General features: G+C 31.6%; 88 protein-coding genes and 1 pseudogene. 41 read left to right on the top strand and 48 right to left on the bottom strand.

Features of this window, described 5'->3' with window-relative positions; all coding sequences use genetic code 11:
- Positions 1-342 precede the first annotated feature (342 nt).
- The 9 genes from L3X37_RS11705 to L3X37_RS11665 form a co-directional block, all read right to left on the bottom strand.
- Entirely contained in the window at positions 343-3,339 is a 2,997-nt protein-coding gene (locus L3X37_RS11705; protein WP_237240359.1) for a ThuA domain-containing protein, read from the bottom strand.
- Positions 3,340-3,364: 25 nt separating this feature from the next.
- A complete protein-coding gene (locus tag L3X37_RS11700; RefSeq protein ID WP_237240358.1) occupies positions 3,365-6,181 on the bottom strand; it encodes a TonB-dependent receptor in 2,817 nt (938 codons plus the stop codon).
- 92 nt (positions 6,182-6,273) lie between these two features.
- Positions 6,274-6,651, bottom strand: coding sequence for a transmembrane 220 family protein (locus L3X37_RS11695; protein ID WP_237240357.1), 378 nt, complete (start codon positions 6,649-6,651; stop codon positions 6,274-6,276).
- Between the two features lie 19 nt (positions 6,652-6,670).
- Positions 6,671-7,597: a hydroxypyruvate isomerase family protein gene (locus tag L3X37_RS11690; protein ID WP_237240356.1), complete on the bottom strand. Its 927-nt coding sequence runs from the start codon at positions 7,595-7,597 to the stop codon at positions 6,671-6,673.
- A gap of 30 nt (positions 7,598-7,627) precedes the next feature.
- A complete protein-coding gene (locus L3X37_RS11685) occupies positions 7,628-8,956 on the bottom strand; it encodes a Gfo/Idh/MocA family protein (RefSeq protein ID WP_237240355.1) in 1,329 nt (442 codons plus the stop codon).
- A gap of 15 nt (positions 8,957-8,971) precedes the next feature.
- Positions 8,972-9,946 carry a formylglycine-generating enzyme family protein gene (locus L3X37_RS11680; protein WP_237240354.1) on the bottom strand — a complete coding sequence of 325 codons (975 nt, stop codon included), beginning with the start codon at positions 9,944-9,946 and terminating at the stop codon, positions 8,972-8,974.
- Between the two features lie 13 nt (positions 9,947-9,959).
- The gene (locus L3X37_RS11675) at positions 9,960-10,763 is read right to left on the bottom strand and encodes a 3-keto-disaccharide hydrolase (RefSeq protein ID WP_237240353.1); all 804 of its coding nucleotides are present in this window, start codon (positions 10,761-10,763) and stop codon (positions 9,960-9,962) included.
- 11 nt (positions 10,764-10,774) lie between these two features.
- Positions 10,775-11,356, bottom strand: coding sequence for a gluconate 2-dehydrogenase subunit 3 family protein (locus L3X37_RS11670; protein WP_237240352.1), 582 nt, complete (start codon positions 11,354-11,356; stop codon positions 10,775-10,777).
- Between the two features lie 12 nt (positions 11,357-11,368).
- Positions 11,369-13,087: a GMC oxidoreductase gene (locus L3X37_RS11665; protein ID WP_237240351.1), complete on the bottom strand. Its 1,719-nt coding sequence runs from the start codon at positions 13,085-13,087 to the stop codon at positions 11,369-11,371.
- A gap of 156 nt (positions 13,088-13,243) precedes the next feature.
- On the opposite strand from L3X37_RS11665, the gene L3X37_RS11660 reads away from it, so the two are divergent.
- The 23 genes and pseudogenes from L3X37_RS11660 to L3X37_RS11550 all read left to right on the top strand — a co-directional run bounded on the left by L3X37_RS11660 (position 13,244) and on the right by L3X37_RS11550 (position 45,956).
- Positions 13,244-14,272: a helix-turn-helix transcriptional regulator gene (locus L3X37_RS11660; protein WP_237240350.1), complete on the top strand. Its 1,029-nt coding sequence runs from the start codon at positions 13,244-13,246 to the stop codon at positions 14,270-14,272.
- Positions 14,273-14,394: 122 nt separating this feature from the next.
- Positions 14,395-15,357 (top strand): sugar phosphate isomerase/epimerase family protein, encoded by a 963-nt coding sequence (locus L3X37_RS11655; protein WP_237240349.1) that lies wholly within the window; start codon positions 14,395-14,397, stop codon positions 15,355-15,357.
- 31 nt (positions 15,358-15,388) lie between these two features.
- Complete coding sequence (locus L3X37_RS11650) at positions 15,389-16,552, top strand: MFS transporter (RefSeq protein ID WP_237240348.1); 1,164 nt, start codon at positions 15,389-15,391, stop codon at positions 16,550-16,552.
- 28 nt (positions 16,553-16,580) lie between these two features.
- Positions 16,581-17,714 (top strand): Gfo/Idh/MocA family protein, encoded by a 1,134-nt coding sequence (locus tag L3X37_RS11645; RefSeq protein ID WP_237240347.1) that lies wholly within the window; start codon positions 16,581-16,583, stop codon positions 17,712-17,714.
- A 103-nt stretch (positions 17,715-17,817) separates the two neighbouring features.
- Positions 17,818-18,870: a sugar phosphate isomerase/epimerase family protein gene (locus L3X37_RS11640; RefSeq protein WP_237240346.1), complete on the top strand. Its 1,053-nt coding sequence runs from the start codon at positions 17,818-17,820 to the stop codon at positions 18,868-18,870.
- A gap of 2 nt (positions 18,871-18,872) precedes the next feature.
- Positions 18,873-19,667: a 3-keto-disaccharide hydrolase gene (locus tag L3X37_RS11635; protein WP_237240345.1), complete on the top strand. Its 795-nt coding sequence runs from the start codon at positions 18,873-18,875 to the stop codon at positions 19,665-19,667.
- Positions 19,668-19,752: 85 nt separating this feature from the next.
- Complete coding sequence (locus tag L3X37_RS11630; RefSeq protein ID WP_237240344.1) at positions 19,753-20,490, top strand: 3-keto-disaccharide hydrolase; 738 nt, start codon at positions 19,753-19,755, stop codon at positions 20,488-20,490.
- 143 nt (positions 20,491-20,633) lie between these two features.
- The gene (trxB, locus tag L3X37_RS11625; protein WP_237240343.1) at positions 20,634-21,584 is read left to right on the top strand and encodes a thioredoxin-disulfide reductase; all 951 of its coding nucleotides are present in this window, start codon (positions 20,634-20,636) and stop codon (positions 21,582-21,584) included.
- Between the two features lie 47 nt (positions 21,585-21,631).
- Positions 21,632-21,930, top strand: a pseudogene (locus L3X37_RS11620) (aminotransferase class V-fold PLP-dependent enzyme); the annotation flags it as partial.
- Positions 21,931-22,007: 77 nt separating this feature from the next.
- Entirely contained in the window at positions 22,008-24,818 is a 2,811-nt protein-coding gene (locus L3X37_RS11615; RefSeq protein WP_237240342.1) for a helix-turn-helix and ligand-binding sensor domain-containing protein, read from the top strand.
- 258 nt (positions 24,819-25,076) lie between these two features.
- Positions 25,077-28,265 carry a glycoside hydrolase family 2 TIM barrel-domain containing protein gene (locus tag L3X37_RS11610; RefSeq protein WP_237240341.1) on the top strand — a complete coding sequence of 1,063 codons (3,189 nt, stop codon included), beginning with the start codon at positions 25,077-25,079 and terminating at the stop codon, positions 28,263-28,265.
- A gap of 7 nt (positions 28,266-28,272) precedes the next feature.
- The gene (locus L3X37_RS11605; RefSeq protein ID WP_237240340.1) at positions 28,273-29,724 is read left to right on the top strand and encodes a glycosyl hydrolase family 16; all 1,452 of its coding nucleotides are present in this window, start codon (positions 28,273-28,275) and stop codon (positions 29,722-29,724) included.
- A 33-nt stretch (positions 29,725-29,757) separates the two neighbouring features.
- Complete coding sequence (locus L3X37_RS11600; RefSeq protein ID WP_237240339.1) at positions 29,758-30,651, top strand: glycoside hydrolase family 16 protein; 894 nt, start codon at positions 29,758-29,760, stop codon at positions 30,649-30,651.
- A gap of 18 nt (positions 30,652-30,669) precedes the next feature.
- The gene (locus tag L3X37_RS11595) at positions 30,670-32,787 is read left to right on the top strand and encodes an immunoglobulin-like domain-containing protein (RefSeq protein WP_237240338.1); all 2,118 of its coding nucleotides are present in this window, start codon (positions 30,670-30,672) and stop codon (positions 32,785-32,787) included.
- A gap of 141 nt (positions 32,788-32,928) precedes the next feature.
- Positions 32,929-36,354: a 1,3-beta-D-glucan phosphorylase, GH149 family gene (locus L3X37_RS11590; RefSeq protein WP_237240337.1), complete on the top strand. Its 3,426-nt coding sequence runs from the start codon at positions 32,929-32,931 to the stop codon at positions 36,352-36,354.
- Positions 36,355-36,438: 84 nt separating this feature from the next.
- Positions 36,439-37,599 (top strand): glycoside hydrolase family 17 protein, encoded by a 1,161-nt coding sequence (locus tag L3X37_RS11585; protein WP_237240336.1) that lies wholly within the window; start codon positions 36,439-36,441, stop codon positions 37,597-37,599.
- Positions 37,600-37,623: 24 nt separating this feature from the next.
- Positions 37,624-38,931, top strand: coding sequence for a glycosyl hydrolase family 17 protein (locus L3X37_RS11580; protein ID WP_439654837.1), 1,308 nt, complete (start codon positions 37,624-37,626; stop codon positions 38,929-38,931).
- A 60-nt stretch (positions 38,932-38,991) separates the two neighbouring features.
- The gene (locus tag L3X37_RS11575; RefSeq protein WP_237240335.1) at positions 38,992-40,434 is read left to right on the top strand and encodes a glycoside hydrolase family 30 protein; all 1,443 of its coding nucleotides are present in this window, start codon (positions 38,992-38,994) and stop codon (positions 40,432-40,434) included.
- A gap of 32 nt (positions 40,435-40,466) precedes the next feature.
- A complete protein-coding gene (locus tag L3X37_RS11570) occupies positions 40,467-41,897 on the top strand; it encodes an MFS transporter (protein ID WP_237240334.1) in 1,431 nt (476 codons plus the stop codon).
- Positions 41,898-41,951: 54 nt separating this feature from the next.
- Positions 41,952-42,569, top strand: coding sequence for a hypothetical protein (locus L3X37_RS11565; protein WP_237240333.1), 618 nt, complete (start codon positions 41,952-41,954; stop codon positions 42,567-42,569).
- 47 nt (positions 42,570-42,616) lie between these two features.
- A complete protein-coding gene (locus L3X37_RS11560; protein WP_237240332.1) occupies positions 42,617-43,528 on the top strand; it encodes a glycoside hydrolase family 17 protein in 912 nt (303 codons plus the stop codon).
- 52 nt (positions 43,529-43,580) lie between these two features.
- The gene (locus tag L3X37_RS11555) at positions 43,581-45,023 is read left to right on the top strand and encodes an MFS transporter (RefSeq protein ID WP_237240331.1); all 1,443 of its coding nucleotides are present in this window, start codon (positions 43,581-43,583) and stop codon (positions 45,021-45,023) included.
- A gap of 6 nt (positions 45,024-45,029) precedes the next feature.
- Positions 45,030-45,956: a glycoside hydrolase family 17 protein gene (locus tag L3X37_RS11550; RefSeq protein WP_237240330.1), complete on the top strand. Its 927-nt coding sequence runs from the start codon at positions 45,030-45,032 to the stop codon at positions 45,954-45,956.
- A 191-nt stretch (positions 45,957-46,147) separates the two neighbouring features.
- On the opposite strand, the gene L3X37_RS11545 is transcribed toward L3X37_RS11550, so the two are convergent.
- From L3X37_RS11545 to L3X37_RS11530, 4 genes are all read right to left on the bottom strand, one after another.
- On the bottom strand, positions 46,148-48,073 hold the full coding sequence (locus L3X37_RS11545) for a c-type cytochrome (protein WP_237240329.1): 1,926 nt from the start codon (positions 48,071-48,073) through the stop codon (positions 46,148-46,150).
- 29 nt (positions 48,074-48,102) lie between these two features.
- Positions 48,103-49,989, bottom strand: a complete 1,887-nt coding sequence (locus L3X37_RS11540) for a 3-keto-alpha-glucoside-1,2-lyase-like domain-containing protein (protein WP_237240328.1) — start codon at positions 49,987-49,989, stop codon at positions 48,103-48,105.
- A gap of 186 nt (positions 49,990-50,175) precedes the next feature.
- On the bottom strand, positions 50,176-50,688 hold the full coding sequence (gene azu, locus L3X37_RS11535; protein WP_237240327.1) for an azurin: 513 nt from the start codon (positions 50,686-50,688) through the stop codon (positions 50,176-50,178).
- Between the two features lie 254 nt (positions 50,689-50,942).
- Positions 50,943-51,875, bottom strand: coding sequence for a peptidylprolyl isomerase (locus L3X37_RS11530; RefSeq protein ID WP_237240326.1), 933 nt, complete (start codon positions 51,873-51,875; stop codon positions 50,943-50,945).
- Between the two features lie 262 nt (positions 51,876-52,137).
- Here L3X37_RS11530 and L3X37_RS11525 point away from each other — a divergent pair, with 262 nt between their 5' ends.
- Positions 52,138-53,634, top strand: coding sequence for a sulfatase family protein (locus tag L3X37_RS11525; RefSeq protein ID WP_237240325.1), 1,497 nt, complete (start codon positions 52,138-52,140; stop codon positions 53,632-53,634).
- Between the two features lie 54 nt (positions 53,635-53,688).
- Here the strand turns inward: L3X37_RS11525 and L3X37_RS11520 are convergent, their stop codons facing one another.
- Positions 53,689-55,893 carry an ATP-dependent DNA helicase RecQ gene (locus L3X37_RS11520; protein WP_237240324.1) on the bottom strand — a complete coding sequence of 735 codons (2,205 nt, stop codon included), beginning with the start codon at positions 55,891-55,893 and terminating at the stop codon, positions 53,689-53,691.
- A gap of 251 nt (positions 55,894-56,144) precedes the next feature.
- On the opposite strand from L3X37_RS11520, the gene L3X37_RS11515 reads away from it, so the two are divergent.
- The 6 genes from L3X37_RS11515 (at position 56,145) to L3X37_RS11490 (ending at position 60,571) form a co-directional block, all read left to right on the top strand.
- Entirely contained in the window at positions 56,145-57,062 is a 918-nt protein-coding gene (locus L3X37_RS11515; protein ID WP_439654838.1) for a KpsF/GutQ family sugar-phosphate isomerase, read from the top strand.
- Complete coding sequence (gene tatC, locus L3X37_RS11510) at positions 57,062-57,889, top strand: twin-arginine translocase subunit TatC (protein WP_237240322.1); 828 nt, start codon at positions 57,062-57,064, stop codon at positions 57,887-57,889. The genes L3X37_RS11515 and tatC overlap by 1 nt, the downstream gene beginning before the upstream one ends.
- The gene (locus tag L3X37_RS11505) at positions 57,882-58,229 is read left to right on the top strand and encodes a carboxymuconolactone decarboxylase family protein (protein ID WP_237240321.1); all 348 of its coding nucleotides are present in this window, start codon (positions 57,882-57,884) and stop codon (positions 58,227-58,229) included. Before tatC ends, L3X37_RS11505 begins: the two co-directional genes overlap by 8 nt.
- 73 nt (positions 58,230-58,302) lie before the next feature.
- Entirely contained in the window at positions 58,303-59,043 is a 741-nt protein-coding gene (lptB, locus tag L3X37_RS11500) for an LPS export ABC transporter ATP-binding protein (protein ID WP_237240320.1), read from the top strand.
- 454 nt (positions 59,044-59,497) lie between these two features.
- Positions 59,498-60,358, top strand: coding sequence for an SPFH domain-containing protein (locus tag L3X37_RS11495; RefSeq protein ID WP_237240319.1), 861 nt, complete (start codon positions 59,498-59,500; stop codon positions 60,356-60,358).
- Positions 60,359-60,403: 45 nt separating this feature from the next.
- Positions 60,404-60,571, top strand: a complete 168-nt coding sequence (locus L3X37_RS11490) for a type II toxin-antitoxin system antitoxin (protein ID WP_237240318.1) — start codon at positions 60,404-60,406, stop codon at positions 60,569-60,571.
- A gap of 9 nt (positions 60,572-60,580) precedes the next feature.
- Here the strand turns inward: L3X37_RS11490 and L3X37_RS11485 are convergent, their stop codons facing one another.
- Positions 60,581-61,462, bottom strand: coding sequence for a DUF808 domain-containing protein (locus L3X37_RS11485; RefSeq protein WP_237240317.1), 882 nt, complete (start codon positions 61,460-61,462; stop codon positions 60,581-60,583).
- Positions 61,463-61,466: 4 nt separating this feature from the next.
- A complete protein-coding gene (locus L3X37_RS11480) occupies positions 61,467-62,228 on the bottom strand; it encodes a CDP-alcohol phosphatidyltransferase family protein (RefSeq protein ID WP_237240316.1) in 762 nt (253 codons plus the stop codon).
- 228 nt (positions 62,229-62,456) lie between these two features.
- On the opposite strand from L3X37_RS11480, the gene L3X37_RS11475 reads away from it, so the two are divergent.
- Complete coding sequence (locus L3X37_RS11475; protein ID WP_500814676.1) at positions 62,457-63,527, top strand: putative type IX sorting system protein PorV2; 1,071 nt, start codon at positions 62,457-62,459, stop codon at positions 63,525-63,527.
- Positions 63,528-63,583: 56 nt separating this feature from the next.
- Positions 63,584-64,753, top strand: coding sequence for a lipoprotein N-acyltransferase Lnb domain-containing protein (locus L3X37_RS11470; RefSeq protein ID WP_237240315.1), 1,170 nt, complete (start codon positions 63,584-63,586; stop codon positions 64,751-64,753).
- 22 nt (positions 64,754-64,775) lie between these two features.
- Here L3X37_RS11470 and L3X37_RS11465 read toward each other — a convergent pair whose 3' ends face one another.
- The 32 genes from L3X37_RS11465 to L3X37_RS11310 all read right to left on the bottom strand — a co-directional run bounded on the left by L3X37_RS11465 (position 64,776) and on the right by L3X37_RS11310 (position 99,779).
- A complete protein-coding gene (locus L3X37_RS11465; RefSeq protein WP_237240314.1) occupies positions 64,776-66,167 on the bottom strand; it encodes a sugar transferase in 1,392 nt (463 codons plus the stop codon).
- Between the two features lie 57 nt (positions 66,168-66,224).
- Entirely contained in the window at positions 66,225-67,235 is a 1,011-nt protein-coding gene (locus L3X37_RS11460; RefSeq protein WP_237240313.1) for a glycosyltransferase family 4 protein, read from the bottom strand.
- On the bottom strand, positions 67,195-68,550 hold the full coding sequence (locus tag L3X37_RS11455) for an O-antigen ligase family protein (RefSeq protein ID WP_237240312.1): 1,356 nt from the start codon (positions 68,548-68,550) through the stop codon (positions 67,195-67,197). The genes L3X37_RS11460 and L3X37_RS11455 overlap by 41 nt, the downstream gene beginning before the upstream one ends.
- Positions 68,551-68,554: 4 nt before the next feature.
- Entirely contained in the window at positions 68,555-69,622 is a 1,068-nt protein-coding gene (locus L3X37_RS11450) for a glycosyltransferase (protein ID WP_237240311.1), read from the bottom strand.
- Positions 69,622-70,737 carry a glycosyltransferase gene (locus tag L3X37_RS11445; protein ID WP_237240310.1) on the bottom strand — a complete coding sequence of 372 codons (1,116 nt, stop codon included), beginning with the start codon at positions 70,735-70,737 and terminating at the stop codon, positions 69,622-69,624. Before L3X37_RS11445 ends, L3X37_RS11450 begins: the two co-directional genes overlap by 1 nt.
- Positions 70,734-71,744 (bottom strand): glycosyltransferase family 2 protein, encoded by a 1,011-nt coding sequence (locus L3X37_RS11440; RefSeq protein WP_237240309.1) that lies wholly within the window; start codon positions 71,742-71,744, stop codon positions 70,734-70,736. Before L3X37_RS11440 ends, L3X37_RS11445 begins: the two co-directional genes overlap by 4 nt.
- The gene (locus L3X37_RS11435) at positions 71,741-72,778 is read right to left on the bottom strand and encodes an exostosin domain-containing protein (RefSeq protein ID WP_237240308.1); all 1,038 of its coding nucleotides are present in this window, start codon (positions 72,776-72,778) and stop codon (positions 71,741-71,743) included. The genes L3X37_RS11440 and L3X37_RS11435 overlap by 4 nt, the downstream gene beginning before the upstream one ends.
- Positions 72,771-74,315, bottom strand: a complete 1,545-nt coding sequence (locus L3X37_RS11430) for a glycosyltransferase family 2 protein (RefSeq protein ID WP_237240307.1) — start codon at positions 74,313-74,315, stop codon at positions 72,771-72,773. Before L3X37_RS11430 ends, L3X37_RS11435 begins: the two co-directional genes overlap by 8 nt.
- The gene (locus L3X37_RS11425; RefSeq protein ID WP_237240306.1) at positions 74,312-75,457 is read right to left on the bottom strand and encodes a glycosyltransferase family 4 protein; all 1,146 of its coding nucleotides are present in this window, start codon (positions 75,455-75,457) and stop codon (positions 74,312-74,314) included. Before L3X37_RS11425 ends, L3X37_RS11430 begins: the two co-directional genes overlap by 4 nt.
- Before the next feature lies 1 nt (position 75,458).
- The gene (locus L3X37_RS11420) at positions 75,459-76,730 is read right to left on the bottom strand and encodes a hypothetical protein (protein WP_237240305.1); all 1,272 of its coding nucleotides are present in this window, start codon (positions 76,728-76,730) and stop codon (positions 75,459-75,461) included.
- Between the two features lie 2 nt (positions 76,731-76,732).
- On the bottom strand, positions 76,733-77,857 hold the full coding sequence (gene rffA, locus L3X37_RS11415) for a dTDP-4-amino-4,6-dideoxygalactose transaminase (protein WP_237240304.1): 1,125 nt from the start codon (positions 77,855-77,857) through the stop codon (positions 76,733-76,735).
- Positions 77,858-77,863: 6 nt separating this feature from the next.
- The gene (locus L3X37_RS11410) at positions 77,864-78,655 is read right to left on the bottom strand and encodes an acyltransferase (protein ID WP_237240303.1); all 792 of its coding nucleotides are present in this window, start codon (positions 78,653-78,655) and stop codon (positions 77,864-77,866) included.
- Positions 78,645-79,586: a glycosyltransferase family 2 protein gene (locus L3X37_RS11405; RefSeq protein ID WP_237240302.1), complete on the bottom strand. Its 942-nt coding sequence runs from the start codon at positions 79,584-79,586 to the stop codon at positions 78,645-78,647. Before L3X37_RS11405 ends, L3X37_RS11410 begins: the two co-directional genes overlap by 11 nt.
- A gap of 5 nt (positions 79,587-79,591) precedes the next feature.
- Positions 79,592-80,992: a glycosyltransferase family 28 protein gene (locus tag L3X37_RS11400; protein WP_237240301.1), complete on the bottom strand. Its 1,401-nt coding sequence runs from the start codon at positions 80,990-80,992 to the stop codon at positions 79,592-79,594.
- A gap of 7 nt (positions 80,993-80,999) precedes the next feature.
- Positions 81,000-81,821, bottom strand: coding sequence for a polysaccharide pyruvyl transferase family protein (locus L3X37_RS11395; RefSeq protein ID WP_237240300.1), 822 nt, complete (start codon positions 81,819-81,821; stop codon positions 81,000-81,002).
- Between the two features lies 1 nt (position 81,822).
- Positions 81,823-82,698 (bottom strand): N-acetylneuraminate synthase family protein, encoded by an 876-nt coding sequence (locus L3X37_RS11390; RefSeq protein WP_237240299.1) that lies wholly within the window; start codon positions 82,696-82,698, stop codon positions 81,823-81,825.
- Between the two features lie 13 nt (positions 82,699-82,711).
- The gene (locus tag L3X37_RS11385; protein ID WP_237240298.1) at positions 82,712-83,866 is read right to left on the bottom strand and encodes an acylneuraminate cytidylyltransferase; all 1,155 of its coding nucleotides are present in this window, start codon (positions 83,864-83,866) and stop codon (positions 82,712-82,714) included.
- Positions 83,867-83,934: 68 nt separating this feature from the next.
- Entirely contained in the window at positions 83,935-85,083 is a 1,149-nt protein-coding gene (locus L3X37_RS11380; protein WP_237240297.1) for a glycosyltransferase, read from the bottom strand.
- A gap of 7 nt (positions 85,084-85,090) precedes the next feature.
- Positions 85,091-86,158 carry a glycosyltransferase family 2 protein gene (locus tag L3X37_RS11375; RefSeq protein ID WP_237240296.1) on the bottom strand — a complete coding sequence of 356 codons (1,068 nt, stop codon included), beginning with the start codon at positions 86,156-86,158 and terminating at the stop codon, positions 85,091-85,093.
- On the bottom strand, positions 86,159-87,352 hold the full coding sequence (locus L3X37_RS11370) for a glycosyltransferase family 4 protein (protein ID WP_237240295.1): 1,194 nt from the start codon (positions 87,350-87,352) through the stop codon (positions 86,159-86,161).
- A 3-nt stretch (positions 87,353-87,355) separates the two neighbouring features.
- Entirely contained in the window at positions 87,356-88,027 is a 672-nt protein-coding gene (locus L3X37_RS11365; protein ID WP_237240294.1) for a class I SAM-dependent methyltransferase, read from the bottom strand.
- A 145-nt stretch (positions 88,028-88,172) separates the two neighbouring features.
- Positions 88,173-89,198, bottom strand: coding sequence for a glycosyltransferase family A protein (locus tag L3X37_RS11360; protein WP_237240293.1), 1,026 nt, complete (start codon positions 89,196-89,198; stop codon positions 88,173-88,175).
- Entirely contained in the window at positions 89,185-90,111 is a 927-nt protein-coding gene (locus tag L3X37_RS11355; protein WP_237240292.1) for an NAD-dependent epimerase/dehydratase family protein, read from the bottom strand. Before L3X37_RS11355 ends, L3X37_RS11360 begins: the two co-directional genes overlap by 14 nt.
- A 4-nt stretch (positions 90,112-90,115) precedes the next feature.
- A complete protein-coding gene (locus tag L3X37_RS11350; RefSeq protein ID WP_237240291.1) occupies positions 90,116-90,904 on the bottom strand; it encodes a glycosyltransferase in 789 nt (262 codons plus the stop codon).
- Between the two features lie 57 nt (positions 90,905-90,961).
- Positions 90,962-91,789 carry a hypothetical protein gene (locus L3X37_RS11345; RefSeq protein ID WP_237240290.1) on the bottom strand — a complete coding sequence of 276 codons (828 nt, stop codon included), beginning with the start codon at positions 91,787-91,789 and terminating at the stop codon, positions 90,962-90,964.
- Positions 91,786-92,703: a glycosyltransferase family 2 protein gene (locus L3X37_RS11340; protein ID WP_237240289.1), complete on the bottom strand. Its 918-nt coding sequence runs from the start codon at positions 92,701-92,703 to the stop codon at positions 91,786-91,788. The genes L3X37_RS11345 and L3X37_RS11340 overlap by 4 nt, the downstream gene beginning before the upstream one ends.
- Positions 92,693-93,352, bottom strand: a complete 660-nt coding sequence (locus tag L3X37_RS11335) for a class I SAM-dependent methyltransferase (protein WP_237240288.1) — start codon at positions 93,350-93,352, stop codon at positions 92,693-92,695. The genes L3X37_RS11340 and L3X37_RS11335 overlap by 11 nt, the downstream gene beginning before the upstream one ends.
- 118 nt (positions 93,353-93,470) lie before the next feature.
- Positions 93,471-94,199 (bottom strand): GT-D fold domain-containing glycosyltransferase, encoded by a 729-nt coding sequence (locus L3X37_RS11330; RefSeq protein WP_237240287.1) that lies wholly within the window; start codon positions 94,197-94,199, stop codon positions 93,471-93,473.
- A 141-nt stretch (positions 94,200-94,340) separates the two neighbouring features.
- Positions 94,341-95,612 (bottom strand): ABC transporter ATP-binding protein, encoded by a 1,272-nt coding sequence (locus L3X37_RS11325; protein WP_237240286.1) that lies wholly within the window; start codon positions 95,610-95,612, stop codon positions 94,341-94,343.
- Position 95,613: 1 nt separating this feature from the next.
- Complete coding sequence (locus tag L3X37_RS11320) at positions 95,614-96,486, bottom strand: ABC transporter permease (protein ID WP_237240285.1); 873 nt, start codon at positions 96,484-96,486, stop codon at positions 95,614-95,616.
- 24 nt (positions 96,487-96,510) lie between these two features.
- Complete coding sequence (locus L3X37_RS11315) at positions 96,511-98,982, bottom strand: exopolysaccharide transport family protein (RefSeq protein ID WP_237240284.1); 2,472 nt, start codon at positions 98,980-98,982, stop codon at positions 96,511-96,513.
- A 2-nt stretch (positions 98,983-98,984) separates the two neighbouring features.
- The gene (locus L3X37_RS11310) at positions 98,985-99,779 is read right to left on the bottom strand and encodes a polysaccharide biosynthesis/export family protein (protein ID WP_237240283.1); all 795 of its coding nucleotides are present in this window, start codon (positions 99,777-99,779) and stop codon (positions 98,985-98,987) included.
- Positions 99,780-99,884: 105 nt separating this feature from the next.
- On the opposite strand from L3X37_RS11310, the gene L3X37_RS11305 reads away from it, so the two are divergent.
- The 9 genes from L3X37_RS11305 to L3X37_RS11265 all read left to right on the top strand — a co-directional run bounded on the left by L3X37_RS11305 (position 99,885) and on the right by L3X37_RS11265 (position 110,829).
- Positions 99,885-101,747, top strand: a complete 1,863-nt coding sequence (locus L3X37_RS11305) for an ABC-F family ATP-binding cassette domain-containing protein (RefSeq protein WP_237240282.1) — start codon at positions 99,885-99,887, stop codon at positions 101,745-101,747.
- 138 nt (positions 101,748-101,885) lie between these two features.
- Positions 101,886-102,659, top strand: a complete 774-nt coding sequence (locus L3X37_RS11300) for an O-methyltransferase (RefSeq protein ID WP_237240281.1) — start codon at positions 101,886-101,888, stop codon at positions 102,657-102,659.
- Positions 102,660-102,754: 95 nt separating this feature from the next.
- On the top strand, positions 102,755-103,327 hold the full coding sequence (locus L3X37_RS11295) for a cob(I)yrinic acid a,c-diamide adenosyltransferase (protein ID WP_237240280.1): 573 nt from the start codon (positions 102,755-102,757) through the stop codon (positions 103,325-103,327).
- A 518-nt stretch (positions 103,328-103,845) separates the two neighbouring features.
- A complete protein-coding gene (locus L3X37_RS11290; RefSeq protein WP_019387375.1) occupies positions 103,846-104,067 on the top strand; it encodes a DUF2795 domain-containing protein in 222 nt (73 codons plus the stop codon).
- A 174-nt stretch (positions 104,068-104,241) separates the two neighbouring features.
- Positions 104,242-107,595 (top strand): preprotein translocase subunit SecA, encoded by a 3,354-nt coding sequence (secA, locus tag L3X37_RS11285; protein ID WP_237240279.1) that lies wholly within the window; start codon positions 104,242-104,244, stop codon positions 107,593-107,595.
- Between the two features lie 520 nt (positions 107,596-108,115).
- Positions 108,116-108,481 (top strand): hypothetical protein, encoded by a 366-nt coding sequence (locus tag L3X37_RS11280; protein ID WP_237240278.1) that lies wholly within the window; start codon positions 108,116-108,118, stop codon positions 108,479-108,481.
- A 158-nt stretch (positions 108,482-108,639) separates the two neighbouring features.
- Complete coding sequence (locus L3X37_RS11275) at positions 108,640-109,296, top strand: imm11 family protein (RefSeq protein WP_237240277.1); 657 nt, start codon at positions 108,640-108,642, stop codon at positions 109,294-109,296.
- 151 nt (positions 109,297-109,447) lie between these two features.
- Entirely contained in the window at positions 109,448-110,170 is a 723-nt protein-coding gene (locus L3X37_RS11270; RefSeq protein ID WP_237240276.1) for a hypothetical protein, read from the top strand.
- Between the two features lie 146 nt (positions 110,171-110,316).
- Positions 110,317-110,829, top strand: a complete 513-nt coding sequence (locus L3X37_RS11265; RefSeq protein ID WP_237240275.1) for a hypothetical protein — start codon at positions 110,317-110,319, stop codon at positions 110,827-110,829.
- The last annotated feature ends 274 nt before the right edge of the window (positions 110,830-111,103 follow it).

Genomic DNA, 111,103 nt, shown 5'->3' with positions numbered 1-111,103 from the left:
AGTTTGTTGTTTGCGAAGTGTTTCAAGCGTAGAAACAGATTCTTGTATTGTAAATTCTTTCGGTTTTGCCATAGTGAAAGATACTAAAATATAACGACTTTTACTATTTAAAATGGTATAAATTGCTATAAATAATATTTTGTATTTTTGTTTGCCACTATAGATTTTATTGGGTCAAGCTCCATGATGCATACCATCTTTGATAGTCATTGCCTCAGTTGGCTGATTGAATCCAATGTTTTCTTTTTGTAACGTTTTTTATGTATTGCCAAACCTTAAATAAGAATTAAGAACAACAGAACTTACAAGATTTCGCCTGCGGCTCTCCAACTTCTTAGACTACTACTTTTTTTCAATAGCATCTTCAGCTTGAATTTTTGGCGCTTTAAAAATAACTTGTTCTCTAGCCGATAAACTAGATTCTGGTTGTCCATCATTACCATTATCCATATAAGATGCCATTAAAACATATATGCCTTTATTTTTACTACCAATGTGCTTGTTAAATGTAATAGTACCTTTTAATGGTAACAATTTTGTTGCAGTCTTGTTTGGTTTTAACGATAAAATATATTTAACCATTTTATCAACTTCATTTGGTTTTAATTGTGGGTGCGCAGACATCATAGTTTCTCCCCAAACACCGCTTCCACCTTTAATAATTTTACCGATTAAATAACTCGCATCTTTTAATGTGTATTTATTAGCAATTTCAATGTAAGTCGGCCCATTTACCTTTTCTTTTTCGGCATGACATGCTTTACAATCACTTCTATCAATAAGTTTTTTGCCTTCTGGCACCGTATTTTGCTGATGTCCAATGGTAGCTTTTATTAAGTCGCTACCTTCAGGGATATAATCTAAAGTAACTTTTACTTTACTGGCATCGATAACATTATTTTCAGTACTTCCATCTTGTTTATCATTAACAATGATATTATAATTTATTTTTTTATTATCCCAATACGTTTTATTATTTGGCTCAATTTGAATGCTTATTTCTGGAGGATCATTACCTACCAAAATTTTAGTTTCTGCAGTACTGGTTTTACCCTTTGTATCGGTTGCTTTTACTCTAACTGTATACGTTCCTGATTCTTTAAAAGTGAATGATGGGTTTATTTCTGTTGATTGTACTTCATCATTTGTAAAAGACCATGCGTAAGTTAGTTTGTCATTATCATAATCAATAGATTCTGAGGCAGAAAATTGAATAGTTAACGGAGTTGCTCCAACTATTTTATCTGCTGTAATTTTAGCAATAGGTGATCTGTTTCCTCTTGTATATGATATTTTATTTAAGCGTGCGTCTAAGTTTTGAGAATTCCATTTTTGTCCATATTCTAAAACATAAAGGTTGCCATCAGAACCAAAAATCATATCCATAGGATGTGAAAATTCTGTTGATGGCATAAAAGGGTCTGCTTTTTTATAATTATAATTTTCATCTAGTGTAACAACATAAATCCAATCTCTCATCCACTCATAAACAATAAGTTTGTCTTCAAAATACTCTGGAAAAGCTTTGTCATTTGCTTTAGGGAAATTTGAAGCATGAAAAATAGGTCCAGCCATGGGGTTTACACCACCAACGCCTAACCAAGGAAATTCTTCCGATTTATCATAAGAGTACCAAATTAGAGATTTTTGTGCAACAGGTAATTCCTTTAATCCTGTATTGTTTGGAGAATTATTAATTAAATGTTCAGGGTCGAATTTGGAACCTGATTGTTGCGTTGTAAAATTATAGTCGTTATAAACTTGGTTGTTACCTCTAGTATAAGGCCAACCCCAAAAGCCAGCTTTTCTAGCTTGGTCGAATTCACCCATTCCTTTGGGACCTCTATTTGGGTTATCTTTACCTGAATCTGGGCCAACATCGCCCCAATAGAGATACCCCGTTTTACTATCAATTGATGATCTAAACGGATTTCTACAGCCCATTACATAAATTTCTGGTCTTGTGTTTGGAGTGCCTTCTGGGAATAAATTGCCTTTAGGAATAGAATATGTACCATCGTCTTCAGGCTTTATTCTTAATATTTTTCCGCGTAAATCATTCGTGTTAGCAGCCGATTTTTGGGCATCCCAAAGTGCTCGTCCTTCGCGTTCGTCAATTGGTGCAAAACCAGAAGATTCAAAAGGGTTTGTGTTATCGCCTAGAGTAATAAATAAGTTTCCTTTAGGTCCAAACTCTAAGGCTCCTCCACTGTGGCAACACTCTCTTATAGTTGGAATTTTAAGTAGTATTTTTTCAGATTCTAAATCTAGTTTTTTATCAATTAAATTAAAACGCGACACATATTGCAGCGGTTCATCACCAGGTGGAGAATAAAACAAATAAATCCAATGATTGGTTTTGTAGTTAGGGTCTACAGCTAAACCCAATAACCCATCTTCGTTACCGTAAAATATATCAAGTTGCGCTATAGTTTCGGTCTGTTCTATTTTAAAATCAAATAATTTTAAGGCACCTCTACGTTCAATAAATAATATACCTTGGTCTGGTAGCTCATCCAATTCCATAGGTTCGTTTAAATTAAAATCTAAAACTTGCTTTACAAATCGATTTTCCGTAGGCACACGATCAGATGTTGCTTTACTATAATTTAAATTATTGTCACCAATAGCATATTTAATACCACCTAACAAATGTTTTACAAAAGTTGAATTTTCAAAAGTTTCTTTTGTATGACCCATTTCGGTATAAAACGCACGGCCACCATCAAAATTATGATACCATGAAATGGGATGATTATCGCCATTTGTCCCACCTTCATAACTTGTTTCGTCTATGGTAATTAGCACGTTAACTTCAGTATTTATACTTTTAAAATTATACCATTCATCAGACTTTATCCAAGTATTATCAAGATGTTTTGTCGATTCGTGTGTTTTGTTAAGCACATTTAAAGTCGCTTCTTGTATGCGCGGATGTCCTTCAAAATATGCCCCTACAAGTTTGTTGTACCATGGCCACTCATACTCAGTATCAGTAGCAGCGTGCACACCCACAAAACCACCTCCTGATTGAATATAACGCTCAAAATCTGCTTGTTGCTCATGGTTTAAAATATCACCAGTAGTGTTTAAAAAAACAACGGTAGAGAAATGTTTTAAGGAATCTTCAACAAAATACAATGAATCTTCAGTAGTAACCACTTTAAAATTATTTTCTTTACCCAGTTTTTTTATTGCATTTATTCCAGCTTCAATTGAGCCATGCCTGAAACCATTAGTTTTACTAAATACCAGTATTTTCTCTTCTTTTTTACTACATGATGCTACCATAATACATATCATGAACGCCGAAATAAACTTTGTAAAACTAGGTTTCATTTTAATTAATTTTTTATTGGTTGTATTAAAAACTATAATTTAATTTTATTAATGCTCTTCTGCGTAAAACAGGAAAAACTACAAAACTAGTATCTGGGTTTGCTGCTATAAACTCTGATGTTGCACCATTTGCATTAGCGCCAAAACTATTAGCACCAAAAAAATTGGCTAATCCTTCCGAGTTAAATAGGTTGGTAACTAGTATATCTGTTGATAAATTTTTACTAATTTGATATCCAGCACCCGCATTAAAAATACTATAAGCAGGAAGCTTAAACCCATTAGAAACATTGCCATAACGCTTACCCATAAATTGCCATTTTATAAATGCAGAAAGTTTATCTTTTTGATATTCATTACTAAGATTGAACATTAATTTAGGGTTAAATGATAAAGTGTTCCCTGAAAAATCTGTAATGCTATCATCGCTAGTATCAACCGAACCTGCAGCATCATAAACCTTCCAGTCTGTAGCTTTTGGGTTTTGGATGATGCCATTAAAACGAAAGGTAAAATTTTGAATTGGAGCATATACGCTTTCCCACTCTAAACCAATCGTTCTAGATGTGTTGAACTGAATAGGTGTATAAAAGATACTATTATTACCAGAATCAAATTCAAAATTAGCGATGCCAATATCTTTAAGTTGACTCCAAAAGAAGGTGCTTGTAAATGAAAAATCAGTCAGATTATATTTTAAGCCTAATTCAGCTTGATTTATTTTTTGTATTTCACCTTTTTGGTTAATAGGCACGTTTGAAAAATTGTTGAAATAGTAGTTTAATTCTGGAGCTTTATTTCCTTTTGAAAATCTTGCAAACAAAGCGGCTTCCTCATCAATTTTAAAGTTAATTCCTCCCGAAAAAGATAGGTAATTATAGTTATAATTAAAATTATCGCGTTCACCAGTTGGGGCTAAAATTCCATTATCGTATGCAGTATTATCATTTCCGTCTAAACCACCATTTTGTGTAAACGGCGCAAAACGATCTTTGCTGCCTTTATGTTTAATAGTTTCGTAACGTAAACCTAAATCTAAATGAACATTATTGGAAATCTTCCATCTATCATTAATAAAAGTAGCTATTTGGCTTACTTTGGCTCTTGAATTTACAAAAAATAAACCACCATAATTACTAATTCCATTAGAGTCTGATAACTGAATTATAGGATCTCCTGGGTTTTCAAGAGTTACACGAAGCATTCTAGGGTTGGGTTCGTATGTTACAAAACCAAAGCTTCCTTGAGTGAATAGAGAAGTATCAGAAAACCCCAAAGCAAAACCTGTTGTAATGTTATGGTTTTCTAATTTTTTTTGAAGTGTAAATTCATTCATCCACTCATCAGCTTTATTGTCTTTATACCAAGCCGATGTTCCCATGATGGCATCATTTGGTAAATTGCCTTGTGTTAAATATTGAATAGGGTCGCCTCCCAAAATACCACTGTTATTAACTCTGGCTAATTCAGAACCCGATTGTACATCTCTAAAAACAACTTGTCCAATAGGAAAACTAGCACCACTAATAAAATAGGATAGTGGGTTGTTTAAAGACACAAAAGCATTACTTATTGAAGTTTGCCAATTGGCATCTTTAGCAGAGAATTTTATATTATTTTTTAGCAGCCAATTATTTCCTAAATTTTGCGAAATATCAAAGCCAAAAGCTAAATCTTTGGCATGCACACCTTGCGATGGGTTAAAGCTATTTGTTGCACCTTGGGCAAGGTTTCGTCCGTCAGGAATATTAGCATTAAAACTTGGCATTAATAAAGAGGTTGATTTAAAATCTTGCCCAAATGCCGGTGTTGGATTATTCCAGTTTGTTGCCGCAACGCCAGTATACCTATTGGTTTTGTCGTTTAGTAGCTTGCCATAAAACTTAAGATAGCCATTAGAATTCTTTTTAACAACATTGAATTTAAATTGCCCACCTTTGCTAAAAGGAAAATCTGTGTTTCTTGCACCATCGTCATGTCTGTAATGTCCACCAGCATTAAAAAACCAATTATGGCCTAATGTGCCACCAATGTTTGCATCAATTTTATATAAGGCGTTGCCTTCTCCTTGAAAACCGTTCGTTAGTTGAATATCGCCACCAAAGTCATTTCGAATACCTTGCGAAATAAAATTATAAATACCACCAGGCGCATTAAGTGCTGTTATTGATGAACTTCCACCTCTAATAGCTTCTACTTTTTTAGTGGTTAAGTCTAAGCGATGGAAGATATCTGGACTATAGTAAGAATGTTGTACAAGACTAACCGGTAATCCATCTTCTTGTAGCGATACATAATACCAACCTGTATCGTCTTCTGCAGAAGCAGAAATACCTCGTGTGTAAACTTTTGTGAATACTTCACCTGCAGATGCATCAGTAAATGTGCCAGGGATGTTTTGAAGTAAATTTGCGGTTCCTTGTGGATAAACTTGTTGTATGGCTTTATCATTCAAAGTACTAATAGATGTGCTAGATTCTAAGGATGTTCTAGAGTCAAAAGTACCAGTAACTACAATGGTTTGTAAGCTTAATAAATCATCTTCTAAAACAAAAGAAAGGGTTATGTTTTTTTTAGCTATTTCAATAGACTTCTTAATAGTTTTGTAGCCTAAATGTGAAATTGATATTATGTAATTTCCATCTGGTATATTTTGTAAATTAAAAATGCCACTGGCATTTGTTGTAGTTGAATAGTTATTAGGATTTAAAATAATGCTAACGCCTTCTAAAGCATTGCCATTAGTATTTTTTACTTCTCCGGTAATATTATTTTGAGAAAAAATAGGGTTGAAAAAAGTGCTTGCTATTGTAAAAACAAAAAGCAATAAAATTTTGTTCATATTTTGATTAGATGTTGATTGAGTTTTTAAATTTAAGCTTTGCTTCTCATTTGAGAAAATAGAACGGTAAGTATTTTAAAAATGGTTATTATTTACTGTTTTTTTAATTGAAATATAACAGCAAAAGCGGCCATTAAAAGGCCAATAAACTCTCTGGTGCCTTCTAAATATGGTTTTTCGTAAACCATTTCTCCAAAAAGTTCTTCTTTATTATCAGTTTGTAAATATTCAATAAATAAAGAAAAATGAAATGCTGAATATATTAATAGTGAAATACTAACTATAAGGATTATTAATCTAGGAATATTTGTAAAATTATTTAGTAGGCATATTAAAGCTACGCTCAAGTAAATAACAAACCATAAAACTCCATCAGGATCATTAAGTTGTAGATAAGCAAAAGCAGCAAAAATTATAAATAAAATGTAATTAATGTTTTTTTTTGACTTGCTTGCTTGATTAGTATTCATTATTTTTTTAGAATTTAAACTATTTTAAAAAATCATCACTGGTTTTATAGGCATTAATTACTGCTCTTTCTCCATTTTTTCCTTTTCTAGAATTACCATGTTCCATACCTAAAACACCTGTAAATCCTTTATCATAAATATGTTTAAACACATTTTTATAATTTATTTCTCCTGTTGTTGGTTCTTTTCTTCCAGGATTATCACCTATCTGGAAATAGGCTATTTCATCCCATGTAAGGTCTATGTTTCTAATAATATGCCCTTCTGTTTTTTGAAGATGATATATGTCATAGAGGATTTTACACGCTGGACTATTTACCCCTTTGCAAATCATATAGGTTTGATCTGATCTTTGTAAGTACAAATCTGGTGAATCAGACAATGGCTCTAGAACCATTGTTAACCCATGAGGTTCAAATATTTCGACTCCTCTTCGTAATGCTTCAATTACATTCGCATCTTGAATTCCTATTGGTAAATTTCTTTGGTAACCACCAGGAACAACAGTCATCCATTTTGCGTTTACACGTTTTGCAACTTCAACAGCTCTTTTGCACCCATCTAAAAAAATATCAACATGCTCTTTTTTACCGGCAGCCAGTGTATTTGCCATGTTTCCGCCTTTATCAACAACAAAAACACCCATAGTCATATTGCGTTTAGCAAGTGTTTCACCAATTTTGTTCTGCATAGAAATGTCTCTTTTCATCATGCCATTATCTTCAAAAGCAGTAAATCCTTCGTCTGCCATAAAGTTTAATTGGTCTATCAAGTCATTTCCTGAAAGATTTTTAAACATGCCAAAATGTGGTGCGTATTTTAAATTAAAATTATGTTTACTCATAAAGTTGTTTTTTTTGTTGTTAAGCGTATTCATTCCATGTAAACCAAAAGATATAAATGAAGCTGTAGCAGCTCCTTTTTTAATGAATGATCTTCTTTTCATATCTATAGTCTTTATAATTAGCAGCCTTAATTATGAAAAATTAGTAAACCCAGGTACAGGAATCGGATAATTCCCGTTTGCATCCTTATTAACTGGTGCTAGAGAGTCCCAAGTTAAAGTGTCTTCATCTGGGACCAGTTTTAAGTCAGTTGCCATAGCTTCATCCCAAGTTATCATTTTTCCAGAATACGTCGCCATTCTACCTAATATGGCTGTCATCGTACTTTTTGCGCCATACTCTGTATCATTAATAACTTCTCCATTTCTTATTGATTTAAACAATCGATTATGCTCAATTTGATAAGGATTCAAATCATTTTCACTATTGTGTCTATAGATTTCCTTACCATCATAAGATTTTAATTCAGCATTACTTCCGCCATCAGTATAAGAAGTTCCTAATGTGCCTTGAAATGTTTCAGAAACACGATTCATACAGCCTTTTTGATGTCTACATTGACTACTAATCACTGCTCCATTGGCATAGGTGAATTCAACAAAATGATGATCAAAAATTTGCCCGTGGTCTTTTCCTTTTCGAACTTCACGTCCTCCCATACCTTGTGCTTTAATTGGGTAATCTCCAATAAACCAGTTGGCAACATCAATATTATGGATGTGCTGTTCTAAAATATGATCACCACACAGCCAATTAAAATAATACCAGTTTCTCATTTGATATTCAATTTCTGTTTGAGACGCTTCTCTAGGTCTTACCCAAACACCTGCTGAATTCCAATATACTTGTCCAGAAACTATATTTCCTATTTCTCCATTTTTAATTCGGCTATAGGTAGCTTCATAACTTGGTTGGTAGTGTCGTTGTAAACCAACCACTACATTTAATTTTTTTGCTTGAGCTACTTTTGCCGCCTCTAATACTTTTTTGATGCCTACTACATCTGTAGCTACAGGTTTCTCCATAAACACATGTTTTCCTTGAGAAACTGCATATTCAAAATGTTGAGGTCTAAAACCTGGAGGTGTTGTTAAAATAACAACATCTGCAGCGTCAATTGCTTTTTTATAAGACCCAAATCCAACAAATTTATGAGAGGCTTTTACCTTAATTCTATCCTCTCCAAATATTTTATTGAATCTTTTGTAAGCATCTTCTAATCTATCTTCAAAAGCATCAGCCATGGCTACTAATACAGTGTTGTTATCTGCTTTAAGGGCTTGTACAACAGCTCCTGATCCACGTCCTCCACAGCCAACTACAGCTATTTTTAATTTTTTAGCGGTATGTGCTAAGGGAGTTGCACCTAATAATGAAGGTGCTAGAATAATACCTCCTGCTGCTAACGACGATCCTTTTACAAAGTGGCGTCTACTTAATTTGTTGTTTTTTTGTTCCATGGTCTTATGTTTTTTTTAGTTTAGGCCGTAATCTTCTATAGCGTTAAGCCAATATGTTTTTATTTCTTCTTTTGATGGTTGAGCTTTGGGTCTAACCACACGAAAACCAACAAAAGGTGCATTAGTATGCCACCAATCACTTTTTGGAATTTGAGGATCTCTTCTTTTCCATTTTTGTTTAGATTGACCTCTAGCTGTGCAACATAATTTGTCTTTTGTATCTTTCCACGAGCCTCCTCGTACAACTCTAGGGTATAATTCTGTTGGTTTATTCCAAGGGTTTACTTTAGGCGATGATTTATAAAAATTGGTATCATATTGGTCCATAACCCATTCAGATACATTGCCTAATAAATCATGTATTCCTAAACTGTTTGCTTCTTTTAGCCCAGTTTTTTCATATTTGTTATTTGTGTTTTCATCATACCAAGCCACATTTTTTAAATTGCTAGTCTTATCTGTTTTGCCTTTTTTACACACGTATTCCCACTCTGCTTCAGTGGGTAATCTATAAAATACACCAGTTTTTGAGGTTAACCATTTGCAATACATAATGGCTGCATATTGGGTCATATTTACAGCGGGAGCAGTTCCTTTTCCCATATTAAAACTCATATCGACATATGGCGGAGTTGCTCCTGAGACAGCGTCAATCCCTAATTCATTTAGTGCTTTAATGTCTTTGAATTTTTCTGGACCAAATTCTCCAAAAACGAAGGTGTCATATTGCTCCCAATTGATTTCATATTTGCCCATCCAAAAATCACCAACGTTTACTTCATGGCTTGGTTTTTCATCATCATTCCTAGTAGAGTCATCAGCATTTACACCCATTAAAAATGTACCACCTTTTACTGCTACCATTTCAATAGTAATAATTTCTCCCTTTAAATCTTGGGTATAGTTATTAAAACCTTGTGCAACTAGTAGTTGACTTTTTAATAGTAATAAAAAAGCTAAACCTAATTTTATAAAATAGTTTAATTTCATTTTTTGTAGATAGTTATAATTCTAGTATTTCTATATTTTTAAATTCAACTGGGTGGCTTTCACTTTGTAAAGAAATATAACCTTTTTTTAGAGGTGTTCCTTCTATTTTTTTCCAGTAAGCTTCGTTATAATCAACTGAACCACCAATTTGAAGTTTTGTGTAAGTAAGCACATTTTCTCCATTAATAAAATGCTTTATAATAGAATCGTTTCTAACTTCAACTTCTACATTTACCCATTGATCTCCATTATAGGTTTTAGATTTAGAACTAACACAATGTGGGGTAAATAATTCATCATTCATCACTACGTTGGTTCCTGGAGTGCATAAATTGCCTGTTGGTCGATTGCCACTTCCAAGGCCTCCTAATAGTTGTACTTCAATTGAAACAGGGAATTTTTGGTTTAAGCCAATATTTTTAGGGTCTTCACAATGAACCATTATACCGCTATTTCTGGTTGCCCATCCTGCACCATCTTTTAATTGTTCTCCAATAAAACGATACTGCATTCTGAATTTATAATTAGAAAACTCTTTGTTATAATAAATATGGCCATAGGATTCATTAAAGGAGTCATTATATTCATCATAATTAACTTTTAGTATCTCATTTTCTATAACAAAAGTGTTCTTGTAATTTACCCCTAATGGTTGTCCTTTTATTTTGATTGTCCAATCATTTAAATCTTTACCATTAAATAATTTTACCCAATTTTCCTTTTTTTGGGTTTCATCTTTTTTCTTTTCTTGATTTTTACAGTTAAATAAAAGAATTGTACAAAAAGTAATAATTATAATATTATAATTTGTAACCATTTTTTTATTTATTATAAAGACCATGCTTTTCCTCCTGTCGCTTCGTTTACTGTAATACAACCTTTTTGGTATCCTGGAACAGGATCGTAAGCTAAAACATTTTCTCCAATATGCTCACTTATTGTGTAAGCATTAATAGTCATCCATTTAATAGTATTTAGTAAATTGGATATTGACATAGGTTGGTTCTTTTCTCTTTGAGGTTCCTTTAATACCATATGTTTATCTAAAAGAAGTTTGTATTGATCTTCTGAAACTTTATTGATATTTTTATTAAAATCAGATTTAATAATATTGATTAATTTTTGAAATGCTTTTTTTATGTTTTTTTGATCTTCTAACTCTGTAACTTCATTTAAATATTTATCAATAAACTGAGGCACATTAACTTCAGAAGCTGAAGGTGTATTAGTTTTTGGGATAATGACATCTGTAATTGCCTTTAAAATGATGCTTTCTTCCAATGTTAAAAATATAGGTTGCCATGTGTTAGTTTCATCATTACAACTTTGTAAAAAGCTAACAAGTGCTGGAGTTGCAAAAACAATTCCAGACCCTAGTCCTAGTTTTTTTAAAGCATTTCTTCTATTCATTTTTACTATGTGTTAGATTTTTTTAAAATTTTCGGTAGCATGATTAGCGGCTCTTGCGGTAAATGCCATATAAGTAAGTGATGGATTTTGGCATCCAGACGACGTCATAAAAGACCCGTCAGTCACATATACATTTTTACAAGCGTGTATTTGATTATATTTATTAAGTACTGAGGTTTTAGGATCGTGTCCCATTCTGGCAGTACCCATTTCATGTATACCTAATCCCATAGCTCGTTTTTTTGAGTTATCATATCCTGTTACATTTTTGTAACCAGCAGCTTTTAGCATATTTATGGCTTGATTTTTCATGTCTTCTCTCATAGCCAGTTCATTTTCGCCAAAATCGGCATCAAAGGTTACTGTTGGTAAACCCCATTCATCTTTTTTGCTATAATCAAGAAACATTTTGTTGTTATGATTTGGTAGAGTTTCTCCAAAGCCTGATAATCCAATCGTCCAAGGTCCTGGTTTTAAGATTTCTTCTTTTAATTCTGGCCCATATTTTAATTCGGCAACTAATTCACTTAAGTTTCCTCTTGTAGCACCTCCTTGATAACCATAACCTCTTTTGAATTTTTTGGTATTAGTTTTGCCTCCAATGTTTTTAAAACGTGGTATGTAAATTCCGTTTGGCCTTCTGCCTTTATAATATTTATCATCAAAGCCATCAACTTTTGCTGTGGCTCCTACATGAAAGTGATGGTCCATAATGTTATGTCCTAATTCGCCACTATCATTGCCTAATCCATTAGGGAAACGTTTTGATTTTGATTGTAATAAAATTGAAGCTGAAGCTATTGCAGAGGCACATAAAAAAATAATTTTTGCATTATATGTAACAGTTTCTTTGGTTTCAGCATCTATCACTTTAACACCAGTAGCTTTTTTTAATGTGTCATCATATATTATTTCGTGAACGATAGAATTGGGTCTTAAAGTCATATTTCCAGTTGCTTCGGCAGCAGGTAGTGTTGATGAGTTACTACTAAAATAAGCTCCAAAAGGACATCCCCTCATACATCTACTTCTAAATTGGCACGTGCTTCTTCCAGCACCTGGTTTTGTGCCTTCAGTTATATGTGCTGTTCTTCCAATTGTAAGAAGTCTGTCGTCAAAATTTTCTGCAATTTTTTGTTTTAAATGTTTTTCGACACAATTAAGCTCCATTGGTTTTAAAAACTCACTATCAGGTAATTGTTTAAGTCCTAATTTTTCACCACTTACTCCAATGTGTTTTTCAACATAACTGTACCAGGGTGCAATATCTTTATATCTTACAGGCCAATCTATAGCGATATCTTCTTTTTTATTAGCTTCAAAATCAATATCACTTAACCTGTAACTTTGTCTGCCCCACATAAGAGAGCGCCCACCAACATGGTATCCCCTAATCCAATCAAACCGCCTTACTTCATTGTACGGGTGTTTTAAATCATCAACAAAGTAGTGTTGACGCGCTTCGTGCATAATATAATTACCTGAGCGGTTTTGTTTTGGCTTTCGCTCCAAGGTTTTTCTTGTTGGTTGCCCACCATTTGGCAAGTCCCAAGGATCTAAATGTGCGGTATGATAATCTTCAACATGCTTAACCATTTTACCGCGTTCTAGAACTAAGGTTTTTAATCCTTTTTCACAAAGTTCTTTGGCTGCCCAACCACCTGTAATTCCTGTTCCTATAACAATGGCGTCATAAGATTCAAGGTTTTTTGTTATTTCTGCTTTTTCCATATAAAACGCTTTGAAGTATTATTTAACTATAAAACTAACTTTAGGGTAAATGTGTAATAATTTTTTTGTTAAAAACGGAGAAAATGAAAATTAAATTCTAAAATAAATGGAAAATTAATTAATTTGCGGGATAATAATGTTCAAATTATTTCAGTGATGATAAATATACAAAAAATAAAACCTTATGAAGCAGACGGAATTGTTTATCATGCTGATACTTGCTTACCATTAGTAGATGCGGTTAATAGAAAAAAACTAAAGTTTAAAGCATTGGCAAGACACACCTATCCTGGTAATCGTTTAGATAAAAATACGTTAGGTTTAAACAGTATTGGGTATTGGGATGCAAACGAGCCACAAGATTGGGGTTTAGATTGGCATAGAAATGAAGGGATTGAATTTCATTTTTTAGAATCTGGAACTATGCCATATTCGCAAGAAAATAAGGAAATGATTTTGCAACCTAATTATCTAACTATTACAAGACCTTGGGAGGCTCATAAAGTTGGGGATCCAAATATTGGAATGGGTAAATTTTATTGGGTTATTATAGATTTAGGTGTTCGCAGACCTCATCAAGATTGGGTTTGGCCAGAGTGGATTACTTTAACACCTGATGATTTATCAAGGCTTACTACAATTTTAAGACAGAATGAAAAATCTATTTTAAAAACAGACAAAAAAATAAGAGATTGTTTTCTTCAGATAAGTAAAGCTGTTGATACCGATATTGATGGTAGTAATGCTTCAAGAATTAGACTTCTTGTTAATTACCTTTTAATTTTAATACTTGATTTATTAAATACTGATGATGTTGTTTTAAACGAGTCGCTCACTGATAGTTCAAGAAGTGTAAAATTTTTCCTTAAAGAATTAGAAAATAATTTAACTGAAAACTGGACTATTGAGTTAATGTCTCAGTCTGCAGGTGTAGGTTTAACTAGATTTACACATCATTTTAAAAGGCTAACTAATTTAACACCTATGCGTTATTTAACTATGAAGCGTTTAGAGATGTCAAAAAAAATACTTCTAGAGGACAAGAATTTAACCATCGCAGAAGTGGCTTATATCTGTGGTTTTGCAACTAGTCAATATTTTGCAACAGTATTTAAAAAGCACGAAAAATGTTCGCCAAATGAATATAGATTGGAAAAGACAATGAAAAATCATCAACTAGCCTAACTATTTTAAAGCGATTAAAGTTGTTTAAATTCTTTCACTGAATAAAAACACACATGTTTTTAAGTGCTAAAATTTATATTCACGTTGTTAATTAAATTTTTAATGTTAAACAAAAATTAATTATGTATATAAAAAAAATAATATATAACATTACAAGAGTAATTATAGTGATGTCTGTACTTGTTTTTTTGGCTTGTAAAAAATCTAAAAAAGAAACAGATACTGCTATAAACAAAAATGTCGAAAAGCCTATGTTTTTTAAAATCTCATTAGCGCAATGGTCTTTAAATAAAAAGATTAGGAGTGGAGAAATGAATCCTTTCGATTTTGCTAAAGAAGCTAAAGGTTTAGGTTTTGAAGCTATCGAATATGTTAGTGGTCTTTACAAAAAAGAAGTTAACGAAGTGGGCATTGATGAAGTTGTAGAAAAACTTAAATCTGAAAGTGAAAAGCATGGTGTAAAAAATTTACTAATAATGATTGATGGTGAAGGTAATTTGGCAACTAGTGATGAAAATGAATTAAAATCTGCATTAGAAAAACATAAAAAATGGGTAGACGCAGCAAAAGCTTTAGGATGCCATTCCATTAGAGTTAATGCGCACGGAGAAGGCACATATAATGAAGTTTTAAATCAAGCAGTGGTGGGTTTAACAAAACTATCAGAATATGCCCAAACAAAAGGGATTAATATTTTGGTAGAAAACCATGGTGGTTTTACATCAAATGGGCAGTGGCTATCTTCGGTTATGGCTAAAGTAAATATGCCTAATTGTGGTACGCTACCAGATTTTGGTAATTTCTGTATTAAACGTAAAAAAGATGGTTGTGAAGATGAATACGATAAGTATAAAGGAGTTAAAGAGCTAATGCCTTATGCTAAAGCTGTTAGTGCCAAATCGTATGACTTTGATGAACATGGAAATGAAACTGTTATTGATTATGTAAGAATATTGCAAACTGTAAAAGATGCAGGGTATTCAGGTTATATAGGAATAGAATACGAAGGAAGTAGGTTAGAAGAAAAGGAAGGTATTATCGCAACTAAAAAATTACTTGAAAAAGCTTCGGGAGAAATAAAATAAAAAAGACTAACTATTAAAAACTAAAAATAAAATGGAGAATATTAACAAAAATAAGCTTTTTTTAGCAAGCTGTCTTGCTTTAATAACTACGGCTATGACTTTTGCAATTAGAGCAAGACTAGAAACTGTATTTGGTCCTGAAGGTATTGGTTTAACATTAGAACAATTAGGTTATGCTTTTGCTCCTGCTTTTTTTGGATTTACAATTGCAATGATTATTGGTGGGCCACTTGTTGATTTACTTGGAATTAAGAAAATTACTTGGATTGCTTTCTTTACACATATTATTGGAATTGTTTTGACTCTTATGGCAGATTCTATGACCTCCCTTTTTATAGCTACATTATTTGTAGGTATTGGTAATGGTATGGTTGAGGCTGCATTAAACCCTTTGGTAGCATCCATGTATCCAGATAGCAAAACTAAAATGCTTAACAGGTTTCATGTTTGGTTTCCTGGAGGTATTGTAATTGGTTCAATTTTAGGATGGCTTATTATGGATGTAATGGGATTAAGTTGGCAAGTCATGGTAGCAACCCTATTTATTCCGTTAGCAATTTATGGAATCATGTTTTTTGGTCAAAAATTCCCAGTTACAGAGCGTGTACAAATGGGGATTAGTAACAAGAAAATGTTTAGAAGCGTATTAAATCCACTATTTTTATTTATGGTGATCTGTATGTTCTTAACAGCGGCTTCAGAGCTTGGTACTACACAACGTATAGAATCTTTATTAAAAACATCGGTTGCTGCACCATTATTAGTTTTGGCTTTTATAAACGGTATTATGGCATTGGGTAGGTTATTCGCTGGTCAAGTAGTTCATAAATTGAGTCCTTCAGGAATGTTATTGTATTCTGCAATTTTTACTTTTATAGGACTTTGGCTATTAACCGTTACAACTGGAGGCATGACATTTGTTGCTGCTGCAATTTTTGCGGTAGGTGTTACTTTTTTCTGGCCTACAATGTTAGGTTTTGTAGCTGAGTATTTACCAGAAACAGGTGCTTTAGGGCTTTCAGTTATGGGAGGTGCTGGAATGTTTTCTGTTTCAATAGTATTACCAATTATGGGTAAACTTATGGATGATGCTAATGCTACAGAAGCATTAAGAACCATGTCTATTTTACCAGCAATTCTAATTGTAGCATTTTTTGGGTTGAATATCTACATGAAAAAACGAAAAATAGCATAGTTGTTGTCTTGTTATATTAATAAAAATTATGTCAGAAAAAATTAAATTAGGAATCCTCGGAGGAGGAGGTGATTCGCTTATAGGTGTTTTGCATAGGGTAGCATCTTCAATGTTTGATAAATATGAAATTGTTGGAGGTGTATTTAATCCAGTTTGGGAAGAAAATATAAATTTTGCACAAAAACTTGGGTTATCTGAAAATCGCATTTATATAGATTTTGAAACGTTTATTGAAGAAGAATTAAAGCTTCCAGAGTCTGAAAGAATAGAAGTTGTTTCAGTACTTACACCAAATTTTTTGCATTTCCCAATGGCAAAGAAACTTATAGAAAATGGTTTCCACGTAATTTGCGAAAAGCCGTTAACTACAACGCTTGAAGAAGCTACGATTTTGGAAAGCGCACTTAAAAAGTCAAATACCATTTTTGCAGTAACTTATACTTATACAGGTTATCCAATGGTTCGTCAAATGCGACAAATGATTCAATTAGGAGTTATAGGTGAAGTTCATAAAGTAGATATTCAGTATTATCAAGGTTGGATAAATCCAATACTTTTAGATAAAGAATTGCGAAAAACTATTTGGCGATTAGACCCTAAAAAAGCTGGTATAAGTAGTTGTGTTGGAGATATTGGTACTCACGCTTTTAATATGGCTGAATATTTAACGGGACTTGAAGTTAAATTTGTTTTAGCAGATTTAAATACAAGATACAAAGACAATCAACTAGATGTTGATGGCACCATATTAATACGCTTTTCAGAATATGTTAAAGGTGTTATTCGTTCAAGCCAAATAGCTACTGGCGAGGAAAATGGTTTAGAAGTAAAAATATACGGTACAAAAGGCGGCTTTAATTGGAAGCAAGAAAACCCTAATTATTTGTACTATTTAACAGACGATAAGCCTATGGAAGTATTAAAACCTGGGCATGCATATAATGGTGAAGTTTCATTAGATGGCACTAAATTACCTCCTGGACATCCAGAAGGTATTTTTGATTCTATGGGAAACATATACTATGGCGTAGCTAAAGCTATAAGAAATGAATCTTATGATAGTGGTGAGTACCCAACAATGAATGATGGGGTAAGAGGCATGAAATTTATAGAAAAGTGTGTTGAGTCGCACAAGTTAGGGAACGTTTGGTTAGATTTATAGAGCAGATATTATATGAAACATCCATGATTAATATTTAATCACACAACCAAATGATTATTTAGGATGTTACATGTGACCGTTGAATAACAATAAATATAAACACATGAAAACAATAAAAGGGCCAGCAGTGTTTTTGGCGCAATTTGCAAGTGATGAAGCACCATTTAATTCTTTGGATGGCATGTGTAAATGGGCTGCTAATTTAGGTTACAAAGGTATTCAAATACCGACTTGGGAGTCTAGTTTAATAGATATAGAAAAAGCTGCTAAAAGTCAAACCTATTGCGATGAATTAAAAGGAAAAGTAAACTCATATGGTTTAGAAATCACAGAGTTATCTACACACCTACAAGGTCAATTAGTAGCTGTAAATCCAGCTTATGATACAATGTTTGATGGGTTTGCACCAGAGCAGGTTAGAAATAATCCAAAAGCAAGAACAGAATGGGCTATTGATTTTGTAAAAAAATCTGGAACTGCTAGTAGTAGATTAGGATTGAAATCTCATGCTACATTTTCAGGGGCATTAATGTGGCATACAGTGTATCCTTGGCCTCAACGCCCTAACGGATTGGTAGATATGGGGTTTAAGGAATTAGCAAATAGATGGCTTCCTATTTTAAATCATTTTGACCAACAGGGTGTAGATGTCTGTTATGAAATTCATCCAGGAGAAGATTTACATGACGGGATTTCCTACGAGCGTTTTTTAGAAGCTACAGGAAATCATTCTCGTGCAAATTTATTGTACGACCCAAGTCATTTTGTATTGCAACAATTAGATTATTTGACTTTTATAGATATTTACCATGAGCGTATTCGTGCTTTTCATGTAAAAGATGCCGAGTTTAATGCTACAGGCAAACAAGGTGTTTACGGTGGATACGCTGATTGGAAAGATCGTGCGGGACGCTTTAGGAGTTTAGGAGATGGACAAGTTGATTTTAGTAGCATATTCTCAAAACTCACTAAATACGGATTAGATTTATGGGCTGTAATGGAATGGGAGTGTTGTATAAAATCTTCTGAACAAGGTGCACGAGAAGGAGCACCATTTATACAAAAGCATATAATTGAAACTGCCGAACGTAGTTTTGATGATTTTGCTGGAGGCGATATTGATGAAGATAATTTAAAGAGTATTTTAGGTATATAGCTATGAGGGTTATTTGTGTTCTATTAATTGGGTTATTGTTTTTTTGTTGTAATCAAAATCAAGAAAAAGTATCGAAAAAAGATTTAAAGCAAGAAGTAGAAACCTTAGTTGAGCCTACAAAACCTGAAGAAACAGAAATTTATAAACCTGTACCGTTAACAGTAAACCCTTATGGGCAAAATGGTGTACCTAGTGATGCTCTTGTATTGTTAGATGGTAAAAGTTTAAGCAATTGGGTACATTCAAATAATGGTAGACCTGCAGAATGGTTGTTAAATGACGATGGGTCAATGACTGTAAAAGATAAATCTGGTAATATTCAAACTAAACAAAAGTTTGGAAGTGTACAACTCCATTTAGAATGGAAATCTCCTAAAGAAACTCAAGGTAAAGGGCAAGGTAGAGGTAATAGTGGTGTTTTTTTACAAGAACGATACGAAGTTCAAGTATTGGATAATAACAATAATGAGACCTATGTAAATGGACAAGTAGGTTCAATTTATAAACAATCTATACCATTAGTAAAGGCATTAGTTCCAACAGGGGAATGGAATAGCTATGATATTATTTATCACGCTCCAAAGTTTAATAATAAAGGAGAAAAAACTAAATCGGCTACTATTACAGTGCTTCATAATGGTATTTTGATTCAAGACTATTTTAAAATAAAAGGAACCACTGAATTTATTGGTTGGCCTAAGAATAAGCCACATGGTAAAGCATCTATTATGCTTCAAGATCATGGGGATAACAGTCGCGTAAGTTATCGGAATATTTGGGTAAGGGAATTAGATTAGTATAGATGATGTTATCTTTGAAAAGTATTTCTATGAACTAAATAGAAAAGTTATCAATTTAAAACAATCTATAATTTTTAAATTTATGAAACATGTATTTTACTTATTAGTTGTGTTGTTTGTTCTAATATCTTGTAAGCAAGAAAAAAATAATTCAACCATAAAAAAAGATGTTGTCAAAAAAACCAAAGAACCTTTTAATGATGAGTGGGTAACACTTTTTGACGGCACTTCTTTAGATAATTGGCGAGGTTATTTGTCCGATAGTATTTATTCAGAATGGTCTATTGAAAATGGTACATTGGCTTTTACTCCAAGAAAAGAAGGCGATAAAAATATTATAACCAAAGATAAGTACACTAATTTTGTTTTATCGCTTGAATGGAAGATTTCAGAAGGTGGTAATAGTGGTATTTTTTGGAGTATTTTTGAAGATGAAAAATATCCTAAACCTTACGAAACAGGTTTAGAAATTCAAGTGTTAGATAACCAGCGTCATCCAGATGCTAAAGCAAACCCCAAATACCACCAAGCAGGTGCGCTATATGATTTAGTACAACCAGCTTATGATGTATGTAAGCCTGCAGGAGAATGGAATCTTTGTGTAATAAAAATAGACCATAATTCAAATAAAGGAAGTGCCTCGTTAAACGGTAAAGTTGTGGTAGAATTTCCCTTACATGGAGAAGAATGGGATAAAATGGTTGCTAATTCAAAGTTTAAAAGATGGGAAGGTTTTGGAAAATATAAAACAGGTCATATTGGTTTGCAAGACCACCGCGATAAAGTATGGTATAGGAATATTAAAATAAAAAAAATATAAACAGATTTAGAGCTATTAATAATCTAAAGTACAATACAATTTCTTCTTATAAGTTAATCTTATCTTTTTATAAAAACTGTTGATAACTTCTCTGTAAGCATTAAGTCAAAAAAACTACTTTTGTTACTATAAATTTTGAAAATATGTCAGAAGTAATAGAAAGAGTAAAATGCTTAATTATAGGCTCTGGACCAGCAGGATACACAGCAGCAATTTATGCAGCAAGAGCTAATATGAAACCCGTTTTATATCAAGGGACACAACCAGGTGGACAACTAACAACGACCAATGAGGTTGAAAACTTTCCAGGTTACCCTGATGGTGTTACCGGACCAGAAATGATGATAGAGTTACAAAAACAAGCAGAACGTTTTGATACCAATGTGCGAAATGGTTGGATAACCAAAGTAGATTTTTCTGGAGACATACATAAGGTTTGGGTTAATGACGAAAAAGAAATTCATTGCGATACAGTTATCATTTCAACAGGAGCTTCAGCAAAATATTTAGGATTAGAATCTGAACAAAAATATTTAAAACTTGGAGGAGGAGTTAGTGCCTGTGCAGTTTGCGATGGGTTTTTCTATCGAAATCAAGATGTTGTAATAGTTGGTGCTGGAGATTCTGCCTGTGAAGAAGCACATTACTTATCTAAACTATGTACAAAAGTAACCATGCTAGTAAGACGTGATGAGTTTAGGGCTTCAAAAATCATGGAAGCTAGAGTTAAAAAGACCGAAAATATAGAGATCTTATTTAATACTGAAACTGATGAGGTTTTAGGAGACGGACAAGTCGTTACTGGTGTGCGTGTATTTAATAATAAAACCAATGAAAAACACGAAATTCCTGCAACTGGCTTTTTTGTAGCTATTGGTCACAAACCAAATACAGATATTTTTAAGGATTATTTAAAATTAGATGAAACAGGTTATATTATTAATACTCCTGGAACATCAAAAACTAATGTAGATGGGGTTTTTGTGTCTGGAGACGCTGCCGATCATGTTTACCGTCAAGCTGTAACAGCAGCAGGAACAGGTTGTATGGCGGCATTAGATGCAGAACGTTATTTGGCAGCAAAGGAAGGTTAGTTTTGCAAGAAAATAGTATTGCCACTATTTTTATAATTAATTGTGATATGGCTAATACACTTAAAAATAGTTTAAGCAATAAAAAAAGAGCTTCAAACCTTGAAGCTTATTTTAAACCTTTTAGAGAAGAAATTATTGGTAAAAACCAAGAGTTTGAATCACCCTATGGAATAAAAAAATTATTTATGCCGATTGGACTGCAAGTGGAAGATTGTATAAACCCATTGAAGAAAAATTATTAAATGATATTGGGCCATATGTAGCTAACACCCATACCGAAACATCAATTACTGGTTCTGCAATGACCTTGGCTTACCATAAAGCTAAAAACATTGTTAAAAACCATACGTAAACTATACATATTTTTTTTATTTACTATTTTTAATGGATTTGTTCTATATTTAGAACTTAACAAATAGTGATTTGAAGATAAAAACAAATATTTGTACCATAGTAATATTTCTTTTAGTTACTACATTACTGTATGGGCAAGATTCCCCTCCTGTTCAGGTTTATACTTCTAAAGATTATGGTGCTGAAAGTCAAAATTGGTCCATCGACCAGTCTAAGCATAATTTTATTTATGTAGCTAATAACCAAGGGCTATTGGAGTTTAATGGTGCAAAATGGAATTCGTATCCTTCACCAAACGAAACTATAGTAAGATCTGTTAGCGTTATTGATGATTTAATTTATACAGGATGCAGTAAAGAGTTTGGGTATTGGCAAAGAAATGAATTCGGATTACTATTTTATACTTCTTTATCTAAGCTATTAAAGATAGACTTTTTAGAAGGAGAAGAGTTTTGGGATATAGTTTCAATAAACGACTATATTTTATTTCAATCACTAAAGAGAATTTATATTTATGATAAAACCAATAATTCTTATTCTATTATTGATTCTGATACTAACATTTATAAGATGTTTAAAGTTGATGGAAGTATCTATTTTCAAGAAACAAGGAATGGATTATACAAAATTGAAAGCGGAAAATCTATATTAGTAAGTAATGCTCAATTATTGAAAAATGATTTGTTAGTTAATGTTTTTAATCACAATAGTGGTAATCTTTTAATTGAAACTGAAAGTAATGGATTTTATTTTTTAGATAATGGTGAATTAGTTAAATGGAATATTCAAGATGATAGAATATCTAAAAGTGGTGTTTACAGAAGTACAAAATTACGAGATGGTAGTTTTATCTTAGGGACAAGGTCTGATGGGATTGTTCATATCACCAAAGAAGGAGAAGTTTATAATTATATAAATACTTTAAATGGTTTAAGCAATAACACGATTCATTATATTTTTGAGGATGCAGAAAATAACATATGGTTAGCATTAGATAATGGAATTAATTGTATAAACTTTAAATCACCTTTTAGAATTTTTAATGATTTGGAAGGGCGTATAGGTACTGTTTATGCGTCTGCTATTTATAAAGATTATTTGTATTTAGGATCAAATCAAGGTTTGTACTGTAGACCAATTAATTCTAATGAATCATTTAAGTTTGTTGAGGGTACTCAAGGACCAGTTTGGTGCTTGAAGGAGTTTAAAGGCTCTTTGTTTTGCGGACACAACGTAGGGACTTTTTTAGTGAATAAAGATTCAGCAAGCTTGATAGCAGATATTCAAGGCACTTGGGATATAGAGTCGCTTAACGAGAAAGATAATATGTTGTTACAAGGTAATTACAATGGACTCAATATTATTGAAATGAAAGATGGAAAATGGCAGTTTAAAAATAAAATTGAAGGTTTTAATGTGTCAAGCAGGTTTTTTAGTATAAACAATAATCAAATATTTGTAACTCATGGTTCAAAGGATATTTTTACTGTAACAGTAAATAATGAATACACTAAAGCATTAAGTATTGTAAAAGATACACTATTAGGTAGAGGCTTAAATTGCAGTATAACAAAATATAATGATGATATAATTTATGCTTACAAGAGAGGCGTTTTTAAATATGATTTAACTCAAGAAAAATTTTTAAAAGACACCATATTAAGTAAACTATATTCTCCTGAAGAATACACATCTGGAAAACTTATTTCAAATAAGGGCAGTAATATTCTTTGGAATTTTTCCAAGAACAATTTAAATTATGTTACTCGAGATAATTTAAATGGTAAATCAATACTAAATAAAATTCCTTATTCATCAGAGTTTCCTAAGGGTTTAACAGGTTACGAAAATATAAAATCATTAAAAAATAATACATATATAATTGGATCATCTAATGGCTACGTGACTATAGATATTGATAAATTAGAAGAAAAGGTATATGATATTTCCATAAATTCAATTACTAATAGTAGTATAGGTGATAGCGCTAAATATGTAGATAAAAATTTAGAAAGTGTTTTTGAAAATAAAAACAATAATATTGAATTTTCCTTTGGAGTAGTAGAATTTCACAAATATTTAGAAACCGAATATCAGTACCAATTAGTAGGAATGTATCCAGATTGGAGCAATTGGTTTTCTGAACCAAAAGTGTCTTTTAAAAATCTATCTTTTGGAGACTATGTTTTTAAAGTAAAAGCTAGAGTAGGGAATACATTATCAAAAAATATAGCTACATACAGTTTTAGTATAAAAAGGCCTTGGTATTTTTCAAATATGCTTATAGCCTTATATATAATTATTTTTTTATTGATTTCATTTATAACGCATAATGTCTATAAACGTTACTATAGGAAGCAAAATGAAAGATTGATGCAAGAAAACCATAGAGAACTAGAATTAAAGAAGCTGGAAAACAAACAGCAACTTATGAGGTTTAATAATGATAAACTTAGGCAGGATATTGAAAGTAAAAATAGGGAGTTAGGAATATCAACAATGAATCTTATTAAAAAGAACGAGTTTTTAAATAATTTAAAAAAGGAGCTTAAAAATGTTTCAGATAACAATAATAAAATAAAGAACGTTATTAGAATTATTGATAAAAATCTTAACGATGAGGACGATTGGAATTTATTTGAAGAGGCTTTTAACAATGCTGATAAAGATTTTATAAAAAAAATTAAATCATTACATCCAACCCTTACCTCAAACGATTTAAGATTATGTTCTTATCTAAGATTAAATTTATCCTCAAAAGAAATTGCTCCGTTATTAAATATCTCTCCACGAAGTGTAGAAGTAAAACGATATAGATTAAGAAAAAAAATTAACTTGCCTAGAGAATCTAGCTTATCGGACTACATTTTAGAGATTTAGCAACTTTACATTTACTATTTTATCCTATACATTACCACAACATTAGTGCTTATTAAAGATTTTGTATGGCTTATCTGTAAATAATAAAAATATCCTAAAAGCCTATTAAAATTAAGGGTTTGACATATTTTAATGTTAAATATTGCGATGTATGTTTTTTGTTGAGGTCTTTTTTAAGGAATTCGCAGTGTTTATAGGTAAATTTATCAAACTATACAATTCGCATAAATTAACGAACAACTTAAAATAACGATAACTATGAAAAACAAATTTCTAAGATTTTTTTTCTTCCTAATTACTTGTACTGTTTTTGCTCAAGCAGCAAAAGTAGAAATTGTAGATACAGGGGAGGGCAAAAAATTAGTGGTCAATGGAAAGGATTTCATGATCAATGGCATGAACTGGGATTATATTCCAATTGGTACGAATACCGTTAATGCCGATTTTTGGAATAAACCGGATGATATCATTAAAGCAGGACTTGATACTGAAATGTCTCTTTTGCGTAACATGAATGTAAATGTGATACGTCAATATACCGGTGTTCCTGCAAGATGGATTAAGTATATCTACGAGAACTATGGTATTTATACAATGCTTAATCATTCGTTTGGTCGTTATGGATTAACTATTGATGGCGTCTGGACACCAGTAACTATTTATGATGATCCAGCTACTAGAGACCAGTTAGTTACTGATATGAAAAATCTGGTAGAAGGCTATAAAAATACGCCAGGTCTTTTACTCTACTTATTAGGAAACGAAAATAACTATGGGTTGTTCTGGGCTGGAGCAGAAACGGAAGATTTTCCAGATGACGAAGGAAGAATAAACTTTATAGGTGAAAGTCGTGGTAGACCAATGTATAGATTGATGAACGAGGTTTCTAAGATGATAAAGGAAATGGACCCTTCACATCCGGTTGCGATATGTAATGGTGATGTACTCTTTATAGACATAGTAGCCGAAGAATGTAAAGATGTAGACATCTATGGCGTAAACTCTTACCGTGGAAAATCGTTTACAGATATGTTTGATGTGGTTAAAGCAAAACTTAATAAACCAATCATGTTTACTGAGTTTGGTGCCGATGCTTTCAATGCCATTGAAAATAAGGAAGATCAAAAATCGCAAGCCTATTACATGGTAGAAAACTGGAGAGAAATCTACGCAAATGCTGCCGGTTTAGGAAAAGCTCAAAACTCTATTGGAGGTTTTACATTTCAATTCAGTGATGGATGGTGGAAGTATGGTTTCGATAAACGTGAAAATGCCGATGTGCATGATAACAATGCATCATGGTCTAACGGCGGTTATTCAATTGACTTAGCGCCAGGTGAAAACAACATGAATGAAGAGTGGTTCGGTATATGCGCCAAAGGTCCGACTAACGAAAGAGGACTTTACGACTTATACCCACGTGCTGCTTACTACGCACTTAAAGAAGCACATCAATTAAATCCTTATGGTGAAGATGTAGATGCTGGATTTATTCAAAATTATTTCAACAGTATTAACTTAATGGATGCAGTTTTAAGGGCAAGAGGCGACAAAGCGGCTCTTGATGCTAAGGATGGCGCAAAAATTAAATTAAGCAATTTAAGAGCAGAGTTTACAACTTTTAACACCGGAGGTAGTTTAATTACCACACCAGATAATGTGGATCCAGACGCAAATACATTTCCAAACCAACTTGGTTTCGATCACATGCAATCTTACTATGTGGGTGTTGAAGGTAGGCCAACGTCAAATATGACTGCTGAGGTAAATTTTAATATACTTGGTAATGTGGCTCAAAACCCCATAAATGAAATTTTCTATGAAAATGTGGGGCGCCCTGTTAGTGTGGTTAATAGTAATGGTGAAGAAGTTGTTATAACAGATAACAATAGACTTAGGGTTTATAATGCTGAATTTGATTGGCAAACAAAACATGCCGATGTTAGAGGGTTTTATCGAACCGGTCATTACCATTGGGGTTATGAAGGTGATTTCTTCGGGTTGTACCCAGAGGCGAATTATGGTCCAAACTTAGATATTTATAATGGTGAGATTTTAGGAGTAGAGATAGACGGGAAAAAAGCCTTTAAAGGCTTAAAAGCAGCCTTCGGACCTCAATTGTGGTGGGGTGCAAATCCAACGGTTCTTTTAAAATACCGTACACATTTTAAACATTGGGATATCACAGGGATTTATCACCGAGATTTAAATACCTCTTTAAGTTTCGATGATAATGGTAGGCGAATTTTGGATGCAAACCAAGTTAGATCAGGTGTGATTCCTCCATGGCCTACAGAAAGAGCAACTATAGCTCTTGAAAAGGAATTTGGCAAATTTGGACTTTCGCTTGGAGGTATTTGGGGAGGTAGACCTTTAAATGGTAGTACATTCCAAGATGTTACAGGAGGACCAGGTAACTATGTGGTGTATCAAGATAAAATAAACTCAGACGATAATTGGGGAGGTAAAGCAAAAATAACACTTCAAGCAGGTAAGTTTAACTGGTATGCACAAGGGGCTTATATGGGCCTCGTAGCTACAGGGGGAGCTGACGCCACAAGAACCTTTACAGGTTGGAAACTAAAGGACTCTGGTAGTGGAAACCAGACTAATTTCTTAACAGGTTTTACCTACTTAATGGGCGATTGGCAAATAGCACCTAACTTCCTCTGGCAAAAACCTTTGGTAAACCCAATGCCAAGTGATGTTTCGGCTCCAGGAAGATTAAGAAACTTTATTGACGATCCTTTTGCAGTTCGAGGTAATAGAGAAACTACGGCTGGAGAATTACTTTTAACTTACGACCCAACACCTGGATCGTGGTTTTATGAGTGGGATAATGATAGAGCAGAAGATGCAAAGTTTGCCTTTAATTTAGGGTTTGTTTACAGACACCACCCAACAGCACAAGATGCACATATTGGATTTTTGGCCAATCGACAGTTTTTCGCGTTCCCGCAGGCAGCTCCAGCACAAGATTTATGGGAGATAAGCTCACGAATAATATCTAAAGTAAGTCCAGATTTAGGAATTATTGGTAATTTCTACGGAGGTACAGCGCAAGCTTTAGGAGATAGTGATAGAACTATAGATCGCTTTGGTGGTGACATTAAAATGATTTACAAAAAGTGGAAAGTAGAATATAGTTGTAAAATTAATGATTGGGGACCTTTCGATTACCATCGCGATTTTAACTTAACCTTTCCAGTTCAAAATATGATTGATATTTCTACTTCAATTAGCAAGCCAGATTGGTTTATTATGCCAGAGACCAAAATAGGTATTCGTGGTATTTGGAGATCACTTGATGAGTTCTCACCAAGATATGCGCCTACTGCCGTTCCATCTAACACATTTCCTGGTGTTCCTACATTAAGTCCTGTTGGTTTTGATAATGGAAACGAATGGGAAATAAGAACGTACATACATATTAATATTGGAAAATAAGATGAAAATGAAAAATATAAAATTTACATATATAAAATTGACATTCTTTTTAGGATGTGTATTTGCCCTTGTTTTAAGTTGTGATAGAGAACTTTCAGATGAAGCAACATTTGCGACATTTCCAACAACAGCAGAAGTTTTTATTGATGCTCCAGTGGGACTTACAGATCAATTTTTTAGATCTTTTGATCCAGAAGCAGGCGCAAATACTAGTGGTTTTGGAGTGGATAATAATACATTCTACGAAGGAACTTCGGCAATTAGAATTGATGTACCTGCTTCTAATGATCCTGATGGAAACTTTATAGGAGGAGTTTTTGAAGACCGTGGAGCAGGAAGAAATCTAACGGGATACGATGCACTGACATTTTGGGCACAAGGAACTACATCTGGAACCATAACAGTTGGATTTGGAACCGATTTTGATACGTTGGAAGGTGAGCCTTCTTACGATGTTACTACCTCTGTTCAAATGACATCTGGATGGAAGAAGTATATCATTCCAATACCAGACCCTTCAAAGTTAATTCAAGAAACAGGAATGTTCTTATTTGCTGCCGGTGGTTTCGACCCTCTTGCAGATGGCCCAAATGGAAATGAAATAGCATGGACATTCTGGATCGATGAGTTAAAATTTGAAAAACTAGGTACTGTTTCTCAACCAAGACCAATTGCTTTCAATGGTCAGGATATAGCCATGCAAACATTTACAGGAAGCGAAATAAATATTGTGGCCCAAGGTCTATCAATAAAATACGATGTTGATGGTGAAAACTTAGAAGTTAGTGGAGCTCCTGCCTATTTCAATTTTGTTTCCTCAAACACCGATGTTGCTATTGTAAATCAATTTGGTGTTGCAAGTGTTGTTGGTGAAGGAACCACTGAAATAACTACTGAGTTAGCAGGTGTCAAAGCATTCGGAACTTTAACCGTAACTTCTAGCGGTGACTTGCTTCTAGCCCCAGTTCCAATAAGACCTGCCGCCGATGTTAAATCTATCTTTAGTGACGCATATACAGCAGATACTGGAAGTAACTTCAATCCAGGGTTTGGTGGTTCAACCACAGAAACTGCAGAAGTTGGTGCTCCAGGAGAGTTGGTTCGAATTTATACTAATAATAATTTCACAGGAATTATTTTTGATAATACCGTGGACGCGTCAACTTTAACGCACTTACATATGGATATTTATACTAATGAACCAGGAACCAATGTTAATATCCAAATTAGAGATATTGGGTCGAATGGCGAGATAGAAACAAATATCTTTACTGGTTTTCCAGATGGTGATGACAAAGATAAAAGATTTGATGCCACTGGTTTAACTGTTGGAGCTTGGACATCTATAGACATTCCTTTAGATGGTGACCTAGCTGCTCAGAAGAACAATTTGGGAGCTCTCATTTTAGCTGGAGGTCCAGATTTCATTTTAGACAACATTTACTTCTACAAGGAATAAGCTTAGATAATATAAAATTCAAAAAGATAAAAGATGAATAAAACAATAACAGATAAAATAAAGAAAAAACCCTTGCTATTTATGTCTTTTCTATTGGTAGCTGTATTTGTTATCTATAGTTGCGAGACAGATGACACACAAACAGTAGCAAAATTCACCGAGCTTGTTTGGGCAGATGAATTTGATACAGATGGCGCACCTAACCCAGCTATTTGGGGTTACGATATAGGAACTGGTTTTGACGGCTGGGGAAATAAGGAGTTGCAATACTACACAGATCGCCCAAGTAATGTTTCTGTACAAAACGGAATGCTGTTAATTACGGCTCAGAAAGAAAATTTAAACGGAGCATCATTTACTTCTGCAAGACTTTCTACAAAGGGGCTATTTGACCAACAGTATGGGCGGTTCGAAGCACGTATAAAGATACCTTCCGGTTCGGGGCTGTGGCCAGCATTTTGGTTACTGGGGGCAGATTGTGAAAATGTTGGAGAGCAGCTTGATTCCAATTGGCCATTATGTGGAGAAATTGACATTATGGAATACAGAAGACAAGAACCAACAGCAATTAGCGGCACAATACATGGTCCAGGGTATTCAGGTTTAACAATGCCTCAAGGTCAAATTACAAAAAGTTATAATTTAGGTGAGCGTCTAGATGCAGGATTTCACGTATTTGGGATTGAGTGGGGTCAAGACTATATAAATTTCTATGTAGACGATGCCTTATACAATCAAATAACACCTGCCGATCTTGTAGTAACACCAGCAAATGAAACTGGAGAGTTAGGTGAATGGGTGTTCAATAAACCATATTACATCATACTAAATTTAGCAGTCGGAGGAAATTTCCCTGGAGCTCCAGACAGCGATGAGATATTCCCAAAAACCATGCTTGTAGATTACGTGCGAGTATACAAACAGTAACAACTAAAAAAAAGAACAATGAAACAATTATTTAGAAAATTTAAACAAATTTCAATACTAATTTTAGCGATAGCTTTTATTGGTTGCGAAGACGATGATGCGATTTTACCAACAGTTACTGCAGGATTTACTTATACGCTAAGCGATGCAGGAGTAGCCACATTTATTAATACATCAGAGAATGCTAACAAGTATACTTGGAGTTTTGGTGATCAAAACAATTCTACCTCAAGTTTAATCGACCCTGTATTTGCCTATAGTATTGGGTCTTACACGGTAACATTAACCGCTATTAATGTTGCTGGATCGTCAGAGACATTCGAGTCAACAATAATGGTGTTAGACAAAGATGCACCGCTAATTGCCTTAATAGGAGATGCAACAATAAATGTAACATTAGGGGATACCTTTACAGACCCTGGCGCTACAGCACTTGATGAGGTTGATGGCGATATTACAGCTAACATAGTTGTTGGAGGCGATACAGTAGATACGAATACAGAAGGCACCTATGTAATAACATATAATGTTTCCGATTCTCAAGGTAACGCAGCAGATGAAGTTCAAAGAACTGTTATTGTTTCGGCTATTCCATGCGATCCAGAAACAGCCGAAAATATAGATCCAGCAAATGGAGATCTTAATTGGACTTTCCAGACAAACGATTTAGCCCATACTTTTGAAGCATTTGGTAATACATCTGCGAGTATAGTAGATAACCCATTAATAGAAGGTATAAATACCAGTTGCAATGTACAGCAATTTGTTAAAACTTCAGGTTGTGAAACATGGTCAGGGGTGGGAACCGAATTAGCGACAGCATTAGATTTTACAACACGTATAAACAATGTGTTTAAAATGAAGGTTCTAGCTGAAACTCAAGTTACAGATGTCACCTTGCGATTAGAGCGTTTGCCTTTTCCAGATACAGATCCTGCAGTTGAGAAAGTTGCATCTATTACTACTACCGGTGCGTGGCAAGAACTAACTTTCGATTTTTCAGATGTAACAACAGGTACATATAAAAGTATGATTATTTATTTCGAGCGAGGCGCTGGTTGTGATGGAGACGTTTACTACTTTGACGATATTGTTCAAACATCAGAAGCTTCTGGCGGCGGTAGTTCTAATGAAACTGTAATTTTAAATTTTGAAAATAATTTAGCAGGAGTAACCGCTTCAGAATTTAACACAGGAGGCGCATTAATTGCTAACCCAGTCTCTGGAGGAATAAATACGAGCCCTAATGTGTACGAAGCTGCGCACACCACTGCTAATGATTGGTGGGGCGGTATAGGATTTGTTTTTGATGCTGGTTTAGATCAAGCAACTACCGTTTACAAAGCGAAATTCTATTCTACTGTAGCACCAACTAATGTGTTATTTCAAGTAGAAGTAGATGGAACAAACCAGCCTGTTGGTGATGTACAAGAAATTACTGCTGCCAACGAGTGGGTAGAACTTACTTTTACATTAACAAACGTTCCAGGTGGAGTGAACAGAATATTGATTCGTCCAGATGTAGGAGATCAAACTGGATTTAAGCCAAATACTGGTTCTCTTTATATAGATGATATAACTAAAGTTGATGGCGCCACTGGCGGTGGCGGCACTGGCACTGGCGGTGGTGGAACGACCACTGGAATAGCCAATAATGGTGATTTTGAAACAGGAGACTTCGCTGGTTGGGAGGTATTCGATAATGGTGGAACCATTACAATTGATGCCGCGAACAATGGAGGTAGTTGGTCTGGAAAAATAGTGTCAGTGGGCAGTAATGCTGCAGGATCTAATGCCACGCTTAAACAAGAAAGAAAAGGAGCTGGAACTGTTAGTGCTGGTGATACTGTTGAAATTAAGTTTGATTATTTATTGAGCGGTGTCACTTCACCTGGAGCAGTAATTAATTTAGCTGTTTTTGGTGAAGTAGATGCAGGAGGCGTATCGTTTACTGAGAACCTTCCTGCTCCAACAGACCAAAGCACATGGACACCATATACTCATACATTTACCATTCCTGCAGGTGCAGACGTTAGTGGAGGTATTACGTTGCAGTACAATCTACCTTGTGGAGCCGTAGACGGGTGTGGTGCAACTTTTAACCTTGACAATGTTTCTATAGTGCTGAACCCATAATAGACTTAAATTAATGTTATAAGATTAAAAAGGCTAGCTAAATTTTACTAGCTAGCCTTTTTTATATAAAAAAAATCAAAACTGTAAGAATTTAAAATTAACAACACAGTTTTTCTAGACAAACCAAAAGTTTCTAACCAAATGAAAGAGGTCAAGGGAGAATTAGTAAATCTTAATGGAGAACAATTCTATAAGATTTCCAATAACGATGAAATGCGACCATTTTTTATGAGCATTGTAAGTGATTCTAATCACTGGATGTTTATTTCTAGCAATGGCGGATTAGCCGCAGGACGAAAAAATTCTGAATACGCTTTATTTCCTTATTATACTGATGATAAGATAACCGAATCGGCAGATATAACAGGGAGTAAATCTATTTTTAAAGTGTTAAAGAATGGTCAAGAATTCATGTGGGAGCCGTTAGCGGTTAGATCTTTAGGAAAATATACAACCACTCAAAATTTATACAAAAACAGGTTTGGTAATAAAATTGTTTTTGAAGAAATTAATCATGATTTAGAGTTAACATTTAGATATCAGTGGTGTTCTACTGATAAGTTTGGCTTTGCTAAAAAATCTACATTAATCAATACATCTAAAAATGCTTTAAGTATAACACTTTTAGATGGTATTCAAAATATTATGCCAGCCAGTATTGGTAGTGATACTCAGAATACGTCAAGTAATCTAGTAGACGCATATAAGCGTAATGAGCTAGAAGCATCAACAGGACTTGGAATTTATGCACTGAGTGCTATTCTGGTTGATAAAGCAGAAGCCAGCGAAGCATTAAAAGCTAATGTCGTTTGGTCTTTAGGATTAGATAACCCTAAGTATATGCTATCTTCTTTGCAACTTGATAATTTTAGGTCGCGTAAACCTATAGATCAAGAAGAAGATATAAAGGCTGAAAAAGGTGCTTATTTTGTTTCTACAGAAATTGAATTACTGGCAAATTCTTCTAAAGAATGGATATTCGTTGCTAATGTAAACCAAGATCATTCTGATATTGCTTTGCTATTAAAACAAATTAAAGAGGATAAATCATTAATTGATATAGTTAATGAAGATATAGATTTAGGAACCAAACGTCTTGTAGAACTCAATGCCGCATCTGATGCTATACAAGTTACTGCAGACAGTTTAAGAGATACACGTCATTTTGCTAACACATTATTTAATATCATGCGTGGCGGAATATTTGATGATGGGTATCAAATTGAGAAATGGGATTTTAGAAATTACCTTTTTAATGCCAATAAAAAAGTAGCTCGGAAATCCGAAAGTATAATTGATGCACTTCCAGAAGTATTCTCATTAGCAGATATACAAGAAATGGCATATAGTAGTGAAGACAAAAACTTTAGGCGTCTTTGTTTAGAGTATATGCCATTAAAATTTAGTCGTCGACATGGAGATCCAAGTCGTCCATGGAATAAGTTCTCTATTAATACAAGAAGTGAAATTGATGGATCTAAAATTTTAGATTACGAAGGAAACTGGAGAGACATCTTTCAAAACTGGGAAGCCTTGGCGCATTCATACCCAGAGTTTATTGAAAGTATGATTCATAAATTTTTAAACGCCACAACATTTGACGGATATAATCCATATCGAGTAACAAAAGGCGGTTTTGATTGGGAGGTTATTGAACCAGACGACCCCTGGTCTTATATTGGCTATTGGGGAGATCACCAAATTATTTATTTACTTAAATTTTTAGAGTTTATAAATAATCATAAACCAGGTAAGTTAGAAGAGTTCTTTACAAAAGATTTATTTGTATATGCCAACGTGCCATATAAAATTAAACCTTATAATGATTTATTAAAAAATCCAAAAGACACAATTATTTTTGATGATGATTCTGATCACAGAATTAATGAAGAAAGAGAACAATTAGGAGCCGATGGTGCTTTGCTTAGAGATGAAAATAGATTTATTGTAAAAGCCAATTTTATTGAAAAAATATTAGCAACATCATTAGCAAAGTTATCTAACTTTATTCCAGAAGGAGGTATTTGGATGAATACCCAACGTCCTGAATGGAATGATGCTAATAATGCATTGGTAGGTAATGGAGTTTCTATGGTTACATTGTATTACCTGCGCAGATTTTTCAACTTCTTTGAAGAATTGTTAGCTACTGCAACAACCAACGAAGTAGAAGTATCAACAGAAATATTTGACTTTTTTAGTAGTGTTTTAGAAACCTTTGAAAACAATAAAAACTTATTATCAACATCAATTAGTGATACTGATAAAAAAATTATACTAGATAGTTTAGGTCAAGCAGGTAGTGATTATAGAACTCGTATATATGACCATGCTTTTTCGGGAAGAAAATCGTTACTTTCAATTAACAAACTAAAAGATTTTGTAAGTATTAGCAAATCTTATTTAGAACACTCTATTAGAGCTAATAAACGCTCAGATAATTTATATCATGCTTACAATTTAATGACTGTAAATAGTGATGATTCGATTTCAATTTCTTACTTAAGCGAAATGTTAGAAGGTCAGGTAGCAGTTTTAAGCTCAGGTTACTTAAGTGCTAAAGAAGCATTAAATGTATTAAACGCTTTAAAACAAAGTAAACTATTTAGACCAGATCAGTATAGCTATTTACTATATCCAAATAAAGAGTTAAAAGGGTTTTTAGATAGAAATACAATCTCTGAAGATGCTGTTTTTTCATCAAAATTGTTGCAAGAATTATTAAGTGATGGAAATGTTCAAATTATAGAAAAGGACGTAAACGGTGAATACCACTTCAACGGAAACTTTAAAAATGCAAGTGATGTATCTGAAGCTTTAGAAAAGCTAAAAGGAACAAAATATGAGACACTTTTAAAATTGGATACTAAAAAAGTGTTACAAGTTTTTGAAGACGTTTTTAATCATAAAGCATTTACAGGAAGATCAGGAACTTTTTATGGTTACGAAGGATTAGGGTCTATCTATTGGCATATGGTTTCAAAACTATTATTGGCAGTTCAAGAATGCTGTTTAAAAGCAGTTAATGATGGGGAAAATGAAATAGTAATTGGGCATCTGCTAGAACACTTTTATGAAATAAACGAAGGCATAGGTGTGCATAAATCTCCAGAATTATATGGTGCATTTCCAACAGACCCATATTCGCATACACCAGGTGGGAAAGGTGCTCAACAACCAGGAATGACAGGTCAGGTAAAAGAAGATATTTTAAGTCGTTTTGGAGAGCTAGGCGTATTTGTAACACAAGGAAAATTATTTTTTAACCCATGCTTATTAAGAAAAGAAGAGTTTTTTACAAGCGCTACAAATTTTGATTTTATTAATGTTTTTAAAGAAAGTAAAAGTATTAAAATGGCAAAAAATTCATTAGGATTTACATATTGCCAAGTACCAATAGTGTATCAAATTTCTGAAAAAGAAAGTTTAGAAATAACATTTAAGAATGGTAATTCAAAAGCTATAGAAAGTTTAATGATTGATTCAGAAATAAGTAAACAAATTTTTATGCGAACTGGTGAAGTAGCACAAATAACTGTTTATGTTAATGCAGCCAATTTAAAATAAAGAATAGAGAAGAGTAAGTAGTAAATGATTAAGTAAATTTTACTTATAATTTTAATTAGATACTAGCAATAGTTTTTAAAATATATGACAGCAAAAGAAATTTTAGGTAACCCAGAATATTTGGCAATTTCCTATGGAGGATATAGGCAGAAGACTAGAGATATTCAACCTACAATAGATCAGCTTAAAGAGGATATGAAAATCTTAGCTGCTATGGGAGTTAAGATTTTAAGAACATATAATGTTCAATTACAGCAAGCACCTAACCTGTTAAAAGCAATTGCGGAATTAAAAGAAGAAGACCCTAATTTCGAAATGTATGTCATGTTAGGAGCATGGATTGATTGCCATAATGCATGGACAGAACATGTGCCTAATCATGAGGTTGAAAGTGAACATAATGCAGGAGAAATTGATAGAGCAGTAGCATTAGCAAAAGATTACCCAGATATTGTTAAAATTATTGCTGTTGGAAACGAAGCAATGGTACATTGGGCAACAAACTATTTTGTTCGCCCCAACGTAATTCTTAAGTGGGTTAATTATTTACAAGAATTGAAAAAGGCGGGAGAACTTTCTAAAGATTTATGGATTACAAGCTCGGATGATTTTTCATCATGGGGTGGAGGAGATCCTATATATAGGACAGATGATTTAACTAACCTTATTAAGGCAGTAGATTATATATCTATGCATACTTATCCTATGCATAACTCTCACTATAATCCTGCCTTTTGGTTGGTGCCAGACAATGAGTGGGGTTTTTCTAATAAAGAGAAAATTGAATCGGGAATGCAAAGAGCTCTTAAATTTGCAACAAATCAATACGAAGATGTTTCAAACTATGTTAAAAGCTTGGGGATAAATAAACCAGTTCATATTGGAGAAACGGGTTGGGCAACTGTTTCTAATGGACCATATGGAGCCGATGGATCTAAAGCTGCAGATGAGTATAAGTCGGGAAAATATTATAAACTTATTAGAGATTGGAGTAAAAAACAAAACGTTTCTTGTTTTTATTTTGAAGCTTTTGATGAGCAATGGAAAGATGCAGCAAACGAAGGTGGTTCAGAAAACCATTTCGGGCTTATAAACCTAAAAGGAGAAGCAAAATATGCTATATGGGATTTAGTTGATAATGGTGTTTTTAAAGGATTAACAAGAGATGGTATGCCAATATCTAAAACATTTAACGGTAAAAAAGAAGATTTACTTTTGGAAGCTCTTGTTCCTCCATTAGCATAAAAAGGATAGTTTAAAGCAATAATTATGAAAAATTATTTTTCAATCATTAGAATTTGTGGACTGATTTTTTTAATCGGTTTAATGACGTCTTGTGGTAAAGTTAAAAAGAATAATGTGAAAGAAGAGGTTTCAATAAAAGAAGTTTCAGCTAAAGATATTTTAGGGAATTCTAATTACTCGGCGATGTCATATGGAGGTTACAGGTATGCAGATCATACTATCGAACCAACAATGGATGAGCTTAAAGAGGATATGAAAATTTTATCAGCCATGGGTATAAAGTTAATACGTACTTATAAGTTGCTTAAACCTCAAGCCGCTAATTTGGTTAAAGTTATTAGCGATATGAAAAAAGAGGATCCTAATTTTGAAATGTATGTCATGTTAGGAGCATGGGTTGATTGTAAAAATTCATTTCATTCGGGAGATGGTGAGCCAGATCACAACCAAGAGAATGAAGAAAACGCAGCTGAGATAAATAGAGCTGTAGCATTAGCAAGTAAGTATCCAGATATTATAAAGATTATTGCTGTTGGTAATGAGGCTATGGTTAAATGGGCAGCAAGTTATTATGTTCAACCAGGAGTCATATTAAAATGGGTTAATCATCTTCAGGGTTTAAAAAAAGAAGGGAAACTATCTAAGGATTTGTGGATAACAAGCTCTGATAATTTTGCGTCCTGGGGTGGAGGTGGCGAAGAGTACCACGTTGAAGATTTAAATGAATTAATTAAAGCCGTAGATTTTCTTTCCGTTCACACTTATCCTATGCACGATACGCATTATCAACCAGAATTTTGGTTAAACCAAGAAGGGTTTGAAGGTAAAACAGATTTAGAGAAAATTGAAATATCAATGTTGAAAGCAAAAAAGTATGCTATGATGCAGTACGAAAGCGTAAAGAAATACATGGAAAGCCTTGGTTTAGATAAACCTATTCATATCGGCGAAACTGGATGGGCAAGTTTTTCATCTGGTCATTACGGGAACACTGGATCAAAAGCATGTGATGAGTATAAAGAGGCACTCTATTATAAACACATGAGAGATTGGACTAACGAAGCGGGAATGTCATGTTTTTATTTTGAAGGATTTGACGAACCATGGAAAGGTGGAGATAATTCTGGTAATTCTGAAAAGCATTTTGGACTTTTAACTGTAGATGGAAAAGCAAAATATGCACTTTGGGATGAGGTTGATAAAGGAACCTTTAACGGTTTAACAAGAAATGGAAATACTATTACCAAAACGTATAATGGAGATAAAGAAGCCTTAATGAAAGATGTTGAGGTTCCTCCTACGTCTGAGGAATGGCATGCAAATCAGAAATAAAAAAAACGAGCTCACTTGAAGGCATTTAAAAACATATTATTTTTCATAGCAACCTTAATCATGATAAGTTGTAACAGCAAGGTTAAAACATTGAGTGTTGAAGTTTTTGAAACTTCAGAAACGGGTAATAAACTTTCTAAAATAACTGAGTTTAAAAATTCAGGCGAAAAAGTATCCATTAAGTTAAACCCTGAAGAAACATTTCAAACTATCACAGGTTTTGGTGGAGCCTTTACCGAGTCATCAGCATATTTATTAAATACGTTGAGTAAAGAAAATCGTAAGAAGATAATAGAAGCCTATTTTAGTAAAGAAGGTGCCAACTACTCATTAACAAGAACACACATGAACTCTTGTGATTTTTCACTTTCAAATTATTCTTACACTCCAGTTGAGGGTGATAAAAATCTTGAACACTTCACAATTGAAGAAGATAAAGATGATTTAATTCCATTTATAAAAGATGCCCTAGCTGCATCAACTGATGGCTTTAAAATATTTGGTTCCCCATGGACTGCGGCACCTTGGATGAAAGATAATAACAAATGGGTGGGTGGAAAATTACTTCCAGAGTATTATGATACCTGGGCATTATTCTTCTCTAAATATGTAGATGCTTACAAAGCTGAAGGTATTGATATTTGGGGCTTTACCGTAGAAAATGAACCTCTTGGGAATGGTAATAATTGGGAAAGTATGCATTATACACCTGATGAAATGACCAACTTTGTTCAAAATCATTTAGGACCAAAATTAGAAACCGATGGAAAAGGAGATTTAAAAATCTTAGGCTATGATCAAAATAGAGAACATTTAAAAGAGTGGATAGATTCTCAATTTAAAAATGCAGAAGCATCAAAATATTTTGATGGTACTGCAATTCACTGGTACGCGAGTACTTTTGAGGTGTTTCCTGAAGAATTACAATATGCACATAACAAAGCACCAAGCAAACTTTTAATACAATCAGAAGCTTGTGTAGATGCCCAAGTACCAGTATGGAGAGATGATGCATGGTACTGGAAAAAGGAAGCCACAGATTGGGGTTGGGATTGGGCTCCAGAAAAAGATAAATACTTACATCCTAAATATGCACCAGTAAATCGCTATGCTAGAGATATTATTGGCTGCTTAAATAATTGGGTTGATGGATGGGTAGACTGGAATATGGTACTTGATACTAAAGGAGGTCCAAATTGGTTTAAAAATTGGTGTATTGCTCCTGTAATTGTTAACCCAGATACTGATGAGGTATATTTTACACCGCTGTATTATACCATGGCACATTTTAGTAAATATATTAGACCAGAAGCGAAAATTATTGCCCTAGAAAAATCAGATGATAAACTAATGGCAACTGCTGCTCAAAATCCAGACGGCTCAATTGCAGTGGTGCTCTTTAATGAATCAAAGTCCCTAAAAACTATAAACCTATCACTTAATGAAAACAATGTAGAATTTTCAATAGATGCGCAGGCTATTCAAACTGTTGTAATTCAATAAGAATAAATGAAACTAACTAAAAAATTAAAATTATGCCAAACGTAAAAACAGCAGCAACAAGTAAAGTGCCATTAGGTCAAAAAGCAGCTTTTGGAGCTGGCCATTTAGTTTTAAACTTATACCCGGGAGCCCTAGGATTCTTTATGTTTTTCTTACTAACAGCCTTTGGGATGGATCCATTTTTGGCAGGACTTTTAGGTGGTTTGCCTCGGTTCTTTGATGCCATAACAGACCCTATAATGGGGTTTATTTCAGATAACACTAGCTCAAAATATGGGCGAAGGAGGCCTTATATTTTTGTTGGTGGAATTTTAAGTGCTATAACATTTGTACTTTTATGGCAACTTGATGAAAACAACTCTTCAGACTATAATTTTTGGTATTTCCTTATTATGTCTATGGTTTTTCTTATAGGGAACACCATGTTTGCAACCCCTTTGGTTGGATTAGGATATGAAATGACATCCGATTATAATGAGCGAACACGTTTAATGGCATTTTCTCAAACGGTTGGATTATTAGCTTGGGTTATAGTACCTTGGTTTTGGGTAATAATTGCTGATCCTGACATTTTTCCTAATCAAGCTGAAGGCGTTCGAACAATGGCTCTTTATGTAGGTATAGCGTGTTTATTGCTTGGGCTATTACCAGCTATGTTTTGTAGAGGCATGGATTCTGCTAATATGCAAAATAGAAAGAAATTAAGTTTTAAAACTGTATTTACTAATTTAAAAGAGTTATTAGTAAGTATAAAAGAAGCTGTAAAGAATAAACCTTTTATGAAATTATGTGGAGCTACTTTTTTAGTATTTAATGGTTACCAAATTGTAGCGTCTTTTAGTTTCTTTATTTTTGTTTTTTACATTTTTAATGGAAGTTACGAAGCTACTTCAACATGGCCCGCATGGTTTAGTTCGGTTGGAGCATTAGTTTCAGCATTTTTAGTAATTCCTATTGTATCAAAAATGGCTGAAAAATGGGGAAAAAAGAAAGCATTTATTATTGCAACAGCGCTTTCAATTGTTGGGTATGCTATGAAGTGGTGGGCTTTTACTCCCGATAATATTTGGTTATCATTTGTTCCAATACCTTTAATGTCGTTTGGTTTAGGAAGTTTATTTACTTTAATGATGAGTATGACCGCTGATGTTTGTGATTTAGACGAGCTTGTTAATGGAATGCCAAGAAAAGAAGGAACTTTTGGTGCATTATACTGGTGGGTTGTAAAACTTGGTCAAGGATTGGCACTTGTTTTGGGAGGTTTAGTATTAAAACTCATTGGATTTGATGGTAATGCTGCCACCCAAACAGTTGATACAATGACTAAATTGAGAGTAGCAGATATAGTTATTCCTATTGTTACAGCAGCTTTAGCCATTTGGATTATGTGGAAATATAGCCTTTCTGAAGAAAGAGCAAAAGATATTAAGGCACAATTGGAAGAAAGAAGAGGCGTGTTATAATTATAACAATGTTATATTATTAAGTAAATTTATATAACCAAAAAAAATAATAAAATGTCAACTAAAATAATAATACTAATAATAGGAGTTCTATTTATCATAATTGCTCTAATAACAAGTAAAAAGCAAAGTTCTAATAAACTAGGGATACCTTTGGGAATTCTTGGGGTTTTAATGATGATTTATGGTAGTTATTCTTCCGATTTAGTTAATTATAATACTCAAATCGAACAAGTTTCAACAGGAAACAAATTAATACTTAATGGACCAGTAAATGCTGTAAAAGTGATATCTCCAATAGACAAAGACTCTGTGGATTGCAGAATTCTAACAATGGGCGTATATCCTGAGTCCAATAAAAATGATATTTGGGTATTAATTCGTCCAACAGATGATCGCTATTATCCACAATCAGATCATACCAATACGTCGTATAAAAGAGATGGCGAATGGCAAGTTGTAACACGCTTTGGTGGAGATTTAGGAGAAGCTTACGACCTTATAATTTATGAGGCAGATGCTAAATCCTCATCTTTTTTTAGTGAAACTATAGAGAAATGGAAAGAAGCCGATGATTATCCTGGATTAAAACTAGAAGAATTACCATCTGGAGCTACAGAAGTAGATAGAATAAAAATATATACTAGAAAAAATTGTAGAGGAGTCTTTTGATACATCAGGTTTTTAAAAAAGTTTAAATAAAATAATAGAATAAAAAAATGTCTTACAGAGAAAGATCATATTACAAATCAAAATATAACCAAATACCAACTAAAGGAATTAATATTTCTGATTATTCGGTAGAAGAGTTAAAAACGTTGTGGCATAAAACTATACAAGATGGTTTTCATGGAATTTGCTTTAGTATGTATAAGGATGGACAATCACCAGGCGACGACATAAGCATGGAACAGGTAGAGCAGCGTGTAGAAATATTAAAACCTTATGTTGAAGCTATTCGATCATTTTCATGTATAGAAGGTAACGAATTTGTTCCTATAGCGGCCAAAAAGCACGGACTTAAAACTTTAGTTGGTGCATGGCTTAGTGATGATAAAGAAGATAATGAAAGAGAAATAGAAGGCTTAATAAATCTTGCTAAAAATGGATATGTTGATGTTGCGGCTGTTGGTAATGAAGTACTATATCGAAACGATTTAACGTTGGATGAACTGGTTGGATATATCAATCGAGTTAAAGAAGCCTTAGCAGAATTAGACATTCCAGTAGGCTATGTCGATGCGTATTATGAGTTTTCAAGGCATCCTATTTTAGTTGAAAGTACAGATGTAGTTTTAGCAAATTTATATCCTTATTGGGAAGGTTGTCCTATAGAATATGCATTGGGGCACATGCAAGCCATGTTTGGTTCAGTTGTAGATGCTGCACAAGGTAAACCTATAATAATAACAGAAACTGGTTGGCCAAGTGAAGGAGGAGGTTTAGATGGTGCCGTAGCAAGCGATGTATCTGCCATGAAATATTTTATAGATACTGTGCGATGGACAAAGGAAAATGAGATCCCATTATTTTATTTTTCATCTTTTGATGAGTCATGGAAAACTGGTGATGAGGGTGATGTTGGTGCATATTGGGGATTATGGAATAAGTATGAGAATTTGAAGTTCTAGAATAATTAAATAGTTAAAGCTTCTAAGATTAATCAATATAAGTCAGGTAATATTGTCAACAACTAGAGTAAAATCATTATATAAAGTGCCTTTAGGGCAAAAAGTAGCATTTGGGGTGGGTATGCTTGCCAACCAAATGTTTCCTGCTATTCTTGTTATATTTATGGTTGTTTTAGTAGAAGATTTAGATTTTCCAGGTTGGATGTGGGCTCTTATATTTTTTTTCCCTAGAATATTTGATGCTATTACCGATCCAATAATGGGTTATATTTCAGATAACACAAAATCAAAGTGGGGAAGGAGAAGACAATATGTTTTAATAGGGGGAATAATAATGGGTATTGCCTATATATTCATGTGGCAACTTTTTAAGGAAAACACTCTTCAATATAATTTTTGGTATTTCTTCTTGTGGTCTGTTATCTTTTATATAGGCCTTACTATTTTTAGTGTACCATATGTTGCAATGGGTTACGAGATGAGTGACAATTTTCATGAGCGTACAAATATTATGGCGGTTGCACAATGGATTGGGCAATGGGCTTGGGTAATAGCACCGTTGTTCTGGATTATTATGTATGATCCAGAATGGTTCCCGTCTGCAGAAGTAGCAGTAAGACAATTAGCAGTTTGGGTTGCTATACCTTGTGCTGTTTGCGCTATGATTCCTGCAATATTCATAAAAAGTAAGTCTACCTTAGATGAAGACTATGAGCCATTAGGTTTTGTAAATGTTGTTCGCAGTTTAAAGAAGATATTTTATACAACTTTTAAAGAGGCATTTAAAATTAAAGAGTTCAGGAAATTATGTGCCGCTACTTTTTTTGTTTTTAATGCGTTTAATACTGTTGCAACGCTTACCTTTTTTGTTATTGTGTATAAACTATTTAATGGAGATGCTGCTGCAAGCGGTATTTGGGTATCATTATTTGGATGTTTAGGAGCACTAGCAACTACATTTATAGTTATACCAGTTGTTACTTGGATGTCTAAAGTAATGGGTAAGAAAAAAGCATTTATGTTATCTCAAGGTATTTCTGTTATTGGGTATATCTTACTATGGTTTCTTTTTGTTCCTGGTAAACCATGGCTTTATATTATAGCACTACCATTTTTTTCCTTTGGAATTGGAAGCTTATTTACCATAATGATGTCAATGACTGCGGATGTGATTGATATCGATGAATTAAATTCTGGTTTACGTAGAGAAGGCATTTTTGGTGCTATTTATTGGTGGATGGTTAAAGTTGGTTTTGCAATTGCAGGAGGACTTAGCGGTGTTATTATAGCAATTGTTGGATTTAATCCAGATATTGCAACTATTAATCAGCAATCCGCAGTAGATGGTCTACATGCTTTCTTTTGCTTTTTCCCTATGGCTGGAACACTAATTGCTATGTACATTATGCGTAATTATGATGTTACCGAAGAACGAGCGAACAAAATAAGGGTAGAATTAAATGAAAGAAAAGAAAATAGTAATTTAAAAAAATAAATAAAAATGTCTTTTAGGAGGGATAAAATTATGGCGTTATCGGGTATTAATCTCGATAATAAGACTAAGAAGGGATTGCAAAATATGTTTAAGAGATTTCTTAGTAATGGTATGCATGGAATTTGCTTTAGTCCATATGAAGAAGGGCAAGAGCCAGGAGATCAGCTTTCTGAAAAGCAAATTAGAAGACGTTTAAAAGTAATTAAACCATATACAAAATGGGTACGTTCCTTTTCATGCACCGAAGGCAACGAATTAATACCTAAAATAGCAAAACAAATGGGTATGAAAACTCTTGTTGGCGCTTGGTTAGGAGGTGACCCTAAAATAAATAAAAAAGAAATTGAGGGGCTTAAAAAACTTGCTAAAGAGGGTTATGTTGATATAGCTGCAGTGGGTAATGAAGTTATGTACCGAGGTGATTTAACAGAAGAAGAATTATTAGATTTTATATATGATGTTAAAAGAGAAATAAAAGATACCCCTGTAGGTTATGTAGATGCTTATTACGAGTTTTCGCTGAGACCAAAAATAACTGAGGCATGCGATGTTGTTTTGGCTAATTGTTATCCCTATTGGGAAGGTTGTAGTATTGAGTATTCTTTAATCTACATGAAAGATATGTACAACAAAGCCGTTAAAGCTGCTAGTGGTAAAAAAGTTATCATTACAGAAACAGGATGGCCAAGTGCTGGAGAGGGGTTAAACGGAGCTTTACCTTCTTATGAGAATGCTATTAAATATTTTATTAACACACAGAATTGGGCTTCGGAGGACGATATAGATATATTTTATTTTTCCTCCTTTGATGAATCTTGGAAGGTTGGTGCCGAAGGCGATGTTGGTGCTTACTGGGGTATTTGGGATGAAGATGAAAAACCCAAATTTATGACTAAGAAACTTAGTCTTAAAAAAGGTAAGATGTTTGCTTAAATGGTTTTTAATAAAGCTTTCTCTTTTATTTTAAGGTAGTTTTGTGGACTTGCAACAAAAAGTCGGACAAATTTTATAAGACCCATGCTACATATTTAATCCCGGATTATGCATTAGAATAATTAAAAGCTACTGAATAAGAACATTTTATTTGCACCCACTCTCTAAGTATAGAAAATTCTTCTTAATTATCACTTCAAAGCATTTATCCAAGCGGCAATTTTAAGCGCTTGATCCTTTGGAACCTGAGGCATTGGAGCCATAGGCGTAGCATATTCTGGCCAGTTCTTAGGCTGCGGATTATAAATGAGTTCTACTATTTTTTCATTACTATATTTACGCTTAGCAATCGCTTTAAACGAAGGACCAACTAGTCGTTTCTCCTTATGATGGCAAGCTACACAAGTATTATTGGTTAAAAGCGGTTGCACTTGGGCATCTGTTAAAACAGGATTCTTTTTAGCAGCTACTTTTTTACTTACTTGAGGTTTCTTTTTAACGACTTTCTTTTTTAAACTAGACGATCGCTTTGTTGAAAGTTCTGATAGTGCTAATTTATCACCTTCAGCAATATTATTTAAGGTATAATATAAAGTAGGGTGCAATATTAAATTACCCGATTCTTTTTCTTTTACTCCGTTTAAAGTTATTTCGTGTACATAAAATGGTCTTAAATTATCTGTAACTACTCTAACTTTACAACCATCATCACTAACTTTAACACCTTTAATGTTTATGGTTTCTAAATTAGTCTGTGGACTGCCATAAGCAGCATGGTATTTATAAATATAGCTTTTCCCGCTATAGGAGTCTAAATCTTCAGCAGAATTTTTATCAACTGGTTTTGTAAATTCAATTTCAAAACCATCTGGCATAGATTTTACGATTTTCATTTCAAAAGGCACTCTACCTGTCCATGTAACAAATTCTAAACCTGAGTTTGTTGTTCCAGCTGATCCCCATCCCCTATTGGTTTCTCCAACAAAAAGGTTTCCGTTATTATCAAAATCTATTCGCATTACACCTGATTGAAATCCCGATCTAAAATCGAACGCTACTCCTTGATATTCGCCTTTAACTTTTTCAAGAACCACACGCATAATTTTACTTTGTCCCATATCGCCAACAAGTACTTGTCCGGTAAATGGTCCAAATTTCCCTCCTGTTTCATCTACTTTTACTTCAGAGTTTGAAATTCCTAAAATACCATGAGGTAGTATAACAGCAGGTAATTGCAACTGCGGAAAATGCGCTTTCATTTCGTATTTAAAATCAGGATCTTCTTCATCCATAATATTTTCTGGCTTTACATATCGCCCGTCTTTTTTTACTTGCCTGATATCAATTTTACTATAAAAATCTTTTTCAGTAAAGTTAATAGGAGAATCTTTATGCTTTGCCCATTTTAAACCAGCTGGATGACCAGTAAACGCTCCTTTTGGCACATGCCATAACGCACCCGACCCCTGCCAATCACCTTGATTATCGGTATAAAATAATTCGCCATCAATTAAGCCATAACCAGCTGGAGAACGCATTCCTGTTGCCCAAGGCTCCATTTGTCCGTCTTCTGTAATTTTCATAGTCCAACCTCTCCAAGGCACACGACTTTCTCCACGCCACCACTCTTCAGCTCCAAAAGCAACATTAGTAGTAACAAAAAAGTCACCATCTGGAGTTAAAACTGGTCCAAAAGAATATTCGTGATAATGGGTTGATAATGGCCATGCATAAACGGTTTCGTAAACATCAGCAATTCTATCTCCATCAGTATCTACTAACTTTGTTAGCTCTCCTCTTTGCGCTGTATAAATTGCTCCATTACGATAAGCTAAACCTAATGGCTCGTGCAAACCAGAAGCAAATTTTATAAACTTTGATGGATATCCGTTAGACATGGTTGGGTTTTCAATAATCCATACATCACCTCGTCTTGTACAAACTGCAACGGTACCATCTGGTAATACTAAAACGCCACCACCTTCAACAAGAACACCTTCTGGTGTTGGCACTTTTGTTATACGATAATAATCTTCTTCTTTAGGTGTATTTTGAGCTAATATAATTTGCGAAAAACCAATCACAAAAACTAATACTAGCAATTTTATACTATTCATTTTATTATGAATTATTTTGTTTATCATGTTTACCAAATTATTCCATATTTAACTTTACTACCGTCAACAGGAATTATTAATTCTGTTTCTCCTTTTACTTCTCTTACTATAGGAATTTGTCCAGATAAAACTTTAACATAATACTGCTCGTTTTCTATAAGATAAGCACCGTCAGGCATTTTTTTAACTTTTCCAGAAGCCAACTTACAGTACCAATTTGCTAAACCAGATTTTGAAAATTGAATATCATGAATCAAATAATTATTGGTAGCATCCATGGTTACTTTATTTTGAATATCAACACCTTTATAGTGATGTTTAAATATTGGCAACCCTGTAGCCTTATTAATAATATATCCTTTAGAAATAAAATCTGGAGCCATTCCAGTTTTAGGGAATGCTTCATTAAAGTTTGAAAGTTGTGCAATAGGTTGATTTAAAAATGTCCATTGAACATCTCCTCTTGGTTTAAAGGACCCGTCTCCACGATTATGCCACATAGGTGTTGCGTCAACAAAATCGCCTCTCCAAACACCAACAAGATTAGCTGCTTGTAAATCGTAAATATAATTTACACCTTCTGGTGTACCAACACCAATAGTGTGAGACAATCTTTTGCCACCTCCTTTAAAAGCTACAAAAGCCCTTAATAGACGTGGTTTAGAATCTGGTTCTACAAAAATTGGAGATATAGTACTTAAATTAAGTGGATAGGAATCATAGGCATGAAAATCTGTAGCATTGGTAGATTTCGTTTTAATTGATAGTCCTAACCGAGGTGCTCTCCAACCTGCAGATTTAATATTGATAAGGATAAACTTGTGTTGCCCTTTTGATAATTTTATCTCACCATTTAATAATTCTTGAGCACTTGATGAATTATTTTCTACAATTATATTGTTATCAACAACTAATTTAACACCTCCTGTATACCCAACACTAAACGTGTAATCGTCTTCTTCCTCTACATTAAAAGTACCAACGTATATCACACCATAATTATCTTCTTCTCCTAAACTAAGTATATTGATATCTTTTGCTTTTCCTGAAAATACTTTGTGGCGATCGTTTAACTCTTCTAAACCCTTAAATGCTCCTAAATATGAAATTTGTGAAAGTGATGTAAGCGTAACAGAAGGTTCGCTAAATGCCTGATATTTTATATTACGAATAGCTACGGGACCATGATTTCCTTGAATTAATAATGGCCCTTTTGCTACTTCATTTTTTTCAATAGGACCACCAGTATATGTTGAAACTTCAACATTATTATGAATTCTAACACCATTTAAATCTACTGAAATAAATTTAGCATTTGAAATTTTTTCACCAGCATCGTTAAATCTTGGTGCCTGAAAATGTACCTTATATTTTTGCCATAATCCTGGAGCTTTTGAAGCATTACTTGTTGGAGGAATACCTCTAAATATTTTGTTTTCAGTTTTTTCCCAATTGTTATGAAATCCACCCATATCAGATCCTAAAGGGTTTTTAACACCCCAACTATCTTTAATTTGTAATTCATACCTGCCTTGAAAATATATACCAGAATTAGAGCCTTTAGGAAGTAATACTTCTAACTCAAGTATTAAATCTCCGTGTTTCCAATTTGTAATTAAAGCATCATTTTTTTCTTTATCATTTATATTTAAAATAATTCCAGTTCCGGGAGTGAATGTGATGGCTTTTGGTGGTTCAACATAATCCTTCTTCCTTCTTCTATTTTTCTTTTTTAAATCGTGTTTTTCTGTTTCTTTATGATGCACATCAATATGTCTATTTACTGTAACATCTCCTACTATTTTCCAGTTTCCAGCTTGTTCTTTAAAATCATTTAAATTGTCAAGTTTTATTTGATTTTGGGCAGGCAAATTAAGCCCAATAAAAACAAGGATTAATAAAAGTTTAATTTTCATGTATATTTTCTATTAAAACCTCTAATTTAGAAATTTATATCAACATTTTTGTACAGTATTATTCACTGAAATAAATTATACTAAAATTAATAAGCTATTAAAATCTAGAATAATATTATATCCATAAAAAAATCTGAGTGTAAAACTCAGACTTTTTAATTTTTTGATAGAATTATTATTTATGTTTTACTCAACAATAAACTTTCCTTTCATAATAGCATAATGCCCTGGAAAACTACATAAAAAATCGTACTCACCAGGTTTTGGAGCATCAAATTCTATAACAGCTGTTTCTCCTGCACCAATTAATTTGGTATGTGCTATTAGATCCTGAGTATCATTAGGGATATACTCATTATTTGCAAAAGTAGCCGCTTTGTTTCCAAATTCTGAAACACTAACACCTTGCTTTAATAAAACAAAGTTATGCCCCATTACTTTTTTATCTAACTTTCCTATGTGCCTAAGTGTTAATTTTACTTTTTTCCCAGCTTTTACTTTAATCTCAGTTTTATTATACTGCATTAAATCGTTAGATGTTAAAACCACCTTACTTATATCTTCTTCTACAACTTTTTTAGTTTCTTTTGTTTTGTTTTCGTACGAAAAACCTTCTTTCTTTTTTTCTTCTTTTTCTCCGCAACCTACTAATATTGCACAAGAAAAAACAGATAATAATACATATTTAATTGTTTTCATTTTTAGTGTTTTAATTTATGTTTATTCTACTAAGTAAATATTTTCAGTACAAATATAACCATATAACCTTTTGTATTGTTTAGTATTTATCACTGAAATAAATTATACTAAAATAAAAGTTTATTAAAAACAAAAACTACTTAACTGAACAATTTTGTTAAGGGGTTAAAAAATATTAGTTAAATAATTTGAAGTGTCATAAATCGCCTAAAAAATACTTCTTATACGACCTTTTATTTTTGTACTTTATTATACTACTTAACATCCATCAACTCAACATCAAAAATTAATGTTGCATTTGGTGGGATTACACCACCTGCTCCTTTACTTCCGTAACCTAAATCACTTGGTATTACTAAGCGTGCTTTATCTCCAACATTTAATAAACAAATACCTTCGTCCCAACCAGGAATAACCTGTCCTATTCCTACTGGAAACTCTAATGGCTGATTACGTTTATATGATGAATCGAATACTGTCCCATCTACCAACTGACCTTTGTAATGAACAGACACTGTTTTACCTTTTTCAGCCTTTATGCCTTTTCCTTCTTGTATTATTTGGTAACGCAAACCACTATCGGTTTTATTAAATCCGGCAGCAATTTTATCTAATTCTGCATCAGCTAATGCCTTAGCTTCTGCTAGGCGTTTTTCTCTTGAACCTTCAAAAGTTCTAAAAGCTTCAACTGCATTGTAAGCCTCTGCATCTGCTCCAACTCTAACAATTTCTAAAGTTTCAATTTTATCACCTTGTGTTATAGCATCAACAACTTCTTGACCATGTTCTACTTTTCCAAAAACAGTATGATTATTATCCAGCCAAGGTGTTTCTATATGAGTTATAAAAAATTGGCTTCCGTTTGTTCCTGGACCAGCATTTGCCATTGATAAAACACCTGGACCATCGTGCTTTAAATCGGGATGAAACTCATCATCAAACTGATAACCTGGGTTACCAGAACCAGATCCTTGTGGGCAACCTCCTTGAATCATAAAATCTGGAATTACCCTATGAAATTTTAAACCATCATAATATGGCGTTCCTTGAGATTTTACCGAATTTTCTAAGTTCCCTTCAGCTAAAGCCACAAAGTTACCTACTGTTCCAGGAGTTTTTTTGTATTCTAAAGCTACTAGAATTTCTCCTTTTGTTGTATTGAATTTTGCGTATAATCCGTTTTGCATTACATTCTGTTTTTAAATGAGCCGCAAAGATAGCCATTGCATTATACCTATAAAAATGATAATCAAAAAGATTAAAATAACATATCAACTATTAAAATTCATTAAATATGAATATATTTGCTCAAGTTTATATTTCAATTTATATAATATGTGTTTATTTTCAAAATATCTTTCTGCACTAATAGGGTTATTAATGCTTTTTAATTTTAGTTGCATTTCAAAACAAAATAAAGTTTCAAAAAAGCCTAACATTGTTTTTATAATGTCTGACGACCACGCCTACCAAGCCATTAGTGCATACAACAATACGCTCATAGAAACTCCCAACATTGATCGTATTGCAAAAGAGGGGCTATTGTTCACCAATGCTTCGGTCACCAATTCCATTTGTGCACCATCTAGAGCAGTGATACTTACTGGAAAGCATTCTCATATAAATGGCAAAATAGATAACTTATCTCCTTTTGACACCACTAATGTTACCTTTCCCCAATTATTTAAAGAGGCAGGATACCAAACCGCCATGTTTGGCAAACTGCATTTTGGTAATAATCCTATAGGATTCGATGAATTTAAAATTCTACCTGAGCAAGGTGATTATTACAACCCGAAATTTATAACCCAAAAAGGAGATACCATCATTAATGGTTATGTAACCGATATCATCACCGACCTTACCATAGATTGGATGGAAAAGCGCAGGGATACCATAAAGCCCTTTCTATTAATGTATTTGCACAAAGCCCCACATAGAAATTGGCTCCCTGCTGAGAGACATTACAAAACATACACAACAAAATCATTTCCTATACCAACAAGTTTATTTGATGATTACAAGACACGGGAAGCTGCCTCGAAAACTGCCGAAATGAATATTTTAAAACATATGCATTTAGGGTACGATAATAAGTTAACTGATAAAACCATTGATGAATTAAACATTGATTATAACGGACTACGCAATAACGCTACTAATCGTATGACAGATACTCAAAGACACAGTTGGGAATCTATATACAACCCAATCAATGATGCCTTTAAAGCGGAATACCCTACAATGAATGATTCCACTTTAATGGTTTGGAAATACCAACGCTATATGCAGGATTACTTAGGTTGTATAGCTGCTGTTGATGATAATGTAGGCAGGTTATTAAATTATTTAGATGACAAAAATTTAAGCCATAATACTGTTGTTGTGTACACTTCCGATCAAGGATTTTATCTAGGAGAGCACGGTTGGTTCGATAAGCGCTTTATGTATAATGAATCGTTTAAAACACCCCTACTTATTAAATGGCCAAACAAAATTACCCCTGGCACTACAGAAGATGAAATGGTACAAAACCTAGATTTTGCCCAAACCTTTTTAGAAATAGCGGGGATTGAAGCTCCAAAAGATATGCAGGGCAAAAGCTTGGTGCCATTGTTAAAGGGAGAAAAAGAAGTCTGGGACAGGGATGCAGTGTATTACCATTATTATGAATACCCAGCAGAACATGCAGTTAAACGACACTATGGTATCGCAACAAAAGACTACAAGTTAATACACTATTATTACGATGTTGATGCTTGGGAGCTATATGATAGAAAAAAAGATCCAAACGAAATGAACAATGTTTATAATGATGAAAACTATGCTGAAATAGCCACCAAACTTAAAGATAAACTAAACGATTTAAGAAACCTATATAAGGACTCCGATAGTTTAAACAACTACTATATTCAAATTTATAAGAATAAAGGTTATATCAAATAAAAGAGAAATTAGCCACTTCTTACTTTTAAACCCTTAACCTCCAACTAACTTTAGTTAGTTAGCCACTTCGCTTATAAATTTAATACGGTATAGTCGTAATTCTTCATCGTCATAATCACCATCAAATTCTTCAATGGCATCATCAATACTATCAGACTCAGACTCCATAAAATATTCGTGAATCTCTTCTTGTTGATCTTCATCTAAAATCTCATCAATCCAATAATTTATATTAAGTTTTGTACCAGAATATACTATGACTTCCATTTCTTTAATGAAGTCTTCCATAGACATTTTTTTAGAAGAAGCTATATCATCTAAAGGCAATTTTCTATCAACATTTTGAATAATATATAGTTTATTGGCTGAATTACTTCCTGTAGATTTTACCACTAAATCGTCTGGACGAATAATATCATTTTCTTCTACATATTTAGAAATAAGGTCTACAAAATCTTTACCATATTTTTTAGCTTTTCCATCTCCAACACCATGAACATTACTAAGCTCAGACATAGTTATTGGGTATTTTAACGCCATATCTTCCAGAGATGGATCTTGAAAAATAACGAACGGCGGAACCCCAAGCTTTTTTGCATTCTTTTTACGTAAATCTTTAAGCATACCCATTAATACATCATCGGCAACTGCCCCACCTCCTTTTTCTGCGGTTATTATTGTGCCATCTTCTTGCTCGCCTTCAAAAATATGGTCCTCGGTCATCATAAAAGACATTGGGTTTTCTATAAAATCTTTACCATAAGCTGTTAATTTTATAACGCCATAAGTTTCAATATCTTTTTTAAGATACCCCGCAACCAACACTTGTCTTAATAGTGCCATCCAATGTTTTTTATCGTGCTCTTTACCTTTACCAAAAAAGTCTTGTTCGTTAGTTCTATGAGAATTTATAAGTGCATTTTCTTTACCAATAATTACACTAACTAAGTCTTTAGATTTATACTTTTCGTTGGTTTTTTTAATGGTTTCTAAAAGTAATTTAACGTCGTTTTTTGCCTCTTTTTGTTTTTTTGGATTACGGACATTATCATCCATACTACCACCTTCACCAGTTTCATTATCAAATTCTTCACCAAAATAATGCAAAATAAATTTTCTACGAGATATTGATGTTTCGGCAAAAGCGACGACTTCTTGCAACAAAGCTTGCCCTATTTCCTGCTCAGCAACAGGTTTTCCAGACATAAATTTTTCTAACTTTTCTATATCCTTATATGCATAATATGCCAAACAATGTCCTTCACCTCCATCTCTACCTGCACGACCTGTTTCTTGATAATAGCTTTCTATACTTTTAGGTATATCGTGGTGAATTACAAAACGCACATCAGGCTTATCAATACCCATTCCAAAGGCAATAGTTGCTACAACCACATCTACATCTTCCATAAGGAATTTATCTTGATGACTGGATCTGGTTTTGGCATCTAAACCCGCATGATATGGTACTGCTTTAACTCCATTAACTTGTAGTACCTGTGCTAATTCTTCAACACGTTTTCTGCTTAAACAATAAACAATACCTGATTTCCCTTCGTTTTGTTTTATAAATCTTATAATGTCTACATCAACATTTTTGGTTTTAGGTCTAACTTCATAATACAAATTAGGTCGGTTAAATGATGCTTTAAAGGTTGTAGCACCAGTAATTCCTAAGTTTTTTATAATATCTTCTTGCACTTTTGGTGTTGCGGTAGCTGTTAACCCTATAATAGGAATATCGTCTCCAATTCTTTTAATAATGTGTCTTAAATTTCTATACTCGGGTCTAAAATCGTGTCCCCATTCACTTATACAATGGGCTTCGTCTATCGCCATAAAAGACACTTTTACAGTACGTAAAAAATCGACATTCTCTTCCTTGGTTAAGGATTCTGGGGCTACATAAAGCAACTTAGTAATGCCATTAACAATGTCTTCTTTTACACGTTTTACTTCTGTTTTATTTAATGAAGAATTAAGTACATGTGCAACACCTTCTTCTTGAGAAACTCCTCTAATAGCATCAACCTGATTTTTCATTAAAGCTATTAATGGAGAAACAACTATGGCTGTTCCTTCTTGCATTAATGCTGGTAATTGATAACATAGTGATTTTCCGCCACCTGTTGGCATTATTACAAAAGTATGCTTTCTTGATAAAATACTTTTTACTACATCTTCTTGTAATCCTTTGAATTTATTAAACCCAAAATACTTTTTTAGTGCAGAATGAATGTTACTTTTTGCTGTTAGCATTGATATAATGAAAAATTAATTTTACAACTAAAATACACCACCTAAAGTTTATAGTATTCATTAATTTAGCGGTGTTTTTAGAGAACCCTCATGTTTTTTTCGTTAGTTTTGTATCGCAATACGAATTTACAATAAATTCAATACTGATTAACACTTAAAGATAACAAAATCTTTAAAGCATCAACAAAAAAAAATAATAAATTTTGAAAGACGAAATTTCTATTATTAATAAAGCTAAACATACCATCGAAATGGAAAGTAAAGCCATTTCTAATTTAGCTAACCTTGTAACTAATGATTTTGCTCATGCTGTAAATCTTATATACAACTCCAAAGGACGCGTAATTATAACAGGAATTGGTAAAAGTGCTATTATAGCAAATAAGATTGTCGCAACCTTAAACTCCACAGGAACACCAGCAGTTTTTATGCACGCTGCTGATGCTATTCATGGTGACTTAGGGTTAATTCTTGAAGATGATGTTGTAGTTTGTATTTCTAAAAGTGGAAACACTCCAGAAATAAAAGTATTAGTGCCTTTAATAAAGAGTGCAAAAAATAAAATGATAGCTATTACAGGTAATAAAGATTCGTTTTTAGGGCAGCAAGCCGATTATATATTAAATGCTTTTGTAGAGCAGGAAGCGTGCCCAAATAACTTAGCGCCAACCACAAGTACAACAGCTCAATTAGTTGTTGGTGATGCGCTCGCGATTTGCTTGTTAGAATTACGAGGTTTTTCGAGTAAAGATTTTGCTAAATACCACCCTGGCGGAGCTTTAGGAAAAAAATTGTATTTGAGAGTTCATGATATTTCTTCTGTTAATGAAAAACCTAAAGTACATCTAGACACTAGCATTAAAAACATTATTATTGAAATTACAAAAAAAATGCTTGGTGTAACTGCTGTGGTTGAAAATGAAAAAATTGTTGGCATAATAACAGATGGAGATTTACGTAGAATGCTAACCAAAGTTGATGATTTTTCTAACTTAACAGCAAAAGACATTATGAGTGCTAATCCAAAGCATATAAACGCAGATGCTATGGCTGTTGACGCTTTAGAAATTATGGAAAATAATGATATTTCGCAATTATTAGTTATAGAAAAAGGCAATTATGCAGGCGTTGTACATTTACACGATTTAATTAAAGAAGGTATTTTATAATGGCAAAGAAAAAGAAAAACGTTAATGAGATGTCTTTTTTAGATCATCTTGAAGAATTACGTTGGCATTTAATTAGGTCTGTTGTAGCTATTATGGTAGCTGCTACAGTAGCATTTATATTAAAAGATTTCGTTTTTGGCACACTAATTTTTGGACCATCAAAATCAGACTTTTTAACTTACGAAACTTTATGTAAAGCTTCTCAAATGTTGGGATTTGATAGTTTTTGTGACACAGAATTCAATTTTGAAGTTCAAAGCAGAACCATGGCTGGACAATTTTCAGCACACATTTGGACATCCATAACTTTCGGGTTTATTATAGCTTTTCCCTATGTAATTTATCAACTGTGGAAATTTATTAGTCCAGGTCTCCATTCAAACGAACGAAAACATTCAAGAGGTTTCATTATCATTTCATCACTTTTATTTTTTATAGGTGTACTTTTTGGATATTATATTATTTGCCCTTTATCTATTAACTTTTTAGGCACTTATTCCGTTGCAGAAAAAGTTCATAACGATTTCGATTTAAATTCATATATAGGGCTAATAAGAGCTTCTGTTTTAGCTTCTGGCTTAATTTTCGAATTACCAATAGTTATCTATTTTTTAACAAAAATTGGTTTAGTAACACCCGAAATTTTACGTAAATACAGAAAATTTGCTTTAGTTGGCGTACTCATATTAGCTGCAGTTATAACGCCTCCAGATGTTGCAAGTCAAGTTATTGTAGCTATTCCAATTATAATATTGTATCAAGTAAGCATTTATATTTCTAAAATTGTTATACGAAATCAAAAAAGAAAAGAGAAAAAAAATGTCTGATATCGTTACCGAATTTAATGAGTATCGGGAAAGAATGAACGATAAAATTCTTGCCGATAATAATAAAGTAATTAAACGTATTTTTAATTTAGACACCAACGCTTTCGCGGAAGGCGCTTTAGATGTTAAAACAAAAGAGCTTTTAGGTTTAGTGGCATCAATGGTTTTAAGATGCGACGATTGTGTAAAATATCATCTTGAAACTTGCTATAAAGAAGGCATCCCAAAAGAGCAGGTTATTGAAACCTTAAGTATTGCTAATTTAATTGGCGGTACTATTGTTATTCCGCATTTACGCCGTGCTTACGAGTTTTGGGAAGCTTTAGAACAGCAGCGTTAAATAAAACATAAATTTAACCCAAGCTAAATTAGTCTATATGATTTTACTATTTTTAGCGTTCAGTATTTAAGATATGATTTTAAGAGCCGAAAATTTAATGAAGTCCTATAGCGGGCGAAAAGTTGTAAAAGATGTTTCTCTTGAAGTAAATCAGGGAGAAATTGTTGGGCTTCTTGGTCCTAACGGAGCCGGTAAAACAACATCTTTTTATATGATTGTGGGTTTAATAAAACCTAATGGCGGGCATATTTTTTTAGATAATACTGAAATTACCAAATACCCCATGTACAAACGTGCTCAAAACGGTATTGGCTATTTAGCACAAGAAGCTTCGGTGTTTAGAAAACTGAGTATAGAAGACAATATTTTAAGTGTTTTGCAACTTACCAAACTGAGCAAAAAGCAACAACACGATAAAATGGAATCACTTATTGAAGAATTTGGTTTAGGTCATATTCGTAAAAACCGTGGCGATTTATTATCTGGTGGAGAGCGTAGACGTACCGAAATTGCTCGTGCATTAGCAACCGACCCAAGTTTTATTTTATTAGATGAACCTTTTGCAGGTGTAGATCCTGTTGCGGTTGAAGACATCCAGCGCATTGTGGCACAACTTACTAAAAAGAATATTGGTATTTTAATTACCGACCATAATGTACAAGAAACTTTAGCTATTACCGATAGAACTTATTTAATGTTTGAAGGCGGTATTTTAAAAGCTGGAATCCCTGAAGAATTAGCGGCAGACAAAATGGTGCGCAAAGTTTATTTAGGGCAAAACTTCGAGTTGAGGAAAAAGAAAATTCGCGACTAGATACTAAGTGTTATTTATTTTTTTTAGTTTACACTGTCATTTCTAAATTTTTTGTCATTCCTCCGCAGGCAGGAATCCACTAGACAATTAAGATTATTCAAATTTTATATTAATTCTCTAATCAAATAAGGACAATCTTTAGATAAATCTTTCCAATGTAGAATTATCTCTTTCAATCAAGTCTATTTTCCATTGACGTTTCCACTTTTTCATGTGCTATTCACTTTTTGTATCATAAGTAAATTTATAGGCTTCAAAATACATAAACTTATATAATCCGTTTTTTTGTAAAGCCTTTCAATAGCCTGTTTTTTACATAAATATTTTAGTTATCCGAATGGATTCCTGCCTGCGGCGGAATAACAAAAAACTTTTTAATAAATATGGTACAAAATCAAATATTAAATGATATATTTGTGATATCATTATAATATCATTTTAAATCAAATATATCATGAAAGAAGAAAAAATAATTACACCCGCAAATGGATACTTTATGCTATTTATATTTTTTGTATTGTTTTTTGGAGGAATCGTAACAATGATTTTTACTAAAAATTTCTTATTAATAGCACTTATAATTATCGCTATTTTTATTGCAAAAGGGTTTATAATGGTACAACCTAACAACTCTAGAGTTTTATTACTTTTTGGGGAATACGTTGGTACAATCAACAAGAATGGTTTTTATTGGGTAAACCCTTTATTTACACAAAAGAAAATTTCGCTGCGCGCCAGTAATTTTGATAGTGAGCGTTTAAAAGTAAACGACAAACTTGGTAATCCAATAATGATAAGCACCATTTTGGTTTGGCGTGTTAAAGACACGTATAAAGCAGCTTTTGATGTTGATAATTACGAAAATTTTGTTCGTGTACAAACAGACGCTGCTGTTAGAAAATTAGCAAGTATGTATCCCTATGATAATTTTGCAGATGAAGGACATACCGAAGATATTACCTTACGTTCTAGTGTTAACGAGGTAAGCGAAGCATTAGAAAAAGAAATAGACGAACGTCTATCTATTGCAGGCATTGAAGTGCTAGAAGCAAGAATTGGCTATTTAGCTTACGCACAAGAAATTGCCAACGCTATGCTAAAAAGGCAACAAGCGACTGCTATTGTAGCTGCTAGACATAAAATTGTTGAAGGTGCGGTAAGCATGGTAGAAATGGCTCTAGAAGAACTTGGAAAGAAAAATATTGTAGAATTAGATGAAGAACGTAAAGCTGCTATGGTAAGTAATCTTATGGTAATTTTATGTGGAGACAAAGAGGCATCTCCTGTTTTAAATACTGGCACTTTAAATCATTAATTATGATTATTATAATTAAATTAATACTAATAATTAACCACTAAAATGGCAAAAAAAAAGGCTTTTGCATTACGAATTAATGAAGATATGCTTAAGGCTATTGAAAAATGGGCTGCGGATGAATTTCGCAGTACCAATGGTCAAATAGAATGGATGTTAAACGAAAGTCTTAAAAAAGCAAAGAGAAACCCTAAAACTAAAGATTCTGAATAAAATAAAATCTTATTCATTAACAACTCTTCCCTTAAAAACAAACTTAAATAACTTCACCACTAAAAGTACAGCAAAACCAACCAACAATCCTAAAATAAAATCTCTTAAAATTGATGGTAATGTTTCTAAAAAATGATGAAGCCATTCAATATTATGAACAAAAATACCACCTGCAACTAAAATTAATGCTATTATACCAATAACTGATAAACTTTTAATAACAACAGGTAATGCATTAATTAAAAAGTTACCAACAACCTTTGCAATGCTTTTGTCTTTACTACTAAGTTTAACCAATTTATAACCAAAATCATCCATCCTAACTATAAGTGCCACTATACCATAAACGCCAATAGTTGCAATAATAGCCACAATTGAAACGACTAATATTTGAAATAAAAGCGGTCTATCTAAAACCGTACCTAAAGCAATAATTACGATTTCCACAGATAAAATAAAATCGGTGAAAATGGCAGATTTAATCTTACTTTTCTCAACTTTTAAAACCTCATCTTCAGAAACAGTTTTCTGATCAACTTTAATTTTGGTGTGCTTATGCGGTACAAAAAACTCGTATATTTTTTCGGCGCCTTCAAACGCTAAATACACACCACCAAGTATTAAAGCTAATGTAACTGCCCATGGCGCAAAAGCGCTAAGTAAAAAAGCAATGGGTAAAATAATGAGTTTATTAAAAAAAGATCCTTTGGTAATTGCCCATAAAACAGGTAATTCCCGAGAGGAAACAAATCCTGTAGCTTTTTCAGCATTAACAGCTAAATCATCTCCCAAAATACCAGCAGTTTTTTTGGTGCTAATTTTACTCATTACCACTACGTCGTCCATTAAAGCTGCTATGTCGTCAAATAATGCAAAAAATCCTGATGCCATATTTTTATTTTGAGGTTAAATTGTCTAAAACAGACATAGTAATATAAAGTAAAATAATTATTGGAATAGCCGCAAATTGCAATACAATTAAAAACACTATGCAGAGTAATATAAAAATATAACGCGTTGCATTATTTTTAAAACTCCAATCTTTAAATTTTAAAGCGAATAATTTGATATTAGAATTTAATATCCAACAACTAAAAACCGTTAAGCCAATTAAAAACCATTTATTAAGAATAATGGAATTGATTACATCGTTGTTTTGAAACTCCATAATTAGCGGTAGTGATAATATAAGTAAAGCATTTGCAGGTGTTGGTAAGCCTTTAAAATAGCTTTGTTGCTCTATATCAATATTAAATTTTGCTAAACGGTAGGCTGATGCAAGGGTTATTGATAAACCTAATAAAGGTAAAACAAAGAAAAATTCAGGGTGTTCGAATTCAAAACCTATTGTTCTATTATATCCAATAGCATCTACAGTTTCTTGCCACGACGGACCAACCATCTGTAATAGCTTATACATCACAATTCCTGGAACCAATCCGCTAGTTACCATATCTGCTAACGAATCTAATTGTACACCCAATTCACTTTGTACATTTAACTTTCTTGCAGCAAATCCGTCAAAAAAATCAAAGAAAATACCAAGAAAAACAAATAAAGCAGCAGAAACAAAATTATTATTAACGGCAAAAATTACAGCAATACATCCACAAAATAAGTTTAATAGAGTTAATGCATTCGGAATATATCGCTTCATAAATTTAATTTTAGAGATGTAAAAATAACAAACTATTATTGTGAAAAACAACAATCAAACAATATCTATTATTATTTCAAGTTTATTAGATGATAAATTATATGCATCTTTCCTGTGTAAAGGTTAATTGTTTTAAATTTGTCGCAGGTAACCTCCTTATAAATTTTTCATATATTCTAAGAATATTACATCTGAAAAATTTATGTCGGTTTGTAAAAAAAATTGCATTTGAAAGCTAATATAACTACATTATTTTGTTTGTTATCAATGGTAGTATTTAGTCAAACTGCTAGAAAATATTCTAATGAGTTTATGAATATTGGTGTTGATGCTGCTGCTTTGGGTATGAGTAGTGCAGTTACAGCACATACCAACGATGTAAATTCTGGTTACTGGAACCCTGCTGGTATATTAAATCTTGAAGACAATCAACTTGCTTTAATGCACTCTAGTTACTTTGCCAATATAGCCAATTATGATTATGCTGCTTTTGCAATGCCACTTGACAATAGAAGTGCTATTGGCGTATCGTTAATTCGATTTGCTGTTGATGATATTTTAAATACCACCCAATTAATTGATGCACAGGGAAATATAAATTATGATAGAATTAGTTTGTTCTCTACAGCCGATTATGGACTTACTTTTTCTTATGCTAGAAAGCTACCTGTACAAGGACTAAATTACGGTGTAAATGCAAAAGTTATTAGACGAATAATTGGTGATTTTGCCTCATCTTGGGGTTTTGGATTTGATCTTGGTATTCAATTTGAAACTAAAAACAATTGGAAGTTTGGTGTAATGGCTCGAGATATTACAACAACTTTTAATGCTTGGGCTATTGATGAGGAAGCATTTGCCACAATACAAAATGCAGTTGCTGGACAAAATCAAGAGCTACCAGAAACTACGGAAATAACAATACCAAAACTACAAATAGGTATTTCTAAATTAGTTGACTTTAATGTTGACTACACCCTTTTAACGGCAGTAAATTTAAATGTTAGGTTTGAAGAAAATAATGATATAATTTCCTCATCTTTTGCTAGCATAAATCCAGCCTTAGGATTTGAGTTTGGGTATATCGATATGGTATATTTACGTGCCGGAATGGGTAATTTTCAAAACGAATTACAAATAGATAATACCGAACAATTAAGTTTTCAACCTAGTTTTGGAGTTGGTTTTAAATACAATGGTGTACAAATAGATTATGCTTTTACAGATATTGGCGACCAAAGTGTAGCGCTATATTCTAATGTGTTTTCTTTAAAGCTCGATTTAAGTATCTTTAGATAACCCTTAATAGACACTTACTTAGCAAATCTAAATGACATGAAATAATTACATTTTAAATGAAAAAAATAGTACCTCTTTTATTTCTCTTCTTAATCACAGAAGTTTTGTTTGCGCAACAAATCGAGTTATCAAACGAAGCAGAAATTAGCGTGCTAACTATTGGAGCAGGCACATCATTAAATGACGCCTTTGGACATAATGCTTTTAGAATTAAAGACCCTTCAAATAATTTAGACAAAACATTTGATTATGGCCGCTTTGATTTTGAAGCTCCTAATTTTTATTTAAACTTTGCTAGAGGCAAATTAAACTATTCATTAGGAACTAGCAACTACTATGATTTTTTAAGCTTTTACATAAGGCAAAATAGAGCAGTTAAAGAGCAAAGTTTAAACCTTACACAATCCGAAAAACAAAAACTTTATAATTTTTTAGTCAACAATTATAAACCCGAAAATAGGGATTATCTTTATGAATTCTTTTTTGATAATTGTGCCACAAAAATTAAAGATGTTACCAATATAGCTTTAAATAATACTATTACTTTTAATGAGCCAAAAGATTTTAAGCAGGAGACTTTTAGAACTTTAATTCATAATAACCTCAATAAAAACACTTGGGGAAGTTTGGGTATTGATGTGGCTTTAGGCTCAGTAATTGATAGAAAAGCGACACCTGAACAACATATGTTTTTACCTGAAAATATTTGTGTTTTCTTTGAAAATGCAACTATAAAAAACAACAGTAAACCGCTTGTAAAAAAGAGTAAAGTACTCTTTACCCAAAAGAATGCTTTTAAAGCAAGTAACTTTTTATCAAGTCCATTATTTATTTTTGGAGTAGCTGGTTTACTAATTCTTTTTATAACTTACAAAGACCATAAAAATAAAAAACAGAGCAAATGGTTAGATGTTTTTTTATTTGGCATTACAGGAATTATAGGCATGTTTATTTTATTGCTTTGGTTCGCAACAGACCACACAGGAACACACCAAAACTATAATTTGCTTTGGGCTTTTGCACTTAATATATTTATGATTCCGCTACTATTAAAAAAAACAACACACCAATGGTTTATTAAATATTTAAAGTTATTAGTAATTTTACTTTGTTTAATGAGCTTACATTGGCTAATTGGTGTGCAAGTATTTGCTATTGGATTAATTCCGTTATTAATAGCTTTATTTGTCAGATATATTTATTTGATAAAATTCTTTAACAAATAAGCTGTAAAACATTAAAATGCAGCTATTGTCCTCTAAAAAATATCATAGTACTTAATGTTTTCACAAGAATATTTATATCTAGAAAAAAACTTCGGTGCTTGATATAATACAAATCGTATTGTAGTTTAAGAAGGCTTTCCTCAACAGAGGAACCATATCTAGTTTTTACTTGTGCCCAACCTGTTAACCCTGGTTTTACAATATGTCGGGTTTCATAAAAAGGTAGCAATTGTGACAGTTCTCTAACAAAAAAAGGCCGTTCTGGTCTTGGGCCTATTAAACTCATATCTCCCATTAAAATATTCCAAAACTGTGGAATTTCATCTAATCTAGAATGTCTCAAAAATTTACCGAATTTGGTAATTCTTACATCGTTCTTTTTTGCCCAAACCGCTCCTTCTTTTTCAGCATTCTTGATCATGGTCCTGAATTTAATAATTCTAAAAAGGCTTCCATTTTTACCAATCCGTTCTTGGGTATAAAAAAGCGAACCCCTGTTGCCTAAAATATTTCCTAAAATTATCAATGGCAACAAAACTGCTCCTATTAAAATCCCTACCACAGAGATTAATACATCAAAAAACCTGCTAAAAAACAGATATAACTTATTTTGATTACTTCTACTAAACGGAAAATATTTGTAAAAATCCTTACCAACGTACTGAACGGGAATCCGTCTTGCTAAATCTTCATAAACCTGAGTATATTCCCGTATTGAAAAACCACCTTCTAAAAGCGTTATTAAATCTCTGTAAATGTTAGATGTTATGTTTTCTGAATTATAACTTGCTATTACAATTTCTGATATGTTTTCATCCTTAACAACCTGATAAATTTGCTTAGGACTATACTCAACTATGCCCTTAAACTTTACTTTATCGGTTTTATTTTTTTCGCAGTTAATAAATCCAATAATTTTATAGTTAGGATCAACTACTTTAAAAACATCGACAATAGATTGAATATTCGATGTCTCAGCTAAAACAAGTACTTTTTTATAAAATCTTGGAGACACTATAAAGTTTATATATGCTAACCTCCATAAAAAAAGAGCCAAAAGGATAGCAAAATAAAAGTATAAAATTTGCAACCGGTTATCGGGTAATATAGGTGTAAAAAAAGGAGTTAAAAAATAGAACAGCACCGTAAAAGAAACTGTAAGTACAATATTGGCCGCAACGATTTCTATTTTGCTGGATACCTGTAAATCATAAAGTTCGAATATAGTACCAAAAACAGAAATATAAAGCATTAAAACAAAAACCCAAGTCCAATTTTCTTTTGTTATTGTAAAATAATCAAAATCGAACGTATTACTAACAAAATATAATACTAACAATACCGAAACAATATCGAACAGCCTCAGCAGAACTTTACGTTCGGAAATATTAAAATGAATACCTTTTTTTGACATTTTAGAATGATAACTTAACAATATAAAGATAATAAGTTAATTTGGTTAAGCCATAAATTATTGCAATAGCTCTACCCATTTGTGCTTAATTGTTTGCCAATCAAACATTTCAGCTTTTTCTCGAGCATTTATAGCCAATGTATTTGCAAATTCTGGTTGTTTAATAATTTGCTTAATAGTAGTTACAAACAATTCTGTTTTATTAGGCTCAACTAAAATGCCGTCTTTATCATTTTCAATTAAAAAAGGCATGCCACCAATATTAGTAGAAACTACAGGTAAACCTAGTGCCATAGCCTCTATAACACTTACTGGCATATTGTCAAAATTGGTAGTATTTATAAAAAAATTATAGTTTTTAGATAAATCTATCCATTCTGTTTTAGATAATTTTCCTGTGAAAGTTACTTTTACTTTCAGCTTTTTAGCATAATTTTTTACTTCTTCTAAGCTACCATCATTATCTGGACCAACCATACATAGTTCTGCTTCAACATTCTCATCTTTTAAAGACTTTACAATTTTTACTGCTAATAATGGGTTATATATTTCTGAAAAAGAACGTACCCATAATAGCTTTACTTTATTAAAATTCCGTTTCTCAAATGAATAATTCTCTATTTTAATTGAATTAGGAATACAAATTAAATTTGAGTATCCTAAAGCTTCAAAATTTGATTGTGTATATTTAGATGGAGCTACATTCTTAAAGGCATGATTAAATATTGCGTTTGACAATTTTGGATTTGATTTTAACCTATTTGGCAAATTGCCACCTCTTAAAATTGGAATATATTTTAACTTTAAAAACCTACATAATTGACTAACAAACAAAGCATAATAAAAATTAGAAGTGCTATAAGTATCAATTAACACAAAGTCTGTTGCTTTACGATATCTAAAAACATGTTGCAACATATCAACCATTCTAAAAAACTTGTTTGTTTTGCTTGAAGCCGTTTTTACAATAAACCCTTCAGCTGCAAGAAACCTCCCTAAAGTTTCAATAGAGGTTACTGTTTTACCTTTATTTGATAATTTGTTTCCTATGTATAGCAGGTTTTTCATATTGTATATTTAACAAGCATAATCCGTAAATAAAAGCTGGGGCTGCAATACGCATTGACGAATGATTTATGGTTAAAAACCAAAATAAGTAAAAGGAATAAAAATAAATATTGTTTTTATTCCTTATCCTTAAAAACAAGGGTGTTAAAAGCAAAATAGAAAATGCGACAAGACCAAAAGCACCATGCTCCCCAACTATTCTACTCATTTCGTTGTGGGAAGCTGCTTTTACACCTTCTTTTTCAAACCTTAACTCTTTTAATTTACCAACACCTACTCCTAAAAAAGGGCTATCTAAAAATGCATTTAATTCATTAGCTAGTAAATCTGTTCTACCAGTTGTTATATCTTCCTTTTCTCTTCCTAAAGCATCTTGATTACTATATCTTTTATCTATTAAGCCTTCTGTATTTAACGAACTTACCAACCATGTAAATAAAATACAAACACCAAATACTAACCCTGAGTATAATATTCTGGTTTTTGTTTTTGAAGTTGATTTATAATAAAAAATAGCTATAAAAGCTACTATAACTACTACAGCAACAAATACACCTCCCCTACTAAAAGTTACAATAGCTCGATAAGTCATTAAGGCTAGTATACAAATATTAATAATCTTTAAAAGCAAGTTTTTAGACTGCAAAAATAATCTTGCAGCCAATAAAAATGACCCTAGACCTAAAACAGTAGCTACTTGGTTAGGTCCAAATCCTCCTGAGGCAGCAAAATTTGACCCCGTACCAGATAAAATACTTTTAATACTAGGCGTGTATAAAAACAAATAAGTGGTGGTGGCAATTAATGGTAATATGGTAGCTAGTAAAATATTTTGTAAATCTTTAATGTTTATTTTTCTACCATAACAATATATAGCTGCAATGCCTAAGCAAAATGGGCCACTTAAATTAAATGCTACTGCTTTTCTAATATTAGTATCATAGTTTAAAGTACTTGCAGCAATCACTATTCCTGGAATTAAAATTAATAGATAAATAATGTATGGAAACGATTTTTTACTAACCCCTTCGCTTAATATCATACCTATAAATAAAAACAAAATAACAAAGTATTTTGATGCTTCGTACAAAAAATTACCATCTGTCATCCTTAAAAACACCTCAGAACCTACTACATAAGCGCACGATACCAAAACATATACTTCTCTTTTTTTTGCTGTTGCTAAAAAAATATAATAAAGGCTTAGCAATAAAATACCTACAAAATACAATTTAGAAAATGGTTTAAACATATAAACCACAAATCCAATACAGGCATGTAATATTATTAAGTTTATATAATTATAACTTTTCACTGTTTTAACTTGAGTAAATTTCTATTAATTGTTTTTTTATTGACTGATGACTAAAATTATTTGTAACATTTTCAAATAAAGTCTCACCACAACTTGTTCTTAAATCTTTATTATTTATATAGTTTAACATAGCTTCACCAAACGCCGTATAGTTTCCTGATTCTACTAAAACACCTTCAGAAATTTTTGTCACCACCTTATTACAATCTCCCACGTTTGTAGCAACAACGGGCAATTTAGCTAAACCATATTCTAACAAAGCTAAAGGTAAACCTTCCGATTTTGATGACAAAACTCCCATATCGCTTTGACTCAAAATATTTTGAACATCACTTCTACTCCCATAAATAAAAACATTATTATGTAATTTTAAAGCACCTATTTTTTCTTTTAATGTTGAAGAATAACTATCTGCTTTATCTTCACCAACTATATGCAACGTCCATTCTTTATCATATTCATAAACTCCTCTAAAAGCATCAAGTAACATCAAATGGTTTTTTTGCTGTCTTAAATTTGCCAGACAAACAATGCGTTTTCCTTTTTGTCCTTTTAAAACTGTTTCTTTAACTTCATTAGTGCTTATAGTAACGAAATTATTTAAAACTGAAACCTTTTTGCATTTCAAATTGTTTTCAGACCAGGTTTTAAGCACATCATTCACACTTACAATGGTATTAAATTTGTAAGAGCAAAGCTTTAAAATTTTAAATTTCCTATATTTTAAAAACTCACTATTGCCATAGTGATCGTGCCATATTAATTTAATTTTTCTATTAAAAAACTTTATTAAAGTGGCTATAAAAAACGATGTAGCATGCGCATGAACAATTTCAATATTATGCTTTTTTACATAGTTATTTAGTCGTTTAATCGATTTAAAATCTAGAGTCTTTTTTTTATTTAAAAACAAATAATCAACGTTATTATTCATAGCTTTTTTTAGCAAACCCTCAGTCCTTGTTACACAAATAAAAGATAAATGCTCTTGAGATAACATATTGGCATAATTTATAGCCATACGTTCAGCTCCACCAGCGTCTAAAGAATCTATCAATTGTAATATTCGCATTATTTATTCAATAATTTAATGACCTCGGTTTCAAAAACATCTAATGTATAATTTTGAGACCAATTACTAGCCAATTTAGACATTCCTTTTAAATTACTAGTTTTTAAATTTTTAAGAATAGTTAAAGTGGCTGCATCACAATTGGGTTCAATCAAAATACCTCGATTTCCATAATCTAACATAAAAGGAATACACGATATTTTTGTAGCTATAGGAATTGTACCAAAAAACATAGCTTCTGCAATGGCTTTTGGCCAACCTTCAGATTTTGATGGTAGAATTAAAAAATGAGCCTTTTTCAGTGCTTTTTTAATCACTTCTTTTTTCTGATTTCCTTTTAAGGTAATTACATCATCTAATTTATTTATTGTTATATAGTCTTGCAATTTCTCTTTTAAAACACCATCACCAAATAATTCAAATGAAACATTTTTTCCTTCTTTTTTTAACAACTCAATAATTTTAATAGCCAATAAAGGTCTTTTTCCTTTAACTAAACTACCTACAAAAATAAAGTTTAGCTTGTTATAATAATCTCGTTCTAGAGGTTTTTCAATTTCAGAGTCATAATAACTTGCTGTAAAAAACGACTTAATATTTTTTGTTTGATTTTTCCAATTCCCATAAACCAACACTTGCATGTTTTTGGTAAAAAATGTATTACTTAAAATCCATTTTTGGAATCTATAGCTTAATGGTTGTTTACTATCGGGATTCCAATTACCTGCATACTTAGCTGTTTTTATTTTCTTTGGAAAAAAAATTTGCACTAAGCATCCTAACAAACCGATGTTTCCTGGACAGCGTAAATGAATATGATCGGCATTTTCACAAGCCTTAAAAATTTTAAATAGAATTTTTGGAATTAGAATTAATGACTTTAATGTATTTTTTATTGAAGTAAATGATATTGTAGGTATGTGATTAAAATAAATATTATCATGCCTGTATGCCAGATTAATTTCAGATACATTTTCCAGAGTTTTTGGAGCAATTATCTCTACTTTATTTACATGCTTTAACCATATATTCATTTCTCGCACATAAGGTGCATAAGCGTATAGCAAATTGCCTTGCTCCTTATGAATAGTATGAGAAATGATTAAAAACCTCATCTGCTAACTTTTGGTTTATTAAAAATTAACGACCACCAGCCTACTACTCTACCCAAACTTTCGGTTAAAGCTTCTTTACTTTTGTTTGTATTTATTATGTTTGTAAGCCTTATTAAGGTTAGCAAAAATGATGTAGCATTCCATTTTATTCTAGCTTTTAAATTAGGCTTTGGATATTTTACACGCCAAACATACCATCCATTTCTTATAACCATTTTACCGTATTTATATTTATTTGGTCTACCAGAAGCATCGTGATAATGATTCAATTTTGCTGCTGTATTTATATAATTTACACCAAATTTTAGAGCTCGTAAACTAAAATCGGCATCTTCGTATAAACCATAACCTTCAAAATACGTTGAAAATTTTATATGATTAAAAACTTCTTTTCTAAAACTAAAAGACATACCAATTAATAAATCTACTTGATATTCTTTATTGTTAAGTGGATAACTATACGTTCTTCCATGTGAAAAATCAGGCATTACTCCTGGCCTTAAAGGCGATTGTAAACCTAATTTATTTCTTATTACATTTCTTGAGCTTTCCTTAATGGCATATCCATCTAAGAGATAATGTGTTTTTAAATCTATTGATTTATTATTATCTATCTTTTTCCATCTATTTTCGTTTACAGCTACACCACCAACACCAATACATTTTGGATTATTATTAAACGTTCGTAAAACGGCTTTAAAATAATGTTCATTTAACACGGTATCATCATCTAAAAAACAAACAATTTCTGATGTTTTACTCACTAAACTTACGCCGTAATTACGCTGTTTTGTTAAGCCTCTATGTGCTTTTTCAACTTTAAAATATTTTAAGTTATTGAATGTGTGTTTTTCAAATAATTGTTTTGTTTTGCCATCAAAAGATCCATCGATAATTAAAATTTCGTTTGGGTAAAGCGTTTGCTTGTTTACTGAATTCAACAAATTTAACAACGCCTTCGAACGCATGTAAGTACAGACTATTAATGTGAAGTTAGTTTTACTCATTTGCTATTGTTTTCATTAACAAAATCGTCGTGTACTTCTTTAAAAAAAGTATGTCTTCTCAAATAATTATTCCATAAATCTCTATTGCTTTTTTGAAGCTCAACAAATTCGTCATCAGATAAATTATTATGAAAATCAATTATTTTACTTGTCATTAATTTAGCATCTGCTTCATCAATAATTACGCAATGTTTACACCATTCAATTTTATCATTTAAAGGCAACAAACAATCAGTGTTTAATAAAATAGGAATTCTCCCAACCGCTAAGGTTTCATAAAATCTTACCGAAAAATTACCACCTCCCCTAATACAAAATGTGTAGGCATTATTAAAGATGTTATTATAAAATTCTTTAGTCGTTTTTTCATTTTCGGCTTCAGTTTTAGCACCTGCTCTGTATCTGTTTCTTAAAACAAAATTTGTATTAAATGCTTCTGTTAATTTTAACTGAGTTAAAAATTGTACTCTTTTTATACTAGATGGATAAAATGATTGCGCATCTGCAATTAATAAATTTAGCTTTCTTTTTATTTCAACTTTTATATGACTTAATAACTCCTTTAAATATTTTAATATGCCCGATTGTGCATGACCTACAAACCCTATACTTGGTTTGTTTTCTTTTTGCAAAACTGAAAAACTTTGTGGCAATTTAGAATCATAAGGATCGTCTATAAATGAAGACATTATGTATGTTGAATCATTTAATTTAGACTTAAAACCACCAAACCTAAAGGTGTAACTATTTTCAATATAGTTCGTAAATCCGTAATCTCCAGCAGAATAAATCCATATTGGTTTTTTATATGTTTTTGCTAACTTTTGAAGTTTTAATAATTCCTTTTTATGTTTTAAAAATGAAACATAATTAATTGGAAAAACAACAATATCGGCTTCTTTTATATTCGTTACAATTTTATAAAAGCGCTGCAAAACATCACTTTTAACAAAATACAAATCAAATAGCAAAGGAAAAACACGTTTACGGTTTTCCTCTGTTAAAAAGCCTGTATTTGTATAGAGTTTAAGCATTATCATCTAACTTATTTGCCCAAGTTAAACTTACTTGCCAGCGCTTTTTCATCTCACTAATATAGCGGAATGGATTTTTAATAGGCTGATTTTTATAAAATCTTATAAATAATAGCAATTTATAACATTGTAACTGTTGTTTTGTAAAATTTTTAAGATAAAGTAACATTAAAGTTGGCGAAGGTTTTGGTGGTGTTTCTTCATTACCCCAAGGATGCACAAAGTTGGTTCTGAAACCGCCAAATGGCGCTTTTAAATGCTTAATTTTTATATTAGGATAAAATATAATGTCTTCGCCTAAATGCCTTAATTGCATACCAAACTCATGATCTTCTCCATAATTATGTTCAAAATTTAAATTAAACTTTACTTTTTTAGTTAATTCAGATTTTAAAAAACTATTCCCTCCTGCAAAAATGGAAGTTTGGGTTGTTTTAAAATAAGTTTGTTTTTCATCTGGTTTTAAATAAACCGAAGTCCCTACGTTAGCACCTGTTTTTTCTGTTTCTATAAAAAAACACTCAATTAAATTTGGCTCAAACCTATTATCGTCATCGCCTAAAAGTGTCCATTCGCTTTCAACCAAATTAAGGGCAATATTTCTTGCGTTACAAACACCTGTTTGGTGTATAAACTTATGTTTAATATTAAACGACCATTTTTCATTTTTTATATAATCTAATTCAGAAACTGAATCTTCTATTGGATTTTGTTCAACAATAATCACATTTTTTGGCAATAGGGTTTGCACAGATAAATCTTTTAAAACATCATACAAATAATTTTTCCTCCCAATAGTTGGTATTACAACGTCTACTTCTTTTTTATTAATAATTTTTCTTGAAGATTGTAATGGAATATTAGTAAAATCGAAATCGTATTTATTTTTTCTATAAAACAAACTTCTTAAAAGTGGAAAAAGTGGAAATTTCTTTTCATAAATTATATAAGATAAAAACAAGATATAAATCCAACGCCATTTATATTGTTGTTTTACAAATTGAAATAATGTGAATGTTGACGCTTGTTTTATCTCATTTATAGCATTTGGTTTATCTAGCAATAAATTAGGATTTGAATAACAAAACAAACCTTGCTGCATTGCTGTTTTTGCTACCGAATTTAAAAAATAATTAAAGTTAGAATGCCTTTTTAAATTGTATAATATAGTATTTAAAACTTCTGCATAAATGCCTCCAACATCACTACTCATTAACCATGTTGCATAACTTATTTTTTTATTTATTTTGATGTAAATCGATAAATCGACATACCCAATTTGATTAGGAAGGTAATTATTTTCGGCAACATTAAAAGAAGCTAATACGCGTTTATGATGAAACACATTAGGTAATTCTTTTATATTTAAGTAATCGAAGTAATTATTATGACACCAAATTATTAACTCATCAGGATGTGTTTTTGCTAAATAAAATAATGTTTTAGCTATAGATTTTTCTTTATTAAAAACGACTTCTTTTTTCTCATTATTAAGAATTTTTAAAACCCTGTTATTTTGGTGTATAAGATAAATCATGTAATAATGCTTTTATAATATGCTATATTTATATCAACATTTTTATCAATATCAAAAAGGGTTTCTACTTTTTTTCTAGCAGCCTTTCCTATTTCTAAACACAATGCTTCATCATTAAATAACGCTATAATACGAGCGGCATATTCATCTATTTTTGACGGATGCACCAAAAAACCATTTACACCATCGTCTATTAACTCTTGTGCCCATCCAATACTTGTATTTACAACTGGTTTTTGTAAAGCCATCGATTCGATAGTTACCATTCCTAAAGTTTCTGCAAACGATGGAAATACACAAACATGAGCCTTTTTAATATGCACCTTTACATCTTTGTATGGTATTTTTCCTAAATAATTTGACTGTTTTTTTGCTTTTTCTGAAAACAGATTCTGCATCAAACTATATGTTGATTTACTTCCTGTTTTAATATCTGAAGCATCGCTACCAATTAAAATTAATTGCGCATTAGGGTTAGCCTCTACAATCTTATTAAATATTTGTGCAAGTTCTAAAACCCCTTTTTTTCTGATGATTGTACCAATGTACAAAATGGTATGTCTATTATAATCATCTGGTGTTACGTTTATAAAATTTTCTAACTGTAGTCCGTAATGTATTGTTTTTATCTTCTTTTTATCTAAACTAAAAATTTTTCTGGTTTCAACACCTGCATAAGTAGTTGGTGCTATAAAAGCTGTTGCCTTTTTTAATGCTAGCTTTTCAAACATAAAATTCTTAAACTTTTGTTTTCTGTTTTCCAGTTTACAAAAGTAAGCATCGCTACCATGAAGCCTTATTACTAATGGCACTTTAAAATGCATAAAGGCGGTAACGCCTGTCCAATCTGGGGCTTCTAAAACATCTATTTTTTTTTCGCAAACTACCTTATTAACATAGTTTTGAATATGTTTTCTGTGAAAATACCAAGTAAAAAATTTATAGCGTTTTGTTTTTAAAAGATAAATTTCTACACCTTCACTATAAACAATATTATTTTTATTTTGATGATAAACAAATACAGTAACATCAATACCTCTTTTAACTAACGCTACTGAAAGATTATGGATACTCGTTCCTATTCCAGCAGCATGCTTTACTTTTGGGTGTGGGTATTCGGAGGTTATAAAACCTATTTTCATATTAATAACTAGATTTAATAAAAAAGGTTAATAAAAAATTAAATACACTAATTATTAGTAATGAAGAGTAAACTACACTTCTAAAAATCTTTTCTAGATTAGATGTTTTAAAAAAATGAAGACCATACAAAAGTCCCAAACTTAATAAAATTCCGTAACCAGTAAACCATCTATATTCTATAAGAGTAAAGCATACCAATGAAATTATCAAAATGACAACGAAAAACATATAAATTGGTAGTTTACTTTTAATTAATATTGGTTGTTTAAAAAGACACAAAATTGGTATAACTAATAAAAATGCATAATACCTAAAATATTTAGCCGAAGCATAAGTAACATTATAAACAACCATTTGAAAATATAGCAGAGGATCTTTTTTTAAAAATTCAATTTGATTTTTAGGAAGACTTTCTGAGCCATTTTCATTTAAATAATTACGAACATAAGCAAATGTTGTTTTTCTAAAAATAGAATTTTTATGAATAGGAATTTCTCCAGACTGCATCCGTTTTATTCCTAAATAATTACGTTGAGTCCAGTTTAAATTTTTATTAAAATTCTTACTATAAAAACCTAATTTGTTGTTTTCTTTTATTGCTGGGTAATGAAATATAAGCATTAAAAAAATTAAAGGAGCAAGAAACAATAAGTAACACCTGGCAATGTATTTATAATTGTTATTTGATATTAAACCTTTAACAAATATACTTACAAAAATTAATACTATTAAAATAAGAGACGTTGGTCTTATAAGAGTACATAATGCTGCAAAAACACCAATAATAAAATACTTATATGGAATAGTTTTTTCTTTAAAAATGAAGAATACATAAAATATTGCTAACAAAAAAACAGCTTGAAACATATCATTAGATGCTTTTTGGTAAGCATTTAATTCTAAAACATTAAAAGCATAAATTGCTACGATAACATATATATATTTAGATTGTATTTTTTTATTAATCTTAAACAAAATAGCAACGCCTAAACCCACAACCAATAATACTGAAATAAAATTGGTGCAAAAAAATGACAAACTTACATTATGTGTTATACTATAAAAAAAACTTATTACCACATTATACAATAAACTTGAACCTTGACTTACAACTGTATAAAAATCATGCTCTAAATAAAACTTAAAACTTCTAAAATAACGGTCAGGATCTCCAACTGCATTTGGGTTGAAATTTTTATTAGAATAAATTAAACGAACAACCCAAGAAACAATGAAAACAATAAACATTGAGTTTGCATATCTTTCATTCATACTTAACCTAATTGAGTTTTAAATTCTAAAATAGCCTTAACAACCTTTTTCTCATTTAACTCATAAAACATAGGCAAACGCAATAATCGTTTTGTAAATTCATCACTATTTGGTAATGCTCTACCATCGTGTTTTGATTTATAATAATCACTATTATGAAGACTTAAGTAATGAAAAACAGCGTGTATTTCTCTGGTTTTCAAATGATTTATTAGAGCAGAACGTTGCGCTTCAGACTTGCAGATTAAATAAAACATGTGTGCATTATTGGCTTCTTTTTCAGGCAATGGCATTATTTTAATATGATTGTTTTTTGCCCATTCACCCAAATTATTATAATAAAAAAACCAATGTTCTAATCTTTTATTTTGAATATCCAGAATATTTTCAATTTGCGCCCAAAGGAATGCCGCAATAATTTCTGATGGCAAAAATGATGAACCCGTATCTACCCAACCATATTTATTAACTTCTCCTCTAAAAAACTCTGCTCTATTCGTGCCTTTTTCCCAAATAATTTCAGCTCTATCAATAAATCGCTCGTCATTTATTGCTAACAAACCGCCTTCTCCAGAAATAATATTTTTTGTTTCATGAAATGAAAACGTCGCTAAATGACCAATAGAACCCAAGTATTTTTCTTTATATTTAGAGCAAATGGCTTGCGCAGCATCTTCTATAATCAACACATTGTGCTTGGTAGCAATTGCCATAATAGCATCCATGTCGCAAGCTAATCCTGCATAATGTACAACAACAATGGCTTTTGTTTTTGATGTAATTAATCCTTCAATTTTAGTGGTATCAATATTTGGATTATCAGAATAAGAATCAGCAAAAACAATATTTGCTCCTTGGCGAACAAAAGCTAAGGCTGTTGATACAAAAGTAAAACTTGGAATAATGACTTCGTCGCCAGCTTTAATATTTGCCAATATAGCACACATTTCTAAAGCATCTGTGCAGGATGTTGTTAGTAATGCCTTTTTAAATCCAAAATTACTTTGAAAATAGTTTTGGCACTTTTTTGTATAATAACCGTTACCTGCTATATGCCCACGTTTTACGGCATCTTCGATATAAAGGGTTTCTTTTCCCGTAAGGTATGGTTTATTAAATGGAATCATATAGATTTAGTAAGGTACGAATTTTGCCTTTTCTGGTAATAAAAACTTCATAAAACTTACTTCTGCATCTGTACCTCTTTTTGTGTACATTCTATCTGTTACATTAAAAAAAGTGAAATCTGTATTTTTAAGGTCTTCATCTGAGATACTCTTTACTATTTTTATTCGTGAAAAATTCGAATTCCATTGTTCTAAATAATTTTTCATTTTTAAAAATTTTTCTTCAATTGATACTTCTGTAAACTGAAAACCAACCTTATCTGATATTGATTTAGCAGGTGACCCTGCATAAATTTCGTTAAAGTTCATATCCTTAGTAACTACAGACCCTACTAATGCCATAGATTTATCTTTCGCTGTAATTGGAGAAACAATACAATGCCCTACAAACCAAACATCATTACCAATAATCATTTCTTTTTCTAAAAAAAATCTACAACCTTCTAAAGTATCTCCATATTTAACATGGCTCCAAATTTGAGAATGGGCACCAATACCACAATTATTACCTATTGTTGTCCCGCCTATAGAATCTATAATACTGTATTGCCCTATCCATGCGTTATGACCAATATGACATGGTAAATAACCATGCACGTTTGTATGATGCTGTATTTTAGAATAATCGCCTAAAGAAAAATCATCACAAATTATCTGTACATTCTCCCCGATATAGCAATTATCTCCAATACTTATTTTTTTGGCTCTACCATTTATTCCTCTTATTTGCGCAGAAGGTTCTATAAACGTATTTTTTCCAATTAAAAGTTCTTCAGCATCTATGTTTTTATATTTCATTTGTAACAATTTTATCTATTATAAAAGATTCTCTGTTTTTAGATTGGTCGAATATTTTTCCTATGTATATACCAACAACTCCAATAATCGTCATTATCATACCAGATAGAAACCAAATAGAAACAATTAAAGAACTATATCCTAATACAGTTATTTCTCCTTTGAGATATTTGTATAAAGTAAAGATGCCAAATAAAAAAGACAGTAATGAAATTACCAAACCAAATTTAACGAAAAGTTTTAAAGGTTTATTTGAAAACGAAATAATTGTATTAAAAGCTAATCTTAAAAGTTTTGAATACGTATAACTTGATTTACCCGAAACTCTTTCTCCATGTTCTACAACTATTGAAGTAGATTTAAAACCAACCCAATTTACAAAAAGAGGGAAAGATTTTATATAATCGTTCATGTTTAAAACAGAGTCTATGACTTTAAAATTATATATTCCGAAATTGGCTACTGAATTATCTAGATTTACATCGGTTAAATACCGATAAATTTTTGAGAAAAATTTTGAGAAAAATTTTTTAAAAAATGTGTCTTTTCTATCAAATCTTTTTGCCAACACAATATCGTACCCTTCCTTGGCTTTACCATACAACTTAACGATTTCTTTTGGCTGATCTTGCAAATCACAATCTAAAACAACCACCCACTCTCCTTTTGCTTGTGATAAACCTGCCATTATAGCTGAATGTTGCCCAAAATTACGACTTAGTCTCACACTTTTTACTCTAGAATTTTGTTTAGATATCTTTTGCATTACCTCCCAACTATTATCTGGACTTCTATCGTCAATCAAAATAACTTCAAAAGGTTCATCTATGTTATTCATTACTTTTTGAATTTCAAAAACCAATTCATCTAATATCTTTTCCGCTTTATAAACAGGACTTACAAATGATATTCTAGGTGTTGCTTTGCTCATAAACGTTAAGGTTTCATTAAAAGGTTATCTATGGTTTTCCAAATAGCTTTAGAAGCTTTTGTAGGTGTTTTTCCAACTACAATTTCATACCATTTTTTGCATTCATTCACATTAGAAAGTTTAGCATCTAAAATCTGTTTTACCAAACTTTCTAAATCGTTTTTATCGGTACAAAAAACAGCAGCTTTATTACTTGGCATGCTTCTAAAATGTACGTATTTATAATTTTGCCCAATATCGCGAATGCCTTTTTTTAATTGCGGTTGCTCGTAATTATAATAAATACAAGGTTTGTTGTGCGCTACAAAATCGAATACGGTTGATGAGCAAACATTAGTTACAAACTCACTATGCTCACAAACATTATAAAGCATTTTAAAATCTTCTGGAGTTGGTAATACTTGATTCCATTGGTTACCTACTTGTTTCCAAATAGGGTCTAATACTTCAATAATGTCTTTATTGGCTTCGATAACGGTATTGTATCTAGATGTAAAATCAACAGGGCATTTTCTGTAAATTACGCCTAAGTTTTCACCTTTATTATTTAAATTTCTAACAGCGTTTGCTAAATCTTCTAAATAATATTGATCTAAAGGTGAAGTGGTTTCATCATCACCAGAATAACAGATGTATTTTTTATTTACATCTAGATTATAATCTTTAAAAAAATCTGCTCTAGATTGCCTTAAATTAGTATCATAATGCGGTTCAAACTGTGGTGTACCTGTTACAAAAACTTGTTTTTCGTTTACAAACGGATAATATTGCAAGACTTGGGCTTTCATTAAGTCGCTCCATACAAAGTAATAATCGGTTTCTACCACTTGCATTGCTTTTGGAACGTTATCCCAAGAATATACAAATGCCACGGTTGGAATCCCTAAATCTTTTGCAGCTAATAAAGCACTAATAGATTGTGTAGCACGTTGTGTTGTACAAAACACTAAATCTGGTTTGTGCTGCTCTAATTGTGCTTTACAATACCTGTACTTTGAGGTAGAACGCTCTAATTTATTAATCTTTTTTCTTAGCTTAACAATGCCTTTTTCAGATGAGTATAGAGCAATCAACCATCTTGTATAGAAGCTTTTAAAACTGTTTTTTATCCCTTTATAATTAAAAGGAAACTTATAAGTTAAATAAACATCCTCATTAAACTTATCTCTAGATACATTTAGTTCTGCTCGTTTTCTTGCTCTAGAATATATTGGTAAAAGTGGATGTACAGAGTGGTCTTCAATTTTAACTTCATTAAAACCTAAATTATCTTTTAACGAAAAAATAGTGTTGTTCCAATAAGTAATATCAAACCCCATTTGCTCACCAATATTTTTAAATTTAGTAAAAGCAAAATTTCTTAAACCAACACCATCTGGAAAAAAAACAAATACTTTTTTCTTCATCTATACACTAAATTTTAAAAGGGCAAGCTACTAATAATTTTATACATAAAGCATCAATAACACCTTGTTTTGGGAGTGTTTGTTTATCTTTAAATAGACCTATTAACATCTCTTTATTTAGCTTATAATCAATAGTATTACACTTATAACTTGGTATTTCTACAGATTCAAAATAATCTTGATATTTTATGTCGTCTCCAAATACATTTTCCGAAAATTTTTGCCATACTGCTGGAATTCCATAAGCATGAGCTACAATAACACCGTGTAAAGATGAAGACACAATCTTTTTACAAGCTAAAATTTTATTTGTTGTTTTTTCAATATCATTCGTCATTAAATCTATTAGTAACAAATCTTTTTCTGTTTTATAAAGTGGTTTTATTTTATTAAAATCGGAATAATGCGGAATAATACCAACCTCGTATTCCTTTTTAATTTTAGGATTGTAATACATTGGCAACAACAAAGCTGGATCGCCATAAACTTCTGGAACATGATAACCTTGTTGTAGTAAATGGGCTCTTGTTTGCGGACCTCTTACTGCTAAAAACTTAGCCTTTTTAATTGGGTACTCTTTAGAAATAATACCGCTTCCCCAAACCACACAGTTTTTGTTTACATGTGTTAAAATACTACCTATGGTAACATAAATTGGCTTAAATAAATTGTAAATTGAATGCTTATTTGGTTTACTCCAAACTACTTTTTTTTTAGATATTTTTTCAACTAAATATTTCCCCAATAAATCACCAAAGTTTTCTTTAGTTTTTCCTTGTAACTTAGTTTCATTCCACCAAAACAATCTAATTTTATTTGATGAAAACATGCTAGATTTTTTGGTTTTTTAGCTTATTGCGTTGAACTTGTTCAATTGGTAAAATATCTTGGTTTTTAAAACTTAAGGCTTTGTAGACTGCATTTAAATCTCTAGATAATTTACGTAAACCCATAGGCTCTAAAGATGCCGCATGGTCTGTGCCTTTCCACGTTCTATCTAAAGTATAATGCCTTTCTACAATATTTGCGCCTAAAGTATATGCTGCCACATCAACTGCAATACCTAAATGATGACCTGAAAAACCGATATGCTTTACATCATTTTTATATTTATCTATTAATAAATTGATGTCTAAAAGACAGACATCTTCAAACGGAACTGGGTAACCCGAAGTACAATTATAAAGTACTAAATCTTTATTTCTGCTATATTTTTTGAATAGATTAACTAAATCTTCAATTTCAGTTTTAGTAGTCATTCCTGTTGAAATATGAATTTCTCCTTTGTAATTTTCACACAACCAGTTTAACATCGCCATATTATTATTACAAGCTGAAGGGATTTTAATAAATTCTGGGTGTATTGAAGTTATTTCTTTTGCAGAAGTTAGATCCCAAACCGATGTTGAATAGGTAATATCAATAGATTCACAAAATTCTTTAAGCGCTTTATGTTGGTTAACATCAAATTCTAAAAATTCGCGGTGTTCGCCATAAGTATTACCATAAGAATTTACAGGATTTGGATGTGGTTTATTGTATTGCTCTTCGGTTAATAATTCTTTATTATGTCGTTTTTGAAACTTTACAGCGTCAACATTACAAAATATTTTAGCCACTTTGATAAGTTCTTTAGCAATTTCAATATCGCCTTTATGGTTACATCCTATTTCAGCTATAACATAGGGTTTTTTATATGTATTCATTTGGTTAGGGCAATTAAAATCTTTTATTATAATTTATTATAAATTCGCAAGCTTCTCTTATGGCACCAGCCCCAGAGTTTTTTGATAGTACAATATCTGCATGCTGTTTTACAATATCGGTGGCATTATTTGGAACTAAAGACCAGCCTACGCTACAGATATTAGTTAAATCGTTAACATCGTCTCCTAAATAGGCTACATTATTAATCGATATACTTTTCTTTTGAATGATGTTTTGTAGCAAACTATACTTATCCTTCACCCCTAAAAATACATTTTCAATTTTTAGCTTTTGCATACGCTTTGCAACCAATTCGGATTGCTCCGAAGTCATTACCATCACCTTAACCCCAAATTGTCTTAAAATCTCTAACCCCATACCATCACGCATATCAAAGTTTTTGGTATGTTCACCATCTTTTGTGTAGCTTATTGTTCCATCTGTAAAGACCCCATCGACATCTAAAATTATATGCGTAATTTTATTAGGCTTTTTTTGAAGTTTTTGACGCTGAATAAGTAATTGTTCAACAATAATCCAGTCGTTTTCAGAATCAATTTCATGTAAAGATTCCTCTGGCATTTTTACTAAAGCAATATTATTGCTAATCCTATTTTTACTTTCCTGCAACGCTTCTTTTGTTGTTACATAAACAGCACCATTTTCAATTAACAAACCATCAAAGTCTTGTCGTCTTGGGCGATTGTTTATATTATAATTAGCTGGTGTTCCATCTTCATACCATGTAAATCTATGTGTATTTACAACTGTTAAAGCCGAATCGTAATTGTCGTCCAATTTATTTAAGCACGCATTGATATTTTCTCTTTTGGTAAACGGCGAAGTAGCTTGAAGCAAGCAAAACACATCAAAATCATGATTTATAGTTTCGGCAAATTCTAACATAGCAAACTCCGTTGAGCTTGTATCGCCTGCGCTTTCTTTGCTTCTTAAAAGTGCTTTCACTTTATTGGTCCAATGGTATTCTTTGTGTATAAAGTCAATAATATCTTGGTCATCTGTATACACATAAACTTTATCTAGATCAGAAAAAATAGCTTCTCCTAAAACCCAAGTAAACAATGGTCTGCCAACCATTTTTCGTTTGTTTTTATTTAGAATACCTTTTGATCCTTTTCTTAATGGAATAAATCCTATTTTTTTCATGTATAAACCTTATAATGTATATTTATGCTAAAGTACAGTTTTGCTTTTTAAATAGCATTTTTTTAATTTCAATTAGTAACTGAATTATACTTCAACAATACTTTTTCTGCTATAATTTGTCTACTGTAATTCGGCTTTATTTTTTCTTGATTAATTCTAAAAGCATTAATTGTTAATTTTGAATCATTAAGCACAGTTAAAATATTCTTTTTTATATACCTATAGTTGTTACAGTCTTCAATTAACAAACCGTTTTCCCTATGTTTAATAACCTCACCCGTAGCTCCTCCAGGGTTAGATTGAATGGGAAAGGCCCCCATAACAATAGCTTCTAATAAAGTATTTGGTATACCGTCAGAATTACTATTACCTATATAAATTAAAGCTTGCCCCATAAGTTTTATAATTTCTAAATGTGGCAAAAATTGTTTTTTACTATAAACATATAAATTTAACCTTTTCTCTAAATTATTATCTATAATAAATTGCTTAACATCATTATCTGCTGCGAAAACTACAATTTTAAAATTAGTTAGTTGACTAGATAGCAGTTTTAAAGCTTTTAATATAGGAATTGCTCTACCAGAGCGTCCTTGATATCCTTTTACTAAAATTAGTGTTCTTACACTTACAGGCAAAATATATTGTTGATAATCTTGTAATGGGTAGCCCCCCCCACCTGGAAAAACACCCAAAACATCCCCCGTAAACCCATATTTTTTTGCTAATTCTACATCGCGTTTGCAATCTGTGAACAAATAATTTACTCTTGGAAGTACTTTTTTTATCTCTTTTAAATATTTAGTTTGATTTTGGAAATAATATAAATCGCTTCCCCAAGAAGAATATATCCACTTTAAGCTATCGTATTTTTTCATAACATTATAGATAGGTGTACAAGCAATATAAAGAACAAAACTATGCACTAGATCTGGTTCTATTTCCTTTAGCTTAGCTTCAAATTTTTTTTCTGTATTATTTTCTAATAAAAAACTTATTTTTCTATACAGCCAAGGCAGTTTTTTTTTTACAAAACTCCTTCCTTTTAGATTAGGGAATTTTTGTTTCCAACCTACAATTTGATTTACCCACGATAGTTTTTCAGAATAACCACCATCTCTAATATCGAACCAATATACTTCATGCTCAGAATTTTTAAGCTGGTTTGTCCATCGTTGAAAATGGATAGAATTCATAGAAACAAGAAGTATTTTCATAAATTGACTATAACTTAATTATTAAGGTTATTTCTTGTAAATCTTTATTAAACATAAGCTTGTAAGGGCAAGTTCTTAAATTTGTTATTATTACTTCTAAAAGCAAATTGTTTATTTCTTGCATGGTTAAATAAACTTTTGTTTTTTTTCCTAAAACTTTTTTCGCCTTTTGTTTAAACGATTTATAATCATCATGCTTTTTTACTGAAACAAAAACAACTAGATCTTTTAACTCTAAAAGCGTACTGTTTACAAACCCTTTTATACATGGTAATTCGTTTGTTATGCTAAAACTTCTATCTATATTTTCTAATTGAATATAATCTTGATCATTATATTCTCCCCAATTAAATTTTGTATTTGCAATAGTTTTTTGAGTTTCCTTAGTAAACTCTAAATATTTTTGATTAATAGCTTCTAAATTAGGATGAAATGGTGCTTTACTATCTTTACTTCTGTATCCTTTAGCATGCCATTGGTGTAGCATTAAAATATCTGTATTAAAATAAAACACCTCTTTATTTGCGTTTTGTAATCTTACATGCACATCTGTATCTTCACTTCCCCATCCATTGTAAAACTCATCGTAACCGTTTATAGATTTTAATATTTGGGTTTGGTACAAAGTCATACCTGTGGCTTCTTTAGCAGACTTAAAATCTATAACATAATTAAAAAAATCTTTGTTTTTTTTTGATTCTATTGAACTTAAAAAACCTACTTGAAAATAAACAGTATCATATTCTTCTTTTAAATGTAATAAAAATTCAATAAACCTTGGATGATAAATCATATCTACATCACCAACAAAAAAGTAGGGGGTTTCACATTTTTTTAAAGCTATATTTATAGCTCTTGATTTACACCATAATTGTTTTTCTGTTAAACAATTTATAACATTAACAAATTTAAATTTTTCTACTAATGTATTTAAACCTTCTGTATAGCTTTTAAAACTACCATAATTAACCAAAATTACTCTAAACTGTTTATTGGTTTGAATTTCTAAAGATTCCAAACAGTTCTTTACTATGCTTAAATCTCGGTTACGGTATGATAGTGCTATGGTTATCATTTAATATTTTTCTTGCAATAAATAATGTCTATATGCCTTATTAAAATCTGTTATACTAAAATGTTTTCTTGAATAGTTAAAAGCATTTAAAGACAAGTTCGAAATTAAAACTTTATTGTTAATTAATTCAAGAATTGCATCCACAAACAGTTTTGCAACATCATCTTCGTTATTACTGTTTTCTATTAAAATACTATTTTCAAAACTAGTCAAATGTTCGCTAATTCCTCCTACATTTGTTGTTATTGGTATAACACCATGCGCCATAGCTTCTATAATTACCATTGGAAATCCTTCCCTACTAGAGGTTATTAATACAAAGGTTAATGATTTGTATAATCTACTCAATGCATCATCATCTGTTATTTCGCCTAAAAAAGAAACTCCAAATTGGTTAATCTTTTTTACATTACTTTTCATGCCAATTCCTACCATTTCAAAATCGATTTGAGGATTGTGTTTTTTTACGGCTTTAGCTATTTTTAAAAATATGTCTGGTCTTTTCTCTTTAGACCACCTTCCTACAAATCCAATTTTCAAACTATCTCTTTCTTTAAAGGTATCGTTTTCTTTAATTTCTATAGCATTTTCAATTACTACTACTCTATCTATTAAGCATTCATTAACTTGATTGTTTTTATAAATCAATAACACATCACCATAAGCTTTTTTATTAATTACAATTCTATGATTAATACTACTACTGCTATTAACATAATGAGACTCTATTGTTGGGTTTTCTTTAGAAATGGCATGGATTAAATCAATTTTAACAATCTCTTCCTTTAACTGTGGTAATAGCTCGTAAAAAAAATTGGTATTGCTTCCAAAAATGCTTTTTATTGATTGGCTTTTATTGATGGTTTTTCCAATATGTACTTTTAAAGCTCTAGTAATGGTATTACTTTTTTTATTGAGTATCTTATTTATTTCAATAATTTGAGCATATTCAGAAAAGTCTTTTTTAAAATTATCAGTTGCAGAATTATGTGTAAATATTACACACAATGATTTATCTTTTACACTTTTAATAATATTTAAATGTACACGCTCTGCCCCTCCTGTTTGAAAATAAGGTAACACAAAAACAATTTGAGCATGCTTTATTTTTTTTATATCGTTTATACAAAACCTAAAAAAATTATAAAATGCCTTTAAATAATTAATTCCTTTTTTTACATTTTTTTTTATCATGAATTAAGATGATGATTTTTTTACTGCTTCGCAACAAATCATCATTCCTTTATTTAATAAGTATGTGTTTTTTACTTCTAAATTAGAGTATTTTTCTATTTGATTTTTTAGAGTGTATGGACTATACCAACAATTATGGTCTGGGTGCACAACTTCTATAAAATGATTTTTGTCTCTGTAATTTCTGTTAATGTGCACTTCGGTAAAACAATTGGGAGCAGTTATTAAAAAGGTATCAGCATTAACTTTTGAAATGTTTTCTAAAAACGTTTTTACATTATCCACATGCTCGATAGTTTCGGGTATAAGACATACATCATATTTGTGATTTTCAATGTTTATATAGTCTGAAAAATATTTTTGATTGACATATTTTTTTAAGTTCTCTATACCTTCTAAATCGACATCGAATCCATGTATTAATTTTGCAACTTTAGCTAATTGGATATGTAAATTTTTTTCTGGTCTAAAAATGGGCCAATCAGTGCATCCAAAATGTAATACATCTTTATTGGCACACCTTTCTTTAAAAAAATCTAACCTATTATCAATATTTTTAACAGTAACTTTTTGTACCCAAAACTTATCAAAACTTTTATAGTTTTTGGTTTTAAAATATTTTGGACTAGGTGACTTTCTTTTAAATGTTTTCTTAATTATTTTTCTAATATTCAATGTTTTATGTTTTTTTAATTAAATTTCACTTTGTAATTCTTCCAAACAATAAACTAAAGGCACTTTACTGTTTTGTATTCATTAGCAATCTTTAAATAATTTACACTTAAAATCTTTTACCCTACTAATCTACTTTTTAAATATATTAAGATAAAAAGTTTTTAATCTGTTTCTTAGTTAATCCCTTATTTTTTAATACACTCCTCTTAAATATATTAATCGAAATTAAAAACTTAAATATTTTATCAATAAAAAGAGGGTTTATATATGGCTTTTTTAACTCTTTTAATTTGAGGTTTTGATCATTTTTAATTGAATCTTTCAAAATTTTAAATTTATCAACTATCCAATCTTCTAAAACATTTCCCATGTGGTACGCATAATTATCATAGGTAGATAATCTATAACCTCCTCGTTTTAATACTGGCTGATCTGTATACAAAAGTTCACTATTACCTCTTATTTTAAAATCGCTATTAATATTAGGCATTTCTAAGAAGACTTCTCTTTTATAAGTTGCTACGAAATGAGAACAGCCTACAACTGCAATTTTATCTTTTTTAAGCTCTAATGTAGCTATTACATCTTTGTACTTTTTATCAAGCCATGGCCAACCAATACTTTTAGCAAATTGTGTCATAGCTTCTGGATTTACTACAGGCGAAAATTTAAGCTTTTTTGAAAATAAAAAACGAAACCAAATATTACTAGTTAATTGAAATTGTTTTCTAAAAACGGGTACAGGGCATACTGCCCCTGCTTTTGGAAAGTTTTTAAAAACTTGAATTACAGCGTCTTCCCATCCATTATCAAACAAAACGTCGGCATCGGTTATAGTTATTAACTGTTCTTCAGCTGTTCGCAATGCTTTTAATATACTGTTAATTTTACCTATTCCCTTTCTTTCAATAATTAGCTCATCGAAGTGATTAGCTTTGTATAAAGTCAATAATTTTTCATTAATACTATCAGAGCTACCATTGCTAATTACAGATATGCCAATGTTGGATGAACTAGTTTTTTTTAGTGAAAACAAACAATAAGTAAAAATTTCGAAAGCATCTTTAAAATAATCTTTTTCGTGAGGAATACAAACAGGTATAATAGCCCGATGAAACCCTCCTCCATTTTCAACTTTTTCTTCGTTACTTGGGTTATTACCTTTGCGCATAAAACTCTATTAATTTTTTTATTCCTTCATCTAAACTTACCAAGTCTCTATTTAAAATTAATTTCATTTTTGATATATCTGGACATCGTCTTGCCATATCACCTTCTTCTAAAGCAGGCAAATGTATTATCTTACTTTTGGAATTGGTTAATTTAATAATTTCTTTAGCTAAAGATAAAATAGTCTGCTCTTTATCACTTCCAATATTTATTATAGCATTAACGCAAGTGGTATTTGTTATAGATTTTAAACAAGTTTCTACATTATCATCTACATAACAAAACGAACGTGTTTGCATACCATCTCCATAAATACTAATATCTTCATCTCGGAGTGCTAATTTTAAAAACCGGGGTAACACAAAATCTTCGCTTTGATTTGGCCCATAGGTATTAAAAAACCTAAAAATTGTGTATTCCAAACCATATTCTTGATAATACGATTTAAAAAAAGCTTCACCAACATTTTTCACTATCGCATAAGGTAATCTTGAATTTAATGGAGTAGTTTTTTCATTTTGAGGAATTTCGAAAGGCTCCCCATATACCTCAGATGAACTGGAATAGAATACACGCTTAACACCAGAGTTTTTTGATAATGACAACACATTTCTAATTCCTTCAATATCGTTTAAAACACGCATAGGATACTCCAAAGTACGCTTTACACCAACTAAAGCAGCATAATGAAATACATAGTCAAAATTGTATCTTGCAAAAATTGGTGCTATATCAGCATACAAGTTGACATCAGACTTTATAAAGTGTACATTATTTAATTTTGGGACTTTATCAAGACTTCCTGTAGATAAGTTATCTACAATAATAATAGTATTAGATTTGTCTTTTGCTAAATACAACGCTAGTGTGCCACCAACATTTCCTGCACCTCCTGTTATTAAATATGTTTTCAAATCTTTAATTTTTATGGCATAATATAAATTTACTAAAAAAACCTAAACCTATTTTTTTTAGTAAATTTATAATTGATAGTTTTATTTTTAGTGCTCTTCGGCTACCCCATTTATCATGATATTTAATAACTGCATCTATCATTTTATCATCATTAAGTACCCAAACCCAGTTTTCTTTTATTATATACTTAGGTGTTCTTTTTGGTAGTTTTTCCAACTCTAATAGTTGTCCTTGGTTATTCGCTCTTCCTTCAAGGTGTAACACTTTCGCTTTAGTTACTAACGCATGATTAATATTATATTTAATAAGCTGCATGGCATAATCAAAATCTGCGTAGTAGAAATTAAAACGTTCATCTAACTTTTTAATCTTTTTTATTACACTATTGTGCATAACTATACACCACCCAGTTATGTGTTTTTGTATTTGATAGCCACAAACATAGTCATTATTTAATACTACCTCGTTTGGCAGTTTATTTGATTTTGCATCATAAGGTGAAAAGGATTTTAATGTACGGTTAGTGCTAGCTACTTTAAACAGTTCTACTAACCAATTCTTATCAAAAATAACATCATTATTGCTTAATATATAATATTCTCCTTTTGAGTGACTAATTCCAACATTTAAAAACTTATGAAAATTAAAAACCTCTTCAATAACAATAATTTTTAAATTAGGCACCTCATAATTATAGTTTGATGCTTTATTACTTTCTACTAATATTATTTCATAATCTTTATTAACAGTTTTAGCGCTATCTATAAATGTTTTAAAACACTCTTTATTCATTTCGAAAATCCGATTTGAATTTGTATTAGAAAGCACTATTAAAGAAAGGCTAACCATTTATTTTTTTAATAGTTTTTTTAATGCATTATTCATTCTATCTTCACGAGATCTAAATTTATTTCTACCTCTTAATCCATCTATATATATATTTGGTAAATGATGGATTAAATTGTCTTCAAATTCAGAAATACAAATTAGTTTTTTCATACCTCCATAATCATAAACATCTGTATTAACTTTACATTTTACACTATAATTGTTTGGATACTTTAAGGGTTTTTTTATTGTTTTTTTTAATTTATTTAACACTTTATCCATAAATGACAATGGAGCATCTTCAACTAAACTATTAAAATCAAAACTTTTATTAATTTTAAATAATTGCGCTCTACTTAAAATAAATGATGCTTGGTGTGTATTAAAAAAATGTGCAAATTTTAAACCTTTATAAGTCTCTACAGAATTATACTTCCAGTCAAAATGATGATGATATCCTGGATAATAGCGTCCATTTTCATTCTCTTCAAACTGTATTAACCCTGTGATTCTATTTTCTGGAAGTATTTTTTCATATTCTAGATGTTTTTCTACATGTTTTTCAAGAAATAAATGGTCATTCTCACCATAAAGAAAAACATCATAATTATTTCTATTATTCCAAATCACTTTTCTACATGTCAGCGGTAGTAATTGGTAGTCTTCCAATGTGATTACATTAACTGTGTCTATGCCTTCTATATCTAGAGGTATATTACTTTGTACGATTATAGTAACTTCAAAATACTTAAACCTTTTTAAGCCAGAAACAACTTCTACCAAATAGTTAAGTTGTTCATCGCCATAATTTACTAATACTGCAAGTAGTTTGTTTTTATTCAAAATCATTCTTTATAATTTAAAAATGCGTAATCATCATTTTTAACTTTATTAATAATTTCTCTAATAATCGTTCTGTTTTTATATATCTTTTTAAAATATTTAAAATTATCTTTCAAATTTGACTTATTTAGAGTTATAAGTGATTTAACAAGCTTCTTAAAAGTTAGATTTAGCATTCTAGATGTATCTATATTGTTATTTGGGTTCATAAGCTTCACATCTCGAATATTATTTAAAACATTTGCTGTAGTCTTTCGCTTTTTTTGTAGCCTATCGTGATAAGCATAAGAATGAGGGTCAACTGATACTTTTAGCCCTTTATACTTACATCTATTTATATAATCATTATCCTCTGCATAATGAAAAAAATAAGGATTAAAACCTCCTACCTTTTTTATCGTTTGTCTAGAAAGTAACCAAATTGCAGCATTAATAAAATCCACATTATAAAGCGCTTTCAACTTCTTTTTTAAGAAGATATCAGAATATAAATTTTTACAGTTTGGTGGTGAAATATAAGATTGGAAATAAATATCTAATTGATTACCACTTCCATCCAAATGAATAGGACTAATAATACCCTGATTTTTATTTTTTTTATTTTTAGAAACTAAACTTTCAAGAGTCTCTTTTTGCAAATAAGCATCTTGGTTTAGCAAAAGAAAATACTCCCCTCCTAAAGCCAATCCTTTTTCAATACCAATATTATTTGCTTTACCAAATCCTAAATTTTCTTCATTTTCAATTAAAACAACATCTCTAAAATCTTTTTTTATTATAGGTAAAGTACTATCTGTAGATTTATTATCTACAACAATAATAAATGATTTTATTGAAGATTCTATAATAGAATTCAGACATTTTCTAATCCATTGCTCTCCGTTGTAAGTTACTATAATTACGAATAAATTATTTTCCATGTTTACATACAATTATGTGTTGAAATGTAACCCAATCTTTATTTATTACTTTTACTATTTTTGTTAAGATATTAAACTTAGGGTTTGCGTCTCTACCTCGTAGCTTCCTTTGATAAGTTATAGTTTCTAAACCAGCTTTTATTATTAATTTTTGGATGTCTTTTCGAGTAAACCAACTTAAATGTGTTTTATCAAAAATACCTCTTTCATTTTTTGGCCATGTACCTTTAATAAATACTTGCATAAAAAGTTCTAAATGAGCAATATTTGGAACAGATATTATAATCCGTCCGTTTTTATTTAAAACTTTTGATAATTCTTTTAACGCATAAAACGGGTCGATTAAGTGTTCTAGTATGTCACCAAATATTATATAATCAAATGATTTAGTGTTATTCAGTATGTGATTTATGAAGTCTACTGAATTCAAATCTCCTACAAAAACGTTATCATAAGTTAAAGCAGCTTTTTTAGCCATTTTTGAATCTAGCTCAATACCTATTATTTTTTTTGACAAATTATTATCAATCAAAAAGTTACCATTCACACCTGTTGCACAACCAACATCCAGCACACTTAAATTTTCTCCTTCAATAAATTGAAGTAAATCATATCTCAAACCTACATAAGATGAGTTAAATTTATTCATACTAATAAATTTTAATTTTATAATTAAATAGAATATTATTAATAGGAAACCATAAAAACTTACCCTATTCCTTCTTTAAATATAATTAATGAAATATACCATTTATGATATACGTTGTCTATAAATCCTTTAATAAAATAGTTTTGTCAAGTTTATTAACTTTTAGCCATTTCCTTGTTAGATGATCATCTAAACCGTCTAATAAACTACCAAAATCAAAATAGTATATTTGTCTTTTCTTACTTTTTAACAACCTTTTTATTAATGTTCTTCCTGAACATCCCATTGCAACAACTACGACACCATAATTTTCAAAACTATCTATATATTCTAAGCATTTTTCATGAATACTATCAATTTCATTATATGCATTTTTTTTTGGAATTAAAACAATTGAAGGGCTGCCAAAAAGTTTATTTAACGTATTAAATGTAACATCCTCATTACCCACAAATAATCTAACTTTACTTTTAAGTAACCTAAGAAAACTGTTTACTCTTAAAGGATCTGTAATAGACAAAAAATGTAATGCTACAGAGCTATAAACTTTTTGACCTTTAAAAAACTTATGTGTTTTCAATAACATTTGCATGGCATAATAGTCCTCGATTTTATGGCTATCATTTGTCATTCCTTGTTCAAAACCAAAAAAATTAGAGTGAATAGCTAGCGATTTGATTACTCCTGATTCATTAATTCTAAAGGCTTCTTCCATTTCGTTTGCTAATTTTTTAGATGGGGTTTGAAAAGAATCATTTAGATTATTTAGTAACATAACATCTCCATCTCCAAACCTCAAGTACGCACCAAACTCATTATTCTCAATAGCTTTTTCTATAATTGCCAACGTAGTGAAGGTTGTTTCTATTTGAAATTTGTACAACTCATAATATCTAGACTTTATTTTTAATATTAGAAAGTTTGCATAATTGTAGACAATGCTCAAAAACTTAATTAGTCTTCGTTTATTTTTATATAAGAAACCCATTTACTCCCAGTTACTATGTAAATACACCTTTGAATGTTTAGGTAATGGCCTAACCCTTTTGGTATAATTCCCTTGTTCAATTATGAAATTAAAAATATTTTCGACTGTATAAAGTGTATTTGATTTTGAATCACCAATCCATAAATTTAACTTATATCTACCTGGAATGTATAAAATTTTATCGGTTTTAATACATATTTCTACACTACTATTAACTTCTTCTATATTTAAGATATAGTTTGAATCTTCATTAGATATGTGACTAATAAGTTCGTTGTTATAATTTAAAACATTAAATGAAATCAAGATGTTTTTCATCTTAGAACTCACCTTAAAACCTAATCGAAAAAACATATCATCACCAATAAAAAAAGAAGCATCTGGTTTTATATTTCCCCTAGAAATTTCAAAGTTGAGTTCTGAAATAATATCGCCATAAGATTCATGTATAGCTTCAACATAAGAGTTTGAAGAAGATAGTTTACTGTAATATTCAACCGATTCGTGTGAACCTCCTTCAAACACAATATTACCATGTTCTAAAACAATGCCTCTTGTACACAAAGTTTTTATAGCTGACATATTATGACTTACAAATAAGACCGTTCTTCCTTGACCCCTGCTAATATCTTGCATCTTTCCAATCGCCTTCTTTTGAAATTCAGCATCACCAACAGCTAAAACCTCATCAATCACCAATATTTCTGGTTCTAAAAACGCTGCTACTGCAAATGCTAAACGTACTGTCATACCACTACTGTAACGTTTTACTGGTGTATCTATATAGCGTTGGCAACCTGAAAATTCAATAATTTCATCAATTTTTAAATTAATTTCTTTTTTAGTCATTCCTAAAATAGCACCATTTAAATATATGTTTTCACGCCCTGTCATTTCCCCATGAAAACCTGTGCCAACTTCTAATAGCGAAGCAATTCTACCTTTTGTCTTTATTTCACCAGTGGTTGGGCTTGTTACCTTAGATAAAATTTTTAACAGTGTAGATTTACCAGCTCCATTTTTCCCTATAATTCCTAATACTTCGCCACGTTTAACTTCAAAATTGATATCTTTTAATGCCCAAACGTATTGTGAGCTTCCTTTTGAACTTCTATCATTAACTTCACCTACTTTTAAATATGGGTCTTCTTTACCTCTTATTTTAGACCACCATCTGTTTAAATCATGACTAAGAGTACCAGTACCAACTAATCCTAAACGGTATTGTTTAGAAATATTTTCTGCTTTTAAGATAATATCTTGATCTTTCATACTAAACGGTATCTATAAAAGATTTTTCTGTTTTATTAAATATTATCAACCCTATTAAAAAGAATATTATACTAATACTTCCCGCATATATAAACTTATATAAAGAGAACTCTCCAATACCCAAAGTCATGTACCTAAATATTTCAATAATAGTTGTCATAGGATTGTATTCTATTAACCAAGCATATTCTGGTACTTTCTCTTTAAAATAAGATAAAGGGTACATTACTGCAGAGCCATACATTAATAACTGTACACCAAAACCAACTAAAAAACTAAGATCTCTATACTTAGTCGTCATAGAAGAAATCGTCATCCCAAAACCTAAACCAAATAAGCCCATAAAAGCAATAAGAACCGGAAGATACAGAATAGCCATTTGTGGCATAGCACTAGAGGCCTTGTCTGTAAAAAAAATAAAGTAAATATAAAAGCATATAAATACTAGTAATTGAATACCAAATTTTAATAGATTTGAAAACACAACTGATAATGGCGTAATAACTCTTGGAAAATACACCTTACCAAAAATGCTTTGATTTGCTGTAAAGGTATTACTAGTGCCTGTTAAGCACGCACTAAAATAGTTCCATGATGTTATACCTGCAAGATTAAATAAAAATGCAGGAATACCTTCTCCTGTGGGGATTGCTGCAAGGTTATTAAAAATAAGAGTAAATATAACACTAGTAAACAAGGGTTGTATAAAGTACCACAAAGGGCCTAAAATGGTTTGTTTATATAAGGTAATAACATCCCTTTTTACAAATAAAAATAGTAAATCTCTGTATTGCCAAATCTCTTTAAAATTTAAATGAATTAAACTTTGCTTAGGAGATATAGTATATAACCAACGATCTTCTTTAGTATTCAATTTTATTTTTTTATTGAATTAATCTTAACCTATTTTAAGCCAATTTTTAATTTTATCAACAACCGTTTCTTTTCTAGAGTTTTCATGATAAGCATTTCCGTAAGCGCCATAACCATAACTGTAACCATAGCCGTAACCGTAACCATGACTTTTACTATGCTTATAGAAATTTAACACATAGCTTATGTTTTTTAATTCACCTGTTTTGTGTTTCGCATTAACAAGTTCTAACATACCTCTTTTAGTATAATTTAATCGGATTACAAATAAGGAAGCATCTGCATATTGCGATAATTCTAAAGCATCTGTTACCAATCCTAAAGGTGGTGAATCTAACACTATTATATCATAAGTTTTTCTTAACTCTTGAATAAGCTCTGTCATTGCATCACTCATCAATAACTCTGAGGGATTTGGAGGGATGGGGCCAGAAGTAATCAAATCTAAATTTTCAATATGGGTTTTAAATGTAATTTCTTCTAAGCTTTTATCACCAATAAAATAGTTGACAATTCCTATATTATTATCAATATTAAAATCACCAAAAATTTTAGGCTTGCGTAAGTCCAGTCCCAAAAGAATGGTTTTTTTACCCGATAAGGCATAGGCACTTGCTATATTTATAGAGCAAAACGTTTTGCCTTCGCCACTTACCGAAGAGGTTAACATAATGGTTCTACCACCTTTCTTTTCTTGTTTTTTATAAAAAAATTGTAAACTTGAGCGAATGGCTCTAAACGATTCTGCTACTGCCGATTTTGGCTTATCATAAACAACTAAATTATTATCGTGTTTATATTCCCCTACTAAACCAAGAACTGGGATTTTAGACAACCTTCTAACTTCATCTACACCATGAATAGTATTATCTAATAAAAATAAGATAAAAACAAGAGCAAAAGGGCCAAAAAAACCAATTAATAAAGCCATCATATAATTCAAGTTTTTATTAGGCCCTATTAATCCCCCACCTATATCCTTTGCAGCTTCAATTACAGAAATATCAGAAATATTTGCAGCTTTAACAATTGCAGCTTCGCTTCGTTTAGACATATATACATTGTAAGCTTCTTGACTTATATCTAAGTTTCGCTGAATTTTTAAATATTGCTGTTGATCTTCTGGCAACTCATTCAATCTGCTTTCTAAATTAGCTTTATTATTTCTTATTCTATCAAGTTGAATTCTTATTGTTTTTTTTGTTGAAGCTATGGTTTCTAGTAATACATTTTTTTCTGCATCAATACTTCCATCTAAATCTTGTAATGATGTAGAGCCTTCTTGAACCAACTGCTGAAGTTCTTGCCTTTGTATTGCTAAAGCAGTAATTTTACTAACACTAGTTGAAATATTATTTTCTTCAATACCTACAGATGTAGGTGCTGCAATTTTTGTATAATCTGTTTTTGTTTTTAAATAGTCTTCAAGAATTTCTAAATACTGTAATTTTGATTGACTCTCTTCTTCTTTTAATTCTAAATCACTTATTTTTTCAGATACCTGTATAAGTTTTTTGTCTACATTAAACATTTTGGTTTGCTTCCTAAATGCATTCATTGTATCTGTAATTGCCTTTAACTCTGTATTAACAATACTTAAAGTACTATCAATAAACTTAATCGTGTTTGTAGCATATTGGTTTTTTCGTTCTAAATCTGTTTTGCTTAAAATAGCTGTAGTAGCATTTAAATAATCAACAATTTTTTGCTTATTATACCCTGCTAATGAGAGAGTTATTATTGAAGAAGATGTTTTATTATAGGGAGATACTGAGATTTGTCCTTTATAACCATTAACAATCGCATCAAAATTTAAGAACTGAATAAAAAATTCTGAATTTGGTGTAATGGTTAAATCCTCTTTTATTTTTAAAGTAAACTTAACAAATGGTAAATCTACAAGCTCTCCAACATTAAAGGTTTTAGTAAAACTACCCGTTGGCACTGTTATACTTTGTAACGATTTATCACTATATTTTTGTGTAGTAGCCTTATTGTTTTCAAAAGCTACAAAAAGCTCGTAATGCGTATTACTAATAAATTTTATCCGTATTGGCTTACCCAATAACTGCCCTTTATTTTTATCAATTTCAATATAAAAAGGTGCTTTTTTGTAAACTTCTTCCTTTCGGTATTTGCCGTCTTTTAAGTATTGAATATAAAATTGTAAAGAATCTACAACGCGCTCATTATGGTTTCTTGTTTTTAAGGCAATAATGGTTTTACCTACTTTACCCGAAACACCTCCCCAATTAAAAGAAATGCTTGTATTTGCTGTGAAAAACGGGTTTTGGTCATTCTCTAAAGAAATTAAAGAACTTAGCCTATAAATATTCTGTTTTCTAACGTTAACTGAATACGCAATAAAAAAACCTATAATAATACAAACTACGAATAATTTCCAGAATTTTAAGAGCTTAAAAAGAAAACCTCTTAAATCAAAATTAAAGCTTTTTTGCTCAGAATTTTCTATATCTTCTATATCGTCGTAAGCCATATCTATATTCTATCTAAAAGTAAAATAGTTGTAGTAACCAATGACAAAACAGTAGCTATTGCACCTATATTTTGAATAGCATTTGTACCAGTTCCCCAAGACTTCTGCTTTAAGGGCTTAACATAAATCATGTCGTTAGGTTGAATATAATAATATGGCGAATTCATAACATTAACATCGGTTAAATCGACATGAAATATTTTTTGCCCTTGGGGAAATTGCCTAATAATTAACACATCTTTTTTATCGCCTGTATCTGGTATATCACCAGAATTTGCAATGGCTTCAAAAATATTAACGCGTTCTTTAAAAATAGTTTTAGTTCCTGTACTTCCAATTTCTCCAGTTGTAGTGTATTGTAGCCCTGTAAGCTTTACGGTTACAAATATATCATTAGCAGCTTTGTACTCGGTTTCCAATAATTTTTTTTCAATAACTTGCTTTATTTCATCAGTTGTAAAACCTAGTACGTTAATTTCTCCTAATTTCGGCATCAATATATTACCATGTAAATCAACAGTAAATCCATCAAAATAGGCACGCTCTTCACTACTAGCATTCAAATCGCCCTCACCAATAGGATTAAAAATCTGTACTGTTTCTTGTTTTGCCGCCTTAATTCTAATATTTAAAATATCATTAATCTGAACACGATAAGGCTTTTTTTGCTCAACAATAATTTGAGTAGAATCTGTTGCAGTACTTTTATTTTGAAGATAAAGTGTGTCTTTATAAGGAATACAGGAAACTACTACAGTATTAATAATTATTAAAGCAACTAAAAAATATCTTTTCATACTGAGGCACATTGATTTATCACAAATATAACTTTTCGGCTTGAACAATAAAACATATATCGGAATTTTTGGTTTTTTATCCGTTATTTGCATAAAAATTATCATTTGAATTATTTAACAGTAGAAAACATATCAAAATCCTACGGGGAATTAACGCTCTTTAAAGACATTTCTTTTAGCATTCACAAAGACCAAAAAATAGCCTTTGTAGCTAAAAACGGAACAGGAAAAACCTCTATTTTAAATATTCTTTCTGGAAATGACAAAGCAGATTCTGGAAATGTTATTTATAGAAAAGATATAACTGTTTCGTTTCTCTCTCAAGACCCTAAATTTGATGAAACTTTAACTATTGAAGAAACCATTTTTGCTAGCGAAAATCCTATTTTAAAAATAATTTCAAATTACGAAAAAGCGCTTTTAAACCCTAATGATTCTGAGGCATATCAAACCGCTTTTGAAGCTATGGAACAATACCAAGCATGGGATTTTGAAACGCTTTACAAGCAAATACTTTTTAAATTAAAACTTGAAGATTTAGGTTATAAAGTAAGTACACTTTCTGGGGGACAAAAAAAGCGGCTCGCTTTGGCAAATGCATTAATTAATAAACCCGATTTATTAATTTTAGATGAGCCTACCAACCATTTAGATTTAGAAATGATCGAGTGGCTAGAAGCCTTTTTCGCTAAAGAAAACATGACGCTATTTATGGTTACGCATGATCGTTATTTTTTGGAGCGCGTTTGTAATGAAATTATTGAATTAGACGAAGGACAACTAAACAATTACAAAGGCAACTATTCATACTATTTAGAAAAACGTGATGCTAGAATTGAACGCGAAGCAGTTGAAACTGGCAAAGCAAAACAACTCTTTAAAAAGGAGCTAGCGTGGATGCGCAGACAACCCAAAGCACGAACCACAAAATCGAAGTCTAGAATTGACGATTTTACCGATATTAAACATCGTGCTCATCAACGTAGAAACGACCATGAAATTCAACTAGAATTAAACATGGAACGCTTGGGTAGTAAAATTTTAGAATTCCATAAAGTTTCAAAAGCATTTAAAGACAAAACGATACTCAATGGTTTTAATTATATGTTTCAAAAAGGAGAACGTGTTGGTATTATTGGCAAAAACGGCACAGGTAAAACTACCTTTTTAAACATTTTAACCCAAACGGCGCAACCCGATTCTGGAAAAGTAACCAAAGGAGATACTGTTAAGTTTGGATATTATACTCAAAACGGTATTACCATAAAACCTGAACAAAAAGTTATTGATGTTATTAGAGAATTTGGTGATTATATTCCGCTAAAAAAAGGCAAACAAATTAGTGCACAACAACTTTTAGAACGTTTTTTATTCAGTAGAAAAAAACAATATGATTTTGTTGAAAAACTGAGTGGTGGCGAGCGTAAACGCTTATATTTATGTACCGTTTTAATTCAGAACCCTAATTTTTTAATTCTTGATGAACCAACAAACGATTTAGATATTGTAACGCTAAACGTACTAGAAAGTTTTCTTTTAGATTTCCCTGGTTGCATTATTGTAGTATCGCACGACCGGTATTTTATGGATAAAATTGTAGATCACCTTTTTGTTTTTAAAGGCGAAGGTATTATTGAAGATTTTCCAGGGAATTATAGCGATTACCGCGTTTACGAAGATAGTCAACCCGTTGTATCAAAAACTACAGAAGATAAAAAAGAAAAAAAATCGTGGAAACAAAATGAAGCTTCCAAACTATCTTATAACGAAGAAAAAGAACTTAAAAATATTGAAAGTAAATTAAAATCTTTGGCTTTTGATAAAAAGAAACTAGAAGATAAATTTAACAACCCTGATTTATCTCAAGATAAAATAAACAAGCTATCCGAAGAGCTGCAAGACATTATTAATAGTATTGAAACTAAAGAAGAACGTTGGTTTGAGCTGTCGGCTAAATTAGAAGAATAGTTTTCCTCTCTAAGGTGCAAAGACACAACGTTTTAATTTACAAGAGATTATTGTCTCCTCGAGCGCGGTCGAGGGGTTTAAAAAAAATGTAAATAACGAATTGAAGGTCTCAACTGCACTCGACCGGACAAAAGAATTATGTTTTATCAAATTAAACAATACATAAAATTCCTTTTAAAAAGCACCAATCAACATGGTGTGCATTCTCCTTTTGTGTATAATTTGGTTACTAAATGTTTTTACGATAAATCAAATTACAATTCCTATGCGCATATTTTAAACTACAAAAGGGCGCTTTTAAAAAACAAAACTAAAATTTCGATTACCGATTTAGGTGTTGGCTCTCATGTTGCAAAACAAAAAGAACGTTCTATTTCTGAAATAGCAAAAAATGCTGGCACTACAAATAAAAGAGCGAAACTTTTATATAGACTTGCAAGTTATTTCGAATTTAAAAACATATTAGAATTAGGCACATCGTTAGGTATTGCAACACAAGCTATGGCTTTAACAAACCCAAAAGCAAACATTATTACTATTGAAGGCTGCCCAAATATTTCAGAATTTACAAAAGAGAATTTTAAAAACAATAAATTAGAACATATTAATCTTATAAATAATGATTTTAATAACGCTTTAAAAAGCTTAAAACTTAATACTTACGACCTTATTTTTTTTGACGGCAACCACCAAAAAAAAGCCACTTTAAACTATTTTGAAACACTTTTACAAACTACACATAACAATTCTGTTTTTATTTTTGATGATATTTATTGGAGTAAAGAGATGACTGAAGCTTGGGAAAGTATAAAAAAACACCCAAAAGTAACCGTAACTATTAATACGTTTTTTTGGGGATTTGTGTTTTTTAGAAAAGAACAGGTTAAGGAGCATTTTACTATTAGGGTATAGTTGTTCTTTTGTTAAGTTGTTAAGTCGTTTAGATTAACTAAATTTGAAATAGGTTTACAGCTTAACAACTAAAGGAATAACGACAAACATTTTAAATGAAAATCTACACCAAAACTGGAGACAAAGGCACCACAGCATTATTTGGTGGCACGCGTGTACCAAAACACCATATACGTATTGAAAGCTACGGAACGGTTGATGAATTAAACTCCCACTTAGGGTTAATTCGCGATCAAGATATTAATGAGCATTACAAAAATGTGTTAATACATATTCAAGACAGATTGTTTACTGTTGGTGCTATTTTAGCTACCGATCCTGAAAAAGCCCTTTTAAAAAACGGCAAAGAACGCTTAAATATTGAAAAAATTTCTTCTGAAAATATAGAATACTTAGAGCAAGAAATGGACACCATGAATGAAGCACTACCACCAATGACGCATTTTGTGTTACCTGGTGGGCATCAAACGGTGTCATTCTGTCACATAGCTCGCTGTGTATGTCGTAGAGCAGAACGTTTAGCTTCTGCACTTAACGAAATAGAACCTTTTGAAGCTAATGCTTTAACGTATTTAAACCGCCTTTCTGACTATCTTTTTGTGTTGGCACGAAAGTTGTCATCAGATTTACAAGCAAATGAAATTAAGTGGATTCCTGATAAAAAGTAATTTTTTAATTTTTTGAAGAAATTTTTCAATGACTGAGAAACATTAAGTTTTAAATGGAAACGTAATTTGCGTTAGGGATTGCAGCGGCATCCTTTTTAAAACTTGAATGAAACAAAAAATTGTTAGAGCATTTGAATTTGGCAGATTGCCACTTCCTTCGTGCTCGCAATAACGTTTTAAAAAGATATAGCGGAAAGCCCGACCTTTAGGTAACGCCCAAATTAATCCACAAAAATTGCTAATATTATTAACACCGCAACAATAAATTTGCAAGTGTTTAGAGTACAAAAAGATACGTTCTTATAATTTAATGATTAGAGTAAGTTTAAAAGTTTTATGAATATTATTGAGACAAATTCATTCGCATTTTTAAACGAAAGCCAAATGCTTGATATTTAGTAAAATCTTTTATTTATCTTCTTTTTAAATAAAAGTTTAATTGAATATGAAATAATTCATTTTTTTCTTGTCTGTTTAAACTAAAAATTTATTTTTGCAAAAAATTAAACGCATAAAAAATGTATTGGACTTTAGAATTAGCATCGTATTTAAGTGATGCACCTTGGCCAGCAACCAAAGACGAATTAATAGATTACGCTATTAGAACTGGCGCACCGTTAGAAGTTGTTGAAAATTTACAGTCGATTGAGGACGAAGGCGATTCGTATGATTCGATTGAAGAAATTTGGTCAGATTATCCAACTGATGAAGATTACCTCTGGAACGAGGACGAATATTAATAAAAAACTCAGCATAGATAAAAAAGTCTCATTTTGAGGCTTTTTTTTGTCCTAATCTTTAAACAAAATGTATCTTTGATATGCTTTTTAAGAAGCATTCTAATCTAGAAATAAAACATAAATAATTGTTTACACTTTACACCGTTTAAGTGTACACATAAAAATATACACAACATGAGTTTTTTAAATTCTGTATTAAAAGTATTTGTTGGCGACAAATCGAAACAAGACGTAAAGGCTTTAATGCCCATAGTAGATAAAGTTAAAACCTTTGAATCTGCTTTAGAAGGGTTATCGCATGACGAATTAAGAGCAAAAACAGCCGAATTTAAGGCTATTATTGCCGAAACACGTAAGCCTTTTAACGATAGAAAAGAAGCCCTTTTAAAAGAAGCTGAAACTACTGAAGATATTGATAGACGCGAAGATATTTATCAAGAAGTTGATAAAATTGAAGATGAAGCTTATGAAGCTGTTGAAAAAACATTAAATGATATTTTACCAGAAGCTTTTGCTGTGGTTAAAGAAACTGCTAAACGTTTTGTAAATAACACTAGTATTACAGTAAAAGCTAATGAATTTGATAGAAGTTTATCTGGAGATAAAGAATATATTACATTAGATGGCGATAATGCTACGTGGTCTAACTCGTGGGATGCTGCCGGAAAACCCATTACTTGGGATATGGTGCATTACGATGTACAGCTTATTGGTGGTGTTGCTATGCATCAAGGTAAAATTGCCGAAATGCAAACAGGTGAAGGTAAAACATTGGTTGCAACACTTCCTGTATATTTAAACGCATTAACTGGTAGAGGTGTGCACTTGGTTACTGTAAACGATTATTTAGCAAAACGTGATAGTGCGTGGATGGCTCCTATTTTTGAGTTTCATGGGTTAAGTGTAGATTGTATTGATTACCATCAACCAAACTCTGAAGCCCGTAAAAAAGCCTACAATGCAGATATTACTTATGGTACAAATAATGAATTTGGTTTCGATTATTTACGTGATAATATGGCACATTCGCCAGATGATTTAGTACAACGTCCGCATCATTATGCGATTGTAGATGAGGTCGATTCGGTTTTAGTTGATGATGCGCGTACACCATTAATTATTTCTGGACCAATTCCGCAAGGAGACAGACATGAGTTTAATGAATTAAAACCAAAAGTTGACGATATCGTATCCGTTCAACGTAAATATTTAATAGGTGTTTTAGCTCAAGCTAAAAAATTAATTGCGGCGGGAGATACTAAAGAAGGTGGTTTTCAATTATTACGTGTGTATCGCGGTATTCCTAAAAACAAAGCACTCATTAAATTTTTATCTGAAGAAGGAGTAAAACAGCTACTTCAAAAAACAGAGAACTTTTATATGCAAGACAACAACCGCGAAATGCCAAAGGTTGATGCTGAATTATACTATGTAATTGAAGAAAAAAATAATCAAATAGAACTTACCGATAAAGGTATTGAATACATTTCTGGAAAAGAAAATCCAGACTTTTTTGTAATGCCAGAAATTGGTATTGAAATTGCCAAAATTGAAGAAAAAGGACTTTCAGCCGAAGAAGAAGCTAATCTAAAAGAAGATTTATTTAAAGAGTTTGGTGTAAAGTCAGAACGTATTCATACACTAAATCAGCTCCTAAAAGCTTACGCTTTATTTGAAAAAGACACGCAATATGTGGTGATGGATAATAAAGTTATGATTGTTGATGAGCAAACAGGTCGTATTATGGATGGTCGTCGATATTCTGATGGATTACACCAAGCGATTGAAGCTAAGGAAAATGTAAAAATTGAAGATGCCACACAAACATTTGCTACTGTAACACTTCAAAATTATTTTAGAATGTACCGTAAACTGTCTGGTATGACGGGTACTGCGGTTACTGAAGCTGGAGAATTCTGGGAAATATACAAATTAGATGTTGTTGAAATTCCAACAAACAAACCTATCGCTAGAGACGACAAAGAGGATTTAGTGTATAAAACTAAGCGCGAAAAATACAATGCGGTTATTGATGATGTTACACAACTCTCTAAAGCTGGTCGCCCGGTTTTAATTGGTACAACATCTGTTGAAATATCTGAATTGCTTGGTAAAATGCTAAGTATTCGAAAAATATCTCACAATGTATTAAACGCTAAGCAACATAAAAAAGAAGCAGAAATTGTAGATCAAGCTGGTAAAAGTGGACAAGTAACTATTGCTACCAATATGGCTGGTCGTGGTACTGATATTAAGTTAAGTGACCAAGTTAAAGCTGCTGGTGGTTTAGCCATTGTAGGTACTGAGCGCCATGATTCGCGTCGTGTTGATAGACAGTTACGTGGTCGTGCTGGTCGCCAAGGAGATGTTGGTAGTTCGCAATTTTATGTATCGTTAGAAGACAATTTAATGCGTTTGTTTGGTAGCGAGCGTATTGCAAAAATGATGGATAAAATGGGATTAAAGGAAGGTGAAGTAATTCAGCATTCTATGATTTCAAAATCTATTGAACGTGCTCAGAAAAAAGTTGAAGAAAATCAATTTGGTGTACGTAAGCGATTGTTAGAATATGATGATGTAATGAATGCACAACGTGAGGTGGTTTACAAACGTCGTTACAATGCTTTAAATGGTGAGCGCCTACGCGTAGATTTAGCCAACATGATTTTTGATACATCTGAAGGTATTGCCGAAACTAATAAAGGCGCTAACGATTTTAAGAATTTTGAGTTTGAATTAATTCGCTATTTCTCAATGGCTTCACCAATTTCTGAGGAAGAATTTGGCAAGCTTTCTGCTCAAGAAATTACATCTAAAATATATAAATCAGCATTTGATCATTACAAAGATAAAATGACTCGCAATGCAGATATTGCTTTTCCAGTAATTAAAAATGTTTATGAAACACAACGCGATAAATTTAAGCGTATTGTGGTCCCATTTACTGATGGTGCTAAAAGTTTAAACGTTGTTACCGACCTTGAAAAAGCTTATGAATCTGGAGGAAAACAATTAATAAATGATTTTGAAAAAAACATTACGCTAGCTATAATTGATGATGCTTGGAAAACTCATTTACGTAAAATGGACGAGTTGAAACAATCTGTTCAATTAGCAGTACATGAGCAAAAAGACCCTTTATTAATTTACAAGTTTGAAGCTTTTGAGTTGTTTAAGTCTATGATTGACCAAGTGAATAAAGATGTGATTTCATTCTTATTTAAAGGCGAATTGCCTCAAGAAACACAAGACACCATTCAAGAAGCAAGAGCTCGTAAAAAGGAAAAATTAAATACTCAAAAAGACGAGATTCCTAATTTAGACGAGCGTTCTGCTCAAAACAGAGCGGCAGGAAATACGCAACGCCAGCCAGAAGTAGTTGAAACCATTGTACGCGATCGTCCAAAAATTGGTCGTAACGATCGTGTTACTATTAAACACGTTATAAATGGTGAAAACAAAACCCTAAAATACAAACAAGCCGAACCTTTAATTAATAAGGGCGATTGGGTTTTAGTTGAAGATTAAAGCTTTTAAATCTTGAAACATTTTATATTCATATTCCTGACTATACTTTTAACTTTTGAAGGATATAGTCAGGATATTAAGTTTTCTAAACTTAAGAGTGATACTGCGACTACCTAATAATTTTACTAACAAAACACATGCACTAAACCTCACTTACATTTTGTAGTTAGAAATTATGATAAGGCTATTCCAATTCAGTTTAAAAAAAGCAAGATATTGGTAAAAAATCGGGGGGTTTGGGTTAGAAATTAAATTGCAAGCCATTTTTATGTATTTGACTTTGTTAGAAAAAAAAACTAGCCTAGTTTACATACAGGCATTTTATATAACAATATTGTAAAAAATAATAAAAATGTTATACAAAATACATGACTTAACAACTTCTTTTAAACTAGATATATTGTACGTTTTAAAATAATTAGTATATTTGAAATAAGACATATAAATACAGAGTTATTTATGTGTTGTAAATAATGCGCCAAAATTGCGGAGTAAATGGAATATTGGAAAATAATCTGAATTGAAAACTATTCGTGAAAATAAAATGGAAACCGAAATTAAACTGACTTTAGCGGCTGAACCTTTCGCAAAATGTTACGGAATTCTGATTGTTGAAAATGGAGATTATATGATTGAAATTGAACAATCAAAAATCCCAACTGACTTTCTTTCTCGACTGAAAAAATGGTACGAAGAATATTATCCTTATGTAACAATGGGTTTAAAAGAACTTGAATCTCATCGAGAACATACTGAGAAATTGGACAAAGTAGGAATTGAATTAGTGGATGAAATTCATAAAAACGGAATGTTTAACGATTTGAATATTAACAGATATATTTATTATAGCAGAGGAATTGACAAACCAATACTTGAACTGAATTGAAAAAAGCACTATTTACAACAACATATATAATTTATTGCTAGTTCTAGCCTACTTACGAAAATCCTCGCGGATTTTCTATTCGGTTTGTATTTGCTAAATTAGTTGCTGAAACACGCAACGAAATCATACACAAACACGTTACCTGCAAGCTGAAGAAAATGCTGGATTACAATAAAACATATAAAATTGGAGAAACTTTTTCGAATAGACCTTTTCGAGGAGTAATTGAAAATTATGACTTAGCTGAACCTGAAATTTCACGCGGAGAAAAACTAATAATCGAAACTGTTTCAGTAAAACATTCTATGGGCGGAAAAACCCTTTATGATATTATTTGGACAACGAATGCTTTTCCCTTAATCATTAGTGAAAGGATTGTCGAATTGTTTAATTCAAATGGAATTACAGGTTGGAAAACCTACGATGTCGAAATTCGTTCAAAAAAGAATGATTTAATTGACCAAAAGTATTTTGGACTGATTATAACTGGACGTTGTGGATATCGGGATTACGCAAAAAGCTCAATAATTTTAGACGAAATCGGAGTAAATATTAAACCACACGTTAAAGGTTTTTATTTTAAAGATGATTATTGGGATGGCTCTGACTTATTTATGAGTAATCCAGAAGAAAACGGAAATTCAACTATGTTTCGTTTTTGTACCGATAAAGTGGTTAACCTTTTTAAAAAGGAAAAAATAAAGAACATTGAATTTGAAAATCTTAATGAATCAACATTGGCAATTGAATTATACAATGTTCCTCTGACTGACAAACAAAAGTCCGAAATGGAAAATTTAAAAGCCAGCAGGTAACAATGGCTATAATTCATTGTGGTTTTGTGCCACACCAAAGTAAAAGTATAAATCAAACGGCTGGATTTCGGCGGAATAATCCTGCGGATGATTCCACAACGAAATCATAGCCGATACCGTTACCCAACATTTGAACAAACCGACCGAATCAATGACTGAAAACTTTATAATAGTTGAAAACGTTAATGAAAAAGAATTAGAAAGTATCTTAATGGAATTGGCAAATGCTTATTCGGATACAGAATTTGTTAATGGAATTCAATTTTACAGAAAAAAAGATAAATTCGATTCATTTTTAATCCTTTTCTCAAATCAGCCAGATTTTGAAAGGTTTAACTATTTTGTCAACTATATAAAGTATCCTGCTGAACACGAAAAGTTTTCACCTTATTTAAGAGGCTTTTACAGAACATCAAATATCAAGCAGAAATCTGAATTTAATATTGGAGATTGGATAATGGTTTATGTTTCTAAAAATGATAAGGAATATGATAATGTAAACCTTGTGAATGACAAAAACGAGAACTACTTATATGACTTTGGAGGAAAAACAAAGAAGTTAAAATCAGCAGAGGAAATGTTTAAATTAATATCATTTGATAAAAATAATTATCATCATATTCTTGATATTATTCCAAGCCAAACAATTGAGGAAAGGAAACCTTTAATCGGACAAAAAACAAAAGACATTCTTGCAATAATTACTTCTCTCGCTTTTACTGTTTTGGGATTTATAATGTATAAAGATTCAAAGGACGTTGCAATCCCGACAATGCTTTTCTTTGGTCTTGGATTCATAGTATTACTATGGAAATTTCTGAATCCAAAAAAGTTTGAGGAATTGAAAAAAATAAAAAATAAAAACGTTGGGTAACACCGTATATAATTTATTGCTTGGTTCTAGCCTACTTACGAAAATCCTCGCGGATTTTCTATTCGGTTTTTATTTGCTAAATTACGCACTAAACCACGCAACAAACCATATACAAACACGTTAGCAGTCAGTTAAACCCACTCTAAATGTACGACAGAGAGAAAATAGAAAACTTTCAAATTCGAATGGAAGAAATAATTGAAAAACTCGACAAAAAAGAGGCTTTTGAATTAATTACTTCTGAACTTAATGAATGTGAAGACAAATATCTGACTGAATTTATGGCACCTCTGAATTTTCTGGAATATGAGCCTGTATTAGATTGGGTCGAACAAAATGCAAATCGGACAAAAAATATAACGCAGGATTGGGGACATTTATCTGCAAGTTCGAATTTCACTTGGCAAAGAGCAGAGAAATGGCTTGAAATGGGACGACCTTTGAGCTTAATAGCACTTGATGCAACAATGTTTTGTACTACAAGAGGAGAAAGACTAAATCAATCGCTTTGGATGAGAGAATTGAATCCAAAACTGACTGACAATCCTAAACTGGACAAAATAGCAAACGGACTAAAAGACTATTTAAAAAAAGACAGTGTACCGAGAACTAAAAATGTAGTCAATCGAATAATAAATGACATATTTGAAATCGGATAAAAAAACCGAACTGCTAACACCGTATATAATTCATTACGGCGGAATTTCCTATCGGAAATTCCCTGCACTTTTGCTATCTTTCGGTTTACGTCGGAATAACACTGCGTGTCATTCCGCAACGAAACCATACACAAGACCGTTGTAACACATTTTGACCCGTCCTGAATAAAGGCTACATAATTTTAAACATTATGTACAAAAATGACAAAGTAATTAGACGGTATTCAGAATCCTTTAAACTCAAAATTTTAGACGAACTTACCGCAGGAAAACT

The organism is Wocania arenilitoris, from assembly GCF_021728535.1.
In the GTDB taxonomy this organism is placed as follows: Bacteria; Bacteroidota; Bacteroidia; order Flavobacteriales; family Flavobacteriaceae; genus Wocania_A; species Wocania_A arenilitoris.
This window is presented reverse-complemented; position numbering and strand designations above follow the sequence as displayed.

What these genes read in the sequence shown, in the direction of transcription:
- L3X37_RS11705 (WP_237240359.1), bottom strand. Translation starts at nt 3,339, where the DNA reads ATGAAACCTAGTTTTACAAAGTTTATTTCGGCGTTCATGATATGTATT.
- L3X37_RS11700 (WP_237240358.1), bottom strand. Translation starts at nt 6,181, where the DNA reads ATGAACAAAATTTTATTGCTTTTTGTTTTTACAATAGCAAGCACTTTT.
- L3X37_RS11695 (WP_237240357.1), bottom strand. Translation starts at nt 6,651, where the DNA reads ATGAATACTAATCAAGCAAGCAAGTCAAAAAAAAACATTAATTACATT.
- L3X37_RS11690 (WP_237240356.1), bottom strand. Translation starts at nt 7,597, where the DNA reads ATGAAAAGAAGATCATTCATTAAAAAAGGAGCTGCTACAGCTTCATTT.
- L3X37_RS11685 (WP_237240355.1), bottom strand. Translation starts at nt 8,956, where the DNA reads ATGGAACAAAAAAACAACAAATTAAGTAGACGCCACTTTGTAAAAGGA.
- L3X37_RS11680 (WP_237240354.1), bottom strand. Translation starts at nt 9,946, where the DNA reads ATGAAATTAAACTATTTTATAAAATTAGGTTTAGCTTTTTTATTACTA.
- L3X37_RS11675 (WP_237240353.1), bottom strand. Translation starts at nt 10,763, where the DNA reads ATGGTTACAAATTATAATATTATAATTATTACTTTTTGTACAATTCTT.
- L3X37_RS11670 (WP_237240352.1), bottom strand. Translation starts at nt 11,356, where the DNA reads ATGAATAGAAGAAATGCTTTAAAAAAACTAGGACTAGGGTCTGGAATT.
- L3X37_RS11665 (WP_237240351.1), bottom strand. Translation starts at nt 13,087, where the DNA reads ATGGAAAAAGCAGAAATAACAAAAAACCTTGAATCTTATGACGCCATT.
- L3X37_RS11660 (WP_237240350.1), top strand. Translation starts at nt 13,244, where the DNA reads ATGATAAATATACAAAAAATAAAACCTTATGAAGCAGACGGAATTGTT.
- L3X37_RS11655 (WP_237240349.1), top strand. Translation starts at nt 14,395, where the DNA reads ATGTATATAAAAAAAATAATATATAACATTACAAGAGTAATTATAGTG.
- L3X37_RS11650 (WP_237240348.1), top strand. Translation starts at nt 15,389, where the DNA reads ATGGAGAATATTAACAAAAATAAGCTTTTTTTAGCAAGCTGTCTTGCT.
- L3X37_RS11645 (WP_237240347.1), top strand. Translation starts at nt 16,581, where the DNA reads ATGTCAGAAAAAATTAAATTAGGAATCCTCGGAGGAGGAGGTGATTCG.
- L3X37_RS11640 (WP_237240346.1), top strand. Translation starts at nt 17,818, where the DNA reads ATGAAAACAATAAAAGGGCCAGCAGTGTTTTTGGCGCAATTTGCAAGT.
- L3X37_RS11635 (WP_237240345.1), top strand. Translation starts at nt 18,873, where the DNA reads ATGAGGGTTATTTGTGTTCTATTAATTGGGTTATTGTTTTTTTGTTGT.
- L3X37_RS11630 (WP_237240344.1), top strand. Translation starts at nt 19,753, where the DNA reads ATGAAACATGTATTTTACTTATTAGTTGTGTTGTTTGTTCTAATATCT.
- trxB (WP_237240343.1), top strand. Translation starts at nt 20,634, where the DNA reads ATGTCAGAAGTAATAGAAAGAGTAAAATGCTTAATTATAGGCTCTGGA.
- L3X37_RS11610 (WP_237240341.1), top strand. Translation starts at nt 25,077, where the DNA reads ATGAAAAACAAATTTCTAAGATTTTTTTTCTTCCTAATTACTTGTACT.
- L3X37_RS11605 (WP_237240340.1), top strand. Translation starts at nt 28,273, where the DNA reads ATGAAAAATATAAAATTTACATATATAAAATTGACATTCTTTTTAGGA.
- L3X37_RS11600 (WP_237240339.1), top strand. Translation starts at nt 29,758, where the DNA reads ATGAATAAAACAATAACAGATAAAATAAAGAAAAAACCCTTGCTATTT.
- L3X37_RS11595 (WP_237240338.1), top strand. Translation starts at nt 30,670, where the DNA reads ATGAAACAATTATTTAGAAAATTTAAACAAATTTCAATACTAATTTTA.
- L3X37_RS11590 (WP_237240337.1), top strand. Translation starts at nt 32,929, where the DNA reads ATGAAAGAGGTCAAGGGAGAATTAGTAAATCTTAATGGAGAACAATTC.
- L3X37_RS11585 (WP_237240336.1), top strand. Translation starts at nt 36,439, where the DNA reads ATGACAGCAAAAGAAATTTTAGGTAACCCAGAATATTTGGCAATTTCC.
- L3X37_RS11580 (WP_439654837.1), top strand. Translation starts at nt 37,624, where the DNA reads ATGAAAAATTATTTTTCAATCATTAGAATTTGTGGACTGATTTTTTTA.
- L3X37_RS11575 (WP_237240335.1), top strand. Translation starts at nt 38,992, where the DNA reads ATGATAAGTTGTAACAGCAAGGTTAAAACATTGAGTGTTGAAGTTTTT.
- L3X37_RS11570 (WP_237240334.1), top strand. Translation starts at nt 40,467, where the DNA reads ATGCCAAACGTAAAAACAGCAGCAACAAGTAAAGTGCCATTAGGTCAA.
- L3X37_RS11565 (WP_237240333.1), top strand. Translation starts at nt 41,952, where the DNA reads ATGTCAACTAAAATAATAATACTAATAATAGGAGTTCTATTTATCATA.
- L3X37_RS11560 (WP_237240332.1), top strand. Translation starts at nt 42,617, where the DNA reads ATGTCTTACAGAGAAAGATCATATTACAAATCAAAATATAACCAAATA.
- L3X37_RS11550 (WP_237240330.1), top strand. Translation starts at nt 45,030, where the DNA reads ATGTCTTTTAGGAGGGATAAAATTATGGCGTTATCGGGTATTAATCTC.
- L3X37_RS11545 (WP_237240329.1), bottom strand. Translation starts at nt 48,073, where the DNA reads ATGAATAGTATAAAATTGCTAGTATTAGTTTTTGTGATTGGTTTTTCG.
- L3X37_RS11540 (WP_237240328.1), bottom strand. Translation starts at nt 49,989, where the DNA reads ATGAAAATTAAACTTTTATTAATCCTTGTTTTTATTGGGCTTAATTTG.
- azu (WP_237240327.1), bottom strand. Translation starts at nt 50,688, where the DNA reads ATGAAAACAATTAAATATGTATTATTATCTGTTTTTTCTTGTGCAATA.
- L3X37_RS11530 (WP_237240326.1), bottom strand. Translation starts at nt 51,875, where the DNA reads ATGCAAAACGGATTATACGCAAAATTCAATACAACAAAAGGAGAAATT.
- L3X37_RS11525 (WP_237240325.1), top strand. Translation starts at nt 52,138, where the DNA reads ATGTCTGACGACCACGCCTACCAAGCCATTAGTGCATACAACAATACG.
- L3X37_RS11520 (WP_237240324.1), bottom strand. Translation starts at nt 55,893, where the DNA reads ATGCTAACAGCAAAAAGTAACATTCATTCTGCACTAAAAAAGTATTTT.
- L3X37_RS11515 (WP_439654838.1), top strand. Translation starts at nt 56,145, where the DNA reads ATGGAAAGTAAAGCCATTTCTAATTTAGCTAACCTTGTAACTAATGAT.
- tatC (WP_237240322.1), top strand. Translation starts at nt 57,062, where the DNA reads ATGGCAAAGAAAAAGAAAAACGTTAATGAGATGTCTTTTTTAGATCAT.
- L3X37_RS11505 (WP_237240321.1), top strand. Translation starts at nt 57,882, where the DNA reads ATGTCTGATATCGTTACCGAATTTAATGAGTATCGGGAAAGAATGAAC.
- lptB (WP_237240320.1), top strand. Translation starts at nt 58,303, where the DNA reads ATGATTTTAAGAGCCGAAAATTTAATGAAGTCCTATAGCGGGCGAAAA.
- L3X37_RS11495 (WP_237240319.1), top strand. Translation starts at nt 59,498, where the DNA reads ATGAAAGAAGAAAAAATAATTACACCCGCAAATGGATACTTTATGCTA.
- L3X37_RS11490 (WP_237240318.1), top strand. Translation starts at nt 60,404, where the DNA reads ATGGCAAAAAAAAAGGCTTTTGCATTACGAATTAATGAAGATATGCTT.
- L3X37_RS11485 (WP_237240317.1), bottom strand. Translation starts at nt 61,462, where the DNA reads ATGGCATCAGGATTTTTTGCATTATTTGACGACATAGCAGCTTTAATG.
- L3X37_RS11480 (WP_237240316.1), bottom strand. Translation starts at nt 62,228, where the DNA reads ATGAAGCGATATATTCCGAATGCATTAACTCTATTAAACTTATTTTGT.
- L3X37_RS11470 (WP_237240315.1), top strand. Translation starts at nt 63,584, where the DNA reads ATGAAAAAAATAGTACCTCTTTTATTTCTCTTCTTAATCACAGAAGTT.
- L3X37_RS11465 (WP_237240314.1), bottom strand. Translation starts at nt 66,167, where the DNA reads ATGTCAAAAAAAGGTATTCATTTTAATATTTCCGAACGTAAAGTTCTG.
- L3X37_RS11460 (WP_237240313.1), bottom strand. Translation starts at nt 67,235, where the DNA reads ATGAAAAACCTGCTATACATAGGAAACAAATTATCAAATAAAGGTAAA.
- L3X37_RS11450 (WP_237240311.1), bottom strand. Translation starts at nt 69,622, where the DNA reads ATGCGAATATTACAATTGATAGATTCTTTAGACGCTGGTGGAGCTGAA.
- L3X37_RS11445 (WP_237240310.1), bottom strand. Translation starts at nt 70,737, where the DNA reads ATGAGGTTTTTAATCATTTCTCATACTATTCATAAGGAGCAAGGCAAT.
- L3X37_RS11440 (WP_237240309.1), bottom strand. Translation starts at nt 71,744, where the DNA reads ATGAGTAAAACTAACTTCACATTAATAGTCTGTACTTACATGCGTTCG.
- L3X37_RS11435 (WP_237240308.1), bottom strand. Translation starts at nt 72,778, where the DNA reads ATGCTTAAACTCTATACAAATACAGGCTTTTTAACAGAGGAAAACCGT.
- L3X37_RS11430 (WP_237240307.1), bottom strand. Translation starts at nt 74,315, where the DNA reads ATGATTTATCTTATACACCAAAATAACAGGGTTTTAAAAATTCTTAAT.
- L3X37_RS11425 (WP_237240306.1), bottom strand. Translation starts at nt 75,457, where the DNA reads ATGAAAATAGGTTTTATAACCTCCGAATACCCACACCCAAAAGTAAAG.
- L3X37_RS11420 (WP_237240305.1), bottom strand. Translation starts at nt 76,730, where the DNA reads ATGAATGAAAGATATGCAAACTCAATGTTTATTGTTTTCATTGTTTCT.
- rffA (WP_237240304.1), bottom strand. Translation starts at nt 77,857, where the DNA reads ATGATTCCATTTAATAAACCATACCTTACGGGAAAAGAAACCCTTTAT.
- L3X37_RS11410 (WP_237240303.1), bottom strand. Translation starts at nt 78,655, where the DNA reads ATGAAATATAAAAACATAGATGCTGAAGAACTTTTAATTGGAAAAAAT.
- L3X37_RS11405 (WP_237240302.1), bottom strand. Translation starts at nt 79,586, where the DNA reads ATGAGCAAAGCAACACCTAGAATATCATTTGTAAGTCCTGTTTATAAA.
- L3X37_RS11400 (WP_237240301.1), bottom strand. Translation starts at nt 80,992, where the DNA reads ATGAAGAAAAAAGTATTTGTTTTTTTTCCAGATGGTGTTGGTTTAAGA.
- L3X37_RS11395 (WP_237240300.1), bottom strand. Translation starts at nt 81,821, where the DNA reads ATGTTTTCATCAAATAAAATTAGATTGTTTTGGTGGAATGAAACTAAG.
- L3X37_RS11390 (WP_237240299.1), bottom strand. Translation starts at nt 82,698, where the DNA reads ATGAATACATATAAAAAACCCTATGTTATAGCTGAAATAGGATGTAAC.
- L3X37_RS11385 (WP_237240298.1), bottom strand. Translation starts at nt 83,866, where the DNA reads ATGAAAAAAATAGGATTTATTCCATTAAGAAAAGGATCAAAAGGTATT.
- L3X37_RS11380 (WP_237240297.1), bottom strand. Translation starts at nt 85,083, where the DNA reads ATGAAAATACTTCTTGTTTCTATGAATTCTATCCATTTTCAACGATGG.
- L3X37_RS11375 (WP_237240296.1), bottom strand. Translation starts at nt 86,158, where the DNA reads ATGATAACCATAGCACTATCATACCGTAACCGAGATTTAAGCATAGTA.
- L3X37_RS11370 (WP_237240295.1), bottom strand. Translation starts at nt 87,352, where the DNA reads ATGATAAAAAAAAATGTAAAAAAAGGAATTAATTATTTAAAGGCATTT.
- L3X37_RS11360 (WP_237240293.1), bottom strand. Translation starts at nt 89,198, where the DNA reads ATGCGCAAAGGTAATAACCCAAGTAACGAAGAAAAAGTTGAAAATGGA.
- L3X37_RS11350 (WP_237240291.1), bottom strand. Translation starts at nt 90,904, where the DNA reads ATGAATAAAGAGTGTTTTAAAACATTTATAGATAGCGCTAAAACTGTT.
- L3X37_RS11345 (WP_237240290.1), bottom strand. Translation starts at nt 91,789, where the DNA reads ATGATTTTGAATAAAAACAAACTACTTGCAGTATTAGTAAATTATGGC.
- L3X37_RS11340 (WP_237240289.1), bottom strand. Translation starts at nt 92,703, where the DNA reads ATGGAAAATAATTTATTCGTAATTATAGTAACTTACAACGGAGAGCAA.
- L3X37_RS11335 (WP_237240288.1), bottom strand. Translation starts at nt 93,352, where the DNA reads ATGAATAAATTTAACTCATCTTATGTAGGTTTGAGATATGATTTACTT.
- L3X37_RS11325 (WP_237240286.1), bottom strand. Translation starts at nt 95,612, where the DNA reads ATGAAAGATCAAGATATTATCTTAAAAGCAGAAAATATTTCTAAACAA.
- L3X37_RS11315 (WP_237240284.1), bottom strand. Translation starts at nt 98,982, where the DNA reads ATGGCTTACGACGATATAGAAGATATAGAAAATTCTGAGCAAAAAAGC.
- L3X37_RS11310 (WP_237240283.1), bottom strand. Translation starts at nt 99,779, where the DNA reads ATGAAAAGATATTTTTTAGTTGCTTTAATAATTATTAATACTGTAGTA.
- L3X37_RS11300 (WP_237240281.1), top strand. Translation starts at nt 101,886, where the DNA reads ATGTTTTATCAAATTAAACAATACATAAAATTCCTTTTAAAAAGCACC.
- L3X37_RS11295 (WP_237240280.1), top strand. Translation starts at nt 102,755, where the DNA reads ATGAAAATCTACACCAAAACTGGAGACAAAGGCACCACAGCATTATTT.
- L3X37_RS11290 (WP_019387375.1), top strand. Translation starts at nt 103,846, where the DNA reads ATGTATTGGACTTTAGAATTAGCATCGTATTTAAGTGATGCACCTTGG.
- secA (WP_237240279.1), top strand. Translation starts at nt 104,242, where the DNA reads ATGAGTTTTTTAAATTCTGTATTAAAAGTATTTGTTGGCGACAAATCG.
- L3X37_RS11275 (WP_237240277.1), top strand. Translation starts at nt 108,640, where the DNA reads ATGCTGGATTACAATAAAACATATAAAATTGGAGAAACTTTTTCGAAT.
- L3X37_RS11270 (WP_237240276.1), top strand. Translation starts at nt 109,448, where the DNA reads ATGACTGAAAACTTTATAATAGTTGAAAACGTTAATGAAAAAGAATTA.
- L3X37_RS11265 (WP_237240275.1), top strand. Translation starts at nt 110,317, where the DNA reads ATGTACGACAGAGAGAAAATAGAAAACTTTCAAATTCGAATGGAAGAA.